Genomic DNA, 91,895 nt, shown 5'->3' on the forward strand with positions numbered 1-91,895 from the left:
GCATATCAAAGTTTGCATACATTAATAACGGAGTTTGCGCCATCGCTAAACGTTCGCTCGGTGTTTTTTCATTCGTTATATACCCGTTTTCTTTATAAAAAGATTTATTTGTTCCTAATGATGGAAGATGATCTCCAAAGAATACTAATAATGTAGGTCTATCTAAATTATCTAGTTGCTCTATTAAATATTGAAGTGCCTCATCTGAACGTCTTAATCCTTCTGTATACGTCTCTAATTCTCCTTTTGATTCTTCATTTTCTAGACCGCTAATTTCTATTAGGTTTTCACCAAATCGGCCTTCTGTAAATGGAAAATGATTTTGCATCGTAACTGCATGAATAAATGTTGGCTGTTTTTGTTCCTCTAACTCAGCAATTATCTCTTTACTCATCGCTAAATCACTAATATAATCTCCATCAATATCCACATTTTCCATCGTGTCCTCTGCATTAAACTTATCAAATCCTAACACCTTATATACATCGTCACGTTTAAAGAATGTGCGACCAAATGAATGAATTGCACTTGTATAATAACCTTCTTTTTTCAACGCCGTAGGGATTGATGGAACTTCTTTCTTATTTGTAATAACCTGCTGATATGGTATAGAACCTGGCTTTAACAAACTCATTGAATAACTTGTTAATGCCTCAAATTCAACGTTCGCTGTATTTCCCCCAAACGTAGGAGAAATAGTTTGTCCCCCAGGAAAGTTTTCTATATAATGATGCAAATTTGGTACAGGATCTTCACTAAAAGAAAGGTTGGTTACTTTCGTCGGATCCCAAAACGATTCACTCATTACAAAAATAATATTCGGTTTCTCTTTTTTCTTTTGATTCCCTACATTTCCACTATATTGTTTTTTTATATCGTTTGCTATTTGAAGCATATTTTCTTTAGAATAATTTTTTGGTTTTTCCATAACTGTTGTATCTAAATTGCTAATAAACCCAAGTACAAAACCATTTGAAGCGTAGTTCTCATTTTGATTCCACAAAACAAAATCTACACCTGATTTTTGAAATACTTTATTCATAAATGTATTCGCAAAATTACCGTACGCATATAGAACAAAAATAGATCCTACTACTAATAAGGCTCTTATTCCTAGATGAATCTTTACATTTTGAATATACCTTCTCATATATATCCCTGCTACAATACAAGCTACGATACTTACGATAATGACAAAAATATAACTCCAACTAAAATAGTCCATCACCATCGGTATAACAGATTGCATATGCGTAATTTGTGTGAAATCAGAAGGATATAACGGATCACCTCTGAAAATAAGCTTCAAATAATTCACAATACATAAAATGATTAACGTACAGCTCGTTAAAACCATACTTAGAAAAACCTTACCTATTAAATTATATACAAGAATATATATTGCATAAATTACTACAAAACTTAATATAAACTGCATATTATAAAAGTAAATCCAATTCATTGCCTCTATGAAACTCATATTAACTTGCATGACAATATAAAATAACGCTACTGTATGAGCTAATAAAAGTAATATAAAATGCACTCGCAGGGATGCTCTAAGTATAGGCATCTCTTTTTTATTGAAATGCGTAATATAAAACGTTATGCCCCATATGAAAATCATCATAACACTTAAAACAAGCTTTTGATTTAAATGATCTTTCATCATGTCTAAATTAAAAACCTTTAAAATCATAAACAGCATAGTTATTACTAATAAAGTCACCATACTACTTATAATGCTAGAAATTAATATATTTCTTTTTGGAAGATGAAAAAGTGTAGAACCATACTTCAATTCATTCCCTCGTTTCTATGTCTTAATTTCCCCCGCATCGAAAGAACTATTTCTATTAAAATAACATATATTACATATTTCGTCTGCATACTTGCTTCTACCATAAATGTATTGTCTTAATATTCCCTTAATCAACAGTTAAATTGTGGTATACAAATTACTCATTCTTGAAAAACTTAATTTCAGCATTCCACTTTATGATATAATAACTATGTTTTGGAAATCCTTAATACTATTAAAGATTTCACATAAAAATACGAAAGAATTAATAAACAGGCGTTGCACGTTTTTAACAACTATTACTATAACGAAAAGAACCTGCCACAAGACAGGTTCTTTTCGTTATTTTATGATAAAAGAGAAAATCATTAGTATGTGTATTATATAAAAGGAAGCAGCCATATTTTCCATACGATACATACGAGCACTATAACTACAAAATCAAAAAAATCTAATCTCGGTCCTTTTTTCATATTCATATGTAGCCACATATGAAACCATTTTATTTTTGTATATTTATGGATGTTTTTCTTTGCGAATCGGTAAATAAGCATTTGCATAATAAAAAATACGGCCACAAAAATAAATAATAAGATGAGAAATCCAATCACAAAATTCCTCCTATTTTTGTAGCGTTTTTTCTACTATCCGATTTTTCAAAACCCACTCTTCAAACTGGGCACTTCCAAATTCCCAACTAAGATCGCGAGCATGTACAGAAAAAACGTAATAACCGGCATATTCGTCCATAAACCTACCTAACTCTACATCGTCTTTCTGAATACCGTATACTCCAAAATTAAAATACACATCCCATACGTCTTCATTCTTCCTCTTATAAGCGATCGATTCCATATCACATTCTGTCCCGAAATAATCAAGATGTAAATGTACACTATCATCGTATTCGTACTCCATTTTATCACCCCTTATATTTGTACTTCTTTACCACCCAAAAAATTCCTGCTATCTACACTCACATATGGGCACTTACCTACATATCATGCTTGTAGAGTGACTTCTAGGAGGTGTTATATAGTGAAAAAATTAATCGCGATTTTTTGCATCATGTTACTAGCTGTTTTTACTTTTGCTGCTTGTAGTAGTAAAAAAGAAAGTACGAAAGAACAAACTCAAAACATTCGCGTTGGCGAAGTTACCCATTCTCTCTTCTATGCCCCATTATATGTCGGGATTGAAAAAGGATTTTTTAAAGATGAAGGACTAAATATTGACCTACAAACAACAGCTGGTGGCGATAAAACGATGACCACCCTATTATCTGGCGGAATTGATATTGCTCTCGTCGGTTCTGAAACGTCTATTTACGTTCATCAACAAGGAGCGAAAGACCCTGTCATTAACTTTGCACAGCTTACACAAACAGATGGGACATTTTTAGTTTCACGTAAAAAACTAGACTCTTTTAATTGGAATGACGTAAAAGGTGTTACATTTTTAGGACAGCGTAAAGGCGGCATGCCGCAAATGGTTGGGGAATACGTTTTAAAGAAAAATGGCATTGATCCTCGGAAAGATACGAACTTAATTCAAAATATCGAATTTGCTAATATTGCAAATGCCTTTGCATCTGGTACAGGAGAGTTTGTGCAGCTCTTTGAACCGACTGCAAGCATATTCGAAAAAGAAGGTAAAGGTTATATCGTCGCTTCATTCGGAAATGAATCTGGTACTGTTCCTTATACAACGTTCATGGCAAAAGAAAGTTTCTTAAAGAAAGATAAAGCTGCTGCTGAAAAGTTCACACGTGCGCTCTATAAAGCACAGCAATGGGTTGATACACATAGTCCAGAAGAGATTGCTGATGCTGTTTCTCCGCTATTTAAAGACACTTCGAAAGACATTACAGTAAAAGTAATTGAACGGTATAAAAAACAACATTCTTATGCGACAAATCCACTACTAGATGCGGAAGAATGGAAACAGCTCCAAACGATTATGAAAGATGCTGGTGAATTACAAAAAGAAGTCCCACATGAAGCGCTCGTCAATACAAAAATTGCCGAAAGCGTTATTAAGAAATAGAGGCGAAGTGTATGAGTTTTTTACAAATACGTAACGTTTCTCACTGTTTTTTCGCAAAAGAGAATGCCAAACTTATTCTCGAAGATATGAGCTTACAAGTGGAAGAAGGCGAATTTATTTCTATACTCGGCCCAAGTGGTTGCGGTAAAACAACGCTCCTCTCAATCATTGCTGGACTACTTGATCCAATTGATGGTATCGTCTTTTTAGATGGTGAACCAATTACAACGAAAACTTCATCTATGGGATATATGTTGCAGCAAGATTACTTATTCCCGTGGAAAACAATTGAAGAAAATATTATGCTTGGACTTCATATTCGAAAGATTTATGATGAACAGATGAAAGAACATACTTTAAATCTTTTAAAACAAGTCGGTCTACATGGGGTAGAAGGACAATATCCTCGTGAACTATCCGGCGGTATGCGTCAACGTGCTGCTCTCGTTCGAACGTTAGCAACTGATCCGAAAATTTTATTACTAGATGAACCATTCTCCGCACTCGATTATCAAACGAAATTAAAACTAGAAGAACTCGTTTTCAACTTACTAAATAAATATAAGAAAACATCACTACTTGTTACTCACGATATTGAAGAGGCGATTGCGATGAGTGATCATATTTATTTACTGCAAGCGAATCCTGGAAAAATCGCAAAAACCTTTATCGTCCCGGAAAGTATCCGTTCTTTATCACCGTTAGAAGCACGCCATCACTACGATTTCCCAGCCCTCTTTCAAGATATATGGAAGGAGCTGGAACGACTTGGATAATATAAAACAACTACATGAACAATTTCGAAAGAAAGAACGCAGGCGTGCTTGGATTGCTCGCTCATTACAGCTTTTACTACTTATTCTTTTCTTTGCACTATGGGAAATAGCTAGCAAAAAAGAATGGCTCGATCCTTTACTCTTTAGTTCTCCTTCGAGTATTTGGGATCTCTTCTTAACGAAATGGATCGACGGTTCACTTTGGGTCCACATATGGACGACATTGCTGGAAACAGGAGTAGGCTTCATTCTCGGAACGGTACTCGGTGCTATTATTGCCACGTTTCTTTGGTGGATGCCACTTCTAGCCCGCGTACTTGATCCTTACCTCGTCGTCCTAAATGCAATGCCAAAAGTTGCACTCGGTCCAATCATCATCGTTATTTTCGGTCCAAACATTTCATCTTCTATCGCAATGGGAGTAATCATTTCCATCATCATTACCATTCTCGTTATTTACAGTGCATTTCAAGAAGTCGATTCTAACTATATAAAAGTGATGGACACATTTGGCGCAAATAAATGGCAATGTTATAAGCAAGTCGTTCTCCCTGCATCCTTTCCAGCAATTATCTCAACGTTAAAAGTAAATGTTGGTTTATCCTGGGTCGGTGTTATTTTCGGAGAACTTCTCGTTTCCAAACAAGGACTTGGCTACTTAATTAGCTACGGATTCCAAGTCTTTAACTTCACACTCGTCTTACTTAGCGTACTACTCACATGTGTTCTTGCAACTCTTATGTATGTATTTGTTGAGGCATTTGAAAAAATTCTAATTGGAAAAAGAAAAAGAAGCTGACTCAAAACAGTGCGCTATAGTCAGCTTCTTTCTTTTACCTTTTATCACACATTTTCGTTTCATTTGTAATGTTTCCATCCGCAACCGTAACTGTATGGAAACAGTCTTTCACACGTACTGTAACGACATTATCTTTTCGATCTATCACATGATAATCATTAAACTTTTCATTCAAAGCACTACGAATTTGCTCCCCTTCAAAAATCGGAAAACCGTGAGACATTACCCAAATGAGACCAGCAACAGCAAGAATCGTTTTCATACGTTTCATTACCTCCTCGAGAGTAAACTTATAGTCCCTACAACACGCGCATTATAATTGTGTCTAAATTGTGACATTTTTATACTAATTCTATTTTATACCGCAAGTTCCTTCTTCTTTTTAATAAAAATACAGAATTTTCAATTTTATCAACATAAAAAACGCAAAGAATTAAAAATTCTTCACGCTTTTCTTTAACGAAACTATATCGAAAGCATAACTCACATTAGTCTCCACTTTGTTGTTCTATCGTTTTTGAAACATCATATAATCCCGACAGCACTTCCGCTCTCATTTTTACAAGCTCAGGGAACTGATAGAAGAAAGCAATTTTTTTATATTTTAACTCTGTTCCTTCTTTCACCTTTTTTGAATCTTGTAAAATGAACGCTGTAAATGTATCTGCGATATCCTCCGTTACATTTGTTGTTCCATACAGCGATACAAAATCATCATGCTTTTCTTTATAAAATTCAATTTGTGCCTCTTCACTTTCTTCTACTTTCTTTTCTGTCCACTCTTGCTCAATTGGTTTCCAAAATTCATTATAAAATTGGTTAATATACGAAGTTTTTCTCGCACATCCATTTTTCAAGAACACCGTGTTACATTTATTTCGATATGATGAAATGTCTTTCTCTTCATCAAACGCCTCTAAATATTTCCTATCCACTGGTACTTGTTTATGCCCAATCGTTAATACGTGAGCCGTTTCATGAATTAATGTTTTCATCACTTCATCTATATTCACCCCAGAATCGAGCACGTCTAAACTAAGCAACCAATATCTCGGGTCATCCATACTTGGCATGACATGGGCAACAACGCCGTCATAACCATCCGTTATTAGATCAAACCCTGTTATATTCTCACGATATTTCACTGGAATGAGAGTGCGATACATGTCCCATAACGTTTCATGATACTCTTTATCTTGTCGCTGGCTTAACAAATCATCTTTTGCTACTTTGTCATCTGCAAAAACTTTATTCAATCTCTTACGATCCAATTTCTCAAAATAAGGATCTACAATTTCATCATCATCGATATAATAAGAAGCTAAAAAGAAGTAATTGTCATCCTCTTCTTTTTTCTGTTCCGCCTCTTTCATATTCATACTTTCATACTCTTCTATGTCATAATCCTCTACTTTTTCAAGTTCTGAAAGTCCCTCTATCTTTTTATATACTTTTTGTAATGTTTTATCTCCTATTTGCGTGCACTCTTCTTCTGTTTTACAAATTTCTTTTTCTTTCGTAACCTCGATAGCACTCTCGCATCCTGCAACTAAACTGCTTGCTATAATACAACACACTAACTTGCCATACAGTTTCTTCATACAATCCCCCATTATTCCATTCTACAAAATATCATAATCATTTTTTTACGAATATGCGATAATTAATTATAAAAACTGCAAGGAGGCTTCCCATGATTCGTGCAATCTTATTCGACTTAGATGGAACACTATTAGATCGGCGCCAATCTTTAGAACAATTTATTTGTGAGCAATATAATCGCTTCGCCTCACATTTGAAGAGCATAGAGAAATCAAAGTATTGTTCTCGATTTCTTGAACTCGATAATAATGGCTATACGTGGAAGGATAAAGTATATGCTACTCTCCTTTCCGAATACAACATTACTACTTTAACGCAAGAACAACTACTACACGACTATATTACAAACTTCCAACATCATTGTATTCCTTTCAAAAACACGCATGAACTACTTCAACAGTTAAAACAGCGAAACATTAAAATTGGTATTATTACAAATGGTTTTACTGAATTTCAGATGAGCAACCTTCGAGCACTACATATACATACGTATACAAACACCATTCTCGTTTCAGAAGCTGAAGGAATTAAAAAACCTCATCCTGAAATTTTCGAACGTGCTTTGCAAAGACTAGATGTGAAGGCAGAAGAATGTCTTTATGTTGGAGATCATCCAGAAAACGATGTGCTTGGTTCTGAACAAGTAGGGATTCTTGGTGTTTGGAAAAAAGATTCGTTTTGGGGGAATTTTAAGCATTCACGTATCGTAGATGATTTGTTGGAGGTGCTTTCGTTTTTAGAGGTGGAGATAAAGTGAAACTTTAATCCGCCCCCACCCGAAAGAAATATATGCAAATAACCAATTCCAAACGACAAAGCAATTATTATAAAAAATAAAGAAAAGTTTAATTTAACCATCGAAACAGTAACAGTCGTTTCTTTTCTTTTATCCATCTTCCCCCTCCTAAAATGTAAATATATCTTTACAAAATTGTATAATATACCCAAAATAATGTAAAGATATATTTACATTTATTCTTACATACAAAAAAAGAAACCGGCTACTTTACTTCGTAAAACAGCCGATTTCTTCTATATGTTTCATCGTACGCGCTAATACGTCATCGCGCATTATAAAGCTAAATTTTCTATTCGTTTTAATGTTGTCAGGAATGTCTTTTAATAAAACAGACCCTTTCGTTTCTTCGTAATGCGTATGTTCTTCTACCGCACTAATTGTTGCAAAATAAATGTTTTTAATGATTATTTTGTCTTTTCCAGATACTTTGTATTGTCCTAAGTAAGTTAAATCAGAAACTATGCCGCCGGTTTCTTCATGAACCTCTCGAACTGCCGCTTCTTCCGGTGTTTCCCCTAGTTCTACTTTACCACCTGGAAATTCAAGACCGCGACGTAAATGATGCGTTAATAACCATTGATCCCCGTACCGGCATACAACCCAAACATGCTTTGGCTCAGGAGAAAATGGATAACGTTCAAACGATAATTGTACAGTGTTGTGGTAATAATCTTTAAATTTGTACATGCCATTACTCCCCTATTGATGGTTACAAGTTTTTCCTACCACAAATTGTAGCATATTCTCGCTTTTCTGCATAATATTATCCAATTACAATCCATTGATTATTCCCATTTGCGCGACTAATTCTTTCGTCTCATGATTTCCTAAATCGTAAATCATTTTATATGCTTTTTGTAGTTGTTCATCATATCGGTCATTATTTGAATCGTGATGATACTCAACAAATGGAACGTGGGAGCGTACAAATGACCCTAAATCTTCTACATATGCTTGATCAAAGTGCTCTCTTAATTCCGTAATTTCCTCATCATTTGCGGAAATCTCAAAATTATACGTATCCGCCGTCTTCACTTGTGAAATTTGACCATTTCCTATTGATATATAATATGTTTTTTTCGTCTCCATGTAACACCCTTCTTTCATCCTTTTATTTTCTATTGTTTTCATCAATTACAAAATTATGTAAAATAAAGAAAAGGAGGGATTTTATGTTCAAAATATTAATTATCGGTATTATCATCGTCCTAATCATCCTCGTACTCTCCATCATGACAATTAATAAAGGCTATGCTTATAAACATTCCGTCGATAAACTAGAAGACAATCCTTATACAAAAAAGAATAAGGAGAATTCCTAATATGCTTCGTATACTTCGCATCATAGTAGCACTCACTGTGATCGTTATGTCGGCAATTGGATTATATACAGGTCAAAATAATTTTTTACCTCTTTCACAATTTCTATTAGGGGCTTTAATGTTTCTCATCGCATTTGAACAAATAAAGAAAAAGGAGGCAGCAACTGGATTTATTTGTATTATTGCCGGTGCTTTCATTTGGATAGTTCTCATTATTACCTACATAAAATAGAGGAGGTCTTTTATGCTAAAAGGGGGGCGGATTACTTTATCACTTATTGCCTTATCTATAGCAATCTATGAATTTTTTACTGGTAGTAGAGAAATAATGCCTTATATGTTCATCTTTTTAGGAGGTATGGCCCTCACCATAAGTTTAGAGGAAATATTAAAACGACAAACAGGAGGTAGTCTGCTCGCTCTACTAGCAGGGGCCGCTGCTTTATTTATTGGTTTCACAGAAATATTCTAGTAAATGGTCTAAAGGAGGCTATACAATGCTAACTCTAACTATATTACGGATTTTTTTAGCATTTCTCATGCTTCTCTTACTCATTCTAAGCACTTATATCCATGTTACCGATAATTTTTCACTTCTCCCATACGTACAATTTATTCTCAGTTGTTTCTTTATTCTTCTAGGAATTAATGAATTGAAATCCGGACGAAAATCAATGAGTATCCCGTATTTTTTCGTTTCCAGTCTCATATTCTTCTTTTTAATATCAAACTACTTTCGTTATATGTAGAATGAAATTTTGACCAATTTAGCATTTATAATTATTTTCTCTCAGTAACTATTTCTTTCTACTTAAGGGGGATTCCATGTTAAAAAACATTCAAATTATAATCGCCACTATCGCTCTTTCTCTCGCCCTATTTAGCTTCTTTGCAAACTTCACTATTCTTTTACCTTACGTGTCTATCCTTTTAAGTATTATGTGTATCCTTTTTGGAATCGATGAAATAAAGAAGCAGCAAAAAACGAAAGCATTTGTTTATTTTCTCTGTTCTGCCTTTGTTTTATATGTTGGAGTGTCTAGTATACTTTCATAAAAAAAGAACATGTTCGCTCTTAATAAAATAAAAAACTGCCCTTTCACAGGCAGTTTTTCTTTTTATCCAAAAACTTTCTCAAGTTCATCTTTATCTTGGCTTAACCAGAAGTTCATTAAGCGTTGTGCTCCTTCTAAGTCGTGAAGCTTCGCTTGACCACATTGCGTTTCATTTGCAGCCGGAATTTCTGTAATTTGAACCGCATCTTTTAATGTTAGTTCTAATAAATCAATGATTTCTCGAACTGTCGGCGTTCCGCTCACTACAAGATAATATCCTGTTTGGCAGCCCATCGGTGAAATATCGATAATATCAAAATGCGGATAACGATCAATATATTTACGTAAATTAAATGCTAATAAATGCTCTAACGTATGAATAACATCTGGTTTCATTGCTTGTTTATTCGGTTGGCAGAAACGAATATCGAATTTATTTACAATACCGTCACTACCTACATTGTGAACTCCGCAATGTCTTACATAAGGTGCCTTTACAATCGTATGATCTAATTCAAAGCTTTCTACTGATGGCATACAACATCTCTCCCGCTTTTAATTTAATTCCGTTATATCCAATATGATATAACGGAAATGCACATTAGTAAAGTATTATGTACAGTCGTGCTATAATACTTTAAGAATATGCTGAAAAGGAGACCGTTATGAAACAGATTTTTATTGGGATTATACGCTTTTATCAAAAGTTCATTTCTCCGATGACGCCACCAACATGTCGTTTTTATCCAACTTGTTCTCATTACGGATTAGAGGCGTTTCAAAAACATGGTGCACTCAAAGGCTTTTGGCTTACTTGTAAGCGTATATTAAAATGTCACCCTTTCCACCCGGGAGGATTTGATCCTGTCCCAGATAAAAAGGATGACAAAGTAAATTCTTAATTGTCGTAACCATTCACAACTAAATCTAATTTTCCTGTATCAGGATCTATAACAAGACCGTGAACAGGTACTTCTTCCGGAAGTAATGGGTGGTTGCGAAGTACTGATACGCTATGTTCTACACTTTCTTCCACACTAGAGAAACCGCGCAAGAATTGTTCTAAATCGATTCCAGAATAACGAAGCATATCTAATTTCTCTTCTGTTATACCGCGTTCTTTCATTCTCTCAATCGTACTGCTTGCTTGAATTTTTGCCATACCACAATCATGGTGACCAACTACACATACTTCATCAGCGCCAAGTTCGTATACAGCGACTAAAATACTACGCATAATACTTCCAAATGGATGTGAAATAACAGCGCCTGCTACTTTAATAATTTTCACATCACCGTTACGCATATTCATCGCTTTTGGTAATAGTTCGACAAGTCGTGTATCCATACAAGAAATAATTACCATCTTTTTGTTTGGAAATTTCCCCGCTACAAACTCTTCATATTTTTTCTCTTCAACAAATTTCTCATTGTACTGCAAAATCTCTTCTAATGACTTCATAGTAAAGGACCCTCTTTTCTCTCGTTTACACTACATAAATAGTGTACCAAAATATGAAAAACTCAAAAAGGATATCGCTTTATAGTAAAAATAAGATATTTTCAGATAATCGACATAATTCTTTCAAAATATACACACATCTTTGTAACAAGTTTCACATACTTTAAACGTATTTTCACTATAAACTGATTGTAGATAATGTAAAAAAGGAGTGAATATTTATTATGTCCGACGTTCTGTTACTGAGTCGTTTTCAATTTGCAATTACTATTTTTTATCACTTTTTATTTGTACCTTTGACAATCGGACTTGTCATTTTAGTAGCATGTATGGAAACTCAATACGCCCGCACATTGAATCCAACATACCGTAAAATGGCAAATTTCTGGGGTAAATTATTTACAATTAACTTCGTAATGGGGATTATAACCGGGATTACGATGGAATTCCAATTTGGAACAAACTGGTCTGAGTACTCCAAATATATGGGAGACATTTTCGGATCACCTCTCGCAATCGAAGCACTCGTTGCCTTCTTCTTAGAATCTACTTTCATGGGAATATGGTTATTCGGTAAAGACAAAATTTCACCAAAGTTCCGTGCCTTCTGTATGTGGATGGTTGCACTTGGAACAAACATTTCCGCCCTTTGGATTATTACAGCAAACGGCTTTATGCAAAACCCTGTTGGATACGTCGTGCGTAACGGCCGCGCTGAATTAAATGATTTCTGGGCACTCGTTACGAATCCATACGCTTGGAACATGTTCTTCCATACTGTAGTTGGTTGTTATATCGTAGGTGCTTTCTTCGTTATGGCAATTAGTGCTTATCACTTATTACGTAAAAATGAAGTAGAATTCTTCAAAAAATCATTTAAGTTTGGTTTAATGTTAGGCTTATTCGCCGCAACAATTACACCGTTTATGGGACATCAATCTGGTGTATCAGCAGCTAAATATCAACCCGCAAAAGGTGCTGCGATGGAGGCAGTTTGGGAAACTGGAAAAGGACAAGGCTTCTCAATTGTTCAAATTCCTGATGTAAAAAATGAGAAGAACTTTGAATTCCTTACGATTCCAAAACTCGGAAGCTTCTTCTACACAAATTCATTTAATGGCGAAATTGTTGGTTTAAAAGATATTCCGAAAGATGAACGTCCAAATGTTAACCTCGTGTATTATAGCTTCCGCTTAATGGTTGCACTCGGCATGTTCTTTATGGCATTAACTTGGTATGGCTTCTATTTAAACCGAAAAGGAAAACTAGAAAACTCAAAACGTTATTTGAAAATTACAATATGGTCTGTCTTACTTCCTTATATCGCAATTAACGCAGGATGGATTGTCGCTGAAGTAGGTCGTCAACCATGGACAGTATATAAACTAATGCGTACAGCAGAATCTGTATCACCTATATCTGTCCCGCAAATTTGGTTCTCATTAATTAGTTTAATTTTATTCTACACTTTACTTTTAATCGCAGACGTATACTTAATGCTGAAGTTCGCGAAAAAAGGACCTGCCGCATTAGAAGAACCTGCTACTGAGGGAGGTGTAGCTCATGTCTCATGATATGCTTGCAATCATCTGGTTCGGTTTATGGGGCGTGATTTGGACAGTTTACTTCATTCTTGACGGGTATGCACTTGGTAACGGAATGATTTTTCCTTTCGTTACGAAAGATCGACAAGAACGAAATCAATTACAAGAAGCAATTGGCCCGTTCTGGGGCGGTAATGAAGTATGGTTAATTACAGCTGGTGGCGCAACATTTGCTGCCTTCCCAGTCACATATGCTAATATGTTTAGTTATTTATATACACCGTTATTCTTAGTATTACTTGCACTATTTGCTCGTGCCGCTGGACTGGAATTCATGCATAAAGATGATTCACCAATTTGGCAAAAAACTTGTAAATGGGCATTTGCAATTGGCAGTTTCCTAATCGCCTTCTTATTCGGTGTTACGTTCGCTAATCTTTATTACGGACTACAAATCGGAAAAAATGGCTATGAAGGAAATTTACTTAGCTTACTAAACCATTACGGTATATTAGGTGGTCTTTTCTTCACTGCTATATTTGTCGTATCCGGTGCCCTTTGGGTCATGATTAAAACGACTGGTGAAGTATCTGATCGTGCTTATAAAATCGCAAGACCATTTTCAATGGCAGCTGCTATTATTTTAGCTATCTTCTATGTAGCAACTGCTAATCGGACAAACTTATTCCAAAACTTTACGGAATATCCGGTACTATTCATTCTTCCAGTACTTGCAATGCTAATGAGTGTACTCGCACTTATTATGGTGTACAAACATAAAATTGGCCTTGCATTCACATTCGTTTGCCTAACAATCGCAATGTTTATGACAACTGGCTTTGCAGGTATGTTCCCAAGAATGTTACCATCTCGTATTAACGATGCATACAGTACAACGTTATATAACGCAGCTGGTAGTCAATTAAACTTAAAAATTATGTTCTTCGTTGCAATGGTTATGGTACCAATCGTTATTGGATATCAGCTTTGGAGCTACAGTATTTTTAAAAATAAAATTCATAAAGACTCTGCTAAAGGGTATCACTAAAGTAAAAAAAGACACTTCGTTTGAAGTGTCTTTTTTTGTACGTATGATTTTCGATAAGATGTTATATTTCTAATCTAACAACTATAATACAGAAGAATCATTAACAGCTCACAGCTAGAGTGTAACATACAACAAACATGTTACTTTATGCAATTTTGCATTTTAAAATTATAACGTTGATTGAATAACTTGATCATACGCATCATTATCCCTTACATCCGCCGTACTAATCCCGCTAAACGTTTGTACTTTCATTCCTGTATTTGATGATCCCGATCCATTATAAGCTTTCGTCTTTTCAATCGGCTGTACGTTATATTTATCCCCTACATTAATTGTTCCATTGCAGTTTTCAATAATAACACCTTCCACAACTGCCGGCATTTTGTCACCCACTTTCATTTCTTTACTTTTATTTTATGAAAATCGCCTAGAAAAATAGCATGTTTCAATAAGAAAAAGCACTCAATTTGAGTGCTTTTTCTTTAAGCATAAAGACAAGTTTGGAGACAGTTGACTTCTTCAAAATTTTATTAGGGGTAATATTTTGAAAAAGAAAGCCTTTCATATGTAGGTTAACACCACTGGAATATATAGTAAATTGATAATATTTATACGGAAGATTGCTAATGTTTAGTATAGATAGTTTACACTATGCTAACAGTGAAAACTATCTATACTAATAAAAAAAGGTGCCTTCAAAAAAGACACCTTTCAAAAACAGACACTATAAAACAGAATTATTTATTGTTATACGATTGTTAGATACAAAAAGTAGAGGGAAATGTTTGTATTAAATTCTGCTTTATAAAGTCTGTCTACAAATTATATTGTAATCCTCTTCATTTGAAAAAAAATATAATATGCACAATTGCATACAAAAAGAAAAAGCACTCTATTGAGTGCCTTTTCAACCATTTTACTTTTAATATATCGCTTTGAATATATTGTAACATATGTATCCATATATTTTATTGAGAAAATTCAAAATCCTTTTTCTTTCATTTTCACTTATAAAATCATGTAATATAAAAGGTATGTCAAATTCTTATACAAATTGAGGTGTACTATATTTATGATGTATTTCGGAATTATTCCTCTTATATTATTTATTATTTTTCTTATCTCATATTTAAAAGATCCGCGAAAAATAATAAACGGCTTTTTATTTAATTCCTTTGTCTGTTTTTTCCTTCTTTTTTGTGTGATTATATCTGTAAATTCAAGTAGTGATGTCCTACGCTATATTATAATTTTACCTATTTTAGCACTTCTTATTATGCTTCCTTTCGGTATTGTTGCTTTAATGTTTGGGCTATTTCTTAATGCTAGAATTTTAATGAGGCGAGAAGGAAGACGGTTCACTAACTGTTTAACACTCCTTGCTGCTTTAGGGATGTTATTCTTTATGTTACTCCCTATCATAAACCCAGCAAGTTTGGTCTCATCGCATTTAGAGCCTATTTTTGCAGCTATTTCTCTTATAAGCTTCTATTTCTTTATACACTTATCTAACTTCTTAAGTGCATATTTTTTATACCAATTCAACAGACCAAGACGTAATCAAGATTTCATCATCGTTCTTGGTAGCGGCTTAATTAATGATAAAGTACCACCATTACTTGCAAGCCGCATTAATAAAGCTATCGACTTCTATTGGAAACAAGCAGCTGTAAATACACCACCAACAATTATTTTCTCTGGTGGTCAAGGTCCAGATGAAGGTCTTCCAGAGGCAGAAGCAATGCAAAATTATGCTGTTGAAAAAGGAATTCCTCTTGAACATACGGTGCAAGAAAATCGCTCTGTAAACACATATCAAAATATGTTGTTCTCTAAAGAAATTATGGATTCTTTAAAACCTGAAGGTAAATATAAAAGTATTTTTACCACAAATAATTTCCACCTTTTCCGCGCTGGCATATACGCTAGACAAGCTGGTCTTAATAGCCAAGGAATCGGGTCAAAAACTGCATTTTATTACTGGCCTAACGCAATGATTCGCGAATATGTTGCGATTGTCGTAATGGGACGTAAGCGCCATATGAAAATATGTGGAACTATTTTAGGTTTCGCTTTATTCGTATCAATACTTAGTTTTATATTTTCTTAATAGCATCCCATCCTTTGAAAGGATGGGATTTCTTATACTGATTTCAAAAATATTTTAAAGATAATATGGTGATAATATTCCCTGCATACATCCATTAAAGGAGAATTTTTTCAAATTAAATGTTAAAATAAAATTTAGGTGTGAATGACGTAACAAATAAGAAACTAGTTTGAAACGAGGAAATTATATGGAGAAAATTATCAAAAACAAGCCCAATAAGCTAAAAATTGCTTCAAAAGCTTTGATGATTATTATTGGGGCATTTATCACAGCGTACGGATTAGAAGCAGTATTAATTCCAAATAACGTATCAGACGGTGGTGTGACTGGTTTAAGTATCGTTAGTTCAAGATTATTTGGATTGCCATTAGGAGCTCTAATCGCAGTTATTAACATTCCTTTCGTTTGGTTAGGGTATAAGCAAATCGGTAAAAGCTTTGCGATTTATTCTATTATCGGAATTGCTTCATTAGCAGTAGGTACCGTTGTCATGCACGGAATACCAGCTATTATTGAAGGCGATACATTATTAGTTACAGTTGTTGGTGGTATTATCATCGGTTTTGGTATGGGACTAGCATTACGTAACGGTGGGGCATTAGATGGAATCGATATGCTTGCTGTATTGCTTTCTCGTAAGTTACCATTTGGAACGAGTGACCTTATTTTATTCTTAAACATGTTCGTATTTATTTTCGTATCAACGGTATTCGGTCTTCAAGGAGCTATCCTTTCGGCAATTGCTTACTTTATCGCTTCGAAAGTGATTCATATCGTTGAAGTTGGTTTAAGTGGTTCAAAAGCATTTAAAATTATTACAAAAGAGCCTGAATTAATGGTAGAAACAATTCGCGATCGTTTAGGCCGAAGTGCAACATATAACGAAGTATACGGTGGTTATTCAAGAGAGAAATTCAAAGAAATTTCTTGCGTAATTAACCGTTTAGAAGAAAGTAAAATGAAAGAACTTATTAATGAAATCGATCCACACGCCTTTATTACAGTTTATGACGTAGCAGAAGTAAAAGGCGGTAATTTCAAGAAACGTGATATTCATTAATCGTTATATAAAAGAGGGTGTGCCAAAATTTTGGCACACCCTCTTTTTATTATTAAGTTGCTATCGTTGTCAGTTTTTGTCGGTAAGTCGATATATTTCAATAATCGCTGATATATTTTGAGTTGTGGTCGATATATTCTAATAATCGCTGATATATTTTTACTTTCCCCCTTATGCCTAAATCGTACCAACTGAAAGGGATTAATTCCCATAACAAAAAAAGACCAAAAAGCAATTTACACTTTTCGGTCTCTACACTATCTTCTCTTCGTAATCTTTCCTGAACCACCGACCCTCGTTTTCGGAGGAGATGTATTCCTTGGCGGCGTTTTAATAGATGATTTTGGCTTCACATCTGATCCGCTTGAACCGCCTGGTGTTTTCGTAATTTTCCCCTTGCTTCCAGTAGAAGGTGGGGGCGTCGTATTACTTCCTTTTTCAGTAATACTTCCCTTATCACCTACTGATGGTTTCGAATCTACATTATCGCCTCGCTTAATGATAGATCCTTTCCCTTCCTTCGTAATTGGAGGTGGGGTTTTCTTTTCTTCTTTCGTAGGTGGTCTTTCTGGAATAACTGGTTGATGATTTTGTCTGTCATTATATCCTCGGTAATCACCGGATGATGATCTTTTTGAACCGAATATATCGTTTAATATGCTACCCATAATATATCCTTGCAAGAAGGACGGTTGGTAATTTTGACGGACAAATTCTTTATTACTTATTTCAATTAACGTATCAGATGGTTTCTCTTTATCCTTTTGCAGGTTATAAATCTTATCAGAATAAACGAGGAACATTTGATTTTCGTCTTCTTTAGATGCTTGCTTCGGTTCTCTTTCGTTAATGAGTTCCTTCGCTACTTCAGGAACTGACCGATTGGCGGCCCTATACACGTAAGATTCTTGTTTACCTTCCTTGGCAACAGATTCAAGTGGATAACGGTCTTGAATCGACTTTGTCTGCCCGCCTTGACAACCTGATAAGGCATAACCAGCAACAACAAGTAATATAACGATAGCAAGTATAGGGATTACAAACGATTTAATCATGGTAAACAATCGGTTTGACATGATTACGCCCCCTTACGTTGCTCTTATAATTTGTACATCAGCAGGAATGATTGCTTCTCCCTCATACATCATTGTGCGACCATTTTGCCATTCAATACGCAATAATTTTCGATTGTCTGATTGGAATTCCCATACGTGCTGTTCTTCTGAAGCTGAGAATGGAGTTTTTCCCATAACAACAACACGTCCGTTATATTGTTCTTCCATATGGTACTCGGTATCATCCATTTCAATTGTCGTCGGAATTTCATCAATTGAATCTAAGCGACCATCAATTGGTGTATATAATTTGTAATACGTATTTTCACGATCTTCAATTTTTAAATAACGAATGTCTTTTCCATCTTGCAATGTCAAAACAATTTCCTTACGCGAATGCATACTCGTTTTCCCAATTAATTCATACATAACTAATGACACTTCAATCATATCGCCAGGAGCTAACGTTAAAAGACTCTTTTCCGGCTTCGGTGGCTCTGGGCTTTTCATTATATTTTTAATTCGTTTAAATAAACTCATGATCTACCCCTCCTTTTCTCTTTATAAACAAGCACCTAAAATTAGTGCACCAACAATATGTAATGATCCGGCTAACATCGCATGTGCAACGCTACCTTCTTTCGTACCTTCTTCTAAATCAAGACCAGACATTTTCTTTAATACAAATTCGATAAACATTTCTACCACTAATAAAATAACGAAAGAAACTGCTGAAGCAAGAAGTGCCTGCCATAAGTCATTTGCTTTCGTAATTGATTGGGATAAAATGTACCCTTGTGCAAATAATTTCATAATAAAACGAGTTGTTACAGCTGTATTTCCATTTTTAATTTCTTTTAAATCATTGTATTTTGTAAAAATTGAATCAACCCACATAATTGCAAATAAAAGTACTGCACTCGCTCCAGTCCATACAAGCATGGCAACTACATTCATCCATGTCATTGCAAAACCTCCTCTAAATATAATAGAAAACCGACATGAATATATTTAGACATGTCGGTTCATTTGTCTTTATTCTATATTATTTCTCATACTGCTTCATAATACGAGCTAATTCATCGTCAACAGCAGAATTTTTGTTTAAGCTTGCGAATTCATCATCTAATGATTTTTCTTTCTTATAAACTTCACCGCTTGCTTCTGCTTCAGCCTCTAATTGAAGAGCTTTCTCTTCCATACGGCTTAAACCAGCTTTTGCTGAGTTTGAATCAAATCCAGACATCGCCTGATTAATATTCTTTTGTGCTTTCGCCGCATTTACACGCGCTACAAGTGTCTCACGTTTATTTTTCAGCTCATTTAATTGCTTACGCATTTCTTCTAGCTTTAGGCGCAGGTTATCAGCAGCAGCTTTATTTTGCTCATAGCTTGCTTTATACTCATTCATCTTTTGCTCCGCATTTTGTTTTTCTTCTAGTGCACGGCGCGCAAGATCTAAGTTATTAGCTTGAACAGCCATATGAGCTTGCTCTTCACGTTTTTTCACAAGTGCTTCTTGCTCTTCAAATAATATTTTGAATTTCTTCTCAAGCGCGATTTGAGCTGCTACACTTTTCTCAGCTTCTTGTACATCCGCTTGCATATCGCGTAAATATTGATCCGTCATCTTAACTGGATCTTCCGCTTTTTCAATTAATGAATATACATTCGACATTGTTAAATCTCTTAATCGTTTGAATACAGACATCTAAATTCCTCCTATGATATACCTCATATTTCAAATTCACTACTTGGAAAACTGAAAAATCTCCCTTTACAGTAAAGAATATTCATTTTTACAGCCTATGTGTTTATTATAACAAAACTAATATGTCCTTACATGTTATTTCCAAAATACATCCATTATAATATGACATTCTATATACAATATTGTATTTCTAATATATTCTCATTATCCCTCTTTGAAATTAACTTACTTTTGTGCAATTTCACTAAATTACATAAGTGTAATGTTACTGTAAGCTAACTCGATAGTTGCATTCTGATATTTCTTATACACTAATACCAGAAGCAACAAACAAGCTTCTTCACTTGTAAGCAATAATACAAAAATTGTATTTAATATAAAACATATAAAAGGAGAAATCATCATGAAAAAATTAGTAGGAATCGGATTAGCAGCAGCAATTTCACTTGGAGCATTATCAGGTTGTTCTTTATTAGGAGAGAAAGCGAACGGTTTTGTACTGTACGGCTCAGAAGAACAAGTTCAGCAAATTACAGATAAAAACAAAAAAGAAGTGAAAGAAAAAGACTTCTATAAAATGAAAATGACAACATTAGATGGTAAAAAAGTTCTTGTAATGGATAAGAAAACTGGTGAGGAACTAGTGAAAAAAGAGTTACTTAGCAAAGTTGATGAAAAAGACAACACGAAACCACTTGATAAATTACCAGCTGTAACAACAGAACAAGGTGTATTATTTGCAAAAGAAAAAGTAGAAAATGCTACACTTGATGGAGCGAAATTAAAATATGAAGGCAACACAATTATCGGAAGTGGCCGTGCATATACAGATATGTATGCGATTGTCGATGACGCAACTTACAACAATGTAAAAGGTGATGAAAAATCTGTAGGTGTATTAAAATTTGATAAAGACCCAAGTAAAGAATTCCCTGGTTACAACGGCGTCGAAGCTTCTCAACTTGTAAAAATTAAAAAGTAAAACAAAAAAGCTTTGCGACATTCGCAAAGCTTTTTTCTATTTATTATGAGCAACTTGTTCCATATCTGGACTACAAGTTTTCGACTGACATGACTTATTTAAAGAACATGCTGCGCATTTTCCTTTTTTACTTCTCTTTACAAAATTAACTAACGTGTATGCTGCATAACCAAAAATGATAGCTCCAATTATAATATTGACCATCATTATACATCTCCTTTTAGAATCCTAGTAAAGATCCAACTTGGTATATAATAAGCGTTAATACATAAGCAACAACAAGCGGGTAAACGACTGAGAAAATCGTCCATTTCGCTGATCCTGTTTCACGTTTAATAACAGCCACCGTCGCTAAACATGGAACGTATAATAAAATAAAGAACATAAATGCATAAGCTGATAATGCTGTATAATGTGCTCCCATTACGTTTCCAAGCACATCTTCTTTAACTGCATAAATAATTGCCATTGTTGAAACGACAACTTCCTTCGCTAAAAATCCTGTTAAAAGGGATGCTGCAGCTTGCCACGTTCCAAAGCCGAGCGGTGCAAATAGCGGTGCGATAAATCCACCAATCATCGCTAAGTAACTGTCTCCCATATCAACACCAAATCCTGATGGACCTGCATAGTTTAATAACCAAATGACAACCGAACCACCAAAGATGAATGTACCAGCTTTACGAACAAATCCTTTTCCTTTCTCCCACGTGCTCAGCCATAATGTTTTCGCTTGTGGCACACGGTAAGGCGGTAATTCAATTACGAAAATAGACTTTTCCGCTTTCAAAATCGTAAGAGACATAATTTTTGTAACTAATAACGCAAGAACAATCCCTGCAACATATAAAGAAAATACAACAGTCGCCTGACTATGCGGGAAGAATACGCCCGCAAATAATGCATATACAGGTAATCGTGCTGAACAAGACATAAATGGTGTTACTAAAATGGTAAGTAAACGTTCTTTCTCCTGTTCAATCGTTCTCGCAGCCATAATACCTGGAACGTTACATCCAAAACCGATAATCATCGGAATAAAAGCTTTTCCGTTTAAGCCGAAAAACTCCATAATTCTATCCATAACAACTGCAATTCGCGCCATATACCCTGAGTCTTCTAATAATGAAATGAAAAAGAATAGTGCAAAGATTTGTGGTACGAATACTAATACAGCACCAACACCGGCAATAATACCTTCTGTAACGAGTGCTTGAATAAAATGAGAAGCTCCAATACTTGTAAGTCCAGCCGTCACCCAATCCGTAAGCTGGCCACCAAAAAACTCATCTAACATATCAGATAAAGGTGTACCAATCCACGTAAACGTAACCTGAAAAATAAAAAACATAACTGCTAAAAAGATTGGAAGTCCTAAAATTTTATGTGTAATTAATCTATCAATTTTTTCTGAAAAAGGAATTTTTCCTTCTTTCTCATGCTTCATAACATTTGTTTTTAACTTTTCAATATACGCTTCACGAGTTTTGTAAATGTGCTCTTCTAACGTACAATCAAGTTTTCCTTCTAAGCGAGATCGAATGGCTATGAGTTCCTTATAAATTGGTAATGCTTTCATTTCTTTTTCTACTACTTCGTTATTGCTTAAAAATTGAAGTGCTAACCATCTCGGATGCTCGTAATTCGCTGTCTCTAAAAGAGCAATTACTTCTCCAATTCCTTCATCCATTTGTACACCATATGAAATAAGGAATGGCTTTTTCTCTTTTTTGTCATTTTCTTTAAGAGTCGTAAGCAGTTCTTCACAGCCTTTTCCACTTCTTGCAACAACAGGAACGACTGTTACACCTAATAGTTCTGATAATCGTTTTACATTAATGACAATTCCTCTTTGCTTCGCCACATCAACCATGTTTAAACCAATTGAGACTGGCTTACCAAATTCAAGTAATTGCAACGTTAAATGCATATTTCTTTCAAACTGCGAGGAATCTACGATATTTAACATATGATTAAATTCTTCTGTTAATAGAAAGTTTGTTACAACACCTTCATCACGTGAAACTGGATTTAAATCATAAACACCTGGTAAATCAATTAATGTTCCTTGTCTATCTTTTAATTTACCAACCTTCTTTTCTACTGTTACACCGCTCCAGTTTCCTACATACTCATAAGAACCAGTAAGTGCATTAAATAATGATGTCTTCCCTGTATTCGGATTCCCTAGCAAAGCTACCTTATTCACGCTAATTCCACCTTTATCATTTTCGCGTCACAATGACGAATACTAATTAACTGTCCACGACACTCCAATGTACAAGGACCTTTGAACATCGCTTTCTGTTTCAGGCGAAGTTCGCTTCCTTCAGCAAGACCGAAAGCAGCTAGTCTACGCTTTAATAGCTGATCTAAAGACTGAATACTTTTTACTAACACTTTCTCTCCAATTTTAATATCTACTAAACTCATAACCTTCCCCCTCAGAAGAGAATGATAATTATTTTCAAAAAAATTATACCACACCCAATTTCTCTTGTACTATACCCTTTTGCTTCATATTTATTAACATTTCGCTACAATTCTATTTCAATTATTGTCATACTGTATTCGTTTGCCATTCTCATCCATTTCGCTTACAATAAACAATAGCAAATAAAGAATCTCGTTATCACTGGGGGAGCCATGCCGCTGAGAGGGAACACTTCGTTCCGACCCTTCGAACCTGTTAGTTAATGCTAACGCAGGGATTGTGCAAACGTCCGAAATACATACCTCATTTTTATTTACGTATTTCGTATCCTCCTATGATATCTATTCTTTTTTGTACAACTTGGATTTAGGGGGAGACAACATGCGTAACACCAATTTACAAGCGATGATCGAATCTGCTATTCTTGCAGCCTTCGCCATGATTATCGATATTTTACCATTATCACTTAAACTTCCAACAGGCGGTTCTATCTCATTCGCTATGATTCCTATTTTTATTATTGCTTACCGCTGGGGCTTTAAATCAGCTTTCTTAGGTGGTTTAGTTTGGGGACTATTACAAATAGTCGTGGGGGATGCTTATATTTTAACACCTGTTCAAGCATTCATTGAGTACTTCATTGCCTTTGCTTTTATCGGATTTGCTGGCTTATTCTATCGTCCAATTCAAAAAGCACTTTTAACGTCTAATGAAAATAGTGAAGAACATTCAAGTTTAGGTAGTCGCAATGAAAAACCTTCAGCAAAACAAAACCATGGTAAGAAAATCCTTGTTTACATTATCCTTGCTACATTTGTCGGTAGCTTTGCTCGCTATTTCTGTCACTTTATTGCCGGTATTATTTTCTGGGGACAATATGCGCCGAAAGGTCAATCAGCTGTGTTATATTCATTAATCGTAAATGGAAGTACAATGCTTGGTTCTTTTATTTTATGTACAGTTTTACTTATATTTTTATTCCTCACTTCCCCACGCTTATTCAAAAGCATCAGTGCTTATCAAATGAATACACAAAAAAAGGGCGCTTAATGAGCGCTCTTTTTTCATATCGTAATATTAATTAAAAATACAATAAATGCGCAAAAGAAAATAAATACCATTATACTTAGCCAATTGCTATGCACGGTTCATCGACTCCTTACATAACCTCATTTTCTAACCAGATTATATCGCTTAAAAATAAAGATTAGGTAAAGATAATATGAAAATAAATTAAAAAAAGCGTAGCATGCATTATCTACGCTTTTTTCGGTAAGTAGAAGTAAAATAATACACCGTCTTCTGTATTTTTCACTCCATATTCAGCATCGTGTAATTCTAAAATATTTTTAGAAATAGCAAGCCCAAGTCCCGTCCCACCTTGTGAACGCTGACGAGCTGTATCCACGCGATAAAAACGATCCCAAATTTTATCTAATTGTTCTTCTTCAATGTGAGTACCTTTATTTTCAATGCACACTTTTATACGATCCTTCTCATCTATTGTAGAAATAATAATATCTTCTTTATTTGGTGTATAACGTATGGCATTCGTAATGAAGTTAACGATGACTTGTTCAATCCGGCCTTGATTTGCAATCACTTCAAATGAATGTATATTTTTATGAACATGAAGTTCTTTTTTCTCTATTTCCACAGATAGATGTTCACATATATCTTCAATTACTGTATCAATATAAAACGCAGACTTTTTCATTTTATATGTACCAGATTCAAATTTAGCTAGCTCAAGCATATCCAAAATTAAAGTATCCATTTTGTCTACTTCTCTCTCCATCGCTTGAAAATAATACTCTTTTTTATGCTCAGCTACCCCGTCTTTTAAAATGGAAATACAACTTTTCATAATACTTAGCGGTGTTTTTAATTCATGCGAAACACCAGAAATGAATTCTTTCCGTGTATTTTCTAACTTTCTTTCCTTTTCAATATCTTCTTCTAACTGTCCAATATGTGAATGGAGTTTATTTGATAGCACATTAATATTTTTCGACAAATCTCCAATTTCATCTTTTGAAGTAATCGGTATTTTTTCTGTAAAATCTAATTGTGCTATTTTCTTCGTCGTATCATTTATTTTTAATAACGGTTTGGCAATTTGTTTTGAGTAATAGAACGAAGCTAAAAAAATAAGAACAACTACAAATGCAATGATGTAGATATAGTAATCTTGCACCATTTGTACAGCTTCATCTACGGGCTGTAAAGAAGCCATCGCATAAATATATGTTACTGATCCGTCTTTTTCTTTTATTGGTTTCATTAATAATTTATATTTAATATCATTTTTTTCATAGTCCATTGTTTGTGTTGTATATTGTATGGGCTTGCTCTCTTTTAATAATAAATTAGTTTGAAATTCTTTTATGTTATCTAAGAAGATGCCATTTTTATAAATTGGATTCACAGGACCTTTTACATCTGGTAACTGTACTTTTGTAACACGTCCACCTATGTAAACATTTGATTCTTGAGCAGCTTGCTCCTGAACAGCTGGTTTCTTTTCCTTAACAAGTTGTTCCTCAGCTGCTCTCTTTTTCTCCTCATTTAATTTACTCATTTTCTCATTAAATGCTTTTTCTAGCGGTTTATTAGATCCGCTTAAATTCTGCTTAGATAAAGAAAAAGAGAATGGAATAAAACTATCTTCTTTTCTCACTCCAGAAAAATAAATTTCTTGCCCTAAAAACTGCTCTGATAATTTATTATCAATTTCCTCTATATTGACGAGATTACCTAAGGGAATTTTAAATATTTGTTGTCCAAAGCTCTTTTGTTGCCTACGATCTATCGTTACTTCAAAATAAAAATCATCTGCATGTTTTAAATTCCCGTTCTTATCTAATGTCGTAATCCACGTATTATTTTCTCTTAAAAAGTCTTGCTCTAGTTTCTGAATTTCTTCTGCATTTCCTGCACGATTTAAATAGTTCTTCTCAAAGGAATTTAAATTCACTTTAATATCTTCCACTTTTCGATTCGCATAATATTGTTTAAAAAATATCGTTTGTCCAATAAATATCGTCGCTAAAATTAACATGCATAATGCTGTTGTAAGAGTAAATAATTTTAGTACAATTCCTTTCTTCATACATTCCCCTCAAATTTATAACCAGTTCGTACTACAGTTGTAATATACTTTGCTTTCTCTCCTAATTTATTTCTTAAATTACGAATATGGCTATTCACCGTTCGATCATCGCCAGCAAATTCATATCCCCAAATTCTTGAAATGAGTTGCTCTCGCGTTAAAACGATTCCTTGATTTTTCATGAAATACACCAATATTTCAAACTCCGTATGCGTTAAACTAACATCTGCCTCATCAACAGTAACAGTACGCGACGGAAAATGGACATGGATGCCATGAATCGATAACGTATCATCTTCGTTCTCTAAAGGTTTCTTCGATGCTTTTCTACTTTCTAATAATCGTTTCGCTCTTGCTAATAAAATTGGAGGACTATACGGCTTCGTCACATAGTCATCTGCTCCAAGTTCAAAACCAAGTAACGTATCGTCTTCATCTACACGCGCCGTCAGCATAATAATAGGCACCTCGGACGTCTTCCTAATCCTTCGGCAAACAGACCATCCATCGAGTTCTGGCAACATGATATCTAAAATAACTAAATCAACCTCTTCTTCTTCAAATACAACTAAAGCCTCTTTCCCGTCCCTCGCTTCAAACACTACATATTGTTCACTTAAAAAATAATCTTTTAATATTTCACGTAATATGTCTTCATCTTCAACAATTAAAATGTTTTTTGACATAACTTATATATCCCCCTCTCGCTTTCAGAAACTATAATTTCACTTTGAATAACTGCCAGTTAACTTCGCCTCGATAATATATCTATCTGGTGCATCCCCTATATAATCAAATGGGTAACAAGTTGTCAGTGTTAATATCGGTTCTTCTTTTTTTATAATAACAGTACGATCATCCGCATGAGTAATCCATGTCTTTTGAATTTCATATGTGTACGTTTTATTATCATACTCTAAAACAAGGGTATCCTTTTCTTTCAACTCTTCTAAATCTGTAAATACAGTATCTCGATGTCCACTCAGTACAGTATGTCCCCCTCCAGATGGAGTTGTCGTTAAATCACTAACGAACATACCCACTCCTTTTTTCAAAGTCGTATCATCTGCTCCCCAATATATAGAAAACTTCTTCTTTATTTTCGGTATGTTTAACATCGCTACCTTTTCTCCTTCTTTATGTTCTGTTTGAGAAGAAGGCACTTGAGAAGTTACAGGTGTTTCATGAGAAAGTTGAGTATCTTGTATATTTTTAAGGCTCTTTATTTCTTCTGCCGTTAATTGCCCGGCAGAGCTTCTTCCTTTATACCATTCCACAGCATAATAGGAACCCATGAATAGCCCTATAGCAATCAATATGATACCGATATAATTGAGTAACTTCATTCTTCATTCCTCCATGCCAAAAATGGTAGGAGTAACCTACCATTTTTAATATATGAAATTATCCCATTCTTTATAGGAAAATATTTTATTTACGCTTTAATCTTATTGCGACGATTCAAACCAAATAATGTACCTACCGCTACAAGACATGCACTTAATCCCATCATTGCTACATTATTTGATGCTGTATTTGGTAATTTTTCACCTTGTACAACTGGCTTTGCTTCTTCTTTTTTAGCTACTTCATTCTTTTGCTCGGCTTTTATCGCTGCTTCTTTTTTGGCCATATCGTTTTTTAACTGTTCTTGCGCTATTCTCTTTTTCTCTTCTTCACTTTTTTTCTCAGCTTTTATTGTTTCCTCTTTTTTAGCCATATCATTTTTTTCTTGTACTTGTGCCGCTTGCTTTTTCTCTATTTCACTTTTTTGCTGTTCCTTAATTGCTTCTTCTTTTTTAGCTTTATCCTGTTGTACTTGCGCTTCTTCTTCCTTTGTTACTGTTCCAGTATCCGCACTCGCTACTGAAGAATATCCTACTGTTAAAAGTGCCATTGCACAAATTGGTAATAGTTTCTTTTTCATTTTCACTCTCTCCTTATATTTTATTCACATCTACTCGCATCGGATGTATTACTAGAATAAGCAAGAGATATAAATATAAGATGCAGATGAAATATATTTCATTTAAAGATTTCATTGTAGAAAAAGAAAAAAACATCGCAATATGTACGATGTTTTTTTCGGGTGTGTGTCTCAATTATTTACATGTTACTTTCGCGTGATTTGGAAGTAGAACGGGCCGGAGCGATAACTAATTGTCTCGGCTCAGTTTTCTTGAAGTGATTTTTGACGTTACACTTACGACGTTGAACAACCCACGCTTTAATAGGGTTTGTTAAAATAATCTTTTGCTCTTCGTTAGGGGCCTCTTCTTCAATCTTACAACTCTCGCTCCATTTATTCCATTTCATTGTAAATTTAGAAGAAGAATGATCATTTTCACGATCAAACAAGTGCAAAAAATCCATTTTTCCATCTAGCATTACGGTGTTACTAGTCGCTAAAAAAGAAAAGGTCGTCCAACGTTTCTCCATGCCCTCCTACTCCTTTTTCACATATAGAGTGCCTAAAACTTAATTTACCTAAAATATGCTTGCCTTTTACCTTACACCCATAGTTTATCCAAAATGCTCTTATGCAACTATCGATTTGCCTTACAACTACCTTACATTTTTGTAAGAAACAAAAAAACCTTCACTCTATATAATGAAGGTTTCTCACTTTTTATCTATATGATCTCTCATATCATCAAGTCCAGCTTCTTTTAGCTGCGACATCATACCGTGCGAAATTGCTCCTAACACTAAAGTCATTCCAATTAATGAAATACGAATCGCAGGTACATCAATTACGTAAGCCAACAGGCCAAGAACAATTGTTAAAAGTAATGCTTTTATAAATGTTACACTTGTGTACTGTTTCTTCTTCATCATATTCACCCTTCATGGAAGCGTTTTCTTAATAAACTTAGTATATCATATCATCAGATGATTTTGTCGTTATCTTTGTAAAAAATTACTATCTCCTTTGACTTTTTCTATTCTATCCTTTACAGTCGAAATGTTCATAAGTTTTACACTGTAGGAGGATTACAATGAATATTGAAATAAAAGACACTTTAATTTCTGAAGAACAATTACAAGCAAAAGTTAAAGAATTAGCACTTCAAATCGAACGTGACTTTGAAGGAGAAGAAATCGTAGTTATCGCCGTATTAAAAGGTTCATTCGTATTTGCTGCTGATTTAATTCGTAACATCAAAAATGATGTAACAATTGACTTTATTTCTGCATCTAGCTACGGAAATCAAACAGAAACAACAGGAAAAGTGAAACTACTAAAAGATATCGACGTAAACATTACTGGGAAAAACGTAATTGTTGTAGAAGATATTATCGATTCTGGTTTAACACTTCATTTCCTAAAAGACCACTTCTTTATGCATAAACCAAAAGCACTCAAGTTCTGTACATTACTTGATAAACCAGAACGTCGTAAAGTAGACTTAACAGCTGAATATGTTGGCTTCCAAATTCCAGACGAATTCATCGTTGGATACGGTATCGACTGTGCGGAAAAATATCGTAACTTACCATTCATTGCTTCAGTTGTAACGGAATAATCGTATAACTTAAAAAATCGATAGTACATAAAATGTATATCGGCGATTTTTTAAATATATCGACTTACCGACAATAACTGACAATCTTAGCACCCAATTAATAGGGAGAAGCTGTTCTAAAATACATGGGAACAGCTCCTTTCTTTCCATTACAAACTACAGGGAGAGATGAAATATGACAAAGACAAAATTTGAAAAAGTACTCCTCATCGTAAATCCGAAAGCTGGTCAAGGTGACTTACATACAAATTTAACGAAAATCGTACCACCTCTTGCCGCAGCTTTTCCTGATCTACATATCCTTCATACGAAAAAACAAGGTGATGCAACAAAATATTGCCAAGAGTTTGCTAGTAAAGTAGATTTAATTATCGTCTTTGGTGGTGATGGAACAGTATTTGAATGCACAAATGGCTTAGCACCTCTCGAAACTAGACCTACACTTGCAATCATTCCAGGTGGAACTTGCAACGACTTCTCTCGCACACTTGGTGTTCCGCAAAACATTGCAGAAGCGGCAAAACTTATTACAAAAGAACATATAAAACCAGTTGACGTTGCAAAAGCAAATGAACAACATTTCTTAAACTTCTGGGGCATTGGACTCGTATCTGAAGTATCAAACAATATCGATGCAGAAGAAAAAGCAAAGCTTGGTAAAATCGGTTACTATTTAAGCACAATTCGAACTGTAAAAAATGCTGAAACATTCCCAGTAAAAATTACTTATGACGGACAAGTATATGAAGACGAAGCTGTCCTTGTCATGGTTGGAAATGGTGAATATCTTGGTGGTATTCCATCCTTTATTCCGAACGTAAAATGTGATGACGGAACACTTGATATTTTCGTAGTCAAATCAACAGGTATTCAAGCATTTAAAGATTACATCGGAAAGAAACTATTTGAAGACTCAAATGAAAATGACATCTTCCACGTAAAAGCGAAATCCATTCATATTGAAACGAAAGAAGAAAAAGAAGTAGATACAGATGGAGAAAGCTCGCTTCATACACCTTGTCACATTGAATTATTACCAGGACACTTTACGATGATTTATAATCCTGCGGTTGTGTAATAAAAAAACGAGTGCTAGCACTCGTTTTTTCTCTTCTAATCTAGTTATATTGTTGGATCATTTCCTCTATTTCTTTAACTCTCTCTAAAGTAATTCCATTTCTTTGTTCGATCGCTAAAGGATGCTCGGTTGGCTCTAATTCAACATACGGTGCCATTCCAACTTCTCTTATATGTACATTTGTTTTTAAATTTAATGTTTCTGGATAAACTGGTATTTCTACAGATAACCAACCAAAATAAGGATCACTATTTTCTCGGCCTCTCTCATCCCACTTTTCTAATACTTCATCATAACTTTCTTTACTAAGTGATACCCACACAGTCCATATGAAATTTTCGTGGTAGTCAATTATAGGAATCTCTAAACATCCTCTAATAAAATAATGTTCACCATCCATTACACAAAGATCTGATGTTAAATGGAAGCGTTCCTCTCTTTCATGGGGCGCTACCTCGTAATAATAATATGGTGCTTCACTTCCGTAGCATAGAGGTAGTGCAAAACGATGCATTTGTACTTTTTCTCCGGATTTTCTTCTTCTTTTCATTTGTCATTCTTTCTCCTATCCTTTTCAGTCACAATCAAACTCTACCCAATTTCTCCAATGCGTATTAGCATTTTCATTCACAATAACACTTGGATCTTTCTTCTCTATTGCAGCGGCTACTGATTGGAAGAATTCATTTTCACTTACTTTTTCGTCTTCAACATGTTTCCATTCTTCCGTTTCATACGCTACTTCCCAGTCGCCTTCTAAACCGAACTCTTCTAAAATTTCTCCTTTATCCCACCACAATAATTTTTGAGCTTCCTCATTAGTAGCAAGCATACGCATAAAGTATGTTGAATAATGCTCTGTCGTTTGTACTTCTATTCCATTATTTATATAATCCTCTTCTGTAAATTCATATTCAAAATGATGCTCGCGAATTTTTAAACTGCCGTTATAAATATTCGGTATAAATTCACCTTCATCATCAAACAACTCATAATCGCCATTATTTAATTGTAAAATGCAATCATCACCCATTGAATGAGTAATTCTATCGCCATATACTTGAATATCATTACATACACCTAATGAACCTACACCCACAATTTGAAACACCATTAGCCAATCCTTAGCATCTTTAAAGAAAAGAGAGAATTTCACTTGTGAAATATCCATATATTCATTATCAAAAGCAGGAAATTCATAGTTACTTTGCTTTTTATCTAATAACCTTAAAATCTCTTTTTGCACATGTATCACCTTTTCATTAATATTATCTAACGTTTACCGTGCTCTCATGTAGCTAGAAAAATTCCTCTTTCATCACTATTCGTATACTCAATCTATCTTAACAAAAATGCTTTTCCTACTTCCATCATATATAGGCCGTACACCGATTCCATTTCTCTTACTTACGCATATATTGGAATATTGTTGCTTCTAATGCAGTGTGTTTTATTTTTGCTCGGAGGTGTTATAAATCGTGTTCGAATGTAAGAACGAACTAAGTCTCTCTAATATAGAAAACTTAAAATATAATTCAAACATTCCTATAATAGTAATAGCCTTCAATAACCTTACTTATGTGAAAAATATGTTAAAACAATTAGAAAACAAAAAGATAAAAAGTGAAGATATATGGATTTGGGACAATAATTCAACCGCTCCCGCTTTGCTTGCTTTTTATGAGCAAATATCAACTAAATATAATTTAGTGAAAAATAATGCCAACTATGGACCACGTTTTTTTGCCGTTCCTTATATTTTCGATTTACTTCCAGATTTTTTTGCTGTAACTGATCCTGATTTATCTTTTAATGAAAAAATGCCAGATAACTTTTTAGAGTATTTAAAGCAGTTAACAATCGAGCTTTCACTCTTTAAAGCCGGCCTTGCTTTAGACATTATACCTACTTCTAATTTCAACAGAGAGCTCATGTCAAATGAAAAATGTACAGTAACAGAATGGGAAATGCAGTATTGGCTTTTTCCTATAACTAAATACAATAACCCTAAAGTTTTCAACGCTGGAATTGATACAACTTTTGCTGTTTACAATAAAAAATTTATTAGTAACGGTTTTTATAATGCCGTAAGGGTAGCTGATAATTTCACCTGTAAACATTTACCCTGGTATAAAGACAATATAATTTCAGAAGAAGAAAAAAATATGCTAAATACGAAATGGGCTAACTGGCACTAATAAAACGAAACGTTATTCAGTAGCAGATATTACTACAAATCGAAAACCTACTTTACAGCATATGTAATAATTCAAAAATAGCTTGAATGGTTTCAAGCTATTTTTTATCAAATTTCCTCAATACTATCCAATTGAGTCTTATAACATTCATCACACTCTGGCCTCGTAGGAAGAATCCCTCTTTCATCAGGTAATAAAACCCTCAAAACTTCTCGATCCATCTCTACGAAAGACTTCATAATAATGGGATATCCTTCAATAATATTCGTATACTCAATCCCTTGTTCAAACTTTTTTCCGCTCTTTATTTCTTCTATTATGGTACAAAAAACACTATGCGCGACTTCAGGATCCATATTTAATGCTATTTGTAAATCTTGATGATTAAAGTTATCTCTTAGACCATGCGTATGATAATTAGCATGGATGCCATCAATATCTTCTGCTAATATGCTATGCATGTACCATCCATACTCTTGTAGCATATTTTCTTCCCATTCATCTGCATCCTCTTCTAAATCTTCATCAAACAAATTCGGATCATACCACACGTCCTCGTAATCTCCAGCAATTAAAAATCTCCAACCAGGTGGTAACCCTAAATACTTCTTTATTTCAGGTGCCCATTCATCAATATGTTGAACGTGTAAAGGAAGAAAGAAATCTTCTTCTGTCCCCATTTCTTCACCAGCCCAAATGTACCAACCTGTCGTTCCATTTTCTATAGGCATTCGTAACCCATTAATCGGAGCGATACCATCTTTCACATTTTGCGCTATTCCTAATTTCAAATCATTCGGAGATTCTACATACTCCGCTTTATATTTATCACATATACTCTTCTGTTCTTTTATGTATTTTTCCACCCTTTTAGCACACTCCCCAATTTTTGAAAGATAGATTTCTTTGCCGAAGCACTCTCTAACTTCCATACCCCACACGGATTATAAAATGGATCCTCTTGTTCATATATATCAATTTCAAAGCCAATCTCTTTCTCCTTATGGTGCATAACATTTCCCGCTAATATATAGTTACTTTTACTCACAACTTCTTGTATTAATTCTGTTCTATCTTTCCATAAACCAGGTACTCCAATAACGATTTGTGTCTCCATCATATGCACTCCACTTCTCATCTATTTTCAATCTATTCTTTCAATCTTCCAAACTAAATTAGCTGGGATATCTTTCTCTAAAAAGGTTAACATCCATACAGTTTAGACATCCTACTATGATTAAAATCTCCAAATATAACACTCCATGTGTACATTTATATTTATTTTCGTTTACATACTATTGTTATTCATAATCCATTTTAGCTAATAAACAAACGAAAGAGAACTAGGTGGATTAATGTTTACTTAAAAATAAAAAGTCCGAAACTATATAAAGTGATTTCGGACTTTTTATTTTTAAAATATTAAATTACATTTCGAACAAAAAGGAGCTGAATTTCCTCTTCTAATTTTTGTATCACATTTTGGACAATATACATATCGTTCCTCTACCTTTTGTCGTTCTATCATGTGTAAGGATACTATTTTCATACTGCACATAATTCCAATTAAGATAAGGCTAAAAATGAGTAGCACAACGCTCTTCCTCCCTTAACTACTTACCTATATTTTACCATTAAATAAAGATAATTTTATACTTATAATCCTATCTTGTCCTTCATACTGGAAGAAACTTTCTTTACTTCTATTTACTCATCAGTGTGATTCTTTTTTTTCTATATAAATAAAGAATACCTGTAACTATAAAAACAATCACGCCAAAATACACACCATATTCTATCGCGATCGCTACAATACTTTCAATATGTTGTCCAAATAAAGCACCGAGCACAAAGTAAACGAGTGTCCAAACAAATCCTGTCATATAAGAATACAAAGCATACGTCTTAAATGACATGTTATTCATTCCAACTAAATACGGTACGATATGTCTTACAACTGGTATGAAGTAACTTGTGACTAACGCATAATGACCATACTTCTCTACCATTTGTTGAGATTTCAAAAGATATTTCGCCTTTTTCTTTTTCATTAGCTTATCAAGTACTTTCGTACCAAATATTTTCCCTAATATATAACCTAAAGAAAGCCCAGATACAACACCTAAATATGTTAATAAAAATGCAGGAATGACACTTAATATCCCTAGTGAAGATACAAAGCCACCACTCATTACGATCATTTCGTCTGGAATTGGCATACCAATAATACCTAACCATAAACAGAAAAATAATGCCCAATAACCGTATTGTTCAATATAAGATAATAATTCATGTAATTCCATTATGCATATGCTCTCCTTAGCTCTTTTTTACAGCTAAAGACATACGCTGGTGGGAAATTGAGCCACACTTTCTCTAGCGTAATTTCAGGAAAGAAGTGCTGTATAAATCCTTTTTTCACAAGTGAATATTGAAATGTAATAAATTCACCATTCTCATGTATCCCTTCCATTACATTGTTTAAAATACGCTTTGAAACTTCTTCTGGTAAAGAGGTAAAAGGTAATCCCGATAAAACGTAATCCACGCATTCTATATTGAGATCTTCTATATACTTTTTTATATTTTCGGCTGAACCGTGTACAACAATGACGTTCTGCTCATCTTTAAATTTTCTCTTTAGTTCCTTGCAAAACACTTCATTAATTTCAATAAGAAGAAATATTGTTTCCTTCTTCTTTCTCTTCATAATTTCTTTCGTAAAGACTCCTGTACCAGGACCTAACTCTACAATGCATTTCGCTTTATTAAAATCAATTACATCTACCATTTTCTTTGCTAATATTTTTGAACTTGGCGCAATTGCACCAGTATGTTTCGGATGTTTAATAAATTCATGTAAGAATGTTATGAGTTGCATATAAACCTCTCCTCATTCGTTCAATAGTTTTTAACTTGTTTCTAAGTATAACTATTATTTCTTAACAAAAATTGAGGAGATTTCTTAAGATTTTATGAAGAATAAAAAAACAGCTATCGCCTCTAGCGATAGCTGTCCCTTATTACTTCGCACTCACGATCTTATAATAAGAACGAACTGTTAAGAAGTAATATCCAATATAAATCGCGCCGTATACTCCGATACTAATTAGAAGCGGAATCATAATTTCAAATGGTAATATATTTGATAAACCTTTTAGTGCAAATAGGCTGTGTAAAATACCAATTACTAACGGAATAGCAAAGATAAAGCTCACTTGTTTTGCGATAGCTCTCTTCATCTCTTGCTTCGTTACACCAATTTTATGAAGAACAACGTAGCGATCACGGTCAGCACTTGCTTCTGTTAATTGTTTAAAGTAAATGATTGAGCCTGTTGCTAATAGGAATACTAATCCTAAGAATAACCCAATAAACATCATTAAGCCTGTTGTTTCAAGCCCCATTTGGAATCCTGTATAGAAATCGTTAAATGGTTTTAAAACTTCTGATTCTCCAGCTGGCATAATGCTTGCTAATTTTGCTGTTAACTCTTTACTATTTCGCTCACCTTTTACATCAATATTTTTTACAGTACGCGTTTCGTTTACTTGTTTCACTTGCTCATATGTTTTATCAGGAACGATTACAAATAGTTCATTTAAATTTGTAAGGCTTCTATTATTTACACCTTTAATTTTTAATTCTTTTGACTCGTTTCCAACAGGGAATACAGCTGTATTTCCTGTATAAAGAGGACCAAAATCAAGTTTCTCAATATATAAGCTATCATATACGAAAGCTTCATTCGCACTTAAATTTACAGGTTCTACATCTAAATGTTTCACAAGTGTATTAAAGCTTGATTGAGAAATAAGCTGGTACTGATTCGTAACATTATAGTGTGTGTTCAGAACTTGATCAGCTCTTTCACCTTTAAATGTTCCCTTCACAGGAATCATTTCAACTTCTGATTCATATGTGACTGGGTGATTATTCTTCTCTCCAGCAAGTATTTCATTTACTTTTTTATCTAATGCTGCATCTTTTTTCTCATAGGAATAACTATACGGCGCAGCAACTTTTGATTGCGTAAATGTGTTGTAATACATCGTAACTGACGTACCAACCGCTGTTAATGTTACCGCACTTAAAATAGCGATTGTCGCCAGTGATTTCGCATTTCCTTTAATACGATATAGTAACTGTGATGTCGTTACCATATTCATACCATTATAAAATGCTGACTTATTATTTCTTGCACGTTTCAATACAAATACTGTGAAGAACATGAACAGTAAATAAGTCCCTGCTACTGTCGCTAATAAAATATATAATGCAACGACCATAAAGTCTGCATACATAACTGCTTTCATGTACATTAATGCTAAAAAATAACCTGAACCGATTAAGAAAACTGAAATTAATGCCATAATGACAGATCCTTTTGGCATTGCTTCTCCTTCACGTTCTGCACGGAAAAGTTCAATTAACTTAAAGCGATAAATTAAACGATATCCTTGAAGTGATGTATATAAAATAATCACAAAGAAAATAATTGCTGTATCAATAATGGCAGCCATCGGTACTTCAAAATGAACGTTTAAATTTAATCCCATCATATTTACTAATAACTCAAGGAATAATTTTGAAAGGACACTACCGATCGCAATCCCAATTACTAATGACATTAATCCCATTAACATATTTTCATAAAAGAGCATTTTACCAATTTGTCTTTTACGAATACCTAATAACGAATATAAGCCAACTTCTTTTTTACGTTTACGTGTAAAGAATCCGTTCGAATATATAATGAACACTGCTACGAAAATGATAAGCATCACACTTGAAACTTGGAACGCTCCACTAATTTTTTTTGAAGCTTCTGCTGCTTTTTCCATTTGTGAATTATATTGCAGTGCTTTAAATGTAAAATAAATAACGATACTAAAAATCATAGATGCAAAATATACAAAGTAGTCTTTAAAGTTCCGCTGTATGTTGCGGAGGGCAATGCTAGATAAGGTCATCAGCCATACCTCCAGAAATAGAAGACATTACGTCAACAATTTTTTGGAAGAACTGTTTACGCGTCGATTCACCGCGGTGTAATTCTTTATATAGTTCACCATCTTTAATGAAAATAACTCGTTTACAATAACTTGCTGCAAATGCATCGTGCGTTACCATTAAAATTGTTGAGTTATCATATTCATTTAACGACTTCATACTTTCAAGTAAATCTGTTGCAGATTTAGAATCAAGTGCTCCAGTTGGCTCGTCTCCGAAAATCATACTTGGATTCGTAACAATTGCACGCGATGCTGCACAGCGCTGCTTCTGTCCACCAGATACTTGATATGGGAACTGACTTAAAATATGATCAATACCGAATTTCTTTGAGATTTCAAGAACGCGGCGATCAATCTCACTCGCTTTCACCTTTGATAACGCAAGTGGTAAAGCGATATTCTCTTTCACCGTTAACGTATCTAATAAGTTATAATCTTGGAAAATGAAACCTAAATGATCACGGCGGAATAACGCTAACTTATCATCATTCATCTTTACAATATCTTTTCCATCAATTAAAATTTCACCGTTCGTCGCATTATCAATTGTAGAAAGAACATTTAGTAAAGTCGTCTTACCAGAACCAGAAGGTCCCATAATTCCAACGAACTCACCTTCTTTTACTTGTAAGTTAATACCTTTTAACGCTGCAAATTTATTCCCACCCGTGTCGTACACTTTTTCAATATTTTTTGCTTCTAACACTGTTTTCATCTCGACATCCCTCATTTCTTCTATTCTCTATTTTCAACTATATACACTCTCTACTCTTGCCACTATCGATGTTTCTTACACAAACATGACAGTTATGTAAGACGCATAAGTAAAGATATAAAAATTTAACCTACTGAACAAAAGTACTTTGTTACTATAACATTGGGATATCATACCATCCATTCATTCTCCTTACAGGAACATTACAATTTTGTAAGGTTAAAAATGTCCCCTACAAAGTTGTGCACGAAATGTCGGATGGAGCTATTTCGTTCCTGCTATTCTATGTACAGAGGAGGTCATAATATGGATTCACTTAAAAATATGAATACTGCAATGCGCTATATTGAAGATAACCTTACGAATGAAATTGATTTTAAAGAAGTTGCGAGGCTAGCTCTCTGTTCTGAGTATCACTTTAAAAGAATGTTTTCGTTTTTAGCAGGTATATCACTATCTGATTATATTCGCTGTAGACGTCTTACTCTCGCTGCCTTTGAACTAAAAAATAGCGATGCAAAAGTCATTGATGTCGCTATAAAATATGGCTACAACTCACCAGATTCATTCGCCCGTGCATTTCAAAACTTGCACGGTATAACACCTTCAGAGGCCCGAAATAGTAGCCATTCTTTGAAGGCTTATTCACCAATGACCTTCCAATTATCCATTCAAGGAGGAAATGAAATGAACTATCGAATTGAAGAAAAAGAGCCATTTCGAATTATAGGTATTACAAAACGAGTACCAATCGTTTTTAACGGTGTAAATGAAGAAATTGCTTCTATGTGGAAAAGTTTAAACCCAGATTCTATTCAAACATTAAAGTCCCTTTCAAACATTGAACCTACTGGAATCATTAGTGCTTCTACTAACTTTTCTGAAGGAAGAATGGAGGAAAAAGGCGAACTCGATCACTACATTGGAGTAGCCACAACAAAGGATTGTCCAGAGCAGTTTAAACAGCTTGAAGTTACTGCTTCAACATGGGCTATATTCGAAGCTGTCGGTCCATTTCCTGATGCATTACAAAATGTATGGGGACGTATTTACTCTGAATGGTTCCCTTCTTCGAACTATGAACTAGCGGAAGGACCGGAGATATTGTGGAATAAACAGAAAGATATATCTTCTCCAAACTTTAAAAGTGAAATTTGGATACCGGTTTTGAAGAAGTGATAAAAAACAAAGCTGCTCTTCCCTAAAAGGAAAAGCAGCTTTATTTACATTTTCAACTCTTCTTTATAAATACTATATGACTTTATTGTTGATACGATAATGCATATTAATATGATTCCAATCCCTATAAAAATATTAAATGGATCTGGAAGCAAAGCCCCGGCATATATACAAAGTGAACCTATTACAAATACCCTCGAAGCAAATCTATGTGTTTTCCTCCAAACTACAGGATTTTCTAATATCCAGTCCATTCGAATGCCTACTAACCCGTTTGGCTTCGTTTGTTGCATGTAATTACCTAGTACAAGAAACAATGTTCCAAGTCCAAAATTAAATGCAATTGAGCCCGATGCAATATAATTAGACGCTGCTAATAGCGCAAATAAGTTACAGCCGAATCCTATCAAAAGAATAGCATAACGGATTGCGGAAAGGACTTTAGCATGCTGTTTATACTTATCTTTCGTTACGTCAATATACCCAAGAGCTAGCCATATCAAATACAGCAACATCATGCTTCCTATTGAAACAGAACTTGCTTCTACTTTAGAAAAATATCCATCTACTACTCCTGCTGCATTATAATGGCGTGGAATTTGTTCTGGTAAATATGGCCATACAATATACCATCCAATTGCAATGCCAATAATTAAACTCCATGGTAATACGTGTCTTTTCATCCTCTCTCCCCCATAATTTTTTATTAGGCCCCTATTTCTTTTTTATAAGCAATATATGAATATCCCATTGTTAATCCTACTGCACCAATAATAATTCCAACCATTACGAAAGATTTCCACGTTACTGGTACAAAAACACTTAGAATCATAATAATTCCTAATATAACAAACACCTTCCCACTAAAACGGTGTGTCTTTCTCCATACTTCCTCGTTACTTAATGTCCACGGTGTTTTTATACCTACAAAGTAATTTGGTTTACATTGTGGTAAATAGTTACCGATGATTATAAATAAAAGACCAACAAGAATATATGGTGTACTATTCATTGGAATGTCATAACCTAATCCAGCTCCAATTCCAATGATACTTACTAAAAATAATAGGAATAATACGCTATAATTTATTACATTATACCCTTTAGAAAATTTCTCATAATTCTCATGCTTAGGATCTATCTTAGGCAATAAAGTCAATAAAGCATATATAAAAACCATAACTGCAACATCCAAAATCATCATGCCCATTTTTGACATACGCCCATCTACCTCACCAGACACATTCCAATGACTCGGAACCTCTCCTGGTAAATGCGGCCACGCGATGCACCATGCAATAATCGTTAAAGCTATTAATAGTAACGGAAATATATGCTTTCTCATTTCCCCTCTTCCCCCTTATTCGTAAATGTAAACACCCAAGTCAACAAATCTTGAAAGACCGTTGTGTTTAAAGAGTACACAACGAATTGCCCTTTCTTTTCATCTTGAATAAGTTCAGCATTTTTAAGTGCGTTTAAGTGGTGTGAAATACTTGGTTTTGTCATATTGAAATGTTCAGCGATCTCACCAGCGGTTAGATCACCTTCTTTTAATAAGTCTAAAATTTTTCGCCTTGTTGGATCTGCTAATGCTTTGAATGCTTGATTCAATGTCTTTCTTCCTTTCGATAATTAGACATTTAGATACTTATCTAAATGTTAAAATGATTTCAGTTGATTGTCAATTATATACGAGGCCCTTTTTACTTTTCTCACTTTTAACCTATACTGTTTACTAGCTTATCTTTCAACATAATGAAAAGACTTGAAACACATGATACACTATAGCTACAATTGTTTTTCTGAGGAGGAATATACATATGTATAAAATTTTAATCGTTGAAGACGATCCAAATATTTCATCATTACTGCAATCTCACATTCAGAAGTACGGTTATGAAGCTGTTGTTGCAGAGAATTTCGATGATATTATGGAATCGTTTAACGCTGTGAAACCACATCTTGTTTTACTTGATGTAAACTTACCGAAATTCGATGGTTTCTACTGGTGCCGTCAAATTCGTCATGAATCTACTTGTCCAATTATTTTCATTTCAGCGCGTGCTGGTGAGATGGAACAAATTATGGCAATTGAAAGCGGTGCGGATGATTACATTACAAAACCATTCCACTACGACGTTGTAATGGCAAAAATTAAAGGACAATTACGCCGTATTTACGGTGATTATGCACCAAATATTTCTGAACGTATCGTTGAAGTAGAAGGTTTAAAACTATTCCCAGAACGTCCTGAAATTCACTTCGGATCTGAACAAGTTCTTTTAACGAAAAAAGAAGCTATTTTAGCTGAAATGTTATTATCTAAATTCCCTCGTACAGCAAGCCGTGAAGATTTATTAGCTGCGCTTTGGGATGACGAAAGCTTCGTTGAAGAAAATACATTAAACGTAAACATTACGCGTCTTCGTAAAAAGTTTAATGAGCTTGGTATTGAGAACTCTATTGAAACAGTACGTGGACTTGGATATCGCTTTAACGCAACTTGGAGTGAATAAGCATGAAGCTATTTTTACGTGATCATTTTGCATTTTTCCTACTGTACGTTTTAAACTTCGGTATCATTTTCGTTCTTTATGATGCAGTAGATGGATTTCAAAACAATAAATTTTACTTCGTCGTTTTAAGTTTATATTTATTTATTTGTTTCCTCGCTTACCGTTACGTTCGCAATCGTAGAATGTACCATAGATTAAGCGAGCAACCAGAAAAAATGGAAGATGCGTTTATTGAAAGAGCAACTGCTCCGATGCCTCACGGTGTCAATGAACTCGTGCGTACGCAGTACCGCCTCTTCCAAAAAGAACTACAATCGTATGAAGTAAAACAACAAGAACATCAATTATTCATTAACCACTGGGTACATCAAATGAAGACACCTGTTTCTGTTATGCAGCTTATGGTGCTAGAAATGGAAGACGAGCATTTAATTCCAAAGTTTAAAAAAGAATTAGAGCGTCTAAACCAAGGGCTTGATATGGCTTTATACATGGCTAGGTTAAATAACTTCCATGAAGATTTCCATGTTGAGACGATTTCATTAAAAGATACGGTAACAAAAAATATTAATGGATTAAAAGAACTATTCATTCGTAATGGTGTCTTCCCTGTTTTAGAAGTCCATTCTGATTTAAAAGTTGCTTCTGATGCAAAATGGCTAAAATTTATCATCTATCAGTTAATGACAAATGCTGTTCGTTACTCTGGTGAGCGCGGAAAGAAAGTTTTCTTATCTGCTTACCGAAACGGAAAAGATATTATTTTAGAAGTTCGCGATGAAGGTGTTGGTATTCCGCAAGAAGATATTCGAAGAGTATTTGAACCATTTTACACTGGGAAAAACGGTCGCGCATTCGGAGAATCTACTGGTATGGGACTTTATATTGTAAGTAAAATTTGTGATTATTTAGGTCACTCTGTCAAACTAGATTCTGAAGTTGGTAAAGGAACGACGATTAAAATCATCTTCCACAACGCTGCAAATAATCAAGCAGAACATACGGAGAAGGTGACCGAAGCATGATCGTAACATATGCAAGCAAAATGTATGAGAACTCACTCTCATACATTTTTTGCAATACAACTACTTCTATATCTTCTAGCCGGAGGTATAATCTATGACATTTTGGCAATTTGCATTTAAAAACGTCACGCGCAACTCAAGAGCTTATTTTGCTTACTTTGTAAGTAGCTCCTTTTCCATTGCTGTGTTCTTTTCGTTTGCTGTTTACTTATTCCATCCGAAATTACAAAACTTTGACATGACTTCTGAAATTTCAGGATTAATGATATTTTCAGAAGTAGTAATTGTATTTTTCTCTTTCTTCTTTTTACTATATTCCATTGGTACTTTTTTAAAAGTTAGAAAAAAACAATTTGGTGTTTTGACCATTTTAGGAATATCGAGAAAACAATTACATCGTCTTGTTTTTATGGAGAATATGTTAATCGGGATTTTATCTATATTTTTCGGCATGCAGTTTGGAGTTGTTTTTTCTCAATTTTTCTTATTAGTAACATCCAAACTTACGCATGTTCCAGGAATATATTTATACGGTCCTACTAACGCGTTTATTTTAACAACCATTGTTTTCCTTAGTCTTTTTATCATTGTATCTGCATTCACACCAATGCTTATTCGTACAAAAAAAGCGGTACACCTTTTAAAAACAAATGGTGGAAAACAAAAAGAAAGAAAACCATCCATACTTGTTTCATTATTTGGTGCGATTTGTTTATTTGGTGGTTATGCGTTAGCTGGAAATCCTAAATATTTCGTATCAGTAAGCCCGCAAATCGGTGTTATATATATGGTTTCAAGTATTTTCGTTATCCCAATGCTTGTTACAATCGGAACATATTTCTTCTTTTCACAAATTAGTTTCTTACTGATTTATATTTTAAAGAAAAGAAGGAAGTTTTATATGAAACGGATTAATATGCTTTGGATTTCGGATTTAGCGAGCCGTATTCGAACGAATATTAATATGCTTTTTATTGTAGCAATGCTATCTACAATTGCTTTCACAATGATTACGTTTCTATATGGATTCGGGAAATTTATTAAGCTAGAGGTGAATAGAACTTCTCCTTTTCCAATTTCTTATTTTTCTTATGATGCGAACCCTTTTGTTACAGAGCATTTAAATTGGCTTGAGCAACAATTACAAAAAGAGCATTTCCCTTATCAAAAAATAGAAGCTGATATATATGAAACACCACTAAAAGAAGATAAAGATATAGCTATTTATAATGACGTATACGCAATTAAGCAAAGTGACTATAACAAACTTGCAGATTCTTTACGAATGAAACAACTATTTATGGATGATAACGAAGCATATGTGCTAACAGGGACATCTTATATCACCATATTCAACGAATTTGAGCAAAGCTACAAAAGAGATTACATTACACTCTCTAGTACAAATACGAAATTACGAGTAAAAGGCTATGAGCATGTAAACGCAATCCCATCTGACTTTTCATATCAAACGATAGTGTTGCCTGATATTATCGTAAATAACTTACCTAACACCGTAAAACATATATCAGCATACAATTACAAAATTCAAAACTGGGAACAGACATATGAAATTGCTGATAATTTTATAGAAAAAGTGCAAAAAGATCGAAATAAATCCCAGTATGAAGGACCTCTTATTCGTTCCTTTGAATCAGCAGGATCGTTATACAAAATAACATCAGGCAGTGCTGCATTTTTCCTAATTGGGACATTTTTAGGAGTTATTTTCTTCATTGGAGCTGGTAGCGTTCTTTACTTTAGAATGTATACGGATTTGACGAACGAACAAGAGAAATATATAACGATTTCTAAAATCGGTGTAACAGATACAGAGATGAAACGATCTGCAACCATTCAACTTAGTATTTTATTTTTCATTCCGTACATTATGGCATCCATTCATACAATGTTCGCAACAAAAATGCTACAAGATGTAATTGGTTTATCTCTGTTCAAAGAAGTTTCAGCCGTTCTTATTATTTTTGGATTCGTTGAAATCGTATTTTTCTTATTCATTCGTTCACTTTATATGCAAAAATTATCACATTACACGAGTGGACAAAATATTTAAAACAAACTTGATGAAAAGAGTATTTCTTATGCTCTTCTCATCTTCACCCTATTAGGAGGTTCAGGTGAATGACATTTTGGCAGTTTGCATTTAAAAACGTGACGCGGAACGCCAGAGCTTATTTCGCCTATTTTGTAAGCAGTGCGTTCTCCATCGCAATCTTTTTCTCATTTGCAGTTTATTTATTTCATCCTAAATTGCATATGACAGACGTGAATTTTTCTCTGAATATATTAATGACAATTTCAGAAGTTGTCATTGTGTTCTTTTCATTTTTCTTTTTACTGTATTCAATCGGGACGTTTTTAAAAGTACGAAAAAAACAGTTCGGGATTTTAACAGTACTTGGCATATCTCAAAAACAATTAAAGCGACTCATATTTATAGAAAATATGTTAATTGGTGCTCTTTCTATATTTTTTGGCATTCAACTTGGACTTGTCTTTTCACAGTTCTTTTTGTTAGTTACCGCCAAAATTACACACGTACCTGGTTTATATTTATATCCGCCTACAAGTGCTATCGTTTTAACTATCATCATCTTTCTCGGGCTCTTCATTCTCGTATCATCTTTTACACCGATGCTCATTCGCACGAGAAAAGCCGTACGTCTTTTAAAAGAAGGAAAACAACAAAAAGAAAGAAAAGCATCCGTGCTCATCTCTCTATTTGGTGCGATCTGTTTAATATGTGGATATGCGTTAGCCGCAAATCCGCTGTATTTTATGTCGCTAGGTGACATAATTGGACTTTTATATGCCGTCTCTAGTATATTTGTCATCCCATCGCTTATTGCAGCTGGAACATACTTTTTCTTTTCACAAATTAGTTTTTTACTTATTCGTATTTTAAAAACACGAAGAAAGTTTTATATGAAACGAATTAATATGCTTTGGATTTCCGATCTAGCATCACGTATTCGGACAAACATTAACATGCTCTTTATTGTAGCGATGCTATCGACGCTCGCTTTTACAATGATTACATTCTTATATGGATTCGGGAAATTTACAAAGTTTGATGCGATTAGACAAAACCCTTTCCCGTTTACTTATTTATCACATACTGAAAATACGTTAGCTGATGAACATTTAAACTGGTTAGAGCAGAAATTTAATGAAGAGCACTTTACTTATACAAAATTTAAAACGGATATATATGAAGTATCTTCGGCTGAAGATAACACGCAGCTCTATTATGCCATTAAACAAAGTGACTATAATGTACTTGCTAAGGCTTTAAATTGGGAAAAACTCACGGTAAATAAGAATGAATCTTATATTCTTATGAAAGACTTAGATGATCAGGTTATTGGAACACTTCACAATAAAGAACAGAAAAATACTCTTACACTTACTCAAAACAATTTACAACTACAAGTGAAAGAATATAAAAGTTATAGTCCATTCCCAAACAGCTTAATATACCAATTACTCATACTATCTGATGAAAATGTAGAAGCCTTATCCACAGTTTCCAAACAAATGAGTGTATATAACTTCAAAGTTACAGATTGGGAAAAAGCACATAATATCGGTTCATCGTTTATAACAAAAATCCATAACGATAATGCAGCAATTCAAGCAGAGCATCCACCTTTCCATGCAAGTGAAGCGAGCGATTCTCTATATAAGACAAAACTAAATGTCGCTTCGTTCTTCTTAATTGGTACTTTCCTAGGAGTTATTTTCTTTATCGGTGCTGGCAGTGTTCTTTACTTCCGGATGTATACAGATTTAACAAATGAGCAAGAAAAATATATAACGATTACGAAAATCGGCTTAACTGAGACTGAAATGAAACGTTCAGCGACAATTCAGCTTGCGATTCTTTTCTTCGTACCTTACATTATGGCATCAATCCATACGATGTTTGCGACAAAGATGCTACAAGAAATATTACATCTCTCGTTCTTCGCTGAAATTACAGTCGTACTGTTGATTTTTGGAACAGTTGAAATTTTATTTTTCCTTTTAATTCGTTCCTTTTATATGCAAAAATTATCACAACACATTAAGTTTTAAAAAGTAGAAAGGTGATTACTATGGAAGAAGTATTACACATAAAAAACGTCTCAAAAGTATATGAGGGGAAAGTCCCTCATACTGCTTTAAAAAATATAAATTTACACGTGGATAAAGGGGAATTCGTTGCCATTATGGGACCATCTGGTAGCGGAAAATCTACATTTTTAAACGTTATCTCTACAATCGATTCTCCGACTTCTGGTGATGTCGTGATTAACGGAAAAAAACCGCACACATTTCGTAGAGAGAAGTTAGCTATTTTCCGAAGACAAGAGTTAGGATTTGTTTTCCAAAACTTTAACTTACTAGATACACTGACAATCGGTGAAAATATCGTATTACCTTTAACATTAGATAATGTTCCATTAAAAGAAATGGATGAAAAGCTTGATAACATTTCAAAAAAGCTTGGAATTGATCATATTTTGGACAAGCGTATTTTTGAAGTTTCTGGGGGACAAGCACAGCGTACCGCAGTAGCACGTGCTGTTATTCATCATCCTTCACTTCTACTAGCCGACGAACCGACAGGAAACTTAGATTCAAAAGCGGCAATTGACGTAATGGAGTTATTTACGAAATTAAATAAAGAAGAAGATGCAACGATTTTAATGGTTACGCACGATCCGTTTGCAGCAAGTTATTGTAACCGTGTTATTTTCATCAAAGATGGCGAGCTTTACAATGAACTGCACCGCGGATTATATCGCGAGAAATTTTATCAAGAAATATTAGATGTTCTAGCGTTATTAGGAGGAAGACGTGGATGACATTTTGGCAATTCGCATTTAAAAATGTCTCGCGTAATTCGAAAGCATATTTCGCCTACTTTGTAAGTAGTGCTTTTTCTATCATGGTTTTCTTTTCATTTACTGTATACGCGTATCATCCGCGCTTACAGAGTGTACAAAGCTTTCAAGAACGTGATCCTCTAATGAACTTAGCTAGTACAGCACAGCTTGTGATCGTTATGTTCTCGTTCTTCTTTCTCTTATATTCAATTGGAACATTTTTAAATGTTCGGAAGCAGCAATTCGGGATACTCACTATTCTTGGTATCTCACAGAGACAATTAAAAAGATTGTTATTTACTGAAAATATGATAATCGGGATATTGTCTATCTTTATCGGCATTCAAGGTGGACTTGTATTTTCTAACTTTTTCTTATTAGTCACTTCGAAATTAACAAGTGCGAAAGGTCTCTATTTATATTGGCCAACAGAAGCGATTATCGTTACAACCGTAACGTTTATCATTTTATTTTTAATCGTTTCTACGTTTACACCAATGTTTATTCGTACTCGAAAAACAGCCCACCTCATTAAGGGGAACAAGAAAATGCCAGCTGAAAAAAGACCATCTATACTCATCTCTTTATTCGCTTTAATTTGTTTAGGGCTATGCTATTATATCGCTGGTTATCCGCGAGGCTACGTAACGGAAAAAAATGTGCAAAATGGATCTGTCTTTTTTATTATGTTATCTATTTTACCGCTCGTAATAGTCGGGACATATTTATTCTTTTCACAAACATTCCTTCTTTTCATCTATATTTTAAAGAAGCGCAGAAAGTTTTATTTGAAACAAATAAATATGTTATGGATTTCAGATTTAGTTTCTCGTACACGCAGTAATATTAATGTACTCTTTATTGTTTCTATGCTATCTGCACTTGCATTTACGATTATTATTGGATTATTCGCCGCTAATAACAATACGAAGGCATCAGTACTAGAGCGATATCCCGTTCCCTTCACGTATACATCAGAAGGTGACAATTCCCTTGAACAAAAGCATATTTCTACAATTGAAACGGAGCTTACAACTAATAATTTTCTTTACAAAAAATATAAGTTTACAGTATTAAAAGATACAGCTTCCAAAGAAGATATTATGCTTATGAAGATGAGTGATTATAACGCAATTGCTAAACAATTGAAAAGACCGGAAATAACAATTGATTCTACAGAAGTGTATATTATTTCTCGCCACTCACCAGAACTTCTCGATCTCGTATCTAATCCATTTGCAAAGCAAAATACGATTACACTTGGATCTAATAAAAAAGAATTTCATATTAAAGGGTTTATTAATAAGGGAATCGAACCATCATTTGCATTCCCTCATTTAGCTGTCGTACAAGATTATGTATTTGATAATATGATTCCTCATATTGAAACAACTGTAATCTATAACTACTTCGTAGAAAACTGGGAAAATGCAATCGTTCCAACAAAAAATATGTTACGTGTTATTAGTGGTGATGCACGTGAGTTCTACGAAAAGCATACTGAAGAGAACGCTCAAGTTCCTTTCTTCATACATACGGCTACGGATGAACTCATTTACGGTAAAGGAAATGCAGTTGCTCAATTTTTTATTTGGGCATTTCTCGGCTTTATTTTCTTTATCGGTGCGGCTAGTGTTCTATACTTCCGTATGTATAATGACTTAACAACTGAAAGACAAAAGTATATTACGATTACAAAGCTTGGCTTAACTGAATCAGAAATGTTTCGCTCTGCAACCATTCAATTAGGAATTTTATTTTTCGTTCCTTACATCGTTGCTGGTGTTCACACGTTATTTGCGGTTAAGTTTTTACAAAGCATGTTTTCTTTCTCATTACTAAAAGAGACATGTATCGTACTCACCTTTTTCGGGATTATCGAGATTATTTTCTTCTTCTTAATCCGCTCTCTGTACATTAATAAATTATCACAGCATATAAAAATATGAATAAAATGGCCTTGTGCATATTGCACAAGGCCATTTTCAATAGTTTTTAATAATTAGCAGCAATATCCGCCGTAGCCACCATATCCGTAGCCGCCGTAACCGCCATAACCACAACCGCCGCCTCCGCCGAAGCAGCTAGCACCGATGATAATTAATAAAATAAACAATACGATTAGAAGCGCAAAACCGCCTCCGCAACCATGTCTGCGGTTACAATCATCATGTCTGTGTTCACACTTTTCGCTCATTACCCTATTCCTCCTTTAGTATCATTCATAACAAGTTCACCTTGCTCTAAATGAGGGGATTCCATTTATATTATGTTTTCAGGGCGAATAGGAAGCTTGGCTTACCTAAAAACGGGCTTGTTTCAGAAAATGAGCCTTATCAAGATGTAGGTATAAAACATTTGACATACTAATAATTTCTTACTAATATTTAATTGAACGATCAATCAATTTTTTGATTATACATTCAAATTATATAAATCAGGAGTTGAATAGCGTGACTGATTCTTTTATTGCAGAGGCTAGGCGTGAACAAATTATTCTTGCATGTATTGATACATTAGAAGAGGTTGGATATAACAACTTAAGCTTAACGAAGGTGGCAAAAAAGGCTAAGATTAGTACCGGACTTATTTCTTATCATTTTAATGATAAGCTTTACCTTATGAACCGTACATTACAATTTTTAGTTGCCAAACAACATGAATTTATTAGTAATCGAGTACTATTAGCTCAATCTGAAATAAATAAACTAGAGGCTTTTATTGAAGCACACTTGGCTTATCAAGAAACTCATTACAAAAATAATATTGCCTTAATTGAGATTGTCTTTAATGCAAGAAATGAAGAGAACATTCCTTATTACAGAATCGAAGACGACGAAGAGGATGCTCTTAGAACGATGTTATTAGATATTTTGAAGACTGGACAACAAAATGGTGTGTTTTCTAACTCTTTTCAAACCGACACATTAGCTTCATTTATTTTAGGAGCAATCGAAGAAAGAATGTTGAAGGCAAATTCATCTATATCCATAGAAAATTACTCAGATGAGCTCATAAAAATGGTGAAAAAACTCACTATTTAAAACATGCCCTGGTTAAAAAATATATATAAGAAAGGATGAACTACACATGAAAAAGGCATCTGTCATTGGATTAGGTTTTTTAGAAAAGTTACTTGCTATAGTAAGTCCAATCCTTTTAGGCGTTATTGGATATTTTTCACCTAAATTAATAGAGATTATAAAAAAGATTCCTCTCTTTTCTGATTCAAAAATTATAGAACTTTTAAATTTTATTAATCCCTTCTGGCTTCCTATTATCCTCATGCTAATTGGTGTTATTGCAGGAATTTTATTTTCTTTAATTATTTATAGTGAAGCTTTAAAAATGAACATTACTTCGGAAAGCATTCACGTGAATAAGGACGATCAAAAAAAACAAATCACCAGATCAAATGTAAAAGCCGTTTTTGTAGATAAGCGTCAAGTGGTTATCATTGATCAAGAAGACCGAGAATGGTTACGTGAAACATCTGACATTACCCCAAGCAAAATTAAAGATACTTTCTTAATGCACGGCTTCCCCTGGGTGGAACAAGATCCTTATAAACATGAGTATAGCTTATGGAAATTAGAGGATGCGCGATTTAATAAAAGCATAAATACTATTTTGTATGAAAGACGAAATGCCCTTCGAGAAGGAAACTCGAAAAAAAAGAAGCATTTACGCAAAGATTTGAATGAGCTAGGAGTCTTTGTCAAAGACGATGGAGAAAATCAGTATGTCCGTTCTATTAAATAATAGGACAATAGAAAAAAGATATAAAAAGCACCTTGCCCTGTATATTTGTAAGTAACTACGATTAAAAAATAGCAAAACCCACAGAGAAATTGAATTTCTCCTGTGGGTTTTATTAATTAAAATGGGCTTTTCTCCCTAAAGAAACATATTCAACAAAAGAGCAAAACCAAATGCAATAAATGATAACAATGTCTCGAGTACCGTCCACGTTTTAAACGTTTCCTTCACCGTCAAACCTAAATACTCTTTTACAAGCCAGAACCCTGCATCATTTACGTGAGAAAACATTAATGATCCTGCACCGGTTGCAATAACTAGCAACTCTAAATTCACACCAGACATGTGCTGAATAACTGGTGAAACAATCCCTGCTGCTGTCGTTAATGCTACTGTAGCTGAACCTGTTGCAATTCGAATTAATCCAGCTACCATGAAAGCTAATACAATTGGTGATAACGAAATATGTTCTGCCATTTGCGCAATCGCCGTTCCAACGCCACTTTCAATTAATATTTGTTTAAATCCACCGCCTGCACCAATTATTAAAATAATAGAACCGACAGGCAATAAACTTTCATCTGTTAATTTTTTAATCATCTTTTTATTAATACCTTGTTTGATACCAAGTAAATAAAATGCTGCGAAACATGAAATAAGTAAGGCGATTACTGGACTCCCTATAAACACAAAAAATTCAGTCAATTTTTTCGGTAATGAAATATATGGTGCAACTACTGATAAAATCATCAATACAACTGGTAATAAAATAATAAAGAATGAAATTTTACGACTTGGTAAATCAGTTGATACTGTCGTAACTCGAACAAGCTCCGGTTCATTTTCAGGTATAACCCTCTTATGTACCCACTTTGCAAATATTGGGCCTGCGATAATGGCTGTTGGTAACGCGATAATTAATGAATATAAAAGTACCTTTCCTAAGTTCGCGTTATAAATACCGATTGCTGTCATCGCCCCTGGATGTGGTGGTACGAGCCCGTGAACAATAGATAATCCTGCAATGACAGGTAACGCAATTAATAATATATTTTGCTTCGTCGTTTTTCGAATTGAAATAACGAGTGGTAATAAAATGACAATCCCCACTTCAAAAAATACGGGAATCCCTATAACAAACCCTGCAAATAACATAGCCCAAGGTAATTTTTTTACGCCGAAAAATCGAATAAAGAAATCTGCAACTTGCATGCCTGCCCCTGAATCGGACATCATTTTTCCTAAAATTGTTCCAAGTGCTAAAATACCAACTAAATGCCCTAGTACACTACCAACACCAGTTTCATAGGCAGTCACTATTTTCGTTACATTCAGTCCAGACATAATGGCTAAAAATAAACTCGCAACTGTTAAACTAATAAATGCATGCCATTTCCACCATGATACCCCTAAAATAACAATTGTGATCGCAAGTAACGTGACGATTAATAAGTATATATCCATCTCTCATTCCCCTTATTTTTATCCCGATTGGTGTGAGCTAATAATTAGTGGATGATGCTCTCCTCCACTAATTAAAGTTTTACTTTATAAAAAAAGAGGGAACATCCCCTCTTTTTTATACGTCATAATTCACTACATAATGCTGCATCTCTGTATTGTAGTAGCCTTCGCTATATTCAATTACTTCGCCAACTTCATCGTAAGAATAACGCATACGTTTTAATAGCGCTGTCCCCTCTTTTTCACCTAGCGCTTCTGCAACGAAACTAGGCGCAAGGCCAACAGCGAATTCATCTCTGAAGTTTTCTAAGTGAATGCCTCGGTCTTCAACTAAATCATAAAGCGATTGCAAGTCAAAGTCCGATAAATCTGTACTTGCCATTCCTGCTGAGAAATAGTGCGTATAATGAATGTACGGTGCATCATTTAACGTATATAAACGTTCAATACGAAAACTCTCCTTACCGAATAATCGAAATGGCACTGTTCCTTCTTCAATCTGAACGATTTCTGCTTTTAGCAATTTCTTCTGTACTTTATATCCTTCTTCCACTAACACTTCAGTAAATTTCTTACCCTTTGACAGTTTTGTCGCAGAAGTATTGCGGATGACTTTCGTTCCTTTACCGCTTTTCTTTTCCAAATATCCTTCTTGAGCGAGTTCTTTAATCGCATTTCGCACTGTAATTTTACTCACTTTGAACTCTTCTTCTAACTGCGGTTCGGAAGGAATATTCGTATGAATCGCATATACACCATGCAATATTCGATCACGAATAATATTTTTTATTTGTAAATATAATGGTCCTTTTTTCCTCGTTACGTTCACTGTTACACCCACTACCTTTCTACATCACCTACTGATGCCGTCATCGCCCGAAGTATATCTTTCTCTGATGACATTGGCGTATCACCGACGATTGTATGTGCTAGCATTCCAGCTGCTGACGCAAATGAAACAGCTTTCTCTGGTGCAAACTCTTTTATCTCGCCATGAATAATTCCGCTCGTATAAGCATCTCCAGCACCTATTCTATCATATACAGAAAACGTAAGTGTTTTTGCAAAAGTTAACGAACCATCTTTACATATAAACCCGCGAAGCGAATGTGTATTATCACTGTTAATAGAGCGATGAGTACCAGCGATTGTAGCGATATGATATGTTTCAGCTACCTTTGGAATAAGATCCAGCAGCTGCGCTTCTCGCTCCGTCTCTTCTGTTTTCATTCCAAGAACGAACATCGCATCTTTTTCGTTCATCATAACGATATCAGCAAGCCCCAGCATTTCTTCATAATGCGGTTTTGCCTGTTCATATCCGTCTTCTCCCCAAAGTGAGGGACGATAATTACAATCAAAAACGACGGTTCCTCCGTTTTCTTTAACTGCTCTCGCTAAAGATTTCATATGATGACGCACCGTATCATTCATCGCAAGTGTAATACCGCAAAAATGAACGATATCAATTTCCTTTGCGATTTCTTCAAATTGATACATTTCTTCACATGCCGTATTGAAGCTACTTTCTAATCGATTCGAATATGTAACGCGGCTTGCACGTGCACCGAATCCATTTTCTAAAAAATACATACCTACATATTTACCGCCTCTTGAAACAAGAGAAGTTTGAATCCCTAACTTTTGAATGTAAGATACAGCTGCATCTCCAACCGAATTTTCCGGTAAAGTTGAAATAAGAAAGCCTTCATGACCGAGATGAGAAAGTGCTGCTGCAACGTTCACACCTGTACCAGAAAATGAGTAATTTAATGTGTTAGCTTGCGACAACAATTCATATCCTGGTACTTGCAGGCGCATCATTACTTCACCAAATGCTGCAATTTTCTTACGCATATTGATCAACTAACTTTTTCACGACTGCTAATAATTCACGAACATCTTCTACTTTCGTGTTACCAGTTTCTTTATCAATAATAGAAGAGTACACGTGCGGGATAACTTGCTCTACGTTTGCTTCAAGCGCAATACCTACAATTGTTTCGAAGTTTTCTTTATCAATTCCGCCTGTTGGCTCTAATGCAAATCCTTCTTCTGCACAAGCCTTCGCAACTGCGCGATATTCTTCCTCATGAGCTAAACCTTTCATCGGGAAGTATTTCAATGAATTTCCGCCCATATCACGTACAAGTGCAATTGCTGTTTTAATTGGAACGATTGCTTTTTCTTCTCCAGCTGCGCTAATTGGACCAGTAGAAATATTTACGTAACCTACTTTTCCTGTTGGCGATACTAAACTATTAATCCAGCTATCTTTTTCGCCAAGATTTGCACGTGTCGCTCCAACTGAAGGGAACACTTGGTTAATATGGCTGCCAGGATAATGCTTCGCAATCTCAGCTACAACTGCCGCTTGGCGATTATCTCCTGCTCCTAGTCCGATTGATACAGCGTCATCAATTTCTTTTCCGTATGCTTTCATCGCTGTAACGGCTTCTTCTACTGTTGGGTAGTCTTTTGATAATACCCCCACTACTACATACCCTTTTGCTGCTTCAAAAATATCTTTCGCATTTCGGATATTGTTCGCTAATACATTTAATGCTACGCGGCCTTTATAAAAACGTTTTTGAATGTTTGTCATTTTAGTTTCCCCCTACAATTTCTCTCAATTTTTCTTGAATCACATGTATGTCATCACCTTGAAGTGGACGTGGATCAATATCAAAGAATCCTTGTCTTACTCCGTAATCACGTGTATAGATTGCGATTTCCCCTTCGCGTAATGCTGTTACAACGCCTTTTGCCGATTTATTTAACTCTTTTTCGTTAATATGAATACGTGCTCTAAAGATTGCTCTTCCCGCTTCATCTTGAACGATCGTTACATTTACACCTTTTAATTCTTTTAGCGGCATAAGTATTTGTAGCAATTCTTTTTCTTGCTCGCTCTTATCTTCTTTTACTCCGTACTCATCAAGTGCTTGAAGTAAACCAAAAGTTGTTTCTTTCCCAACTTTCATGCTTCTTCCGATGCAATGTAACTGCACTTTCAGCCATTCAATATATTTTCGTTTCCCACCAACAATACCAGAAGTAGGTCCTTCAATTGCCTTTGAACCGCTATAAATAGCAAGGTCTGAATACTTCACATACTTTTGAATGTCTTCTTCAGCTGCTGCATCCACGATAAGCGGTACGTTATTTCGCTGCGCAACTTCCCATGCTTCTTCAACAGAAATCATATTTTTTTGCACTGCATGATGTGATTTCACATACAGAATCGCTGCTGTATTTTCACCAATTGCCTCTTCAATATGCTCTGCTTTCCCTTCATTTGCATAGCCAACTTCTACAAGTTTACCGCCGCCTAAATAAATCATCGTTTCAACAGGAGCACCGTATTGAACGTTATGACCTTTTAACATAATCACTTCGTTTTTCGCGATTACTTCTTGATGAAGTCTTTCACTTTTACGGCGATTTCCTTCTGTAACGATACCAGCGATAGAAAGCGCAATTCCGCTCGATGCTGAATTTACAACGACCGCTGCCTCTGAATCTAGAATTCTCGCAATATGGTCTCCTGCTTTATCTACTAAATCAGCAATTTCCACATAATTTTGTCCACCATGTTTCATCGCATCCATTACCGTATCTGTAGGAGCAGATACACCTAAAATACTCATTCTACCGCTCGCATTAATTACTCTTTTTAATCCATACTTAGCATTCAATGAATGACCCATTGATTACAACCCCTTTCGTATCAATTATTCTTTCAGCAACGCGCTGATTCCCTTCTGAATCAATTAACGTAACCTTCTCATCTTTCACCGTAAATAAAGTTAAGTTTGCAATATCGCCTTCTTGAATGCGGCCAAGCTCTGGTTTTTTCAGCCACTCTGCTGCATTTTTCGTAACCGCGTCAATTACTTCTTCTAGTGGATAACCTAAGTAAAGGAATTTCGAAAGAACATGGGCCATACTATACACCGGACCATGCACACGATTCTTCCGGTAAATATCTGTACTAATCGTATTAAAGATGATATCGTGACGCTTCGCAGCCTCTGCTACTTTAAAAGAAAAACTGGCATTACCATGCCCAACATCTAAATGCACACCGCGCTTCACTGCATCTAGTAACACAGGTAACGGTTTGCCTTCTTCATCAAATAAATTATTTTCTTTCCCGTTTAAGTAATGTGTAATGACATCATCTTTTTCTAAAAGAGGTACAACTTCCTCAATGCGAGGAGGCGCTGAACCGATATGTACCATAATTGGTAATGATGTTTCACGAGATAAAGAGCGTGCAACATGAAGCGGTTCAATTCCGCTATCACAAACGACACTTTTACTCATTCTCGCCTTTAACCCAACGATTACATCTTTATACTTTTCTACTGCTTCTATCACTTTCTCTTTATCGATCCATTCCATGTTGGATAATTCATCAATTCGTTTCAAACCGATGCGAGAAATATTTAAAAAGGCAAATAAATTCGTTTTTGCCTGCTCTCTACTTTTTACTAAATCTGCAATACGATCAGCTCCGCAGCTACCCGCATCAACAATTGTCGTTACCCCTTGCTTAACGCCAATTTCATCCACCTCATCGCCATACGGATCAAACTCTGGAAAAGCGTGAACGTGCAAATCAATCCAACCACTCGATACGTAAGTACCAGAGTAATCAAGAACCTTTCCACCCTCGCCAGCACCAGCTTTCGTCACCTGCACGATTTTGTTATTTTCAATTACAATGTCAATCTCTTCCCCGTTCACACGTTTCACATTACGTAGTACGAATCGTTCTGTCATTGTATTTCCACCCTTTTCTATAAGAAGCCATAAGAATACGCTTACATTTAAGTTTCATTTTTTATATCTCTTTCACACGTTTAGCGTAACACAAAAAAAGTTAGAAGTAAATATAACGTTATAATGTTTAGAGTTATATAGTTACCGTCCCCCTCTAAATAATGTAATATACAGTTAATATTCCCAATAATTTCACTATTCCCTTATACCCTTACTAAATTCCAGAAGAACTACCTGAAGGCTTCTAGCTTTTTATCAGAGAGTATGTTTACTTTATTTGCATTTGCCTCCCCTTTTTTAAAACGTTAACTAACTCCGAATTCTTCTATGTATTATATTTTTCTATAGTATTAAAAGAGACTAGACTATCATTTCACTTGGATTAATCGTGTACTATACCATCAAAAAATAAATTGATTCATAATTTTTTATAAAATAAATTTTTATTCATTTTGAGTGTATATTATATAAATTAAATAATATATTTCTAATTTAAATTGTATTATTATTACATTTTCGACGTAATTGGACATTTTTTCACATTTTGACATTAAAAGTAAAAATATTTAGTATATTATTATATTCCTTTAACGGAATAATAAATTATAATGCGGAGAGTGATTAAATCATGAAAAAGAAAATGTTAAAAGGAAGTTGTACAGCATTAGCTTTATCAATCGGTTTTACAGCTTTATCCCCAGCTATTACAAGTTATGCAGCAGAAAAAGAAGCAACGCAAACGCAATTTGAAGGAAAAGAATTAGACAATATTGATTATGAAAGCTTACAATATAGTTTTAATAAGAGTTTAGAAGAAGATGGAATTGATTTAAATGAATTAAGCATTAATGGTAATATTCAATATAGTGTTTCACCTGATGGAACTATACAATATGGTGTGAAAACAAAAGCAGCTAAAGAAGCAGCTAAAATTATGATTAATAAAATGAAGGGAATAGGAGAAAAAGCATTTAATAAGGCTGTTGAAAAACTTCCACTTCCTTCTAACGCAAAACAATACTTAAAATATCAAACTGTTATGAAGGCACTTAATATCATCTATGATTTTGAAGGTGATATTACTAGTGCATTAACTACTGGATTAACAAAAGTTGGAGTTCCTTCTTACCTATCAGGAGTTATTGCAAGAGCCGTAGTAACTTTCTTACTTTAATTTAAAGAAAGGGTGTTTTCTATTAAATTATTAAAAATAGTTTTTGTTATCTTAGTTTTATCTGTTATTTGGCTTGGATTTAATTTTTTAATACCAGAGACTTATAATACTAAAGAGCTTAATTATTGGTTAATGGTATTTGCAAGTTGGATAATAGTTTGTATAGGAATTATTTTGATAACAAAAATTATAAAAAAGTGATAATACTTAAAAATTCAGCTAACGAATAAACTTTATTGCAATCAATATTACAGCAATAGCGCTCATCTTATTTACAATCATTAGCATACAAAAATCAAGGCTTAGCCTTCCAAAATGAAGTGACCCCTAAAAGTTAGACACGGTTATTTCATTAGGCAGCTTGATAGAAATGAGTCCGGTATTGCACCGGGCTCATTTTTAATTTTGCCTTTATCCGTTTTGTATTATAATAATCTATATATTTTTCTAATTCTATTTTGAAGTGCTCTACACTTTCAAGCTCTTTTATGTAGAGAAACTCAGACTTCATGATTCCAAGGCAATTCTCCATTACTGCATTGTCATAACATTTGCCTTTACGAGACATACTTTGTACGATACCTCTTTCTTGTAATGCGTGACGGTACTGTTTCATTTGATAATGCCACCCTTGATCTGAATGCATCAGTAGTTGGTGATTTTCAGGTAAACCTTCTAATGCTGTCTCTAACATTTCTGAAACAAGTGAATACGTCAGTCTAGAGCTAATTGTACAGACCTCGTGTAAACCTTCTTCTCCATGGAGTTCGTATAAGCGTAACCAGTATTGAAATTGTACTTTTGTAATATACATCTGTTTTGCATATTCTGTTTAAGAAATTATTTTTGGATTAAATCCTTGAACGAGCGTTACCTTTGAATTCTTCGTAAATTTTGTCATACAAAAACTGCACCCCACTTGTTAGACTGTGTCTAATAAGTGGGGTGCAGTTCACAAGTAGATAGCTTTTTTCTCTATTCCTGAACCGTCACAATAATCCCATCCATATTATTCCCCGAAATTTCATACTGCTTGTTTGCCGGAATGTTCACTTTCATATTCTCAGAAACTTTATAATAAGAAACAGTATATTTCTTACCTTCTACTTCAGTTGAAATCTCTTTTTCCTCTTTTAAAAACTCTAAATATTCCTCTAGTGTGAAATTCTTTTTTTGCATAATTGCGCTATGAGGTAGGCCAACATAACGGATATGCCATGGCTCATATTGAATTCCAGTAATGTTACTTTTATTTTTCGGATAACGTAATACAAAGCCATGCTTCCATACGTTCTCTTCGATCCATTTTCCTTCAGGCGCTTTCTCCATCTTCTTTTGCGTTGATCCAACGTCTAGTGATAATCCTAAATTATGTTCACTATATCCTGCTGGAAGCGCGTAATCAGATCCCATTTCTTTATATAATTTACTTTGTTCTTTAAAATCTCGATACCCACTACTCATTAAGAAATGCTGTACGCCATCTTTTCCAGCCGCATCGACAACGTTCAAAAACTTTTTTACAACATACTTTGATAAACGAAGATTTCTATCAAATATTACGTAGCCTCTTACTAATTCACTATTATGATTTACATTTATAATATCAGACCTAATACTATCTTTTTTTACTGGATAATCCCTATTAACTAATAATAAATCACCCTTATAAATTTGTTCCTTCGTAATCTCTTTCCTCTCGGTATTTGCCGCCTTTACTAGCTCATCTTTTCCGACAATTTTAACATCGATTTCCTTTTGAAATAACGGTGATATATAAAAGCCTACACATACTGTGCATGCTATAAAAAAAGAAATAAATACCCACTTTTTCATTTCTAGTTCCTCCTTAACGTAACTTACGTATAGAATAGAAAAAACTATTAAAATAAAAAGTGGGGTAAAGTTTAAATTTTTATTAAATTGTTAAGTTCTCGTCTTTTGGCAATCGCACTTCAAACATTGTTCTAACTACATTACTTTCAGCAGAAATTGTACCGTTATGCTGCTCAACAATATTTTTCGCAATAAACAGTCCAAGGCCTGTCCCGCCACGGTTCTCAGTTCTCGATTTATCACCTGTATAAAACATATCAAAAAGATACGGTAAATCTTCTTCTGGAATGCTGTCTCCATAATTCATAACTTGTACGACAACTTCTCCATTATCGATATACCCATTCAGATCAACAAATTGCCCATCATATCCGTATCGAACGGCATTTGTTAACAAGTTTTCAAATACTCTAGCTAGCAATTTTCCATCACCGTTAATTGGCAAATGAGGATCAATATTCAACCTAGCTTGTAAATGATGTTTCTCTAATAAAGGATACAATTCCTCATCTAACTGTATAAGTAGTTCACTTATATCAATCGGCTTTTTATCCAGCTTTAGCATGCCATAATTCATACGTGTAATTTCAAATAACTCATCAATTAAACTTTCGAGCCTTTGCGATTTCGTATATGCAATTGTGGAGAAATGTTTAATTTGTTCTTTTGTTAAATTCTCATCTTTAAGAATTAAATCTAAATACCCTAACACGGATGTTAATGGAGTTCTTAAATCATGAGCTAAGTTTACAACGAGCTGATCTTTACTACTTTCAGCAAAGTCTCCTCTTTCCACCGCTTCTTTTAACTTTTGACTCGCAACATTTATTTCACGTGCGATATCTCCAAACTCATCGTTTGATGAAACTTGAACTTTATTCGTAAAGTTACCGTTCGCAAGATGATGAATCCCGTTAGAAATCTCACTAAAATACTTTAAATACGGTTTTGTCAAAAAGAAGAAAAAGATAATAGATAACGGAATAAAGAAAATTAAAAAGAAGTTAATGTCTCCAACTTCCCTTACCACTGACCTAAATTGCGCTAAAGGCTCTTCGTAGCGAACCATCGTTTTATAATACAGCTGCAATCCTTTATAAATTATATAAGTTACAGTTGCTGCAAGCACCATACTTAACGCAAATAAGGCAATCATTTTAAATCGAAAACTTTTCATCATATTAGCCATTGAAAGTATAACCTACTCCCCACACTGTTTTTATTAATTTATCCTTTCTTTTATCTTCCCCAAGCTTTTTCCGCAACGTACGAATATGTACCATAACTGTATTTCCGCCTTCATAATAATCATCTGCCCATACTTGCTGAAAAATATTTTCCACATTATACACTTTCTTCGGATGGCTCGCTAATAAATATAAAATATCAAACTCTTTCGGTGTTAACTCAATTTGCTCTCCATAGACGTTCACTGTTCTTCGCTCAGGATCAATAATAACTCCGCCTATCTCTAAAGCAGATTTATTCTCCGCTACTTTCGGCTGATTTAATGTAAGAAACCTACGTAATTGTGCATTTACACGCGCAACTAATTCAATCGGTGTAAAAGGTTTCGTCATATAATCATCTGCGCCTAATACAAGACCTGTCACCTTATCAAAGTCCGAAGTTTTCGCACTTAAGAAAATGATTGGCATATGGTGCTTCGCGCGAATTTGACGCGTCACTTCATACCCATCCATTTTCGGCATCATAATATCTAAAACCACTAAGTCGATTGGCTGCGTTTCAATAATATGAACAGCCTCTTCCCCGTCTGCTGCCTTCACGACGTGGTACCCTTCTTTTTCTAAATGTATCTCAATTAAATCAGCAATTTCTGCCTCATCATCCACTATTAAAATTGAAATGCGCTTCATTTTACTCCCCCTTTTATACGCTCGATTGTAAACTAGTCTATCCAATTTGTACAATACGAAAAGGTTACCCATTAGAGTAACCTTTGTAAATAAAATTATATCAGCGATTTTCCAAATATATCGACCATAACTTGAATTATATCGGCGATTTCTCAATTATATCGACCGTAACTCGCATTATATCAGCGATTATTGAAATATATCGACTTACCGACAATTAACAACGAAATTCGCCCGCTACTTTAAAGACTCAAGTTACCGCTCCAAAACAATTCGCTGTTTCGTGATCTCCGCCAACCTTCCGCGGTCTACTTCATACTCAGCTTCAACACTTTGCGGCACCATAACTTTCCCGCTCTCAAGCATCACTTCCGGCGAAATAATATCCTGCTCCCAATGTCTGCTAGAAGCAGATATATCGCCTGGAATCGTAAAGTTCGGCAATGAGGCAAGCGCAACATTTTGTGCTCTTGAAATCCCCATCTCCACCATACCGCCGCACCAAACGGGTATGTTGTGCTCCATGCAATAATTATGGATTTGAACCGATTCTGTTAATCCGCCCACTCGCCCTGGTTTAATGTTCACAATTTGGCAGCTACCAAGGGTAATCGCAACGCGTGCATCTTCTAAACTATGAATACTTTCATCTAAACAAATCGGCGTTTCAATTTTCTTTTGCAACTCCGCGTGATCAAGAAAATCATAATCGGCTAACGGTTGTTCAATCATCATTAATTGGAATTCATCTAGTCGTTTCAGCCTCTCCGTATCCCTTAATGTATATGCTGAATTTGCATCTGCCATTAGCGGGATATGCGGAAACTCTTTTCGAATCTCTTTCAATAATTCGTAATCATGCTCTGGCTTTATTTTCACTTTAAAACGCTCGTACCCTTCTTCTGCGTACTTTTCGATTTGTTTTAACATAACCGGAATTGTATTGATACCAATTACAACACCGACCTCAATTTCAGGTCTAGTCCCGCCTAGTAATGTCGCTAATGACTTCTTTTGTCGCTTCGCATATAAATCCCAAACAGCTCCTTCTATTCCTGCCTTTGCCATTCGGTTTCTTTTTATATGCTGGAACAAACTTGGCACTTCATTCGGATGAGAAATTTCAGCCTTTAATAAATCAGGTAATAAAAAATCTTGCAGTACATGCAATGCTGTCTTCACTGTTTCTTCCGTATACCACGGTTCAGAGAAGGCGACGACTTCGCCAAATCCAATGTATCCGTCCGTATCCTCTAATTTAATAACGATGCTCTCACGCTTCTCATACGTTCCGTAGCTTGCAGCAAACGGGATTACGAGTGGCATTTCTGTTATATGAAGTGTCGCTTTTTTTATTTCCACTTACCTCTCCTCCACTAATTCTCTTAACTCTCGTCTTAACAATTTTTTCGAAGCGTTACGTGGTAATTCCTCTAAGAAACATGCTTTCTTCGGCACTTTATATTTCGCTAATTTCTCCTCGCAAAAGTGAAGAATTTCTTCTTCTGTTACCGCCCCGCTTTTCACAACAAAAGCAGCGGGTACTTGTCCCCATTTATCATCAGTCATACCGACAACACCAGCTTCCGCTATCGCTGGATGGGACAGCAACACTTCTTCAATTTGAGCCGGATATATATTCTCTCCGCCAGAAATAATTAAATCACTGCGGCGATCTAATACGTATAAAAATCCTTCTTCATCTAAATAACCGAGGTCGCCAGTATGAAGCCATCCGTTTTGAATAGTCTCACGCGTCGCATCTTCACGGTTAAAATAACCGCCTGTTACGTTCGGTCCTTTTACTACGATTTCACCTTCCGCATGTGGCGGCACTACTACGCCGTCTTTTTCAATACGAAGTTGGCACTGAAATAGTGGCTTTCCAGCTGATCCTACTTTCGTTAACATGTAATCTGCGGACAACGTACAAATTTGCGAAGACGTTTCTGTCATACCGTACGTTTGATACACAGGAATTCCTTTATCTACACATGTTTCGAGTAACGGTTTTGGCGCTGGTCCTCCGCCAAGTAACATACATCGTAAAGAAGAAGGATATGTTTCTTCTCCAAGTCTCTCTAATAAATCAGTTAACATTTTTGATACGACTGAAATAATCGTTACGCCTCTCGTTTGAAGTGCTGTATGAATAAAATCAGCATCATATTTCGGAACGAGTAAAATGCGCATGCCGTACATAATATTTTTCATTAGAAGAGATAACCCGCCAACATGGAACATCGGCATACACGCTAACCAGCAATCATCATCACGAAGTCCTAAATTAAGCGAAGAGCCAACCGCGCTGGCCCAGTGATTTCCATATGTTAAAATAACGCCTTTCGGTTTCCCTGTCGTCCCTGACGTATAAATAATCGTCATCGCTTCTTCTAAAGAGAATTCTTCTTGTATAGAGGCTTCCTCTTTTGGTCCATTCATCACCTCGGCGAATGAATAGACAGGAACATCTTTAGCATCAAATTCTTGATCGGTCACTAAACAAATAACTTCAGCATCATCCATTTGCCAAAGTAGCTCTTCTCTTGAAAGACGCGTATTTAAAAGCACAGCTACTGCCCCTACGTACGATAGGGCGTGAATAACTGTAATCATCTCCATACCATTTTTCATCAGAACAGCCACCTTTTGTCCTCGCTTCACTCCTACATGCGTGAGGTGTTCACAAACAGATACTACCTTTTCATGCAGCTGCATAAAAGTAACTTTCTCTTCCTCTATTTCAATTGCAGTACGATCTGGTGTTAAAAATGCACGTTGCTTTAACCAATTTGGCATCGTCTCCATCATACATTCTCCTTTCATGAAAGAAAGAGACTTGATGTGACATCAAGTCTCTTAGTTGTTTTGTTTCCGGTTTGATCTCATCTAGCTACAGCGGCTAGAACAGTCGGTCGTTTCACGCCTTCCTACGAGGCAAAAAGCGCCTCTACGTCAGGAGTTCCAACGCCCTCTTGTTCTAAGCGAGCCGCTTCCGCTTTTGGTTTCATCTAGCTACAGCGGCTTCCGCTTTTAATTTCATCCAGCTACAGCGGCTAGAATGTTCGGTGGCTTCACTTCTTCCTACGAGGCAAAAAACGCCTCTACGTCAGAAGCTCCATCCCCCTCATATTCTAAGCGAGCCGCTTCCGCTTTTGGTTTCATCCAGCTACAGCAGCTAGAATGTTCGGTGGCTTCACTTCTTCCTACGAGGCAAAAAACGCCTCTACGTCAGAAGCTCCATCCCCCTCACATTCTGAACGAGCTGCTTCCGCTTTTGGTTTCATCACGGGAAACGAGGGAATTGACCGAAGTCCGGACTGCGTTTTTCTTTGAATGCGTCGCGACCTTCTTTTGCTTCGTCAGTTGTGTAGTACAATAACGTTGCATCTCCAGCTAGTTGTTGAATACCAGCTAGACCGTCTGTGTCTGCGTTGAATGCAGCTTTTAGGAAACGAAGTGCCATTGGGCTGTTTGCTAAGATCTCTTGTGCCCATTGTACTGTTTCTGCTTCAAGTTGTTCTAATGGTACTACTGTATTTACTAAGCCCATATCAAGCGCTTCCCCAGCACTGTATTGACGGCATAGGTACCAAATTTCGCGAGCTTTCTTGTGGCCTACCATACGAGCTAAGTAACCAGCTCCGTATCCACCGTCAAAGCTTCCTACTTTAGGACCTGTTTGTCCGAATACAGCGTTGTCTGCAGCGATTGTTAAGTCACATACGATATGAAGTACGTGTCCACCACCGATTGCATAACCTGCTACCATTGCGATAACTGGTTTAGGAATTGCGCGAATTAGACGTTGTAAGTCTAATACGTTTAGACGTGGGATTTGGTCGTCACCTACATATCCACCATGACCACGAACTTTTTGGTCGCCGCCAGAACAGAATGCACGTCCACCTTCACCTGTTAAAATGATAACGCCAACATTTGCATCATCACGAGCTTGTGCAAAAGCGTCGATTAACTCCATTACCGTTTTTGGACGGAATGCGTTATGTACTTCAGGACGGTTAATCGAAATTTTTGCGATACCATTGTATGTTGAATAAATAATATCTTCGTAATTGCCTTCTTTTACCCATTCAATAGCCATTACAACTACCTCCTTGTATATTTCTGATCTCCTCTATAAGTGTAACTTCATTCTTAACTGAAAAAAGCATCACTGCATAGTTTTTAGAAATCCCTTTACTATTGTATCAAACTTTTCCGGTTGTTCCACATGAATTGCATGGCCAGCACCATCAATTTTGACAAATTTCGCGTCAGAGACGCATTTTTCGATGTTTTTTAATATGCGAAAGAACTTTTCATCATGCTCTCCGTTCATTAAAAGAACAGGCATTTTCAAGTTGTGTAGCTCATCCCACCATGAAGGCTGAGCCCCTGTTCCCATGCCGCGCAAGCTATTTGCAAGTCCTTTTGGATTGTTAGCAAGTCGTTCTTTTCGCACTGCTTCTTGTACGTTTTTTGCTAAACGTTTTTGCGTTTCAAACAGCGGAATATTTTCCCACATCGATACAAAACTTTCTATGCCTTCTCGCTCAATTTTATCGGCAAGTCGCTCATCTTTTTCACAGCGTTCTTTTCGCTCATCTTCACTTTTGAGTCCAGCTGTACAATTTTCTAATAAAAGAGAACGTACATATTCTGGATATAGACACGCCATCGTAATCGCCAGTCTACCGCCCATTGAATAGCCAAGTATATGTGCTTTTTCAATATGAAGGTAATCTAATAGTTCTTTCATTTGCAATGCCACATTTCGAATGTCATAATGCGCAACATCTTCAGGACTCTCGGTCTTTCCGTGTCCAACAAGATCCACTACAATAACTTGAAACTGCCCACTCCATGAAGAGATAAAAGAACGCCACGTTTCCATGCTTCCCGTAAAACCATGAAGAAGTAGAAGTGGTTCCCCGCTTCCGACTACTTCATATTCATACGATACACCTTGCAGCGTTACTTTCATTTTGATTCACCTTGCAATGATGTAGTAATTACGTCCTGTGTTTTTGCCCATAACGTACGGTGCAACGTTAAGTTTTCATCACGGTTCGTACAAATTTCTACAACGTGTAAACCTTCTGTCGTTGCTCCCTTTTGTACTTCCTCCCGGAATTGCTCCCAACCATTTACACGGCTAAATGAACCACCGTACATTTTAACAACATGCTCATAGTCAAGCCCAATCGGCGTTCCAAATAACGATTCGAAGTGTTCCTTTTTCTCATATTGTGGTAAGAATGAGAAAATACCCCCACCATCATTATTTACAACGACAATCGTTATATTTAATTCATGTAATTTTGCAGCTAATAGTCCATTTAAATCGTGATAGAATGATAAGTCACCGATGACTAATACGAGCGGATCGCAAATCATGCTCGCTCCTAAAGCTGTCGAAATGATGCCATCAATCCCATTTACACCGCGGTTTGCCATCACTTGAATATTTTTATCTGATGTGAAGAAGAATGAATCTGTATCACGAATTGGCATACTATTACTCGCAAATAACGTTGCTCCTTCTGGTAATACGCGTACAATATCTGTAATGACTTTTCCTTCAAATGCAGTTTCATATGTTTCCATTTCACGAAGCGTTTCCTTCGTTTTTTCGTTTATATGTTGCCACATTTGGGACCAATCATTCTTTTTCATAACTGGCATTTTTTCTATTAATGTACTGCAAAATGCAATATCACTTGCCTGTACAACTTCTGTCGCAACAAGAGCTGGATCTCTCCATTGTCCAGATTCGTCAACAACGATATGAACAGCTTTCGTTTGTTTTTTAATGAACTGCGTTAATGCTTTCGAAACAGGCATACCACCAAAACGAATTAAAACGTCCGGCTTCCACGTCTCTTTTAACAATTCATTTCGTAAAAATGTATCATAACAGTCGATTACCATCGTTTTATCGTGGTGTCCGCTACGAATATTAGAAAGTGGGTCTGCTAATATTGGGTATCCCGTTTTTTCAGCTAGTTGCGTTGCAAACGTTGCGATTTCTGAATGACTATCATCTCCACAAATAATAAGCCCCTTTTCCATATGTGAAAGGCGCCCTACAAGAGAATCTACATATTCACTCGGCATCACCACGTTCCCTTGCTGAACTACTCCTGTATATTCCCCGCGTCCTTTATCCCATAAACTTTCTAATGAAAAGTCCGGGATAAGCGGTTCACGAACTGGAAAATTAAGATGAACAGGTCCTTGCGGCGCTAAACAAGCACTTGCTATCATGCGCTGCGTTGTCATGCGAGCGTAGTGGTACATCGCTTCACTCGCTTCTGGAAGTGCCATCTCTGTAAATTGCTTCACAAACGTACCGTATAAATTAAATTGATTCATCGCTTGTGGTGCACCGACATCTCTTAATTCATGCGGTCTATCTGCTGTTAAGACGATAAGCGGCACTCGTGAATGGAAAGCTTCACATACAGCTGGATAGTAGTTCGCTGCTGCCGTTCCTGACGTACATAATAATGCAACCGGACGTTTTTTCGCTTTTGCGATACCGAGCGCAAAAAATCCTGCAGATCTTTCATCTACATGTAAATATGTGTTCATTCCTTCGTGTTGTTCCATTAGTAGAGCAATCGGCGTTGACCGTGAGCCTGGACTAATGACAACATCACATACATTTAGACGCGTCAGTTCATCCACGAACGCGCCTAAATAATATGATAATGCTTCTATATGATTGTTCATTTCATTAATTCCTCCAAAGCACCAAGCATCGGTCTAAACTTCAAACTTGTCTCTTCATATTCAAGTTGCGGTACTGAATCAATTACAATCCCGCAACCGGCAAATAAGGATGCTTTCTCGCCATTTAATAATCCGCAGCGAAGTGCAACCGCAAATTCACCATTTCCTTCATCATCTATCCAGCCAATCGGTGCACCATATAATCCTCTGTCTAACAATTCAACATCACGAATCAGTTTCATCGCTTCCAAACGAGGTGTCCCGCCAAGAGCTGGTGTTGGATGTAATTCTTCTACCATCGTTAAAAGACTCGCAGTGCCTTTTGCCTCTACAGGCGTATATAAATGAATTAAGTTTTTCGTTGTTAATAGACCTGGACTCTCCGGAATATTAACGTATTCGCAGTGCTCATTTAATACCGACCTGATCATGTTCACAACATAACCGTGTTCAGCTAAATTCTTTTCATCATGAAGAAGCGCATTACTATTTCGCTTACTTTCTTCTATAGATTGACCATGACCAGTTGAACCAGCAAGACACATCGAAGTAAACTTCTCATCTTCTTTGCGAATTAACCTCTCTGGCGTCGCTCCTAAGAAGCATGCTCCTTTATAATCAAAAGAAAATACGTAACAATCCGGTTGCCCAATGCGAAGTGCTTCTAAAACAAGAGCAGAATCAATATGATGATCCATTTCTACTTTTAGCTCCCTCGCTAATACAACCTTCTGCACGTTACCCTGCTTCATCTCATCTTGCACTTTCTCAATGGCTTTCATCCAGCCTTTCGGATCCACTTCCACTTTAGAAGTAACTGTTAATTTCGATCCTTCTAATGCACATTTACTCTCCCCAAAAATTTTCTCTTCTAAAGAAACAATTTCGTTATAAAGAGTTTCTGCACAATCTGTTGCTGAAACGAATGTATTCATCGTTAACCATGCTTTTTCATTTTTTACAGTTAATAAAAATGCTGGTAGTGAAAATGTCGTATCATCGAATTCTTTCCATAAGTCCGTTTTCTCTTTTTCTTGGTCAAATGAAAATCCACCAAATAAAAGAGGACCTGTTCCAAATTCATATTTTTCTCTTTGTACAAATGCTTTCTCTTTTACTTTATCCCACTCGTCACGAGCCGCTTGAAAGCGTTTGTGAGAAGAATTTGCTATAGTGAAAACAGAGCCAATTCCAGCAAATATTACATGCTGAGCTGGATCTGCAAAATAACATCTATTTTCCAATGCAATCCTTTTTCCTGCTGCATAAAACAGAAGCGGATCCATCCAGTCTATTTGTTTTACAAAACTAACCAATATTTTTTCATCAGTTGCATGCTTAATGGCTGCACTAAGAACTTCTTGCAAGCCTTTTTGTTTCGTTTGAATCACAATTGTCTCCCCCCTATGGGCGAAAAATAGTCATAATTACGCTTGATTTTAAGATACACCTCAAACGAAAGGCCTGTCAACGTTTAGCATTTCTGAGAAATTCACCTTCTCTTCCTAGAAAATAAACGTTGACACTAAATGATGCTTTTTCTACACTTAGTTGTGTACAATATGTGACCAAAGGAGGATTCAACATGGAAATGAACGTCGAAACGAATTCCTCTCCTACGGCGCCAAAACCAAGCAAGCAAACAGGCTGGCGCATTTGGTGGAGTTTACTACGTCCCCATACATTAACAGCAGCTTTCGTTCCTGTTTTCATCGGAACAGCCTATGCAATGCAGGTCGGAGGTATAAATCAAATCCATCTCCCTCTTTTCCTTATAATGCTTCTTGCTTGTCTTCTCATTCAGGCAGCAACAAACATGTTTAATGAATACTTTGATTATAAAAGAGGACTCGATCACGAAGGTTCAGTTGGTATCGGCGGCGCTATCGTTCGCGATGGCATTCAGCCAAAAACAGTGCTTAACTTAGCATTTGGATTTTTCGGCATCGCAATACTATTAGGTGTTTATATTTGTATGAATTCTAGCTGGTGGCTTGCTGCAATCGGTCTTGTTTGTATGGCCGTTGCTTACCTTTACACGGGTGGCCCACTTCCCATTGCCTATACACCATTTGGAGAGTTAACAGCCGGATTATTTATGGGTGTTATCATTATTGGAATTTCATTCTTTATTCAAACTGGAACTGTAACATCAGAAGTCATTTTACTATCTATTCCAAGCTCCATTTTAATTGGTGCCATTTTACTAGCTAATAATATTCGTGACTTAGATGGCGATAAAGAAAACGGTCGTAAAACGTTAGCAATTCTCGTTGGACGCGAGCGAGCGGTTGGTGTACTTGCTTCTATGTTCATCGTTTCCTACATTTGGACAATTGCTTTAATTATCGTGGGCATCGTATCACCATGGATGCTTATCGTATTTTTAAGTGCACCGAAAGCATTTAAAGCGACGAAAGGCTTTATCGGCAAAAGCATTCCAATGGAAATGGTACCTGCGATGATTGCAACAGCAAAAACAAATACGATCTTCGGTCTCCTCATGGGAATCGGATTATTACTTGGATACTTTCTATAAAAGGAGCTGCTTATGCGGCTCCTTTTTCATATCTGAAATTCATCTCATAATTCCTACTCGCAACGCTCATACTATGTAAAGAAACTGAATTGTAGGAAGGTGGACGACTATGTTAACTCCACAACAAATAAATCAATTTAAATCCGTTTTAGAAAAACAAAAACACGAACTAGAGCAAACGATACAAACACACGAAAATGAAGATCGTGCATCTGAACGTGAGTCTGTTGGAGAATTATCTAGCTATGATAACCATCCAGCTGATATGGCAACAGAGCTATATGAACGTGAAAAAGACTTCGGGCTTATTGAACTTTGGCATAAACAGCTAGAGGATACGAAACATGCCTTGCAAAAAATAGAAGCGGGTACGTACGGCATTTGCGAAGTGTCTGGCGAAGAAATTCCATTTGAAAGATTAGAAGCAATGCCGACTGCTACAACATGCATCCAGCACGCGACAAATAAGCTAAATATGAATACACGACCAGTCGAAGAAGAAGTGTTATCTCCTTCTTTCCACAAACATGATGAAGATCGTTCTGTTGAATATGATGCAGAAGATGCATGGCAAGATGTTGCTAATTACGGAACGTCTGAAACACCATCTGATTTAGAAAGACAAGATTCGAAAAACTATAATGGCATGTACGTAAATAGTGAAGAAAACGTAGGCTACGTAGAGGATTTCGAAAACTTTATTGGTACAGATATGTATGGAAAAAATCCGCAAGTTTTCGCTACGGAAGAACATGAAGAATATGAGCAAATGCTTGATGACTTTGAAGAGCGTACCTTTAAGGGCGAATTATCTTCAAATGAGTCGAGTTCCAAAGAATAAAAAAAAGCATTCCGAAAATCGGAATGCTTTTTATCGCTAGCTAATTAGTTTTTTGTAACGTTAGCAGCTTGTGGTCCACGGTTACCTTCAACGATTTCGAAAGAAACTTCTTGACCTTCTTCTAAAGTTTTGAATCCGTCACCTTGGATAGCTGAGAAGTGAACGAATACATCGTCTCCACCTTCAACTTCGATGAAACCGAAACCTTTTTCGCTGTTGAACCATTTAACTTTACCTGTTTGCATGTCATGTACCTCCTAAATAAAAATGAAACTATGAATCCACATGAAAAGGTGGATATAAAGGACATGAATGTATAACAAGCTTACAGCCTTTAATTCAACGTGCTTTATTTCCGTACCACATTATGTAGCTCAATAGTGATTTCACTATATCACGCTATATCCAAAACGTCAAATGAGAACACTTTCATTCCACCATTTTTTTATAATTTTAATATAATGTTGAATTTCCATATTCATATTTTAGCCCGGTATTTGCGGACAGCTTGATTGGCGGGAGCTGATAATCAGTTTTGGTTTGTTCCACTTTATTTGAAAATTAACAAAACTAAAGTATTCTAATCCTATTAAATTCTGTACAATATAAGTATCTATTACATACGAGGTGAAAAAAATGAGAGCACATGAAATCGAGTATAAGTTATACGGAGATGATATGCAGTTTGTTGAAATTGAGTTAGATCCAGAAGAAAGCGTGATCGCAGAAGCTGGCGCAATGATGATGATGGAAGATTACATAGAAATGGAAACAATCTTCGGTGATGGTTCTGGCCCATCTGGAGGTTTATTCGGAAAATTAATGGGCGCTGGTAAGCGTCTCGTTACAGGCGAAAGTATGTTTATGACTGTATTTACAAATACAGGTCACGGCAAACGCCACGTCTCATTTGCTGCTCCTTATCCTGGTAAAATTATTCCTGTAGATTTAACAGAATATCAAGGAAAAGTAGTTTGTCAAAAAGATGCCTTTCTTTGTGCCGCAAAAGGTGTTTCTATCGGAATTGAATTTACGAAAAAAATAGGAACTGGTTTCTTCGGTGGTGAAGGTTTTATCATGCAGAAACTTGAAGGTGACGGTCTTGCTTTCATGCACGCAGGTGGAACTGTATATAAACGTGAATTAAAACCTGGTGAGAAACTTCGCATTGATACAGGTTGTCTCGTTGCTATGACAAAAGACATTAACTATGATGTCGAGTTCGTTGGAAAAGTAAAAACAGCTCTATTTGGCGGCGAAGGTTTATTCTTCGCAACGTTAGAAGGACCTGGAACAGTTTGGATTCAGTCCTTAACACTTAGCCGATTAGCAGCACGCCTTACAAGCCCAGCAGCGCAAAGTACTGGCGAAGGTAGTGTATTAGGTGGCCTTGGTCGTTTATTAGATGGGAAAGAGTAAACTGTGCCCTTATGTGGGCATGGCCATCAACTAATAAAATAATAAAATTAAAACACCCTTGCTTGCAGTAATAAAGTGAAAGGGTGTTTTAATTTACGTCTACAAACGAGAAAAAGCAGTTAAAATAAAGTAATAAGGTTTACTTCAGGAAAATAAGGTATATTATATTTGTTGAGTAGATTCTCTTTAGAGACAAGAAAAGTAGGTGAACAAAGTGGGAAAATATCAATTGGATTCCAAAAGTCAGGTAGCTGTGGCAAAGTTCCATGAAAAACAGAAGCCTGCCAAATTTGATAAAAAGCAGCAACTTGAAAAATTGCGTACGGAGTATTTGAAAAAGAAGCAAAAACAAACAGATAAATAATATGTTTTATTTTCCGAATTTTTTCTGTATGTAACGCAAACAAACACAAGAAAATAGGTAAGTTATTCATCATTCAAATATATACAGGCTATTTTTTCAAACCTCTTACTTATGCAACTAACGCATGCGTCAGTTCATTAAGAATAACTAAAAAAGTCGATTCCTTGAGATGAAAAAGAGTAAACAGTGCCCTTATCAGGCACTGTTTTATTTTGCCATTATAATTTCCTCCACTGATTTAGGTAAGCGATACAAGCTATTCCCCACCTCCAAAAGAATGAATCAAGTTCCTCACCGCATATATTAAACTATACCTTTTCTTAAGGAGGGCTACCTTAATGCGTACTCCTTTATCTTTTGATAAAGAAACTGCCATACTGTTAGCTTCTTGTTGTGAGTTAACGTATGAACAATATAAACAAAATGGTATTTTCGAAATACCAGATGGTTTTCAATATGTACAAGGTTTTCAAGGAAAGGCCATTCAAACAACAGAATGGTTCGGATTTATATTAGAATCTGAGGATACAATTATCGTTGCCTTCAGAGGCACTCAAACAGATCCAGATTGGATTATTGATTCTCTCGTCAATCAAAAACCTTATCCTTATGCTTTAAATGGCGGAAATGTCCATAACGGTTTTCTCTCTATTTATGAGTCTTGTCGTGATTCTATTATGGATATGCTCGTATCATTGCCAGCACATAAAAAACTGCTAGCTACTGGGCATAGTCTAGGTGGCGCGCTTGCCACATTACACATATTAGATGCACGTATAAATACTGCCTTCGCACAGTATGGACTTTATACATTCGCTTCTCCAAAAGTAGGAGATATCGCTTTTCGAAATTATTATAAACTACAAGTAGCTAGTAGCTTTCGTTTCGTCAACTTATTCGATGTCGTTCCACTTCTCCCTCCCCGAAACATAAATTTTAATGATCATGATTGGGAGTATGCACACGTCCATCACAACATGACATTTACAAAAAACACAAAATCCATTACAAATAATCATTCCATTACAACATACAAAACATGTCTGACTTCTCATTTTTAACCAGTAAACAATTGGAAATAAAATATTCGTATACTATAATAATCTATGAAGTTATTTTTGGATGAGGGGACCTTACATGTTAAAATTTATCTTCGCATTTTTCCTTATTATAATTTTTACGGTTACAGGTTTCTTTACATTTTCATACTTTGCGACAGGAGAGTATGATGGGGCAGGTATCATATATACCACTGTTCCATTTCTTTCTTAAGCAAAATAAATAAAACGAGCTTAATTTTATTAAGCACGTTTTATTTATTAATATCCATTTCTGTTGGTAAATCGATAATATATCTCCCAATATAGCAACCTCTTTAAAACTGTTTAACTGCATTACCAATACCCCAAATTTCATTACTGTACTGCAAAATCGTTCGATCGCTCGCAAAATGACCAGACTGTGCAATATTTAAAATCGACATTTCTAGCCACTTCGTTCGGTTCTCATAAGCTCTACCGACAGCTTCTTGTCTTTCAGCATATGGACCAAAATCTCGCAGAACGAAATATTCATCATTTTGAATAACGAGAGAATCGTAAATTGCTTCAAATTCGGCTCCCGACTGTGCAAAGAAACCATTCGTTAACTGATCTACTACCTTTTTAATGTGCCCATTGTGGTGATAATAATCACTTGCACGATATCCACCATTTTGATAGTAATGAAGAACCTCTTCGGCTGTTAAACCGAAAATGAAACAGTTATCATCACCGACCCGGTCTTTTATTTCAACGTTAGCACCGTCTAGCGTTCCGAGTGTAATCGCACCATTCATCATAAATTTCATATTACCTGTTCCCGATGCTTCTTTACTCGCCGTTGAAATTTGTTCACTTACATCCGCCGCTGGGAATATATCTTCTGCTAAAGAAACTCGATAGTTTTCTAGAAAGATAACTTTCATATATTGACTGACATACGGGTCATTATTTACTTTTCTTGCGAGTTCATTTATTAATTTAATAATTTTTTTCGCGTAATAATAGCCAGGTGATGCTTTCGCTCCAAAAATAAAAGTACGCGGATAAAATGTAAAACTAGCATCCTCTTTCAAACGGTTATACAAATATAAAATATGAAGAACATTTAATAATTGTCGTTTGTAAGCATGTAATCTTTTCACTTGCACATCAAAAATAGAATTTGGATCAATGGTAATCCCCATTGTATTATGAATACGCTCCGCTAAAATCTCTTTACGCTCTTGTTTTACCTCTGCAAATTTCTCTTGGAAACTCGCATCATATTGAACTAATTGTAGCTCTTGAAGCTTAATCGGTTCTTTCTTCCACTCTGTTCCAATCGCCTCTGAAATGAGATTTGTTAACTGTGGATTTGCTTTCATAAGCCAGCGCCTATGAGCAATTCCATTCGTCTTATTATTAAACTTATCTGGATAAAATTCATAAAACAATCGCATTTCCCGCTGCTTTAATATTTCCGTATGAATTTTCGCTACACCGTTTACGCTATGGCTACCGACAATCGCTAAATGAGCCATTTTCACAAGGTCATGTGCAATAATCGCCATTGCTTCAATACGATCCCACTCATACGGATACTGTTCCCACAGTTCATGACAGAAACGTTCATTAATCTCTTCAATAATCATATAAATTCTCGGTAATAACGGTTTAAAAATGTGAATTGGCCACTTTTCGAGCGCTTCTGATAACGTCGTATGATTCGTATAAGAAATCGTCTGCGTCGTTATGTGCCAAGCTTCTTCCCATGCTAACTTTTCTTCGTCTAGTAAAATACGCATCAGTTCCGGAATTGCTAAAACCGGATGTGTATCGTTAATGTGGATCGCAATTTTTTCATGTAGTTGACGAAGGTCACCGTATCTTTCTCTATGCATTCGAACGATATTTTGCAAACTTGCTGATACGAGGAAATACTGTTGTTTTAAACGAAGTATTTTTCCCTCATCATGCGTATCATCTGGATATAAAAACTCCGATACAGCCTCTGTTTCACGCTTATATTTCAAAATATCTTTGCAGTTTTGCGGGAAAGGAACTGGTTCAGCATTCCAAAGTCTAAGTGTATTTACAGTACTCGTCTCATAGCCAACTACCGGCACATCATATGGCACGGCCATAATGACTTCTGCATTTGTATGCCTAAACTCTAAACGCCCGTCAATTTCTAGCGGTTCAACATTGCCGAAATAACTTACTTCTACAGCTTGATCATGCCTTCTTACTTCCCATACGTTTTCATGAAGAAGCCACTGTTCTGGAAATTCAACTTGATAACCATCAACAATTTTCTGATCAAACAAACCATGTTTATAACGAATTCCACAGCCGTGTCCTGGCAAGTTTAAAGATGCAAGTGAATCGAGAAAACAGGCTGCTAAGCGTCCAAGCCCACCATTACCAAGGCCTGCATCTGCTTCCACTTCTTCTAACTCTTGTAACGAAATCCCTAGTTCAGATAACCCCTGCTCGCATACATCTCTAATACCTAAATTCAAGATGTTACTTCCAAGCAAACGTCCAAGCAAAAACTCAATAGACAAGTAATACATTTGCTTTTGCTCTCCGGATCGATAACTCTCATTCGTTGCAATCCATTGACTATTCATATACTCACGTACCATATGGCCGAGTGTATTATATTGATCACGAGTTGTAGAATCTTTAAAACTTTTACCATACATCGTCTCTAACTTTTCTAGAAAAGTTGATTTAAAACTTTCAACATGAGTAAACATTTTTTCACCACCTACATGTTATTCCATGAGACTTTTATATAATTCCTTATAAGCAAGAGCCGATTGCTCCCAGCTGTAATCTTCAGTCATCGCTTGTTTTACAAGCTGCTCCCATACCGGTTTATCGTGATAGAATTCAATTGCACGATGAATCGTATGCAGCATGTCATGTGCATTAAAATTCGTGAAACTAAAACCATTTCCTTCTCCAGTTTCTTCATCATAAGAATGTACCGTATCGTTTAATCCACCTGTTTCTCTTACAATTGGAATCGTACCGTATGCTAATGCGATAAGTTGTCCAAGTCCACACGGTTCAAACAGCGATGGCATTAAGAATAAATCACTTCCTGCATACACTTGATGAGCTAATTCTTCATTAAATCCGATATAAACTTTTACCTTCTCCGGATACTCATATGCCATCCATTCAAAGAATTGCTCATATTCCGAATCACCTGATCCTAAAATAATACATTGTACATCTTCTTCCATTATTTCGCGGAATACAGTACGTACTAAATCAAGACCTTTTTGCTTCGTTAATCTCGTTACCATTGAAATAATTGGTGTATCCTCTTTTTCTGGCAAACCAAAATAACGCTGCAAGGCGCGTTTATTTTCACTCTTTTCATATAATGACTCTGCATCATACTGAGCCTTAATATACGAATCCGTTTCTGGATTATATACGCTCGTATCAATACCATTTACAATGCCGCTTAGCTTATCATTATATTTTCGCAGCAATCCATCTAACTTCTCACCGAAAAATTCATATTGAATTTCTTCTTTATATGTCGGGCTCACCGCTGTAATTTGATCCGAAGCTATAATACCGCCTTTCATAAAGTTTACGTTTCCATAAAACTCTAACTGCTCACTGTGGAAATATTCATCACCAAGTTCTAACAAGTCGTACATTACTTCAGGAGGAAATACACCTTGGAACTGTAAGTTATGAATTGTATATACCGTTTTAATACGCTCATATAACGGGTTATCTTGATACTTTTCACGAAGTAAGAAATTAACCATAGCCGTATGCCAATCGTGGCTATGAAGAACATCCACTTCAAAATCAAGGTGCGAAATACACTCTAACACCGCTTTTGAGAAATAAGAAAAACGCTCTCCGTCATCATAATGACCATACAGAGAATCTCTCTTAAAATAATATTCATTATCTATTAAGTAATACGTAATTCCGTCTTGCTCACCTTTTAAAATTCCACAATATTGATTTCTCCACCCAAGCGGGACGTTAATTACTTTATGTAACGTACATCCATCTCTTAACTTTTGCGGAATGAGGCTATAATTTGGAAGTATAATACGAACATCCACTCCTAATTTTTTCAGCTCTTTTGGGAGCGCACCCGCTACATCAGCTAATCCTCCCGATTTCACAAACGGTACACATTCTGATACTGCAAATAAAATATTCACTTGTTGTCCCACTGCGCGAAAAGTTTTTATTACTCCTCTTGCAGCTTCCTCCCTTCGAGTTTTCATTTAAATTAAAACTTTAATCAGTGGAGGAAAAAGCCCCCACTGATTCTTTTAAGAATAACTATTAATCGTACTGTTTTGTACGCTTCCTTTTTCTACAACATACGGCCCATCGGCGTTTCCTTTTAATACGACACCGTCACCAATTTTTACATCTTTATCAATAATAACACCATCTATTATACAGTTATCTCCAATTTGGCTCTTTTGCATAATAATACTGTTACGAATAATTGAACCTTTTCCAATTTTAACTGAACGGGAAACAACACTGTTTTCGACTTCCCCTTCAATAATACTACCGTTTGCAATCATTGTATTTTTCACGACTGCACCCTTTAAATAACGAGTTGGTGGCTCATCTTTTACTTTCGTAAAGATCGGTGCTTCTTTCTTAAATAATTGCTTCCAAATAGCAGGTTGCAAAATTTCTAAGCTATGTTTATAGTAACTTTCAATCGAGTCAATAATTGCTACATATCCAGTATGTTCATATGTAGCAATGTGTAATGATTTCCCGCGCTTTTCTCTCACTACATCAAATAAACTGTATTGTTCCACATCTTTATATGACTCAAATAAGTCTAACAATAATTGTTTCTTTAACACATATGTTTGAAGTGAAACCCCTTCATGGCAAACTTCCGTAATATCAGCTGCCGTATGTATATGCCGCTCTAACACCGCTTGAAAATTTAATGCTGTTACGAGATGGCTATTCGTAATAACAACGTACTCTTCTCTGCTTCTTAGAAAATAATCAATATGTCTTCTAAAGTGTGCAAAAGACCCAAATTCATCTTGGTCACATTGGCAGTTTGGCGGGAATAAAAATAGTCCGTCTCTTTTTCTATCTAAATCCCACTGTTTTCCTGAACCAACATGGTCCATTAACGAACGATTTTTATGGCTTGTAAAAACTGCCACACTATGAATACTAGAATTCACCATATTTGAAAGCATGAAATCAATGAGTCGATAACGGCCCCCAAACGGTAACGCCGCTAGTGAACGATGCCCTGTTACTTTCTTTAAGGAAGGAAAACTTCCCGTTGCATTAATAATTCCTAACATTTTTTCTCCCATTCATTTCATCCCCCTTTTCTATTTCCCTTCAGCAATTAATACTACATCGTCAACATTCTTTTCTGGACGAATGATTGTTCCATCCTCGATAACCATTTCTGATCCAACAATCGCTCTTTCAATCACAACATTTTTACCAATCTTAGCCCCTGGCATAACGACAGAATCAATCACCATACTTCCTTCTTCCACCGTCACTCCTTGGAATAACACAGAATGCTTCACGTCCCCTTCAATGACGCACCCTTCGTTAATAAGCGATTCTTCTACTTTCGCCTTTTCAGCAATATATTGAGGCGGTTCGTTTGGATTGACAGAGTAAATACGCCAATTACGATCGTTTAAATTCAGTGATGTTTCATCGCGAAGCAAATCCATATTCGCTTCCCATAAGCTCTTCACCGTTCCAACATCTTTCCAATATCCTTCAAACGGATACGCCATTAGCTTCTTCCCTTCATCCAATAAAAGCGGAAGTACGTCTTTTCCAAAATCGTTACTAGATTCAGGGTTTCTTGCATCCATCTCTAAATACTCTTTCAAAATTGACCAATTAAAAATATAGATTCCCATTGATGCAAGATTACTTCTTGGAAATTGTGGTTTCTCTTCAAACTCAACAATCTCCATTTCTTCATTTGTATTCATAATGCCAAAGCGACTCGCTTCATCCCAAGGTACTTCAATAACAGAAATGGATACGTCCGATTCTTTCTGAATATGGTAATCTAGCATCTTACTGTAATCCATTTTATAAATATGGTCGCCTGATAAAATGAGAACATACTCCGGTTCATACTGACTTAAATAGTTTAAGTTTTGATAAATGGCACTTGCCGTACCTGTATACCACTTAACCCCTGAAGACTCCGCATAAGGAGGTAAGACTGTGACCCCACCGTTTACTCGGTCTAAATCCCACGCATTTCCGATTCCGATATAATTATGAAGTTCGAGTGGTTGATATTGCGTTAAAATCCCAACCGTTTCAATACCAGAATTCGCACAGTTACTTAGCGTAAAATCAATAATGCGATATTTACCACCAAATGGAACAGCTGGCTTGGCTAAATTCTTTGTTAATGCACTTAAACGACTACCTTTTCCCCCTGCTAGTAACATTGCTACGCACTTTTGTTTTTGAGCCATCTTGTTTTTTGCTCCCCTTTCTCGTCTTCACTGGTCGTAATATGGATACGCCAAATGGTGGAATTGTAATCTCTACATGTGCTGCTTGATTATGGTACGGTTCTAGAATCGTCTTAAGACGTTTCTTATTCACTTGTCCCGAACCGCCATATTGCTGTGCATCACTGTTTAAAATCTCGTTATAATACTCGAAATCTGGTACACCTACTTTATAGTTTTCATATGTAGCTTTCGTAAAATTACATACGATAACTAACGCATCTTCTTGTTTATCCCCTTGGCGGATAAACGAGAAAATACTTTGCTCGTTATTATTAGCATCAATCCACTGAAAACCTTCAGGCGAATGATCAAGCTGCCAAAGTGGTTTTGAGCGCTTATACAATGCTATGAGCTCTTTAAAGTAATCATGCATATAACGATGCATTTCAAAATCATGTAAATTCCAATCTAAATCTTCAAGGTCTTTCCACTCATCAAACTGCCCGAATTCTCCTCCCATGAAAAGTAATTTCTTTCCTGGGTGAGTAAAGAAATATCCATATAACAAACGAAGCTGAGCAAACTTATCCCAGTAATCACCTGGCATTTTATTTAATAACGACTTTTTCCCATGAACGACTTCATCATGAGAAAGGGGTAATATGAAGTTTTCAGAGTAAGCATATAGTAAAGAGAACGTCATTTTCTCATGAATATATTTTCTGTACTCTGGCGCACACTCCATATATTTCAGCACGTCATTCATCCAGCCCATATTCCATTTGTAATTGAATCCAAGCCCACCTTCATACGTTGGTGCTGTTACAAGTGGCCAAGCTGTTGAATCCTCTGCCGTCATAAGAAAATCTTCATCCTCTGCAAACACTGCTTCATTTAACTCCCGTAAAAATGACACAGCGTACTCATTACTTTGCTCTTGTCCTTCTTTATTCCAGTACAACATGTTCGCAACTGCATCTACTCTGAAACCATCAATATGGAAATATCTCATCCAAAATAACGCATTTGAAATTAAGAAATTACGTACCTCTCTCTTTCCTAAATCAAAATTGACAGTTCCCCATACTAGATTTTCTTGTACATCTTTATCTTTATATTCATAGGTCGGTGTGCCATCAAACAAATATAAACCGTGAGCATCTTTACAAAAATGCCCCGGTACCCAATCTAAAATGACACCGATTCCATATTTATGACATTCGTCGACAAAATACATTAAATCATGCGGTGTACCAAATCTACTCGTCGCTGCATAATATCCCGTTCCTTGATATCCCCAAGAACGATCATATGGATGCTCAACAAGCGGCATAATTTCAATATGTGTAAATTGATGTTCCACCACATACGGAATGAGTTCTTCTACCATTTCCCTGTAAGAATATAGTGTTCCATCTTCTTTCTTTTTCCAAGAACCAAAATGTAATTCATAAACTGTCATCGCTTCTTTATAAATCGGTTTTTTCTTTTTCTTACGATTCCAGTTTTTATCATTCCATTCATATCCTTTTATATCAAAAACTACAGATGCCGTATTCGGTCTTACTTCTGCATATATAGCATACGGATCTGCCTTTAAAATGACGTCACCAGCCAACGTTTCAATCGCATATTTATATATTTCTCCTTCTTCAATATGCGGTATAAATAAGGACCAAATCCCTTCTTCTGTCACTTGTAGCATCTTATGTTGCTCATAATCCCACTCATTAAAATCTCCAACAACACTCATTGCTTTCGCATGAGGAGCCCACACTGTAAATCGTACCCCTTGAATCTCATCTTCCGTCACAACATGTGCGCCAAAGATGTTATAACTTTCATAGTACTTTTCTGTATGAAACTCATCTCGTTTCACTTCTTCACAATTTATTACACTCAATATGCTCACCTCACTTAGATGACAGAATTTTTTATACTTTAACTATTTCTGCGAAAAACTGCAATATCCTTGTTAATTTATAAAAAACATTCGTTTTTTTCTTAAAAATGTTAGTTTTTCTTCACATTTCCGTGTAAAATATCGAATTTTGACGAATATTCATTGAAAACGCTTTATTATTCTTCTATATTTTTACCAATTATTTTTTCTCAACCTTTATTTTATTATGTTTATCCTATTTTTCATGCTATTTTCCACTCAAAATCAAAACAAAATAATCTGTCATAAAAAAATGTTTCTCAATATTTTTTGTCACAATGTTATTGAAATGCGAAATTTAATCCTGCTTTTGAAAAGCTACTTTCCGAAAAAGGAGTAACCGCAAAAGTAAATGAACCGAAATTAGAGGCAGGTTCTGTTACAGTTGGCGGCGCTATCGATGACAAAAACTTTGCTGGATTAGATGGTGATTTCCCGTTCATTGATGTAACTTTCAAAGTAGAAAATGATGAATTTTATGAAGCAAACGCTCAATTAGAGTCACCAATTTTTGTTTACTGGAAACAAGGTGAATCAGAACCAAATAGAATGCGTGTACTTCAAGATCAAACATTCTCAGTTATGTCCTTAAACTCACTAGTAGAAGGAAATATTAAACCTGGTGCGTTCTTAAATGAACGCGAATATTTAGATGAAAAGTTCGATTATACAAAGCTTGGCGTAAAAGTATATGCGACTGATTCTTACCGTCATAAGTTTGAAGGCTCACTAGATAAATACGGATACTTCAAACTAAATGGACTTCCAGTTAATAAACGCGACTATAACTTATATGTAGAGGTGCCAGGACATTTAACAAGCCGCCTAACAACGAAACTTGGTACTGAAAAAGACGGTAAGCTGCTTGGCCAATATTATTATGCAAGACCTGACGAAAACCTTACCGGCGATGTAAATGCTGATAAAGTAATCGATATTAAAGATGCTGAAATTATCGCTAGCAACTATGGTAAAAAAGGAGTAACTGTAAAAGACGGAGACCTTAATAAAGATGGTATTGTCGACGAAAAAGATATTCGCTTCGTTGAAAGGAACTTCTTGAAAAAAGGTCCAGATGCATCTAAATCACAAACACCTGTAGAAAAATCCAAAAGCGGTACACTGGCAGATATTTTAAAGAAATTAGGATTAACACCTAAAAAATAATAAAATGAAACTTTAATCAGTGGGTTTTTACTGCCCGGCAAATAGCGGAATAATAAAGAGCACTCTACGTAAAATAGAGTGCTCTTTTCTATAAACGACCCTTATCCAGCAAAGGGGTATATTGGGGATATACAAGGGAAACCGGAAAAGGAATTTATATTAAATTATATAAGTTCAGAGGTAAGAAGCAGTTTCCCACCTCTGAATTATTTAGCAATTATTATAGTACTGGTGCCATTGTTTCTTTTAATACTTTTACAGAATGAGCGAACTTCACTTTTTCCTCTTCATTTAGCTCAAGTTCTACGATTTCACGTACACCTTCGCGGTTAATTACAGCTGGAACACCTACGTAAGCATCTTTCTCGCCGTATTGACCTTCAAGGTATGCAGATACAGTTAATACGCTGTTCTCGTTGTTTAAGATTGCTTTAGTTACACGAAGTAGTGACATACCGATTCCGTAGTAAGTTGCACCTTTACGCTCGATGATATGGTAAGCTGCATCACGTACGTTTTCGAAGATTTTGTCTAAGTCTTCTTGTTTGTACTGTTCGTTGTTAGCTAAGATTGTTTCTAATTTTTGTACACCGATAGTAGCGTGGCTCCATACTGGAAGTTCAGTGTCACCGTGTTCACCAACGATGTAAGCATGAACGTTACGTGGATCTACATCTAAGTAGTCACCTAACATGTAACGGAAACGAGCAGAGTCTAAAGTAGTACCAGAACCGATTACGCGCTCTTTCGGTAAACCAGATTCTTTCCAAGTTACGTAAGTTAAAATATCAACTGGATTAGTTGCGATTAAGAAGATTCCATCGAATCCGCTATCCATAATGCCGCGAACGATTTGTTTAAAGATCTTTGTATTTTTCTCAACTAAGTCTAAACGAGTTTCACCTGGCTTTTGTGGTAACCCAGCAGTGATAACAACTAAATCTGCATCTTTACAATCTGCATAGCTACCGCTCCAAACTTTTGTTGGTGATGGAGAGAATGGTACCGCATGGCTTAAGTCCATTGCTTCCCCTTCTGCTTTTGCTTCATTAACATCTACTAATACGAATTCTTCAGCTACACCTTGGTTGATCATTGAGTAAGCGTAACTACAACCTACAGCTCCTGTTCCTACTAATACTACACGATTGATACCTTTTTTCATGGTAATTTCCCCTCTCTATTGTTCACATATATTTTTTTATGATTGTTTAAGTAATTAATTAAAATACTAATTTAATGTTGTTTAACTTCTTTACATTCATATTGTAGCACGTATTATTGTGAATTACTTCACAAATTATGACCTATTTGTGAACTTTTTCACATAGAGTGTAAAGTTATTGGAATAGGTGTGGAATCCATTTCAATGGAGGCGTTTTCTTTAGATTGTGAAAGGGTTTTTCTTGTGGTTTTCATCGGTAAGTGAAATTATATCGGCGATTTTTAGAATATATCGACCGTAACTCCAAATATATCAGCGATTATTAAAATTTATCGATCGTAACTCAAATTATATCAGCGATTTTTGCAATATATCGACTTACCGACAAAACTCGACAATAATGACAACATAAAAAAGCTGTCTCCAGTAGGTCACCCTATTGAGAGGCAGCTTCTTCTATATATTATTTATTTTCCACAGTAGCTCCCGGATGTATTTTCATCGGTTTCTCCAAGTGTAGGAGGCTACAGCCATACAGCTGGGGTAAAAGTCCAACTTGAGGTATCATTTTAGATAGATAGTTCCTTCATATTCATACAGGCCCAAATAAACAACATGATTGTATTTACCGCTCTATATACCCAACTGCAACAGCCCATACTTCATATTTCTTCTATTGCATAAAAAAGCAGACTATCCAAAGTTCACTTTTATACAACAAAAAAGAGATAGCAGATTATGCTATCTCTTTTAGTATGACCCGTACGGGATTCGAACCCGTGTTACCGCCGTGAAAGGGCGGTGTCTTAACCACTTGACCAACGGGCCAGTTCTGGCAGAGAAGAAGGGATTCGAACCCTCGCACCGCGTTCGCGATCTACTCCCTTAGCAGGGGAGCCCCTTGAGCCACTTGGGTACTTCTCTATAAATATGGCTCCGCAGGTAGGACTCGAACCTACGACCGATCGGTTAACAGCCGATAGCTCTACCACTGAGCTACTGCGGAACAATTATGGTGGGCCTAAATGGACTCGAACCATCGACCTCACGCTTATCAGGCGTGCGCTCTAACCAGCTGAGCTATAGGCCCATAATTGAAAAGCGGGTGAAGAGAATCGAACTCTCGACCAGAGCTTGGAAGGCTCTTGTTTTACCACTAAACTACACCCGCATTAAATTGTAAATGGTGAGCCATGAAGGACTCGAACCTTCGACCCTCTGATTAAAAGTCAGATGCTCTACCAACTGAGCTAATGGCTCATTTTGAAAGTGGTGCCGACTAGAGGACTTGAACCCCCAACCTACTGATTACAAGTCAGTTGCTCTACCAATTGAGCTAAGTCGGCTCGTGATTTCAAAATGGTGGCTCGGGACGGAATCGAACCGCCGACACGAGGATTTTCAGTCCTCTGCTCTACCGACTGAGCTACCGAGCCTTTATGTAAAAAATGGCGGTCCCGACCGGGGTCGAACCGGCGATCTCCTGCGTGACAGGCAGGCATGTTAACCACTACACCACGGGACCATTTGGTTGCGGGGACAGGATTTGAACCTGCGACCTTCGGGTTATGAGCCCGACGAGCTACCGTGCTGCTCCACCCCGCGATGATAAAATATTCACTTTAGAAAAAATGGAGGAGGTAGAGGGATTCGAACCCCCGCGCGACTCTCGCCGCCTGTCGGTTTTCAAGACCGATCCCTTCAGCCGAACTTGGGTATACCTCCGAGATATATACGTCTAATGGTGGACCTTGTAGGACTCGAACCTACGACCGGACGGTTATGAGCCGTCTGCTCTAACCAGCTGAGCTAAAGGTCCTTTATGGTAGCGGCGGAGGGGATCGAACCCCCGACCTCACGGGTATGAACCGTACGCTCTAGCCAGCTGAGCTACACCGCCATAAATGATATTAATATAAGTGGAGCCTAGCGGGATCGAACCGCTGACCTCCTGCGTGCAAGGCAGGCGCTCTCCCAGCTGAGCTAAGGCCCCATGTTTTTAGGAATATCGGGAAGACAGGATTTGAACCTGCGACCCCCTGGTCCCAAACCAGGTGCTCTACCAAGCTGAGCCACTTCCCGTTAATAAAAGCGCGCCCGAGAGGAGTCGAACCCCTAACCTCTTGATCCGTAGTCAAACGCTCTATCCAATTGAGCTACGGGCGCATATGGTGCCGAGGGCGGGGGTCGAACCCGCACGGTGGTCACCCACCGCAGGATTTTAAGTCCTGTGCGTCTGCCTGTTCCGCCACCCCGGCATGTCATATTGAAAATTGGAGCGGAAGACGGGATTCGAACCCGCGACCCCAACCTTGGCAAGGTTGTATTCTACCACTGAACTACTTCCGCAAGACATGTATGAGTTATTTAATTAAAAGTGCGGGTGAAGGGAGTCGAACCCCCACGCCAAAGGCGCCAGATCCTAAGTCTGGTGCGTCTGCCAATTCCGCCACACCCGCATATTAATTTATTTAAGAAAAATGGGGCGACTGATGGGAATCGAACCCACGAATGCCGGAGCCACAATCCGGTGCGTTAACCACTTCGCCACAACCGCCATGATTTCTGGTGCCGACTAGAGGACTTGAACCCCCAACCTACTGATTACAAGTCAGTTGCTCTACCAATTGAGCTAAGTCGGCTAAATGGTGGAGGATGACGGGATCGAACCGCCGACCCCCTGCTTGTAAGGCAGGTGCTCTCCCAGCTGAGCTAATCCTCCATTTGCCTGGCAACGTCCTACTCTCACAGGGACAAGGTCCCAACTACCATCGGCGCTAGAGAGCTTAACTTCCGTGTTCGGTATGGGAACGGGTGTGACCTCTCTGCCATCATTACCAGACTGTATTCATTTAAGACAAGAATTATTGTAACTCATTTACTTTTGAAAGTCAACAAGTTTTTTATATTCTTTCAAAACTAGATAACATTGCTTCATATTATATGGTTAAGTCCTCGATCTATTAGTATTCGTCAGCTCCACATGTCACCATGCTTCCACCTCGAACCTATCAACCTGATCATCTTTCAGGGATCTTACTAGCTTACGCTATGGGAAATCTCATCTTGAGGGGGGCTTCATGCTTAGATGCTTTCAGCACTTATCCCTTCCGCACATAGCTACCCAGCTATGCCCTTGGCAGAACAACTGGTACACCAGCGGTGCGTCCATCCCGGTCCTCTCGTACTAAGGACAGCTCCTCTCAAATTTCCTACGCCCACGACGGATAGGGACCGAACTGTCTCACGACGTTCTGAACCCAGCTCGCGTACCGCTTTAATGGGCGAACAGCCCAACCCTTGGGACCGACTACAGCCCCAGGATGCGATGAGCCGACATCGAGGTGCCAAACCTCCCCGTCGATGTGGACTCTTGGGGGAGATAAGCCTGTTATCCCCGGGGTAGCTTTTATCCGTTGAGCGATGGCCCTTCCATGCGGAACCACCGGATCACTAAGCCCGACTTTCGTCCCTGCTCGACTTGTAGGTCTCGCAGTCAAGCTCCCTTATGCCTTTGCACTCTACGAATGATTTCCAACCATTCTGAGGGAACCTTTGGGCGCCTCCGTTACACTTTAGGAGGCGACCGCCCCAGTCAAACTGCCCACCTGACACTGTCTCCCGGGTCGATAAGACCCGTAGGTTAGAATTTCAATACAGTCAGGGCGGTATCCCACCAGCGCCTCCACCGAAGCTAGCGCTCCGGTTTCAATGGCTCCCGCCTATCCTGTACAAACTGTACCAAAATTCAATATCAGGCTACAGTAAAGCTCCACGGGGTCTTTCCGTCCTGTCGCGGGTAACCTGCATCTTCACAGGTACTATAATTTCACCGAGTCTCTGGTTGAGACAGTGCCCAAATCGTTACACCTTTCGTGCGGGTCGGAACTTACCCGACAAGGAATTTCGCTACCTTAGGACCGTTATAGTTACGGCCGCCGTTTACTGGGGCTTCAGTTCAGAGCTTCGCTTACGCTAACCCCTCTCCTTAACCTTCCAGCACCGGGCAGGTGTCACCCCCTATACTTCGCCTTACGGCTTCGCAGAGAGCTGTGTTTTTGCTAAACAGTCGCTTGGGCCTATTCACTGCGGCTTTCCGTTAAGAAAGCACCCCTTCTCCCGAAGTTACGGGGTCATTTTGCCGAGTTCCTTAACCAGAGTTCTCTCGCACACCTTAGGATTCTCTCCTCGCCTACCTGTGTCGGTTTGCGGTACAGGCACCTTTTATCTCGCTAGAAGCTTTTCTTGGCAGCGGGGAATCAAAGACTTCGCTCCATAAGGAGCTTCCCCATCACAGCTCAGCCTTTATGATAAGCGGATTTGCCTACTTATCAGCCTAACTGCTTGGACGTGCACAACCAATCGCACGCTTCTTCTATCCTTCTGCGTCCCTCCATTGCTCAAACGATAAAGAGGTGGTACAGGAATATCAACCTG

The 91,895-nt window shown here is 36.2% G+C and carries 92 protein-coding genes, 22 tRNA genes, 2 rRNA genes, 4 pseudogenes and 1 riboswitch (2 of these 121 cut by a window edge); of the genes and pseudogenes, 36 read left to right on the forward strand and 84 right to left on the reverse strand.

All coding sequences use genetic code 11. The annotated features are described in order from the left end of the window. The 3 genes from BHV55_RS23850 to BHV55_RS23860 all read right to left on the reverse strand — a co-directional run. Positions 1-1,801, reverse strand: partial view of an LTA synthase family protein gene (locus BHV55_RS23850; RefSeq protein ID WP_061138901.1) — the 5' portion only. 269 nt of this gene lie to the left of the window's left edge; the window shows 1,801 of its 2,070 coding nt (coding positions 1-1,801); it begins with the start codon at positions 1,799-1,801; its stop codon lies beyond the left edge, outside the window. Between the two features lie 380 nt (positions 1,802-2,181). Continuing rightward, a complete protein-coding gene (locus tag BHV55_RS23855; RefSeq protein WP_061138900.1) occupies positions 2,182-2,412 on the reverse strand; it encodes a hypothetical protein in 231 nt (76 codons plus the stop codon). Positions 2,413-2,422: 10 nt separating this feature from the next. Continuing rightward, on the reverse strand, positions 2,423-2,719 hold the full coding sequence (locus BHV55_RS23860) for a DUF3986 family protein (protein ID WP_000455580.1): 297 nt from the start codon (positions 2,717-2,719) through the stop codon (positions 2,423-2,425). A gap of 120 nt (positions 2,720-2,839) precedes the next feature. Between BHV55_RS23860 and BHV55_RS23865 the strand changes: the two genes are divergently transcribed. From BHV55_RS23865 to BHV55_RS23875, 3 genes are read left to right on the forward strand one after another with little or no spacing between them, the layout of a single operon-like run. After that, positions 2,840-3,847, forward strand: coding sequence for an ABC transporter substrate-binding protein (locus BHV55_RS23865; protein WP_000733152.1), 1,008 nt, complete (start codon positions 2,840-2,842; stop codon positions 3,845-3,847). 11 nt (positions 3,848-3,858) lie between these two features. Next, positions 3,859-4,623, forward strand: a complete 765-nt coding sequence (locus tag BHV55_RS23870; protein ID WP_070757018.1) for an ABC transporter ATP-binding protein — start codon at positions 3,859-3,861, stop codon at positions 4,621-4,623. Next, the gene (locus BHV55_RS23875; RefSeq protein WP_048568022.1) at positions 4,616-5,422 is read left to right on the forward strand and encodes an ABC transporter permease; all 807 of its coding nucleotides are present in this window, start codon (positions 4,616-4,618) and stop codon (positions 5,420-5,422) included. Before BHV55_RS23870 ends, BHV55_RS23875 begins: the two co-directional genes overlap by 8 nt. A gap of 34 nt (positions 5,423-5,456) precedes the next feature. On the opposite strand, the gene BHV55_RS23880 is transcribed toward BHV55_RS23875, so the two are convergent. Continuing rightward, positions 5,457-5,684, reverse strand: coding sequence for a hypothetical protein (locus tag BHV55_RS23880; protein ID WP_000849112.1), 228 nt, complete (start codon positions 5,682-5,684; stop codon positions 5,457-5,459). 226 nt (positions 5,685-5,910) lie between these two features. Further along, complete coding sequence (locus BHV55_RS23885; protein WP_070757019.1) at positions 5,911-7,023, reverse strand: hypothetical protein; 1,113 nt, start codon at positions 7,021-7,023, stop codon at positions 5,911-5,913. 92 nt (positions 7,024-7,115) lie between these two features. On the opposite strand from BHV55_RS23885, the gene BHV55_RS23890 reads away from it, so the two are divergent. Further along, positions 7,116-7,781: an HAD family hydrolase gene (locus BHV55_RS23890; protein WP_000617254.1), complete on the forward strand. Its 666-nt coding sequence runs from the start codon at positions 7,116-7,118 to the stop codon at positions 7,779-7,781. Positions 7,782-7,795: 14 nt separating this feature from the next. Here BHV55_RS23890 and BHV55_RS23895 read toward each other — a convergent pair. From BHV55_RS23895 to BHV55_RS23905, 3 genes and pseudogenes are all read right to left on the reverse strand, one after another. Further along, positions 7,796-7,918: pseudogene (locus BHV55_RS23895) on the reverse strand (DUF3267 domain-containing protein); the annotation flags it as partial. Between the two features lie 112 nt (positions 7,919-8,030). Next, positions 8,031-8,510: an antimutator 8-oxo-(dGTP/GTP)ase gene (gene mutTA / locus BHV55_RS23900; protein WP_000276385.1), complete on the reverse strand. Its 480-nt coding sequence runs from the start codon at positions 8,508-8,510 to the stop codon at positions 8,031-8,033. An 84-nt stretch (positions 8,511-8,594) separates the two neighbouring features. Further along, positions 8,595-8,912, reverse strand: a complete 318-nt coding sequence (locus BHV55_RS23905) for a hypothetical protein (RefSeq protein ID WP_000448409.1) — start codon at positions 8,910-8,912, stop codon at positions 8,595-8,597. 83 nt (positions 8,913-8,995) lie between these two features. Here BHV55_RS23905 and ytzI point away from each other — a divergent pair, with 83 nt between their 5' ends. The 4 genes from ytzI to BHV55_RS23925 all read left to right on the forward strand — a co-directional run bounded on the left by ytzI (position 8,996) and on the right by BHV55_RS23925 (position 10,201). Then, on the forward strand, positions 8,996-9,145 hold the full coding sequence (gene ytzI, locus BHV55_RS23910; protein WP_000472791.1) for a YtzI protein: 150 nt from the start codon (positions 8,996-8,998) through the stop codon (positions 9,143-9,145). A gap of 1 nt (position 9,146) precedes the next feature. Further along, entirely contained in the window at positions 9,147-9,377 is a 231-nt protein-coding gene (locus BHV55_RS23915) for a DUF3953 domain-containing protein (protein WP_000944456.1), read from the forward strand. A 12-nt stretch (positions 9,378-9,389) separates the two neighbouring features. Further along, positions 9,390-9,617, forward strand: a complete 228-nt coding sequence (locus BHV55_RS23920) for a DUF3953 domain-containing protein (protein WP_000911649.1) — start codon at positions 9,390-9,392, stop codon at positions 9,615-9,617. Positions 9,618-9,970: 353 nt separating this feature from the next. Further along, complete coding sequence (locus tag BHV55_RS23925) at positions 9,971-10,201, forward strand: YczI family protein (RefSeq protein WP_000916673.1); 231 nt, start codon at positions 9,971-9,973, stop codon at positions 10,199-10,201. 62 nt (positions 10,202-10,263) lie between these two features. Here BHV55_RS23925 and luxS read toward each other — a convergent pair whose 3' ends face one another. Further along, positions 10,264-10,737: an S-ribosylhomocysteine lyase LuxS gene (luxS, locus tag BHV55_RS23930; protein WP_001141371.1), complete on the reverse strand. Its 474-nt coding sequence runs from the start codon at positions 10,735-10,737 to the stop codon at positions 10,264-10,266. Between the two features lie 128 nt (positions 10,738-10,865). Here luxS and yidD point away from each other — a divergent pair, with 128 nt between their 5' ends. After that, positions 10,866-11,102, forward strand: a complete 237-nt coding sequence (gene yidD / locus BHV55_RS23935) for a membrane protein insertion efficiency factor YidD (protein ID WP_000809334.1) — start codon at positions 10,866-10,868, stop codon at positions 11,100-11,102. Here yidD and BHV55_RS23940 read toward each other — a convergent pair. Continuing rightward, complete coding sequence (locus BHV55_RS23940; RefSeq protein ID WP_000838164.1) at positions 11,099-11,662, reverse strand: beta-class carbonic anhydrase; 564 nt, start codon at positions 11,660-11,662, stop codon at positions 11,099-11,101. The genes yidD and BHV55_RS23940 overlap by 4 nt on opposite strands. Positions 11,663-11,886: 224 nt before the next feature. Here BHV55_RS23940 and cydA point away from each other — a divergent pair, with 224 nt between their 5' ends. Together cydA and cydB are read left to right on the forward strand one after the other, a co-directional pair. Continuing rightward, positions 11,887-13,236 (forward strand): cytochrome ubiquinol oxidase subunit I, encoded by a 1,350-nt coding sequence (cydA, locus tag BHV55_RS23945; protein ID WP_001286194.1) that lies wholly within the window; start codon positions 11,887-11,889, stop codon positions 13,234-13,236. Next, a complete protein-coding gene (gene cydB, locus BHV55_RS23950; RefSeq protein WP_000017662.1) occupies positions 13,226-14,254 on the forward strand; it encodes a cytochrome d ubiquinol oxidase subunit II in 1,029 nt (342 codons plus the stop codon). Before cydA ends, cydB begins: the two co-directional genes overlap by 11 nt. A 168-nt stretch (positions 14,255-14,422) precedes the next feature. Here cydB and BHV55_RS23955 read toward each other — a convergent pair whose 3' ends face one another. Continuing rightward, positions 14,423-14,656 (reverse strand): spore germination protein, encoded by a 234-nt coding sequence (locus BHV55_RS23955; protein WP_002062565.1) that lies wholly within the window; start codon positions 14,654-14,656, stop codon positions 14,423-14,425. A 673-nt stretch (positions 14,657-15,329) separates the two neighbouring features. Here BHV55_RS23955 and BHV55_RS23960 point away from each other — a divergent pair. Together BHV55_RS23960 and BHV55_RS23965 are read left to right on the forward strand one after the other, a co-directional pair. Beyond that, positions 15,330-16,367 (forward strand): YdcF family protein, encoded by a 1,038-nt coding sequence (locus BHV55_RS23960; protein WP_070757020.1) that lies wholly within the window; start codon positions 15,330-15,332, stop codon positions 16,365-16,367. A gap of 187 nt (positions 16,368-16,554) precedes the next feature. Next, positions 16,555-17,427 (forward strand): YitT family protein, encoded by an 873-nt coding sequence (locus BHV55_RS23965; protein ID WP_000411244.1) that lies wholly within the window; start codon positions 16,555-16,557, stop codon positions 17,425-17,427. Between the two features lie 257 nt (positions 17,428-17,684). On the opposite strand, the gene BHV55_RS23970 is transcribed toward BHV55_RS23965, so the two are convergent. The 4 genes from BHV55_RS23970 to BHV55_RS23985 all read right to left on the reverse strand — a co-directional run bounded on the left by BHV55_RS23970 (position 17,685) and on the right by BHV55_RS23985 (position 20,193). Continuing rightward, entirely contained in the window at positions 17,685-18,503 is an 819-nt protein-coding gene (locus BHV55_RS23970) for a DUF4247 domain-containing protein (RefSeq protein WP_000071185.1), read from the reverse strand. Positions 18,504-18,515: 12 nt separating this feature from the next. Further along, positions 18,516-19,022: a DUF4178 domain-containing protein gene (locus BHV55_RS23975; protein ID WP_000051744.1), complete on the reverse strand. Its 507-nt coding sequence runs from the start codon at positions 19,020-19,022 to the stop codon at positions 18,516-18,518. A gap of 21 nt (positions 19,023-19,043) precedes the next feature. Then, positions 19,044-19,448, reverse strand: coding sequence for a DUF350 domain-containing protein (locus BHV55_RS23980; protein ID WP_000220087.1), 405 nt, complete (start codon positions 19,446-19,448; stop codon positions 19,044-19,046). Positions 19,449-19,527: 79 nt separating this feature from the next. Next, on the reverse strand, positions 19,528-20,193 hold the full coding sequence (locus BHV55_RS23985) for a PspA/IM30 family protein (RefSeq protein ID WP_000110280.1): 666 nt from the start codon (positions 20,191-20,193) through the stop codon (positions 19,528-19,530). Between the two features lie 403 nt (positions 20,194-20,596). Here BHV55_RS23985 and BHV55_RS23990 point away from each other — a divergent pair, with 403 nt between their 5' ends. Then, on the forward strand, positions 20,597-21,175 hold the full coding sequence (locus tag BHV55_RS23990; protein WP_000737502.1) for a lipoprotein BA_5634 family protein: 579 nt from the start codon (positions 20,597-20,599) through the stop codon (positions 21,173-21,175). 36 nt (positions 21,176-21,211) lie between these two features. Here the strand turns inward: BHV55_RS23990 and BHV55_RS23995 are convergent, their stop codons facing one another. The 3 genes from BHV55_RS23995 to BHV55_RS24005 are packed head-to-tail and all read right to left on the reverse strand — an operon-like array spanning position 21,212 to position 23,608. Continuing rightward, positions 21,212-21,382 carry a FeoB-associated Cys-rich membrane protein gene (locus tag BHV55_RS23995; protein ID WP_000989593.1) on the reverse strand — a complete coding sequence of 57 codons (171 nt, stop codon included), beginning with the start codon at positions 21,380-21,382 and terminating at the stop codon, positions 21,212-21,214. 13 nt (positions 21,383-21,395) lie between these two features. Next, entirely contained in the window at positions 21,396-23,384 is a 1,989-nt protein-coding gene (feoB, locus tag BHV55_RS24000; RefSeq protein ID WP_070757021.1) for a ferrous iron transport protein B, read from the reverse strand. Continuing rightward, positions 23,381-23,608, reverse strand: coding sequence for a FeoA family protein (locus BHV55_RS24005; protein WP_000060512.1), 228 nt, complete (start codon positions 23,606-23,608; stop codon positions 23,381-23,383). Before BHV55_RS24005 ends, feoB begins: the two co-directional genes overlap by 4 nt. Before the next feature lie 194 nt (positions 23,609-23,802). Then, positions 23,803-23,904: riboswitch (TPP riboswitch) on the forward strand. Between the two features lie 86 nt (positions 23,905-23,990). On the opposite strand from BHV55_RS24005, the gene thiT reads away from it, so the two are divergent. Continuing rightward, a complete protein-coding gene (gene thiT, locus BHV55_RS24010) occupies positions 23,991-24,659 on the forward strand; it encodes an energy-coupled thiamine transporter ThiT (RefSeq protein WP_001246585.1) in 669 nt (222 codons plus the stop codon). A 208-nt stretch (positions 24,660-24,867) separates the two neighbouring features. Here thiT and BHV55_RS24015 read toward each other — a convergent pair whose 3' ends face one another. The 6 genes from BHV55_RS24015 to BHV55_RS24040 all read right to left on the reverse strand — a co-directional run bounded on the left by BHV55_RS24015 (position 24,868) and on the right by BHV55_RS24040 (position 29,559). Beyond that, positions 24,868-26,721 (reverse strand): sensor histidine kinase, encoded by a 1,854-nt coding sequence (locus BHV55_RS24015; RefSeq protein ID WP_070757022.1) that lies wholly within the window; start codon positions 26,719-26,721, stop codon positions 24,868-24,870. Continuing rightward, entirely contained in the window at positions 26,718-27,407 is a 690-nt protein-coding gene (locus BHV55_RS24020; RefSeq protein ID WP_000041848.1) for a response regulator transcription factor, read from the reverse strand. Before BHV55_RS24020 ends, BHV55_RS24015 begins: the two co-directional genes overlap by 4 nt. Before the next feature lie 39 nt (positions 27,408-27,446). After that, positions 27,447-28,067 (reverse strand): class D sortase, encoded by a 621-nt coding sequence (locus tag BHV55_RS24025; RefSeq protein ID WP_070757023.1) that lies wholly within the window; start codon positions 28,065-28,067, stop codon positions 27,447-27,449. A gap of 89 nt (positions 28,068-28,156) precedes the next feature. Beyond that, positions 28,157-28,648, reverse strand: coding sequence for an LPXTG cell wall anchor domain-containing protein (locus BHV55_RS24030; RefSeq protein WP_000728022.1), 492 nt, complete (start codon positions 28,646-28,648; stop codon positions 28,157-28,159). Between the two features lie 179 nt (positions 28,649-28,827). Then, on the reverse strand, positions 28,828-29,160 hold the full coding sequence (locus tag BHV55_RS24035; RefSeq protein WP_000415619.1) for a hypothetical protein: 333 nt from the start codon (positions 29,158-29,160) through the stop codon (positions 28,828-28,830). 183 nt (positions 29,161-29,343) lie between these two features. Further along, complete coding sequence (locus BHV55_RS24040; RefSeq protein ID WP_002001286.1) at positions 29,344-29,559, reverse strand: hypothetical protein; 216 nt, start codon at positions 29,557-29,559, stop codon at positions 29,344-29,346. A 161-nt stretch (positions 29,560-29,720) separates the two neighbouring features. Here BHV55_RS24040 and hpt point away from each other — a divergent pair, with 161 nt between their 5' ends. Continuing rightward, positions 29,721-30,248 (forward strand): hypoxanthine phosphoribosyltransferase, encoded by a 528-nt coding sequence (gene hpt / locus BHV55_RS24045; protein ID WP_001019298.1) that lies wholly within the window; start codon positions 29,721-29,723, stop codon positions 30,246-30,248. Between the two features lie 175 nt (positions 30,249-30,423). Further along, positions 30,424-31,326 (forward strand): diacylglycerol/lipid kinase family protein, encoded by a 903-nt coding sequence (locus tag BHV55_RS24050; protein WP_000167895.1) that lies wholly within the window; start codon positions 30,424-30,426, stop codon positions 31,324-31,326. 40 nt (positions 31,327-31,366) lie between these two features. Here BHV55_RS24050 and BHV55_RS24055 read toward each other — a convergent pair whose 3' ends face one another. Next, on the reverse strand, positions 31,367-31,876 hold the full coding sequence (locus BHV55_RS24055) for a DUF2199 domain-containing protein (protein ID WP_000830212.1): 510 nt from the start codon (positions 31,874-31,876) through the stop codon (positions 31,367-31,369). A 24-nt stretch (positions 31,877-31,900) separates the two neighbouring features. Further along, positions 31,901-32,572, reverse strand: a complete 672-nt coding sequence (locus BHV55_RS24060; RefSeq protein ID WP_070757024.1) for a DUF7003 family protein — start codon at positions 32,570-32,572, stop codon at positions 31,901-31,903. 232 nt (positions 32,573-32,804) lie between these two features. Between BHV55_RS24060 and BHV55_RS24065 the strand changes: the two genes are divergently transcribed. Beyond that, positions 32,805-33,524, forward strand: a complete 720-nt coding sequence (locus BHV55_RS24065; protein WP_000461059.1) for a glycosyltransferase family protein — start codon at positions 32,805-32,807, stop codon at positions 33,522-33,524. 107 nt (positions 33,525-33,631) lie between these two features. On the opposite strand, the gene BHV55_RS24070 is transcribed toward BHV55_RS24065, so the two are convergent. From BHV55_RS24070 to BHV55_RS24100, 7 genes are all read right to left on the reverse strand, one after another. After that, a complete protein-coding gene (locus BHV55_RS24070) occupies positions 33,632-34,390 on the reverse strand; it encodes a DUF4262 domain-containing protein (protein ID WP_000417356.1) in 759 nt (252 codons plus the stop codon). After that, on the reverse strand, positions 34,375-34,644 hold the full coding sequence (locus tag BHV55_RS24075) for a hypothetical protein (protein ID WP_000970753.1): 270 nt from the start codon (positions 34,642-34,644) through the stop codon (positions 34,375-34,377). The genes BHV55_RS24070 and BHV55_RS24075 overlap by 16 nt, the downstream gene beginning before the upstream one ends. A gap of 294 nt (positions 34,645-34,938) precedes the next feature. Continuing rightward, complete coding sequence (locus BHV55_RS24080) at positions 34,939-35,118, reverse strand: hypothetical protein (protein WP_001986677.1); 180 nt, start codon at positions 35,116-35,118, stop codon at positions 34,939-34,941. Positions 35,119-35,227: 109 nt separating this feature from the next. Further along, on the reverse strand, positions 35,228-35,827 hold the full coding sequence (locus BHV55_RS24085) for a DedA family protein (protein ID WP_061654854.1): 600 nt from the start codon (positions 35,825-35,827) through the stop codon (positions 35,228-35,230). Further along, positions 35,827-36,405: a class I SAM-dependent methyltransferase gene (locus tag BHV55_RS24090; protein WP_001176053.1), complete on the reverse strand. Its 579-nt coding sequence runs from the start codon at positions 36,403-36,405 to the stop codon at positions 35,827-35,829. The genes BHV55_RS24085 and BHV55_RS24090 overlap by 1 nt, the downstream gene beginning before the upstream one ends. Positions 36,406-36,547: 142 nt before the next feature. After that, complete coding sequence (locus tag BHV55_RS24095) at positions 36,548-38,497, reverse strand: ABC transporter permease (RefSeq protein ID WP_000176154.1); 1,950 nt, start codon at positions 38,495-38,497, stop codon at positions 36,548-36,550. Continuing rightward, positions 38,484-39,254: an ABC transporter ATP-binding protein gene (locus tag BHV55_RS24100; protein ID WP_000859655.1), complete on the reverse strand. Its 771-nt coding sequence runs from the start codon at positions 39,252-39,254 to the stop codon at positions 38,484-38,486. Before BHV55_RS24100 ends, BHV55_RS24095 begins: the two co-directional genes overlap by 14 nt. 306 nt (positions 39,255-39,560) lie before the next feature. Here BHV55_RS24100 and BHV55_RS24105 point away from each other — a divergent pair, with 306 nt between their 5' ends. Then, complete coding sequence (locus BHV55_RS24105; protein ID WP_000377728.1) at positions 39,561-40,433, forward strand: AraC family transcriptional regulator; 873 nt, start codon at positions 39,561-39,563, stop codon at positions 40,431-40,433. Positions 40,434-40,477: 44 nt separating this feature from the next. On the opposite strand, the gene BHV55_RS24110 is transcribed toward BHV55_RS24105, so the two are convergent. From BHV55_RS24110 to BHV55_RS24120, 3 genes are read right to left on the reverse strand one after another with little or no spacing between them, the layout of a single operon-like run. Then, the gene (locus tag BHV55_RS24110) at positions 40,478-41,116 is read right to left on the reverse strand and encodes an SdpI family protein (RefSeq protein ID WP_070757025.1); all 639 of its coding nucleotides are present in this window, start codon (positions 41,114-41,116) and stop codon (positions 40,478-40,480) included. Between the two features lie 23 nt (positions 41,117-41,139). Beyond that, positions 41,140-41,778 (reverse strand): SdpI family protein, encoded by a 639-nt coding sequence (locus BHV55_RS24115; protein ID WP_001225510.1) that lies wholly within the window; start codon positions 41,776-41,778, stop codon positions 41,140-41,142. After that, the gene (locus BHV55_RS24120) at positions 41,775-42,047 is read right to left on the reverse strand and encodes an autorepressor SdpR family transcription factor (protein WP_001070526.1); all 273 of its coding nucleotides are present in this window, start codon (positions 42,045-42,047) and stop codon (positions 41,775-41,777) included. The genes BHV55_RS24115 and BHV55_RS24120 overlap by 4 nt, the downstream gene beginning before the upstream one ends. A gap of 209 nt (positions 42,048-42,256) precedes the next feature. Between BHV55_RS24120 and BHV55_RS24125 the strand changes: the two genes are divergently transcribed. From BHV55_RS24125 to BHV55_RS24150, 6 genes are all read left to right on the forward strand, one after another. Then, positions 42,257-42,952, forward strand: coding sequence for a response regulator transcription factor (locus BHV55_RS24125; protein ID WP_000276738.1), 696 nt, complete (start codon positions 42,257-42,259; stop codon positions 42,950-42,952). 2 nt (positions 42,953-42,954) lie between these two features. Continuing rightward, the gene (locus BHV55_RS24130) at positions 42,955-43,977 is read left to right on the forward strand and encodes a sensor histidine kinase (protein WP_000765341.1); all 1,023 of its coding nucleotides are present in this window, start codon (positions 42,955-42,957) and stop codon (positions 43,975-43,977) included. A gap of 94 nt (positions 43,978-44,071) precedes the next feature. After that, the gene (locus BHV55_RS24135) at positions 44,072-46,051 is read left to right on the forward strand and encodes an ABC transporter permease (protein WP_000145058.1); all 1,980 of its coding nucleotides are present in this window, start codon (positions 44,072-44,074) and stop codon (positions 46,049-46,051) included. Between the two features lie 68 nt (positions 46,052-46,119). Beyond that, on the forward strand, positions 46,120-48,075 hold the full coding sequence (locus BHV55_RS24140; protein WP_000144970.1) for an ABC transporter permease: 1,956 nt from the start codon (positions 46,120-46,122) through the stop codon (positions 48,073-48,075). 20 nt (positions 48,076-48,095) lie between these two features. Continuing rightward, positions 48,096-48,848 carry an ABC transporter ATP-binding protein gene (locus tag BHV55_RS24145; RefSeq protein ID WP_000393250.1) on the forward strand — a complete coding sequence of 251 codons (753 nt, stop codon included), beginning with the start codon at positions 48,096-48,098 and terminating at the stop codon, positions 48,846-48,848. Then, on the forward strand, positions 48,845-50,818 hold the full coding sequence (locus BHV55_RS24150) for an FtsX-like permease family protein (RefSeq protein ID WP_000144954.1): 1,974 nt from the start codon (positions 48,845-48,847) through the stop codon (positions 50,816-50,818). The genes BHV55_RS24145 and BHV55_RS24150 overlap by 4 nt, the downstream gene beginning before the upstream one ends. A 53-nt stretch (positions 50,819-50,871) precedes the next feature. Here BHV55_RS24150 and BHV55_RS24155 read toward each other — a convergent pair whose 3' ends face one another. Next, complete coding sequence (locus BHV55_RS24155; protein ID WP_001290395.1) at positions 50,872-51,066, reverse strand: YjcZ family sporulation protein; 195 nt, start codon at positions 51,064-51,066, stop codon at positions 50,872-50,874. 256 nt (positions 51,067-51,322) lie between these two features. On the opposite strand from BHV55_RS24155, the gene BHV55_RS24160 reads away from it, so the two are divergent. Then, entirely contained in the window at positions 51,323-51,913 is a 591-nt protein-coding gene (locus tag BHV55_RS24160; RefSeq protein ID WP_000132246.1) for a TetR/AcrR family transcriptional regulator, read from the forward strand. 46 nt (positions 51,914-51,959) lie between these two features. Next, positions 51,960-52,631: a YqeB family protein gene (locus BHV55_RS24165; protein WP_000710357.1), complete on the forward strand. Its 672-nt coding sequence runs from the start codon at positions 51,960-51,962 to the stop codon at positions 52,629-52,631. 135 nt (positions 52,632-52,766) lie between these two features. Here BHV55_RS24165 and gntP read toward each other — a convergent pair whose 3' ends face one another. The 6 genes from gntP to BHV55_RS24195 form a co-directional block, all read right to left on the reverse strand. After that, positions 52,767-54,092: a gluconate permease GntP gene (gntP, locus tag BHV55_RS24170; protein ID WP_070757026.1), complete on the reverse strand. Its 1,326-nt coding sequence runs from the start codon at positions 54,090-54,092 to the stop codon at positions 52,767-52,769. Between the two features lie 115 nt (positions 54,093-54,207). Further along, positions 54,208-54,933 (reverse strand): GntR family transcriptional regulator, encoded by a 726-nt coding sequence (locus BHV55_RS24175; protein ID WP_000539269.1) that lies wholly within the window; start codon positions 54,931-54,933, stop codon positions 54,208-54,210. Further along, complete coding sequence (locus BHV55_RS24180) at positions 54,933-55,949, reverse strand: sugar kinase (RefSeq protein WP_070757027.1); 1,017 nt, start codon at positions 55,947-55,949, stop codon at positions 54,933-54,935. The genes BHV55_RS24175 and BHV55_RS24180 overlap by 1 nt, the downstream gene beginning before the upstream one ends. Beyond that, positions 55,942-56,697, reverse strand: a complete 756-nt coding sequence (dagF, locus tag BHV55_RS24185; RefSeq protein ID WP_070757028.1) for a 2-dehydro-3-deoxy-phosphogluconate aldolase — start codon at positions 56,695-56,697, stop codon at positions 55,942-55,944. The genes BHV55_RS24180 and dagF overlap by 8 nt, the downstream gene beginning before the upstream one ends. Before the next feature lies 1 nt (position 56,698). Then, the gene (locus BHV55_RS24190; RefSeq protein WP_070757029.1) at positions 56,699-57,802 is read right to left on the reverse strand and encodes a DgaE family pyridoxal phosphate-dependent ammonia lyase; all 1,104 of its coding nucleotides are present in this window, start codon (positions 57,800-57,802) and stop codon (positions 56,699-56,701) included. Continuing rightward, complete coding sequence (locus BHV55_RS24195) at positions 57,780-58,880, reverse strand: amidohydrolase/deacetylase family metallohydrolase (RefSeq protein ID WP_070757030.1); 1,101 nt, start codon at positions 58,878-58,880, stop codon at positions 57,780-57,782. Before BHV55_RS24195 ends, BHV55_RS24190 begins: the two co-directional genes overlap by 23 nt. Before the next feature lie 628 nt (positions 58,881-59,508). Here BHV55_RS24195 and BHV55_RS24200 point away from each other — a divergent pair. After that, complete coding sequence (locus tag BHV55_RS24200; protein ID WP_070757031.1) at positions 59,509-60,054, forward strand: hypothetical protein; 546 nt, start codon at positions 59,509-59,511, stop codon at positions 60,052-60,054. Between the two features lie 352 nt (positions 60,055-60,406). Here BHV55_RS24200 and BHV55_RS24205 read toward each other — a convergent pair. The 10 genes and pseudogenes from BHV55_RS24205 to BHV55_RS24250 form a co-directional block, all read right to left on the reverse strand. Further along, positions 60,407-60,787 (reverse strand): annotated as a pseudogene (locus tag BHV55_RS24205) (transposase); the annotation flags it as partial. 242 nt (positions 60,788-61,029) lie between these two features. Beyond that, positions 61,030-61,890, reverse strand: a complete 861-nt coding sequence (locus BHV55_RS24210; protein ID WP_070757032.1) for a M15 family metallopeptidase — start codon at positions 61,888-61,890, stop codon at positions 61,030-61,032. 82 nt (positions 61,891-61,972) lie between these two features. Next, the gene (locus tag BHV55_RS24215) at positions 61,973-63,079 is read right to left on the reverse strand and encodes a HAMP domain-containing sensor histidine kinase (RefSeq protein ID WP_070757033.1); all 1,107 of its coding nucleotides are present in this window, start codon (positions 63,077-63,079) and stop codon (positions 61,973-61,975) included. Beyond that, positions 63,072-63,770, reverse strand: coding sequence for a response regulator transcription factor (locus BHV55_RS24220; protein ID WP_000822516.1), 699 nt, complete (start codon positions 63,768-63,770; stop codon positions 63,072-63,074). Before BHV55_RS24220 ends, BHV55_RS24215 begins: the two co-directional genes overlap by 8 nt. A gap of 255 nt (positions 63,771-64,025) precedes the next feature. Continuing rightward, complete coding sequence (gene menC / locus BHV55_RS24225) at positions 64,026-65,132, reverse strand: o-succinylbenzoate synthase (RefSeq protein WP_070757034.1); 1,107 nt, start codon at positions 65,130-65,132, stop codon at positions 64,026-64,028. Then, positions 65,133-66,578 (reverse strand): o-succinylbenzoate--CoA ligase, encoded by a 1,446-nt coding sequence (locus tag BHV55_RS24230; protein WP_016110862.1) that lies wholly within the window; start codon positions 66,576-66,578, stop codon positions 65,133-65,135. Positions 66,579-67,056: 478 nt separating this feature from the next. Continuing rightward, positions 67,057-67,875 carry a 1,4-dihydroxy-2-naphthoyl-CoA synthase gene (menB, locus tag BHV55_RS24235; RefSeq protein WP_000963884.1) on the reverse strand — a complete coding sequence of 273 codons (819 nt, stop codon included), beginning with the start codon at positions 67,873-67,875 and terminating at the stop codon, positions 67,057-67,059. A 69-nt stretch (positions 67,876-67,944) separates the two neighbouring features. Then, positions 67,945-68,757 (reverse strand): 2-succinyl-6-hydroxy-2,4-cyclohexadiene-1-carboxylate synthase, encoded by an 813-nt coding sequence (gene menH, locus BHV55_RS24240; RefSeq protein ID WP_000869215.1) that lies wholly within the window; start codon positions 68,755-68,757, stop codon positions 67,945-67,947. Continuing rightward, a complete protein-coding gene (gene menD, locus BHV55_RS24245) occupies positions 68,754-70,508 on the reverse strand; it encodes a 2-succinyl-5-enolpyruvyl-6-hydroxy-3-cyclohexene-1-carboxylic-acid synthase (protein WP_001059220.1) in 1,755 nt (584 codons plus the stop codon). The genes menH and menD overlap by 4 nt, the downstream gene beginning before the upstream one ends. Then, a complete protein-coding gene (locus BHV55_RS24250) occupies positions 70,505-71,899 on the reverse strand; it encodes an isochorismate synthase (protein WP_000616750.1) in 1,395 nt (464 codons plus the stop codon). The genes menD and BHV55_RS24250 overlap by 4 nt, the downstream gene beginning before the upstream one ends. A 194-nt stretch (positions 71,900-72,093) precedes the next feature. Here BHV55_RS24250 and BHV55_RS24255 point away from each other — a divergent pair, with 194 nt between their 5' ends. Together BHV55_RS24255 and BHV55_RS24260 are read left to right on the forward strand one after the other, a co-directional pair. Then, positions 72,094-73,047, forward strand: a complete 954-nt coding sequence (locus tag BHV55_RS24255) for a 1,4-dihydroxy-2-naphthoate polyprenyltransferase (RefSeq protein WP_000425740.1) — start codon at positions 72,094-72,096, stop codon at positions 73,045-73,047. Positions 73,048-73,156: 109 nt separating this feature from the next. Further along, positions 73,157-73,888 carry a yteA family sporulation protein gene (locus tag BHV55_RS24260; protein ID WP_000957365.1) on the forward strand — a complete coding sequence of 244 codons (732 nt, stop codon included), beginning with the start codon at positions 73,157-73,159 and terminating at the stop codon, positions 73,886-73,888. A 44-nt stretch (positions 73,889-73,932) separates the two neighbouring features. On the opposite strand, the gene cspD is transcribed toward BHV55_RS24260, so the two are convergent. Beyond that, positions 73,933-74,133: a cold-shock protein CspD gene (cspD, locus tag BHV55_RS24265; protein WP_001193054.1), complete on the reverse strand. Its 201-nt coding sequence runs from the start codon at positions 74,131-74,133 to the stop codon at positions 73,933-73,935. A 391-nt stretch (positions 74,134-74,524) separates the two neighbouring features. Between cspD and BHV55_RS24270 the strand changes: the two genes are divergently transcribed. The 4 genes from BHV55_RS24270 to BHV55_RS27700 all read left to right on the forward strand — a co-directional run bounded on the left by BHV55_RS24270 (position 74,525) and on the right by BHV55_RS27700 (position 76,943). Beyond that, positions 74,525-75,307: a TIGR00266 family protein gene (locus BHV55_RS24270; RefSeq protein WP_001201257.1), complete on the forward strand. Its 783-nt coding sequence runs from the start codon at positions 74,525-74,527 to the stop codon at positions 75,305-75,307. A gap of 214 nt (positions 75,308-75,521) precedes the next feature. Further along, positions 75,522-75,671 carry a hypothetical protein gene (locus tag BHV55_RS24275; RefSeq protein ID WP_000521639.1) on the forward strand — a complete coding sequence of 50 codons (150 nt, stop codon included), beginning with the start codon at positions 75,522-75,524 and terminating at the stop codon, positions 75,669-75,671. Between the two features lie 338 nt (positions 75,672-76,009). Continuing rightward, positions 76,010-76,732, forward strand: a complete 723-nt coding sequence (locus tag BHV55_RS24280) for a lipase family protein (protein ID WP_001260134.1) — start codon at positions 76,010-76,012, stop codon at positions 76,730-76,732. Positions 76,733-76,808: 76 nt separating this feature from the next. Further along, positions 76,809-76,943, forward strand: coding sequence for a hypothetical protein (locus tag BHV55_RS27700; protein ID WP_000911064.1), 135 nt, complete (start codon positions 76,809-76,811; stop codon positions 76,941-76,943). A 103-nt stretch (positions 76,944-77,046) separates the two neighbouring features. Here the strand turns inward: BHV55_RS27700 and glgP are convergent, their stop codons facing one another. From glgP to glgB, 5 genes are all read right to left on the reverse strand, one after another. Next, positions 77,047-79,455: a glycogen phosphorylase gene (gene glgP / locus BHV55_RS24285; protein ID WP_000494096.1), complete on the reverse strand. Its 2,409-nt coding sequence runs from the start codon at positions 79,453-79,455 to the stop codon at positions 77,047-77,049. A gap of 18 nt (positions 79,456-79,473) precedes the next feature. Beyond that, the gene (glgA, locus tag BHV55_RS24290) at positions 79,474-80,904 is read right to left on the reverse strand and encodes a glycogen synthase GlgA (RefSeq protein WP_070757045.1); all 1,431 of its coding nucleotides are present in this window, start codon (positions 80,902-80,904) and stop codon (positions 79,474-79,476) included. 114 nt (positions 80,905-81,018) lie between these two features. Next, positions 81,019-82,053 carry a glucose-1-phosphate adenylyltransferase subunit GlgD gene (glgD, locus tag BHV55_RS24295; protein WP_000504164.1) on the reverse strand — a complete coding sequence of 345 codons (1,035 nt, stop codon included), beginning with the start codon at positions 82,051-82,053 and terminating at the stop codon, positions 81,019-81,021. Between the two features lie 18 nt (positions 82,054-82,071). After that, entirely contained in the window at positions 82,072-83,202 is a 1,131-nt protein-coding gene (glgC, locus tag BHV55_RS24300; RefSeq protein WP_000057606.1) for a glucose-1-phosphate adenylyltransferase, read from the reverse strand. Continuing rightward, the gene (gene glgB / locus BHV55_RS24305; RefSeq protein ID WP_070757035.1) at positions 83,150-85,087 is read right to left on the reverse strand and encodes a 1,4-alpha-glucan branching protein GlgB; all 1,938 of its coding nucleotides are present in this window, start codon (positions 85,085-85,087) and stop codon (positions 83,150-83,152) included. The genes glgC and glgB overlap by 53 nt, the downstream gene beginning before the upstream one ends. Positions 85,088-85,414: 327 nt before the next feature. Between glgB and BHV55_RS24315 the strand changes: the two are divergent. After that, positions 85,415-86,293: pseudogene (locus BHV55_RS24315) on the forward strand (dockerin type I domain-containing protein); the annotation flags it as partial. 220 nt (positions 86,294-86,513) lie between these two features. Here the strand turns inward: BHV55_RS24315 and BHV55_RS24320 are convergent. Then, positions 86,514-87,458, reverse strand: coding sequence for an L-lactate dehydrogenase (locus BHV55_RS24320; RefSeq protein ID WP_000715340.1), 945 nt, complete (start codon positions 87,456-87,458; stop codon positions 86,514-86,516). Between the two features lie 483 nt (positions 87,459-87,941). On the opposite strand from BHV55_RS24320, the pseudogene BHV55_RS27605 reads away from it, so the two are divergent. Beyond that, positions 87,942-88,117: pseudogene (locus BHV55_RS27605) on the forward strand (IS4 family transposase); the annotation flags it as partial. A gap of 97 nt (positions 88,118-88,214) precedes the next feature. Here the strand turns inward: BHV55_RS27605 and BHV55_RS24325 are convergent. The 24 genes from BHV55_RS24325 to BHV55_RS24440 all read right to left on the reverse strand — a co-directional run. Next, positions 88,215-88,286 (reverse strand) — tRNA-Glu (locus BHV55_RS24325). A 5-nt stretch (positions 88,287-88,291) separates the two neighbouring features. Continuing rightward, positions 88,292-88,382, reverse strand: a tRNA-Ser gene (locus BHV55_RS24330). A gap of 7 nt (positions 88,383-88,389) precedes the next feature. After that, positions 88,390-88,464: transfer RNA gene (locus tag BHV55_RS24335), tRNA-Asn, on the reverse strand. 7 nt (positions 88,465-88,471) lie between these two features. Then, a tRNA-Ile gene (locus BHV55_RS24340) sits at positions 88,472-88,548 on the reverse strand. A gap of 10 nt (positions 88,549-88,558) precedes the next feature. Then, positions 88,559-88,629, reverse strand: a tRNA-Gly gene (locus BHV55_RS24345). 13 nt (positions 88,630-88,642) lie between these two features. Next, positions 88,643-88,718, reverse strand: a tRNA-Lys gene (locus BHV55_RS24350). A 10-nt stretch (positions 88,719-88,728) separates the two neighbouring features. Continuing rightward, positions 88,729-88,804: transfer RNA gene (locus tag BHV55_RS24355), tRNA-Thr, on the reverse strand. 14 nt (positions 88,805-88,818) lie between these two features. Then, positions 88,819-88,894: transfer RNA gene (locus BHV55_RS24360), tRNA-Phe, on the reverse strand. Between the two features lie 13 nt (positions 88,895-88,907). Next, positions 88,908-88,983, reverse strand: a tRNA-Asp gene (locus BHV55_RS24365). A 3-nt stretch (positions 88,984-88,986) separates the two neighbouring features. Beyond that, positions 88,987-89,063, reverse strand: a tRNA-Met gene (locus BHV55_RS24370). 27 nt (positions 89,064-89,090) lie between these two features. Then, positions 89,091-89,183: transfer RNA gene (locus tag BHV55_RS24375), tRNA-Ser, on the reverse strand. 17 nt (positions 89,184-89,200) lie between these two features. After that, positions 89,201-89,277, reverse strand: a tRNA-Ile gene (locus BHV55_RS24380). Positions 89,278-89,281: 4 nt separating this feature from the next. Further along, positions 89,282-89,358, reverse strand: a tRNA-Met gene (locus tag BHV55_RS24385). A 20-nt stretch (positions 89,359-89,378) separates the two neighbouring features. Further along, positions 89,379-89,451, reverse strand: a tRNA-Ala gene (locus BHV55_RS24390). 15 nt (positions 89,452-89,466) lie between these two features. Beyond that, positions 89,467-89,540, reverse strand: a tRNA-Pro gene (locus BHV55_RS24395). 10 nt (positions 89,541-89,550) lie between these two features. Then, positions 89,551-89,624, reverse strand: a tRNA-Arg gene (locus tag BHV55_RS24400). 3 nt (positions 89,625-89,627) lie between these two features. After that, positions 89,628-89,716: transfer RNA gene (locus BHV55_RS24405), tRNA-Leu, on the reverse strand. 16 nt (positions 89,717-89,732) lie between these two features. Continuing rightward, positions 89,733-89,807 (reverse strand) — tRNA-Gly (locus BHV55_RS24410). A 29-nt stretch (positions 89,808-89,836) separates the two neighbouring features. Then, positions 89,837-89,917, reverse strand: a tRNA-Leu gene (locus BHV55_RS24415). A 22-nt stretch (positions 89,918-89,939) separates the two neighbouring features. Next, positions 89,940-90,015 (reverse strand) — tRNA-His (locus BHV55_RS24420). A gap of 9 nt (positions 90,016-90,024) precedes the next feature. Then, positions 90,025-90,100, reverse strand: a tRNA-Thr gene (locus tag BHV55_RS24425). A 4-nt stretch (positions 90,101-90,104) separates the two neighbouring features. Further along, a tRNA-Val gene (locus tag BHV55_RS24430) sits at positions 90,105-90,180 on the reverse strand. A 4-nt stretch (positions 90,181-90,184) separates the two neighbouring features. Further along, positions 90,185-90,300, reverse strand: a 5S ribosomal RNA gene (rrf, locus tag BHV55_RS24435). Between the two features lie 101 nt (positions 90,301-90,401). Continuing rightward, positions 90,402-91,895 (reverse strand): 23S ribosomal RNA (locus BHV55_RS24440) (it continues 1,428 nt past the right edge of the window).

This window comes from Bacillus sp. RZ2MS9 (assembly GCF_001816185.2).
Lineage (GTDB): Bacteria > Bacillota > Bacilli > Bacillales > Bacillaceae_G > Bacillus_A > Bacillus_A cereus.

Bases quoted from the DNA above. Each gene is read 5' to 3' on its own strand.
- thiT (WP_001246585.1), top strand. From the start codon at position 23,991: ATGCGTAACACCAATTTACAAGCGATGATCGAATCTGCTATTCTTGCA.
- menD (WP_001059220.1), bottom strand. From the start codon at position 70,508: ATGAACAATCATATAGAAGCATTATCATATTATTTAGGCGCGTTCGTG.
- BHV55_RS24255 (WP_000425740.1), top strand. From the start codon at position 72,094: ATGGAAATGAACGTCGAAACGAATTCCTCTCCTACGGCGCCAAAACCA.
- BHV55_RS23960 (WP_070757020.1), top strand. From the start codon at position 15,330: ATGATGTATTTCGGAATTATTCCTCTTATATTATTTATTATTTTTCTT.
- BHV55_RS24140 (WP_000144970.1), top strand. From the start codon at position 46,120: ATGACATTTTGGCAGTTTGCATTTAAAAACGTGACGCGGAACGCCAGA.
- glgD (WP_000504164.1), bottom strand. From the start codon at position 82,053: ATGGGAGAAAAAATGTTAGGAATTATTAATGCAACGGGAAGTTTTCCT.
- BHV55_RS24165 (WP_000710357.1), top strand. From the start codon at position 51,960: ATGAAAAAGGCATCTGTCATTGGATTAGGTTTTTTAGAAAAGTTACTT.
- gntP (WP_070757026.1), bottom strand. From the start codon at position 54,092: ATGGATATATACTTATTAATCGTCACGTTACTTGCGATCACAATTGTT.
- BHV55_RS23985 (WP_000110280.1), bottom strand. From the start codon at position 20,193: ATGTCTGTATTCAAACGATTAAGAGATTTAACAATGTCGAATGTATAT.
- BHV55_RS23940 (WP_000838164.1), bottom strand. From the start codon at position 11,662: ATGAAGTCATTAGAAGAGATTTTGCAGTACAATGAGAAATTTGTTGAA.
- BHV55_RS24200 (WP_070757031.1), top strand. From the start codon at position 59,509: ATGAAAAAGAAAATGTTAAAAGGAAGTTGTACAGCATTAGCTTTATCA.
- mutTA (WP_000276385.1), bottom strand. From the start codon at position 8,510: ATGTACAAATTTAAAGATTATTACCACAACACTGTACAATTATCGTTT.
- BHV55_RS24085 (WP_061654854.1), bottom strand. From the start codon at position 35,827: ATGGAATTACATGAATTATTATCTTATATTGAACAATACGGTTATTGG.
- BHV55_RS24180 (WP_070757027.1), bottom strand. From the start codon at position 55,949: ATGCGTAAGAAAATTGCAGCATTTGGTGAAGTAATGATGCGCCTGCAA.
- BHV55_RS27700 (WP_000911064.1), top strand. From the start codon at position 76,809: ATGTTAAAATTTATCTTCGCATTTTTCCTTATTATAATTTTTACGGTT.
- BHV55_RS24030 (WP_000728022.1), bottom strand. From the start codon at position 28,648: ATGAAAAAGAAACTATTACCAATTTGTGCAATGGCACTTTTAACAGTA.
- luxS (WP_001141371.1), bottom strand. From the start codon at position 10,737: ATGCCATCAGTAGAAAGCTTTGAATTAGATCATACGATTGTAAAGGCA.
- BHV55_RS24145 (WP_000393250.1), top strand. From the start codon at position 48,096: ATGGAAGAAGTATTACACATAAAAAACGTCTCAAAAGTATATGAGGGG.
- BHV55_RS23885 (WP_070757019.1), bottom strand. From the start codon at position 7,023: ATGAAGAAACTGTATGGCAAGTTAGTGTGTTGTATTATAGCAAGCAGT.
- BHV55_RS23955 (WP_002062565.1), bottom strand. From the start codon at position 14,656: ATGAAAGTGGGTGACAAAATGCCGGCAGTTGTGGAAGGTGTTATTATT.
- glgP (WP_000494096.1), bottom strand. From the start codon at position 79,455: ATGTTTACTCATGTTGAAAGTTTTAAATCAACTTTTCTAGAAAAGTTA.
- hpt (WP_001019298.1), top strand. From the start codon at position 29,721: ATGAATATTGAAATAAAAGACACTTTAATTTCTGAAGAACAATTACAA.
- BHV55_RS24050 (WP_000167895.1), top strand. From the start codon at position 30,424: ATGACAAAGACAAAATTTGAAAAAGTACTCCTCATCGTAAATCCGAAA.
- BHV55_RS24195 (WP_070757030.1), bottom strand. From the start codon at position 58,880: ATGACAGAACGATTCGTACTACGTAATGTGAAACGTGTGAACGGGGAA.
- menH (WP_000869215.1), bottom strand. From the start codon at position 68,757: ATGAAAGTAACGCTGCAAGGTGTATCGTATGAATATGAAGTAGTCGGA.
- glgC (WP_000057606.1), bottom strand. From the start codon at position 83,202: ATGGCTCAAAAACAAAAGTGCGTAGCAATGTTACTAGCAGGGGGAAAA.
- BHV55_RS24155 (WP_001290395.1), bottom strand. From the start codon at position 51,066: ATGAGCGAAAAGTGTGAACACAGACATGATGATTGTAACCGCAGACAT.
- BHV55_RS23970 (WP_000071185.1), bottom strand. From the start codon at position 18,503: ATGTCAAACCGATTGTTTACCATGATTAAATCGTTTGTAATCCCTATA.
- BHV55_RS24270 (WP_001201257.1), top strand. From the start codon at position 74,525: ATGAGAGCACATGAAATCGAGTATAAGTTATACGGAGATGATATGCAG.
- BHV55_RS24075 (WP_000970753.1), bottom strand. From the start codon at position 34,644: ATGATGGAGACACAAATCGTTATTGGAGTACCTGGTTTATGGAAAGAT.
- BHV55_RS24025 (WP_070757023.1), bottom strand. From the start codon at position 28,067: ATGAAGTTACTCAATTATATCGGTATCATATTGATTGCTATAGGGCTA.
- BHV55_RS24015 (WP_070757022.1), bottom strand. From the start codon at position 26,721: ATGAAGAAAGGAATTGTACTAAAATTATTTACTCTTACAACAGCATTA.
- BHV55_RS24215 (WP_070757033.1), bottom strand. From the start codon at position 63,079: ATGGCTAATATGATGAAAAGTTTTCGATTTAAAATGATTGCCTTATTT.
- BHV55_RS23995 (WP_000989593.1), bottom strand. From the start codon at position 21,382: ATGATGGTCAATATTATAATTGGAGCTATCATTTTTGGTTATGCAGCA.
- cspD (WP_001193054.1), bottom strand. From the start codon at position 74,133: ATGCAAACAGGTAAAGTTAAATGGTTCAACAGCGAAAAAGGTTTCGGT.
- ytzI (WP_000472791.1), top strand. From the start codon at position 8,996: ATGTTCAAAATATTAATTATCGGTATTATCATCGTCCTAATCATCCTC.
- menB (WP_000963884.1), bottom strand. From the start codon at position 67,875: ATGGCTATTGAATGGGTAAAAGAAGGCAATTACGAAGATATTATTTAT.
- yidD (WP_000809334.1), top strand. From the start codon at position 10,866: ATGAAACAGATTTTTATTGGGATTATACGCTTTTATCAAAAGTTCATT.
- BHV55_RS24150 (WP_000144954.1), top strand. From the start codon at position 48,845: ATGACATTTTGGCAATTCGCATTTAAAAATGTCTCGCGTAATTCGAAA.
- BHV55_RS24035 (WP_000415619.1), bottom strand. From the start codon at position 29,160: ATGGAGAAACGTTGGACGACCTTTTCTTTTTTAGCGACTAGTAACACC.
- BHV55_RS24090 (WP_001176053.1), bottom strand. From the start codon at position 36,405: ATGCAACTCATAACATTCTTACATGAATTTATTAAACATCCGAAACAT.
- BHV55_RS24005 (WP_000060512.1), bottom strand. From the start codon at position 23,608: ATGAGTTTAGTAGATATTAAAATTGGAGAGAAAGTGTTAGTAAAAAGT.
- BHV55_RS23915 (WP_000944456.1), top strand. From the start codon at position 9,147: ATGCTTCGTATACTTCGCATCATAGTAGCACTCACTGTGATCGTTATG.
- BHV55_RS24220 (WP_000822516.1), bottom strand. From the start codon at position 63,770: ATGAAGCGCATTTCAATTTTAATAGTGGATGATGAGGCAGAAATTGCT.
- BHV55_RS24110 (WP_070757025.1), bottom strand. From the start codon at position 41,116: ATGAAAAGACACGTATTACCATGGAGTTTAATTATTGGCATTGCAATT.
- BHV55_RS24190 (WP_070757029.1), bottom strand. From the start codon at position 57,802: ATGGGTCATTCATTGAATGCTAAGTATGGATTAAAAAGAGTAATTAAT.
- cydA (WP_001286194.1), top strand. From the start codon at position 11,887: ATGTCCGACGTTCTGTTACTGAGTCGTTTTCAATTTGCAATTACTATT.
- BHV55_RS24320 (WP_000715340.1), bottom strand. From the start codon at position 87,458: ATGAAAAAAGGTATCAATCGTGTAGTATTAGTAGGAACAGGAGCTGTA.
- BHV55_RS23860 (WP_000455580.1), bottom strand. From the start codon at position 2,719: ATGGAGTACGAATACGATGATAGTGTACATTTACATCTTGATTATTTC.
- BHV55_RS24040 (WP_002001286.1), bottom strand. From the start codon at position 29,559: ATGATGAAGAAGAAACAGTACACAAGTGTAACATTTATAAAAGCATTA.
- BHV55_RS23980 (WP_000220087.1), bottom strand. From the start codon at position 19,448: ATGACATGGATGAATGTAGTTGCCATGCTTGTATGGACTGGAGCGAGT.
- BHV55_RS23880 (WP_000849112.1), bottom strand. From the start codon at position 5,684: ATGAAAACGATTCTTGCTGTTGCTGGTCTCATTTGGGTAATGTCTCAC.
- BHV55_RS24260 (WP_000957365.1), top strand. From the start codon at position 73,157: ATGTTAACTCCACAACAAATAAATCAATTTAAATCCGTTTTAGAAAAA.
- BHV55_RS23925 (WP_000916673.1), top strand. From the start codon at position 9,971: ATGTTAAAAAACATTCAAATTATAATCGCCACTATCGCTCTTTCTCTC.
- BHV55_RS24230 (WP_016110862.1), bottom strand. From the start codon at position 66,578: ATGGAGACGATGCCAAATTGGTTAAAGCAACGTGCATTTTTAACACCA.
- BHV55_RS23990 (WP_000737502.1), top strand. From the start codon at position 20,597: ATGAAAAAATTAGTAGGAATCGGATTAGCAGCAGCAATTTCACTTGGA.
- BHV55_RS24055 (WP_000830212.1), bottom strand. From the start codon at position 31,876: ATGAAAAGAAGAAGAAAATCCGGAGAAAAAGTACAAATGCATCGTTTT.
- BHV55_RS23905 (WP_000448409.1), bottom strand. From the start codon at position 8,912: ATGGAGACGAAAAAAACATATTATATATCAATAGGAAATGGTCAAATT.
- BHV55_RS24020 (WP_000041848.1), bottom strand. From the start codon at position 27,407: ATGTCAAAAAACATTTTAATTGTTGAAGATGAAGACATATTACGTGAA.
- BHV55_RS23890 (WP_000617254.1), top strand. From the start codon at position 7,116: ATGATTCGTGCAATCTTATTCGACTTAGATGGAACACTATTAGATCGG.
- BHV55_RS23975 (WP_000051744.1), bottom strand. From the start codon at position 19,022: ATGAGTTTATTTAAACGAATTAAAAATATAATGAAAAGCCCAGAGCCA.
- dagF (WP_070757028.1), bottom strand. From the start codon at position 56,697: ATGACAAACATTCAAAAACGTTTTTATAAAGGCCGCGTAGCATTAAAT.
- BHV55_RS23965 (WP_000411244.1), top strand. From the start codon at position 16,555: ATGGAGAAAATTATCAAAAACAAGCCCAATAAGCTAAAAATTGCTTCA.
- BHV55_RS24125 (WP_000276738.1), top strand. From the start codon at position 42,257: ATGTATAAAATTTTAATCGTTGAAGACGATCCAAATATTTCATCATTA.
- BHV55_RS24105 (WP_000377728.1), top strand. From the start codon at position 39,561: ATGGATTCACTTAAAAATATGAATACTGCAATGCGCTATATTGAAGAT.
- BHV55_RS24280 (WP_001260134.1), top strand. From the start codon at position 76,010: ATGCGTACTCCTTTATCTTTTGATAAAGAAACTGCCATACTGTTAGCT.
- BHV55_RS24130 (WP_000765341.1), top strand. From the start codon at position 42,955: ATGAAGCTATTTTTACGTGATCATTTTGCATTTTTCCTACTGTACGTT.
- BHV55_RS24135 (WP_000145058.1), top strand. From the start codon at position 44,072: ATGACATTTTGGCAATTTGCATTTAAAAACGTCACGCGCAACTCAAGA.
- cydB (WP_000017662.1), top strand. From the start codon at position 13,226: ATGTCTCATGATATGCTTGCAATCATCTGGTTCGGTTTATGGGGCGTG.
- BHV55_RS24100 (WP_000859655.1), bottom strand. From the start codon at position 39,254: ATGAAAACAGTGTTAGAAGCAAAAAATATTGAAAAAGTGTACGACACG.
- BHV55_RS24210 (WP_070757032.1), bottom strand. From the start codon at position 61,890: ATGAAAAAGTGGGTATTTATTTCTTTTTTTATAGCATGCACAGTATGT.
- BHV55_RS24115 (WP_001225510.1), bottom strand. From the start codon at position 41,778: ATGAGAAAGCATATATTTCCGTTACTATTAATAGCTTTAACGATTATT.
- BHV55_RS23870 (WP_070757018.1), top strand. From the start codon at position 3,859: ATGAGTTTTTTACAAATACGTAACGTTTCTCACTGTTTTTTCGCAAAA.
- BHV55_RS24095 (WP_000176154.1), bottom strand. From the start codon at position 38,497: ATGACCTTATCTAGCATTGCCCTCCGCAACATACAGCGGAACTTTAAA.
- BHV55_RS23920 (WP_000911649.1), top strand. From the start codon at position 9,390: ATGCTAAAAGGGGGGCGGATTACTTTATCACTTATTGCCTTATCTATA.